Annotated in this window: 102 protein-coding genes, 2 tRNA genes and 1 pseudogene (1 of these 105 only partly in view); 49 read left to right on the top strand and 56 right to left on the bottom strand. The window is 74.1% G+C overall.

Annotation, left to right across the window (positions count from 1 at the left end):
• Positions 1 to 155, bottom strand: partial view of a histidine phosphatase family protein gene (locus tag ACFY7H_RS28410; protein WP_388943566.1) — the 5' portion only. The gene continues 553 nt to the left of window position 1, outside the view; 155 of the gene's 708 nt are visible here — the first part of the coding sequence; its start codon is at positions 153 to 155; its stop codon lies off the left edge, out of view.
• Positions 156 to 208: 53 nt separating this feature from the next.
• Here ACFY7H_RS28410 and corA point away from each other — a divergent pair, with 53 nt between their 5' ends.
• A complete protein-coding gene (gene corA, locus ACFY7H_RS28405; RefSeq protein WP_388943564.1) occupies positions 209 to 1,201 on the top strand; it encodes a magnesium/cobalt transporter CorA in 993 nt (330 codons plus the stop codon).
• A gap of 27 nt (positions 1,202 to 1,228) precedes the next feature.
• On the opposite strand, the gene ACFY7H_RS28400 is transcribed toward corA, so the two are convergent.
• Positions 1,229 to 2,026, bottom strand: a complete 798-nt coding sequence (locus ACFY7H_RS28400; RefSeq protein ID WP_388943562.1) for a ferritin-like domain-containing protein — start codon at positions 2,024 to 2,026, stop codon at positions 1,229 to 1,231.
• Between the two features lie 240 nt (positions 2,027 to 2,266).
• Positions 2,267 to 3,316 carry an LLM class F420-dependent oxidoreductase gene (locus tag ACFY7H_RS28395; protein ID WP_388943559.1) on the bottom strand — a complete coding sequence of 350 codons (1,050 nt, stop codon included), beginning with the start codon at positions 3,314 to 3,316 and terminating at the stop codon, positions 2,267 to 2,269.
• A gap of 109 nt (positions 3,317 to 3,425) precedes the next feature.
• Between ACFY7H_RS28395 and ACFY7H_RS28390 the strand changes: the two genes are divergently transcribed.
• Positions 3,426 to 4,409, top strand: coding sequence for an aldo/keto reductase (locus ACFY7H_RS28390; protein WP_388943556.1), 984 nt, complete (start codon positions 3,426 to 3,428; stop codon positions 4,407 to 4,409).
• Positions 4,406 to 6,658 (top strand): helix-hairpin-helix domain-containing protein, encoded by a 2,253-nt coding sequence (locus ACFY7H_RS28385; protein ID WP_388943553.1) that lies wholly within the window; start codon positions 4,406 to 4,408, stop codon positions 6,656 to 6,658. Before ACFY7H_RS28390 ends, ACFY7H_RS28385 begins: the two co-directional genes overlap by 4 nt.
• A gap of 64 nt (positions 6,659 to 6,722) precedes the next feature.
• Here the strand turns inward: ACFY7H_RS28385 and ACFY7H_RS28380 are convergent, their stop codons facing one another.
• Positions 6,723 to 7,433, bottom strand: coding sequence for a hypothetical protein (locus ACFY7H_RS28380; RefSeq protein WP_388943551.1), 711 nt, complete (start codon positions 7,431 to 7,433; stop codon positions 6,723 to 6,725).
• Positions 7,434 to 7,480: 47 nt separating this feature from the next.
• Here ACFY7H_RS28380 and ACFY7H_RS28375 point away from each other — a divergent pair, with 47 nt between their 5' ends.
• Positions 7,481 to 7,669, top strand: coding sequence for a DUF5703 family protein (locus tag ACFY7H_RS28375; protein ID WP_388943548.1), 189 nt, complete (start codon positions 7,481 to 7,483; stop codon positions 7,667 to 7,669).
• Between the two features lie 39 nt (positions 7,670 to 7,708).
• On the opposite strand, the gene ACFY7H_RS28370 is transcribed toward ACFY7H_RS28375, so the two are convergent.
• The 3 genes from ACFY7H_RS28370 to ACFY7H_RS28360 all read right to left on the bottom strand — a co-directional run bounded on the left by ACFY7H_RS28370 (position 7,709) and on the right by ACFY7H_RS28360 (position 10,348).
• A complete protein-coding gene (locus ACFY7H_RS28370; protein WP_388943611.1) occupies positions 7,709 to 8,440 on the bottom strand; it encodes a chaplin in 732 nt (243 codons plus the stop codon).
• A gap of 192 nt (positions 8,441 to 8,632) precedes the next feature.
• Positions 8,633 to 8,866 carry a chaplin gene (locus tag ACFY7H_RS28365; protein ID WP_388943546.1) on the bottom strand — a complete coding sequence of 78 codons (234 nt, stop codon included), beginning with the start codon at positions 8,864 to 8,866 and terminating at the stop codon, positions 8,633 to 8,635.
• A 156-nt stretch (positions 8,867 to 9,022) separates the two neighbouring features.
• Positions 9,023 to 10,348, bottom strand: a complete 1,326-nt coding sequence (locus ACFY7H_RS28360) for a M20/M25/M40 family metallo-hydrolase (protein ID WP_388943544.1) — start codon at positions 10,346 to 10,348, stop codon at positions 9,023 to 9,025.
• A gap of 168 nt (positions 10,349 to 10,516) precedes the next feature.
• On the opposite strand from ACFY7H_RS28360, the gene ACFY7H_RS28355 reads away from it, so the two are divergent.
• Positions 10,517 to 10,601 (top strand) — tRNA-Leu (locus tag ACFY7H_RS28355).
• Positions 10,602 to 10,772: 171 nt separating this feature from the next.
• Positions 10,773 to 10,857: transfer RNA gene (locus ACFY7H_RS28350), tRNA-Leu, on the top strand.
• Positions 10,858 to 10,989: 132 nt separating this feature from the next.
• Here the strand turns inward: ACFY7H_RS28350 and ACFY7H_RS28345 are convergent.
• The 3 genes from ACFY7H_RS28345 to ACFY7H_RS28335 all read right to left on the bottom strand — a co-directional run bounded on the left by ACFY7H_RS28345 (position 10,990) and on the right by ACFY7H_RS28335 (position 15,180).
• On the bottom strand, positions 10,990 to 12,429 hold the full coding sequence (locus tag ACFY7H_RS28345; RefSeq protein ID WP_388943541.1) for an amino acid permease: 1,440 nt from the start codon (positions 12,427 to 12,429) through the stop codon (positions 10,990 to 10,992).
• A gap of 218 nt (positions 12,430 to 12,647) precedes the next feature.
• Complete coding sequence (locus tag ACFY7H_RS28340; protein WP_388943539.1) at positions 12,648 to 14,198, bottom strand: APC family permease; 1,551 nt, start codon at positions 14,196 to 14,198, stop codon at positions 12,648 to 12,650.
• 31 nt (positions 14,199 to 14,229) lie between these two features.
• A complete protein-coding gene (locus tag ACFY7H_RS28335) occupies positions 14,230 to 15,180 on the bottom strand; it encodes a hypothetical protein (protein WP_388943536.1) in 951 nt (316 codons plus the stop codon).
• 279 nt (positions 15,181 to 15,459) lie between these two features.
• On the opposite strand from ACFY7H_RS28335, the gene ACFY7H_RS28330 reads away from it, so the two are divergent.
• Complete coding sequence (locus ACFY7H_RS28330; protein WP_388943533.1) at positions 15,460 to 15,873, top strand: ASCH domain-containing protein; 414 nt, start codon at positions 15,460 to 15,462, stop codon at positions 15,871 to 15,873.
• A 31-nt stretch (positions 15,874 to 15,904) separates the two neighbouring features.
• On the opposite strand, the gene ACFY7H_RS28325 is transcribed toward ACFY7H_RS28330, so the two are convergent.
• Positions 15,905 to 17,560: an FAD-binding dehydrogenase gene (locus ACFY7H_RS28325; RefSeq protein WP_388943531.1), complete on the bottom strand. Its 1,656-nt coding sequence runs from the start codon at positions 17,558 to 17,560 to the stop codon at positions 15,905 to 15,907.
• 87 nt (positions 17,561 to 17,647) lie between these two features.
• On the opposite strand from ACFY7H_RS28325, the gene ACFY7H_RS28320 reads away from it, so the two are divergent.
• The 7 genes from ACFY7H_RS28320 to ACFY7H_RS28290 all read left to right on the top strand — a co-directional run bounded on the left by ACFY7H_RS28320 (position 17,648) and on the right by ACFY7H_RS28290 (position 22,749).
• Complete coding sequence (locus ACFY7H_RS28320; protein WP_388943528.1) at positions 17,648 to 18,190, top strand: NUDIX domain-containing protein; 543 nt, start codon at positions 17,648 to 17,650, stop codon at positions 18,188 to 18,190.
• A gap of 20 nt (positions 18,191 to 18,210) precedes the next feature.
• Positions 18,211 to 18,609, top strand: a complete 399-nt coding sequence (locus ACFY7H_RS28315) for a YidH family protein (RefSeq protein WP_388943526.1) — start codon at positions 18,211 to 18,213, stop codon at positions 18,607 to 18,609.
• The gene (locus tag ACFY7H_RS28310; protein ID WP_388943523.1) at positions 18,606 to 18,926 is read left to right on the top strand and encodes a DUF202 domain-containing protein; all 321 of its coding nucleotides are present in this window, start codon (positions 18,606 to 18,608) and stop codon (positions 18,924 to 18,926) included. Before ACFY7H_RS28315 ends, ACFY7H_RS28310 begins: the two co-directional genes overlap by 4 nt.
• A gap of 101 nt (positions 18,927 to 19,027) precedes the next feature.
• On the top strand, positions 19,028 to 19,324 hold the full coding sequence (locus ACFY7H_RS28305) for a hypothetical protein (protein ID WP_388943521.1): 297 nt from the start codon (positions 19,028 to 19,030) through the stop codon (positions 19,322 to 19,324).
• 106 nt (positions 19,325 to 19,430) lie between these two features.
• Entirely contained in the window at positions 19,431 to 20,342 is a 912-nt protein-coding gene (locus ACFY7H_RS28300) for an MBL fold metallo-hydrolase (RefSeq protein ID WP_388943519.1), read from the top strand.
• A gap of 132 nt (positions 20,343 to 20,474) precedes the next feature.
• Entirely contained in the window at positions 20,475 to 21,500 is a 1,026-nt protein-coding gene (locus ACFY7H_RS28295) for a phosphotransferase family protein (protein WP_388943516.1), read from the top strand.
• 13 nt (positions 21,501 to 21,513) lie between these two features.
• Positions 21,514 to 22,749 carry an acyl-CoA dehydrogenase family protein gene (locus tag ACFY7H_RS28290; RefSeq protein ID WP_388943513.1) on the top strand — a complete coding sequence of 412 codons (1,236 nt, stop codon included), beginning with the start codon at positions 21,514 to 21,516 and terminating at the stop codon, positions 22,747 to 22,749.
• On the opposite strand, the gene ACFY7H_RS28285 is transcribed toward ACFY7H_RS28290, so the two are convergent.
• Positions 22,737 to 23,117 (bottom strand): MerR family transcriptional regulator, encoded by a 381-nt coding sequence (locus ACFY7H_RS28285; RefSeq protein ID WP_388943510.1) that lies wholly within the window; start codon positions 23,115 to 23,117, stop codon positions 22,737 to 22,739. The two genes, ACFY7H_RS28290 and ACFY7H_RS28285, sit on opposite strands and share 13 nt — an antisense overlap.
• Positions 23,118 to 23,191: 74 nt before the next feature.
• On the opposite strand from ACFY7H_RS28285, the gene ACFY7H_RS28280 reads away from it, so the two are divergent.
• Positions 23,192 to 24,331 carry an alkene reductase gene (locus ACFY7H_RS28280; RefSeq protein ID WP_388943508.1) on the top strand — a complete coding sequence of 380 codons (1,140 nt, stop codon included), beginning with the start codon at positions 23,192 to 23,194 and terminating at the stop codon, positions 24,329 to 24,331.
• Here the strand turns inward: ACFY7H_RS28280 and ACFY7H_RS28275 are convergent.
• From ACFY7H_RS28275 to ACFY7H_RS28265, 3 genes are all read right to left on the bottom strand, one after another.
• Positions 24,328 to 24,939, bottom strand: a complete 612-nt coding sequence (locus ACFY7H_RS28275; RefSeq protein ID WP_388943506.1) for a TetR/AcrR family transcriptional regulator — start codon at positions 24,937 to 24,939, stop codon at positions 24,328 to 24,330. The genes ACFY7H_RS28280 and ACFY7H_RS28275 overlap by 4 nt on opposite strands.
• 61 nt (positions 24,940 to 25,000) lie before the next feature.
• Entirely contained in the window at positions 25,001 to 26,698 is a 1,698-nt protein-coding gene (locus ACFY7H_RS28270; protein WP_388943504.1) for a class I adenylate-forming enzyme family protein, read from the bottom strand.
• Positions 26,695 to 27,468 (bottom strand): SDR family oxidoreductase, encoded by a 774-nt coding sequence (locus ACFY7H_RS28265; RefSeq protein ID WP_388943501.1) that lies wholly within the window; start codon positions 27,466 to 27,468, stop codon positions 26,695 to 26,697. Before ACFY7H_RS28265 ends, ACFY7H_RS28270 begins: the two co-directional genes overlap by 4 nt.
• A gap of 93 nt (positions 27,469 to 27,561) precedes the next feature.
• Between ACFY7H_RS28265 and ACFY7H_RS28260 the strand changes: the two genes are divergently transcribed.
• From ACFY7H_RS28260 to ACFY7H_RS28245, 4 genes are all read left to right on the top strand, one after another.
• Positions 27,562 to 28,809, top strand: coding sequence for an exo-beta-N-acetylmuramidase NamZ domain-containing protein (locus tag ACFY7H_RS28260; protein WP_388943498.1), 1,248 nt, complete (start codon positions 27,562 to 27,564; stop codon positions 28,807 to 28,809).
• A gap of 108 nt (positions 28,810 to 28,917) precedes the next feature.
• Positions 28,918 to 30,201: a serine-threonine protein kinase gene (locus ACFY7H_RS28255; RefSeq protein WP_388943495.1), complete on the top strand. Its 1,284-nt coding sequence runs from the start codon at positions 28,918 to 28,920 to the stop codon at positions 30,199 to 30,201.
• Positions 30,202 to 30,351: 150 nt separating this feature from the next.
• The gene (locus ACFY7H_RS28250) at positions 30,352 to 30,948 is read left to right on the top strand and encodes a hypothetical protein (RefSeq protein ID WP_388943492.1); all 597 of its coding nucleotides are present in this window, start codon (positions 30,352 to 30,354) and stop codon (positions 30,946 to 30,948) included.
• Complete coding sequence (locus ACFY7H_RS28245; protein WP_388943490.1) at positions 30,945 to 31,709, top strand: 3-keto-5-aminohexanoate cleavage protein; 765 nt, start codon at positions 30,945 to 30,947, stop codon at positions 31,707 to 31,709. Before ACFY7H_RS28250 ends, ACFY7H_RS28245 begins: the two co-directional genes overlap by 4 nt.
• Here ACFY7H_RS28245 and soxR read toward each other — a convergent pair.
• The gene (gene soxR, locus ACFY7H_RS28240) at positions 31,684 to 32,133 is read right to left on the bottom strand and encodes a redox-sensitive transcriptional activator SoxR (protein ID WP_388943488.1); all 450 of its coding nucleotides are present in this window, start codon (positions 32,131 to 32,133) and stop codon (positions 31,684 to 31,686) included. The genes ACFY7H_RS28245 and soxR overlap by 26 nt on opposite strands.
• 188 nt (positions 32,134 to 32,321) lie before the next feature.
• Between soxR and ACFY7H_RS28235 the strand changes: the two genes are divergently transcribed.
• Positions 32,322 to 32,783: a MaoC family dehydratase gene (locus tag ACFY7H_RS28235; RefSeq protein ID WP_388943486.1), complete on the top strand. Its 462-nt coding sequence runs from the start codon at positions 32,322 to 32,324 to the stop codon at positions 32,781 to 32,783.
• On the opposite strand, the gene ACFY7H_RS28230 is transcribed toward ACFY7H_RS28235, so the two are convergent.
• From ACFY7H_RS28230 to ACFY7H_RS28220, 3 genes are all read right to left on the bottom strand, one after another.
• Positions 32,774 to 33,418, bottom strand: a complete 645-nt coding sequence (locus ACFY7H_RS28230) for a TetR/AcrR family transcriptional regulator (RefSeq protein WP_388943484.1) — start codon at positions 33,416 to 33,418, stop codon at positions 32,774 to 32,776. The genes ACFY7H_RS28235 and ACFY7H_RS28230 overlap by 10 nt on opposite strands.
• A 131-nt stretch (positions 33,419 to 33,549) precedes the next feature.
• Positions 33,550 to 33,837: a YiaA/YiaB family inner membrane protein gene (locus ACFY7H_RS28225; RefSeq protein WP_388943481.1), complete on the bottom strand. Its 288-nt coding sequence runs from the start codon at positions 33,835 to 33,837 to the stop codon at positions 33,550 to 33,552.
• Between the two features lie 106 nt (positions 33,838 to 33,943).
• Positions 33,944 to 35,098: an acyl-CoA dehydrogenase family protein gene (locus tag ACFY7H_RS28220; RefSeq protein WP_388943479.1), complete on the bottom strand. Its 1,155-nt coding sequence runs from the start codon at positions 35,096 to 35,098 to the stop codon at positions 33,944 to 33,946.
• An 85-nt stretch (positions 35,099 to 35,183) separates the two neighbouring features.
• Here ACFY7H_RS28220 and ACFY7H_RS28215 point away from each other — a divergent pair, with 85 nt between their 5' ends.
• Entirely contained in the window at positions 35,184 to 35,834 is a 651-nt protein-coding gene (locus ACFY7H_RS28215) for a TetR/AcrR family transcriptional regulator (protein WP_388943476.1), read from the top strand.
• An 81-nt stretch (positions 35,835 to 35,915) separates the two neighbouring features.
• Here the strand turns inward: ACFY7H_RS28215 and ACFY7H_RS28210 are convergent, their stop codons facing one another.
• The 8 genes from ACFY7H_RS28210 to ACFY7H_RS28175 form a co-directional block, all read right to left on the bottom strand.
• Positions 35,916 to 36,995, bottom strand: a complete 1,080-nt coding sequence (locus ACFY7H_RS28210) for a Zn-dependent alcohol dehydrogenase (RefSeq protein ID WP_388943473.1) — start codon at positions 36,993 to 36,995, stop codon at positions 35,916 to 35,918.
• A gap of 67 nt (positions 36,996 to 37,062) precedes the next feature.
• Positions 37,063 to 38,475, bottom strand: coding sequence for an aldehyde dehydrogenase family protein (locus ACFY7H_RS28205; protein ID WP_388943470.1), 1,413 nt, complete (start codon positions 38,473 to 38,475; stop codon positions 37,063 to 37,065).
• Positions 38,476 to 38,572: 97 nt separating this feature from the next.
• A complete protein-coding gene (locus tag ACFY7H_RS28200) occupies positions 38,573 to 40,039 on the bottom strand; it encodes a CitMHS family transporter (protein ID WP_388943467.1) in 1,467 nt (488 codons plus the stop codon).
• Positions 40,040 to 40,112: 73 nt separating this feature from the next.
• Complete coding sequence (locus ACFY7H_RS28195) at positions 40,113 to 42,398, bottom strand: molybdopterin oxidoreductase family protein (protein WP_388943464.1); 2,286 nt, start codon at positions 42,396 to 42,398, stop codon at positions 40,113 to 40,115.
• A gap of 215 nt (positions 42,399 to 42,613) precedes the next feature.
• Positions 42,614 to 43,234 (bottom strand): TetR family transcriptional regulator, encoded by a 621-nt coding sequence (locus tag ACFY7H_RS28190; RefSeq protein ID WP_388943461.1) that lies wholly within the window; start codon positions 43,232 to 43,234, stop codon positions 42,614 to 42,616.
• 44 nt (positions 43,235 to 43,278) lie between these two features.
• Complete coding sequence (locus ACFY7H_RS28185) at positions 43,279 to 44,583, bottom strand: hypothetical protein (protein ID WP_388943607.1); 1,305 nt, start codon at positions 44,581 to 44,583, stop codon at positions 43,279 to 43,281.
• A gap of 140 nt (positions 44,584 to 44,723) precedes the next feature.
• Positions 44,724 to 45,542: a hypothetical protein gene (locus tag ACFY7H_RS28180; RefSeq protein ID WP_388943605.1), complete on the bottom strand. Its 819-nt coding sequence runs from the start codon at positions 45,540 to 45,542 to the stop codon at positions 44,724 to 44,726.
• 145 nt (positions 45,543 to 45,687) lie between these two features.
• Positions 45,688 to 47,841 (bottom strand): right-handed parallel beta-helix repeat-containing protein, encoded by a 2,154-nt coding sequence (locus ACFY7H_RS28175; RefSeq protein WP_388943458.1) that lies wholly within the window; start codon positions 47,839 to 47,841, stop codon positions 45,688 to 45,690.
• Between the two features lie 181 nt (positions 47,842 to 48,022).
• Between ACFY7H_RS28175 and hmgA the strand changes: the two genes are divergently transcribed.
• Together hmgA and ACFY7H_RS28165 are read left to right on the top strand one after the other, a co-directional pair.
• A complete protein-coding gene (gene hmgA, locus ACFY7H_RS28170) occupies positions 48,023 to 49,336 on the top strand; it encodes a homogentisate 1,2-dioxygenase (protein WP_388943455.1) in 1,314 nt (437 codons plus the stop codon).
• 69 nt (positions 49,337 to 49,405) lie between these two features.
• Positions 49,406 to 50,155 carry a GntR family transcriptional regulator gene (locus tag ACFY7H_RS28165; RefSeq protein ID WP_388943452.1) on the top strand — a complete coding sequence of 250 codons (750 nt, stop codon included), beginning with the start codon at positions 49,406 to 49,408 and terminating at the stop codon, positions 50,153 to 50,155.
• Positions 50,156 to 50,230: 75 nt separating this feature from the next.
• Here the strand turns inward: ACFY7H_RS28165 and ACFY7H_RS28160 are convergent, their stop codons facing one another.
• Positions 50,231 to 50,395, bottom strand: a complete 165-nt coding sequence (locus ACFY7H_RS28160) for a hypothetical protein (RefSeq protein WP_388943450.1) — start codon at positions 50,393 to 50,395, stop codon at positions 50,231 to 50,233.
• A gap of 193 nt (positions 50,396 to 50,588) precedes the next feature.
• On the opposite strand from ACFY7H_RS28160, the gene ACFY7H_RS28155 reads away from it, so the two are divergent.
• Both ACFY7H_RS28155 and ACFY7H_RS28150 read left to right on the top strand, forming a co-directional pair.
• Positions 50,589 to 51,710 carry a type ISP restriction/modification enzyme gene (locus ACFY7H_RS28155; RefSeq protein ID WP_388943603.1) on the top strand — a complete coding sequence of 374 codons (1,122 nt, stop codon included), beginning with the start codon at positions 50,589 to 50,591 and terminating at the stop codon, positions 51,708 to 51,710.
• Between the two features lie 218 nt (positions 51,711 to 51,928).
• The gene (locus tag ACFY7H_RS28150; protein ID WP_388943447.1) at positions 51,929 to 52,120 is read left to right on the top strand and encodes a hypothetical protein; all 192 of its coding nucleotides are present in this window, start codon (positions 51,929 to 51,931) and stop codon (positions 52,118 to 52,120) included.
• Between the two features lie 133 nt (positions 52,121 to 52,253).
• On the opposite strand, the gene ACFY7H_RS28145 is transcribed toward ACFY7H_RS28150, so the two are convergent.
• Complete coding sequence (locus ACFY7H_RS28145; RefSeq protein WP_388943444.1) at positions 52,254 to 52,982, bottom strand: TetR/AcrR family transcriptional regulator; 729 nt, start codon at positions 52,980 to 52,982, stop codon at positions 52,254 to 52,256.
• A 77-nt stretch (positions 52,983 to 53,059) separates the two neighbouring features.
• Between ACFY7H_RS28145 and ACFY7H_RS28140 the strand changes: the two genes are divergently transcribed.
• The 3 genes from ACFY7H_RS28140 to ACFY7H_RS28130 all read left to right on the top strand — a co-directional run bounded on the left by ACFY7H_RS28140 (position 53,060) and on the right by ACFY7H_RS28130 (position 56,165).
• Positions 53,060 to 54,031, top strand: coding sequence for an ATP-binding cassette domain-containing protein (locus ACFY7H_RS28140; protein ID WP_388943441.1), 972 nt, complete (start codon positions 53,060 to 53,062; stop codon positions 54,029 to 54,031).
• The gene (locus ACFY7H_RS28135) at positions 54,028 to 54,819 is read left to right on the top strand and encodes an ABC transporter permease (RefSeq protein ID WP_388943439.1); all 792 of its coding nucleotides are present in this window, start codon (positions 54,028 to 54,030) and stop codon (positions 54,817 to 54,819) included. The genes ACFY7H_RS28140 and ACFY7H_RS28135 overlap by 4 nt, the downstream gene beginning before the upstream one ends.
• A gap of 149 nt (positions 54,820 to 54,968) precedes the next feature.
• Positions 54,969 to 56,165, top strand: coding sequence for a CaiB/BaiF CoA transferase family protein (locus ACFY7H_RS28130; RefSeq protein WP_388943437.1), 1,197 nt, complete (start codon positions 54,969 to 54,971; stop codon positions 56,163 to 56,165).
• Between the two features lie 90 nt (positions 56,166 to 56,255).
• Here ACFY7H_RS28130 and ACFY7H_RS28125 read toward each other — a convergent pair whose 3' ends face one another.
• Entirely contained in the window at positions 56,256 to 56,525 is a 270-nt protein-coding gene (locus ACFY7H_RS28125) for a hypothetical protein (RefSeq protein ID WP_351885882.1), read from the bottom strand.
• Positions 56,526 to 56,875: 350 nt separating this feature from the next.
• On the opposite strand from ACFY7H_RS28125, the gene ACFY7H_RS28120 reads away from it, so the two are divergent.
• Positions 56,876 to 58,462 (top strand): serine/threonine-protein kinase, encoded by a 1,587-nt coding sequence (locus ACFY7H_RS28120; RefSeq protein ID WP_388943600.1) that lies wholly within the window; start codon positions 56,876 to 56,878, stop codon positions 58,460 to 58,462.
• Positions 58,463 to 58,536: 74 nt separating this feature from the next.
• Here ACFY7H_RS28120 and ACFY7H_RS28115 read toward each other — a convergent pair whose 3' ends face one another.
• Positions 58,537 to 59,346 carry an SGNH/GDSL hydrolase family protein gene (locus ACFY7H_RS28115; RefSeq protein WP_388943432.1) on the bottom strand — a complete coding sequence of 270 codons (810 nt, stop codon included), beginning with the start codon at positions 59,344 to 59,346 and terminating at the stop codon, positions 58,537 to 58,539.
• Positions 59,347 to 59,552: 206 nt separating this feature from the next.
• Here ACFY7H_RS28115 and ACFY7H_RS28110 point away from each other — a divergent pair, with 206 nt between their 5' ends.
• Positions 59,553 to 60,656 carry a DUF5925 domain-containing protein gene (locus ACFY7H_RS28110; RefSeq protein ID WP_388943430.1) on the top strand — a complete coding sequence of 368 codons (1,104 nt, stop codon included), beginning with the start codon at positions 59,553 to 59,555 and terminating at the stop codon, positions 60,654 to 60,656.
• Positions 60,657 to 60,675: 19 nt separating this feature from the next.
• On the opposite strand, the gene ACFY7H_RS28105 is transcribed toward ACFY7H_RS28110, so the two are convergent.
• Positions 60,676 to 61,062, bottom strand: coding sequence for a GntR family transcriptional regulator (locus ACFY7H_RS28105; RefSeq protein ID WP_388943427.1), 387 nt, complete (start codon positions 61,060 to 61,062; stop codon positions 60,676 to 60,678).
• 80 nt (positions 61,063 to 61,142) lie between these two features.
• Between ACFY7H_RS28105 and ACFY7H_RS28100 the strand changes: the two genes are divergently transcribed.
• From ACFY7H_RS28100 to ACFY7H_RS28090, 3 genes are all read left to right on the top strand, one after another.
• Complete coding sequence (locus ACFY7H_RS28100; protein ID WP_388943424.1) at positions 61,143 to 62,087, top strand: GNAT family N-acetyltransferase; 945 nt, start codon at positions 61,143 to 61,145, stop codon at positions 62,085 to 62,087.
• Positions 62,084 to 62,566: a DUF402 domain-containing protein gene (locus tag ACFY7H_RS28095; RefSeq protein WP_388943421.1), complete on the top strand. Its 483-nt coding sequence runs from the start codon at positions 62,084 to 62,086 to the stop codon at positions 62,564 to 62,566. The genes ACFY7H_RS28100 and ACFY7H_RS28095 overlap by 4 nt, the downstream gene beginning before the upstream one ends.
• Positions 62,567 to 62,798: 232 nt before the next feature.
• Positions 62,799 to 63,887: a lytic polysaccharide monooxygenase gene (locus tag ACFY7H_RS28090; RefSeq protein WP_388943418.1), complete on the top strand. Its 1,089-nt coding sequence runs from the start codon at positions 62,799 to 62,801 to the stop codon at positions 63,885 to 63,887.
• A 59-nt stretch (positions 63,888 to 63,946) separates the two neighbouring features.
• Here the strand turns inward: ACFY7H_RS28090 and ACFY7H_RS28085 are convergent, their stop codons facing one another.
• The 3 genes from ACFY7H_RS28085 to ACFY7H_RS28075 all read right to left on the bottom strand — a co-directional run bounded on the left by ACFY7H_RS28085 (position 63,947) and on the right by ACFY7H_RS28075 (position 70,773).
• On the bottom strand, positions 63,947 to 64,807 hold the full coding sequence (locus ACFY7H_RS28085; protein ID WP_388943415.1) for an esterase/lipase family protein: 861 nt from the start codon (positions 64,805 to 64,807) through the stop codon (positions 63,947 to 63,949).
• Between the two features lie 1,029 nt (positions 64,808 to 65,836).
• Entirely contained in the window at positions 65,837 to 67,141 is a 1,305-nt protein-coding gene (locus tag ACFY7H_RS28080) for a hypothetical protein (protein WP_388943413.1), read from the bottom strand.
• Positions 67,138 to 70,773: a DNA polymerase III subunit alpha gene (locus ACFY7H_RS28075; protein WP_388943410.1), complete on the bottom strand. Its 3,636-nt coding sequence runs from the start codon at positions 70,771 to 70,773 to the stop codon at positions 67,138 to 67,140. Before ACFY7H_RS28075 ends, ACFY7H_RS28080 begins: the two co-directional genes overlap by 4 nt.
• Positions 70,774 to 70,917: 144 nt before the next feature.
• Between ACFY7H_RS28075 and ACFY7H_RS28070 the strand changes: the two genes are divergently transcribed.
• From ACFY7H_RS28070 to ACFY7H_RS28035, 8 genes are all read left to right on the top strand, one after another.
• Entirely contained in the window at positions 70,918 to 72,051 is a 1,134-nt protein-coding gene (locus ACFY7H_RS28070; protein WP_388943407.1) for a DUF3533 domain-containing protein, read from the top strand.
• A gap of 184 nt (positions 72,052 to 72,235) precedes the next feature.
• Positions 72,236 to 73,087 carry an alpha/beta fold hydrolase gene (locus ACFY7H_RS28065; protein ID WP_388943597.1) on the top strand — a complete coding sequence of 284 codons (852 nt, stop codon included), beginning with the start codon at positions 72,236 to 72,238 and terminating at the stop codon, positions 73,085 to 73,087.
• A 300-nt stretch (positions 73,088 to 73,387) separates the two neighbouring features.
• Positions 73,388 to 73,552, top strand: a complete 165-nt coding sequence (gene fxsA, locus ACFY7H_RS28060) for an FxSxx-COOH cyclophane-containing RiPP peptide (protein ID WP_388943403.1) — start codon at positions 73,388 to 73,390, stop codon at positions 73,550 to 73,552.
• 27 nt (positions 73,553 to 73,579) lie between these two features.
• Entirely contained in the window at positions 73,580 to 75,835 is a 2,256-nt protein-coding gene (gene fxsBH, locus ACFY7H_RS28055) for a radical SAM/SPASM protein FxsBH, inactivated beta-hydroxylase extension form (RefSeq protein ID WP_388943400.1), read from the top strand.
• Positions 75,832 to 76,707, top strand: coding sequence for an aminoglycoside N(3)-acetyltransferase (locus ACFY7H_RS28050; RefSeq protein WP_388943397.1), 876 nt, complete (start codon positions 75,832 to 75,834; stop codon positions 76,705 to 76,707). Before fxsBH ends, ACFY7H_RS28050 begins: the two co-directional genes overlap by 4 nt.
• 43 nt (positions 76,708 to 76,750) lie before the next feature.
• Positions 76,751 to 78,187, top strand: coding sequence for a TIR-like protein FxsC (locus tag ACFY7H_RS28045; protein ID WP_388943595.1), 1,437 nt, complete (start codon positions 76,751 to 76,753; stop codon positions 78,185 to 78,187).
• Entirely contained in the window at positions 78,184 to 82,161 is a 3,978-nt protein-coding gene (gene fxsT, locus ACFY7H_RS28040; RefSeq protein WP_388943395.1) for an FxSxx-COOH system tetratricopeptide repeat protein, read from the top strand. Before ACFY7H_RS28045 ends, fxsT begins: the two co-directional genes overlap by 4 nt.
• A gap of 83 nt (positions 82,162 to 82,244) precedes the next feature.
• On the top strand, positions 82,245 to 83,141 hold the full coding sequence (locus tag ACFY7H_RS28035) for a DUF4231 domain-containing protein (protein ID WP_388943392.1): 897 nt from the start codon (positions 82,245 to 82,247) through the stop codon (positions 83,139 to 83,141).
• Between the two features lie 21 nt (positions 83,142 to 83,162).
• Here ACFY7H_RS28035 and ACFY7H_RS28030 read toward each other — a convergent pair whose 3' ends face one another.
• The 4 genes from ACFY7H_RS28030 to ACFY7H_RS28015 all read right to left on the bottom strand — a co-directional run bounded on the left by ACFY7H_RS28030 (position 83,163) and on the right by ACFY7H_RS28015 (position 86,942).
• On the bottom strand, positions 83,163 to 83,642 hold the full coding sequence (locus ACFY7H_RS28030) for a hypothetical protein (RefSeq protein ID WP_388943389.1): 480 nt from the start codon (positions 83,640 to 83,642) through the stop codon (positions 83,163 to 83,165).
• Positions 83,643 to 83,725: 83 nt separating this feature from the next.
• Positions 83,726 to 84,610 (bottom strand): S1 family peptidase, encoded by an 885-nt coding sequence (locus ACFY7H_RS28025; protein ID WP_388943386.1) that lies wholly within the window; start codon positions 84,608 to 84,610, stop codon positions 83,726 to 83,728.
• Between the two features lie 165 nt (positions 84,611 to 84,775).
• Complete coding sequence (locus ACFY7H_RS28020; protein WP_388943383.1) at positions 84,776 to 85,585, bottom strand: DUF1684 domain-containing protein; 810 nt, start codon at positions 85,583 to 85,585, stop codon at positions 84,776 to 84,778.
• A gap of 76 nt (positions 85,586 to 85,661) precedes the next feature.
• Positions 85,662 to 86,942 (bottom strand): DUF5685 family protein, encoded by a 1,281-nt coding sequence (locus tag ACFY7H_RS28015; RefSeq protein ID WP_388943381.1) that lies wholly within the window; start codon positions 86,940 to 86,942, stop codon positions 85,662 to 85,664.
• 283 nt (positions 86,943 to 87,225) lie between these two features.
• Between ACFY7H_RS28015 and ACFY7H_RS28010 the strand changes: the two genes are divergently transcribed.
• Entirely contained in the window at positions 87,226 to 87,684 is a 459-nt protein-coding gene (locus tag ACFY7H_RS28010; RefSeq protein ID WP_388943378.1) for a cell division protein SepF, read from the top strand.
• A gap of 56 nt (positions 87,685 to 87,740) precedes the next feature.
• Here ACFY7H_RS28010 and ACFY7H_RS28005 read toward each other — a convergent pair whose 3' ends face one another.
• The gene (locus tag ACFY7H_RS28005; protein WP_388943376.1) at positions 87,741 to 88,925 is read right to left on the bottom strand and encodes an acyl-CoA dehydrogenase family protein; all 1,185 of its coding nucleotides are present in this window, start codon (positions 88,923 to 88,925) and stop codon (positions 87,741 to 87,743) included.
• 99 nt (positions 88,926 to 89,024) lie between these two features.
• On the bottom strand, positions 89,025 to 90,779 hold the full coding sequence (locus ACFY7H_RS28000) for an MFS transporter (protein ID WP_388943373.1): 1,755 nt from the start codon (positions 90,777 to 90,779) through the stop codon (positions 89,025 to 89,027).
• 294 nt (positions 90,780 to 91,073) lie between these two features.
• On the opposite strand from ACFY7H_RS28000, the gene ACFY7H_RS27995 reads away from it, so the two are divergent.
• Positions 91,074 to 92,204: a glycosyltransferase family 39 protein gene (locus ACFY7H_RS27995; protein WP_388943593.1), complete on the top strand. Its 1,131-nt coding sequence runs from the start codon at positions 91,074 to 91,076 to the stop codon at positions 92,202 to 92,204.
• A 291-nt stretch (positions 92,205 to 92,495) separates the two neighbouring features.
• On the top strand, positions 92,496 to 93,551 hold the full coding sequence (locus tag ACFY7H_RS27990) for a phosphatase PAP2 family protein (protein ID WP_388943371.1): 1,056 nt from the start codon (positions 92,496 to 92,498) through the stop codon (positions 93,549 to 93,551).
• Positions 93,552 to 93,788: 237 nt separating this feature from the next.
• On the opposite strand, the gene ACFY7H_RS27985 is transcribed toward ACFY7H_RS27990, so the two are convergent.
• Positions 93,789 to 94,772 carry a helix-turn-helix transcriptional regulator gene (locus ACFY7H_RS27985; RefSeq protein ID WP_388943369.1) on the bottom strand — a complete coding sequence of 328 codons (984 nt, stop codon included), beginning with the start codon at positions 94,770 to 94,772 and terminating at the stop codon, positions 93,789 to 93,791.
• 47 nt (positions 94,773 to 94,819) lie between these two features.
• Positions 94,820 to 95,785, bottom strand: coding sequence for a transglycosylase family protein (locus ACFY7H_RS27980; RefSeq protein WP_388943366.1), 966 nt, complete (start codon positions 95,783 to 95,785; stop codon positions 94,820 to 94,822).
• Positions 95,786 to 96,078: 293 nt separating this feature from the next.
• Between ACFY7H_RS27980 and ACFY7H_RS27975 the strand changes: the two genes are divergently transcribed.
• Both ACFY7H_RS27975 and ACFY7H_RS27970 read left to right on the top strand, forming a co-directional pair.
• Positions 96,079 to 96,894, top strand: coding sequence for a hypothetical protein (locus ACFY7H_RS27975; protein WP_388943363.1), 816 nt, complete (start codon positions 96,079 to 96,081; stop codon positions 96,892 to 96,894).
• A 161-nt stretch (positions 96,895 to 97,055) separates the two neighbouring features.
• The gene (locus tag ACFY7H_RS27970; protein WP_388943360.1) at positions 97,056 to 97,451 is read left to right on the top strand and encodes a hypothetical protein; all 396 of its coding nucleotides are present in this window, start codon (positions 97,056 to 97,058) and stop codon (positions 97,449 to 97,451) included.
• A gap of 16 nt (positions 97,452 to 97,467) precedes the next feature.
• Here the strand turns inward: ACFY7H_RS27970 and der are convergent, their stop codons facing one another.
• From der to ACFY7H_RS27945, 5 genes are all read right to left on the bottom strand, one after another.
• Positions 97,468 to 98,931, bottom strand: a complete 1,464-nt coding sequence (gene der, locus ACFY7H_RS27965; protein WP_388943358.1) for a ribosome biogenesis GTPase Der — start codon at positions 98,929 to 98,931, stop codon at positions 97,468 to 97,470.
• 75 nt (positions 98,932 to 99,006) lie between these two features.
• Positions 99,007 to 99,690 carry a lysophospholipid acyltransferase family protein gene (locus ACFY7H_RS27960; RefSeq protein ID WP_388943355.1) on the bottom strand — a complete coding sequence of 228 codons (684 nt, stop codon included), beginning with the start codon at positions 99,688 to 99,690 and terminating at the stop codon, positions 99,007 to 99,009.
• Entirely contained in the window at positions 99,651 to 100,352 is a 702-nt protein-coding gene (gene cmk, locus ACFY7H_RS27955) for a (d)CMP kinase (RefSeq protein WP_388943352.1), read from the bottom strand. The genes ACFY7H_RS27960 and cmk overlap by 40 nt, the downstream gene beginning before the upstream one ends.
• Positions 100,353 to 100,474: 122 nt before the next feature.
• On the bottom strand, positions 100,475 to 101,563 hold the full coding sequence (locus tag ACFY7H_RS27950; RefSeq protein ID WP_388943349.1) for a prephenate dehydrogenase: 1,089 nt from the start codon (positions 101,561 to 101,563) through the stop codon (positions 100,475 to 100,477).
• A gap of 123 nt (positions 101,564 to 101,686) precedes the next feature.
• Positions 101,687 to 102,160 (bottom strand): YidB family protein, encoded by a 474-nt coding sequence (locus ACFY7H_RS27945; RefSeq protein WP_388943346.1) that lies wholly within the window; start codon positions 102,158 to 102,160, stop codon positions 101,687 to 101,689.
• Between the two features lie 140 nt (positions 102,161 to 102,300).
• Between ACFY7H_RS27945 and ACFY7H_RS27940 the strand changes: the two genes are divergently transcribed.
• From ACFY7H_RS27940 to ACFY7H_RS27930, 3 genes are all read left to right on the top strand, one after another.
• Positions 102,301 to 102,636: a DUF952 domain-containing protein gene (locus tag ACFY7H_RS27940; RefSeq protein ID WP_388943343.1), complete on the top strand. Its 336-nt coding sequence runs from the start codon at positions 102,301 to 102,303 to the stop codon at positions 102,634 to 102,636.
• A gap of 86 nt (positions 102,637 to 102,722) precedes the next feature.
• Positions 102,723 to 103,145 carry a Rieske (2Fe-2S) protein gene (locus ACFY7H_RS27935; RefSeq protein ID WP_388943341.1) on the top strand — a complete coding sequence of 141 codons (423 nt, stop codon included), beginning with the start codon at positions 102,723 to 102,725 and terminating at the stop codon, positions 103,143 to 103,145.
• Positions 103,146 to 103,173: 28 nt separating this feature from the next.
• Positions 103,174 to 103,854 (top strand): DNA polymerase beta superfamily protein, encoded by a 681-nt coding sequence (locus ACFY7H_RS27930; protein WP_388943338.1) that lies wholly within the window; start codon positions 103,174 to 103,176, stop codon positions 103,852 to 103,854.
• A gap of 24 nt (positions 103,855 to 103,878) precedes the next feature.
• Here the strand turns inward: ACFY7H_RS27930 and ACFY7H_RS27925 are convergent, their stop codons facing one another.
• From ACFY7H_RS27925 to ACFY7H_RS27890, 8 genes and pseudogenes are all read right to left on the bottom strand, one after another.
• On the bottom strand, positions 103,879 to 104,895 hold the full coding sequence (locus ACFY7H_RS27925) for an ADP-ribosylglycohydrolase family protein (protein ID WP_388943336.1): 1,017 nt from the start codon (positions 104,893 to 104,895) through the stop codon (positions 103,879 to 103,881).
• On the bottom strand, positions 104,892 to 105,671 hold the full coding sequence (locus ACFY7H_RS27920) for an NUDIX domain-containing protein (RefSeq protein WP_388943333.1): 780 nt from the start codon (positions 105,669 to 105,671) through the stop codon (positions 104,892 to 104,894). Before ACFY7H_RS27920 ends, ACFY7H_RS27925 begins: the two co-directional genes overlap by 4 nt.
• The gene (locus ACFY7H_RS27915; RefSeq protein WP_388943330.1) at positions 105,668 to 106,756 is read right to left on the bottom strand and encodes an AAA family ATPase; all 1,089 of its coding nucleotides are present in this window, start codon (positions 106,754 to 106,756) and stop codon (positions 105,668 to 105,670) included. The genes ACFY7H_RS27920 and ACFY7H_RS27915 overlap by 4 nt, the downstream gene beginning before the upstream one ends.
• Positions 106,753 to 107,388, bottom strand: a complete 636-nt coding sequence (gene pnuC, locus ACFY7H_RS27910) for a nicotinamide riboside transporter PnuC (protein WP_388943327.1) — start codon at positions 107,386 to 107,388, stop codon at positions 106,753 to 106,755. Before pnuC ends, ACFY7H_RS27915 begins: the two co-directional genes overlap by 4 nt.
• 164 nt (positions 107,389 to 107,552) lie before the next feature.
• On the bottom strand, positions 107,553 to 108,851 hold the full coding sequence (locus ACFY7H_RS27905; protein ID WP_388943324.1) for a pseudouridine synthase: 1,299 nt from the start codon (positions 108,849 to 108,851) through the stop codon (positions 107,553 to 107,555).
• Entirely contained in the window at positions 108,851 to 109,477 is a 627-nt protein-coding gene (gene scpB / locus ACFY7H_RS27900; protein WP_388943320.1) for an SMC-Scp complex subunit ScpB, read from the bottom strand. Before scpB ends, ACFY7H_RS27905 begins: the two co-directional genes overlap by 1 nt.
• Positions 109,474 to 110,493 (bottom strand): segregation and condensation protein A, encoded by a 1,020-nt coding sequence (locus ACFY7H_RS27895; RefSeq protein ID WP_388943317.1) that lies wholly within the window; start codon positions 110,491 to 110,493, stop codon positions 109,474 to 109,476. Before ACFY7H_RS27895 ends, scpB begins: the two co-directional genes overlap by 4 nt.
• Positions 110,494 to 110,873: 380 nt before the next feature.
• A pseudogene (locus tag ACFY7H_RS27890) lies at positions 110,874 to 110,973 on the bottom strand (IS481 family transposase); the annotation flags it as partial.

Raw genomic sequence — 110,973 nt, 5'->3', positions numbered from 1 at the left:
GCGGCCGCGAGCGGGATCCCGTCCAGCCGGCCGGGCAGTGCGGCGGCCTGCCCGGCGCCGTGTTCGTCGAGGGCCACTCCCGGGGTCCATCCGGCGAGCAGTCCAGCGGTGTTGGCGGTGGACCGCCCGTGTCGTACGAGGATCAGCGTGGCCATGCATGCAGGGTATGCGGTGACGTCGGCGTGCGGGCGAGCGCGGGTGGGGCAGAATGCCCGGCGTGATCGTCGACTGCGCGTTGTACCGGGACGGCCGCCGCTCGGAGGCGGCCGGGGACTTCTCCGAGGCACTGGAGGAGGCCCGGGCGCACGGTGACGCCTTCGTGTGGGTCGGCGTGCACGAGCCGACGCCGGAGGAGTTCGACCGGGTGAGCCGGGAGTTCGGCTTGCACCCGCTGGCGGTGGAGGACGCGCTTTCGGCGCACCAGCGTCCGAAGCTGGAGGTGTACGACGACTCGCTGTTCGTGGTCCTCAAGCCGGTGGTCTACGACGACGACGCGGACACGGTGACCGCCGGCGAGTTGATGGTGTTCATCGGCGACGCCTTCGTGGTCACGGTCCGGCACGGCGAGGGGGCCGCGCTGGCGGCCGTGCGGCACCGGCTGGAGCAGGAGCCGGACGTGCTGCGGCACGGTCCGACGGCGGTGCTGTACGCGGTGTCGGACGCGGTGGTGGACCACTACATCGAGGTGGCGGCGGAACTCCAGGCGGACCTGGAGGAGCTGGAGGCGGAGGTGTTCGCCCCGAACCCCAAGGCCTTCAAGAACACGGCCGCCCGGATCTACGGCTTCAAGCGGCAGGTACTGGAGTTCCGCCGGGCGACGAGCCCGCTGCTCCAGCCGATGGACCGGCTCGCATTCGGGGACGTGCCCTTCGTGCACGGGCACGCCCAGCCCTTCTTCCGGGACGTCGCCGACCACCTGACGAAGGCCAGCGAGTACATCGAGGGGCTGGACCGGCTGCTGTCGGACGCGCTGGCCGCGCACCTGGCGCAGATGGGCGTCCGGCAGAACGACGACATGCGCAAGATCTCGGCGTGGGCGGCCATGGCGGCCGTTCCCACGATGGTGGCGGGGGTCTACGGGATGAACTTCGAGCACATGCCGGAGCTCAGGCAGTCCTGGGGCTATCCGGCGGTGGTGGTGCTGATGGTGGGCGTGTGCCTGGCCCTGCACCGGATGTTCAAACGGCGCGGCTGGCTCTGATGCGGCCGGGCGGCTGGACCCGGGCGGCTAGGCGCCGGCGAAGCCGTGGGAGGCCGTGCCCGGTACGCCGCCCAGCGGGTTCGTGCGCTCCGGGGGGCGGAGGCCGACCATGCGGTGCCAGCCGCAGAAGCGCTCGTACCCGTACACCGCGCGGATTCCGGCGGCGAGCGCGGCGGCCTTGGGCGCGGGCCAGCGCAGCAGCCGGCCCATGTGCTCCATGACGGCCAGGCTCACGTCGCGGTAGACGGCGATCTCGGCGAGGGCGCTCTCGCGCAGGACCCGCTGGATGGTCCGGCCGTGCCCTTCGCGGGCGAGACGCAGCAGTTCCTCGTGGCAGTAGGCGAGGTGGTTGTCCTCGTCGTGGCTGATGACGCGGACGGCCTTGCCGACCTCGGGGTGGTCGCCGAAGTGGCGCAGCAGCATGACCATCTGGTCGGCGGCCCGCTGCTCGGTGACCCGGCTGTGGGCGAGGTAGACGACGATGTCCTCCTCGCGCAGGGCCTCGTCGCGGCGCAGTCTGTCGTGGGCGAGACCGATGCCGCGGCGTTCCAGCAGCATCGTGTAGTCGGTCTCGGGGGGTACGGGGACGGCGGGCAGGCCGCGCTTGCGCAGCAGGGCCTGGAAGATCCGGCCGTGCTTGTCCTCGTCGGCGCCGTGCCGGGTGATCTTGGGGGCGAGGTCGCGCATGCCCTCGGGTACGAGGGCGGCGATCCGGGCGTTCTCCCAGCCGCCCTGGGACTCCCCGCCGGCGGCGATGGAGCAGAACAGCTGGAAGGAGTCGTCGTGGTCGACGATCTCCTGGAACAGGCTGCGGACAGAGAGCATGCGACGAGTCAAATGCGGATCGATCGGGCGGGCAACCGAGGGGGCGCCGCAGTCGGCCGAATGAACGAAACCGACGGACCCCCGGCGGGGCGTAACCCCGGGGGCGGGCCCGGCGTTGTTCGCTGTGTCGGCCGTGGCGGGGAAGACCCCCCGAGCCCCCACCACGGCCGCTGACCTTCTTCACCCGCCGTCCGCACCACGCCCGCCGGGCTCCGTCCGGCGGCGCCGGGGGCCCGTGCGTCAGGCGAGACCGGCGATCTCCAGAGCCTCGGTACCGGCGCGCAGGGCGGCGATCCGCTCGTCGAGGGTGAAGCCGGCCGGGGCCAGCGTGAGCGTGGTGACCCCGGCCTCGGCGTAGGCGCGCATCCCGTCCGCGATCCGCTCCACGGAGCCGAGCAGCGTGGTCGAGTCGATCAGCGAGTGCGGGACCGCGGCGGCCGCCCCGTCCTTGTCGCCGCCCAGGTACTTGGCCTGGATCTCGGCGGCCTCCTTCTCGTAGCCCATGCGCTGGGCGAGCTGGTTGTAGAAGTTCTGCTTGGCGCTGCCCATGCCGCCGACGTACAGGGCGGTGTAGGGGCGGAACACGTCGGCGAGGGCGTGGACGTCCTCGCCGAGGGCCAGCGGCACGGTCGGGCAGACGTCGAAGCCGTCCATCGTCAGACCGGCCTTCTCGCGCCCCGCGCGGACGTGCCGCAGGGCCGTCTCCTCCAGGTGCTCGGCGGCCGGGAAGATCAGCAGGGCGCCGTCGGCGATCTCGCCGGTCTGCTCCAGGTTCTTCGGCCCGATGGCGGCGATGTAGAGCGGGATGTGCGGGCGCTCGGGGTGCACGGTCAGCTTGAGCGGCTTGCCGGGACCGCCGGGCAGCGGGAGGGTCCAGTGCTCGCCGTCGTGGCTCAGCCGTTCGCGGGACATGGCCTTGCGGACGATCTCCACGTACTCGCGGGTCCGGGCGAGCGGCTTGTCGAACTTCACGCCGTACCAGCCCTCGGAGACCTGCGGGCCGGACACGCCGAGGCCGAGGCGGAAGCGGCCCTTGGTGAGCGAGTCCAGGGTGGCGGCGGTCATCGCCGTCATCGCCGGCTGGCGGGCGGGGATCTGGAAGATGGCCGAGCCGACGTCGATCCGCTCCGTCTGGGCGGCCACCCAGGCCAGTACGGTCGCCGCGTCGGAGCCGTAGGCCTCGGCGGCCCAGCAGACGTCGTAGCCGAGGCGGTCGGCCTCCTGCGCGACGGCGAGGTTGTCGGCGTCCATGCCCGCGCCCCAGTAGCCGAGATTGATGCCGAGCCGCATGTGTCGTCCCCTTACGAAGGTGCCGGTTTACCGATCAGTAACGTGGGTCTGCGGGGGACTGTAGCGCGCCCCACGGCCCCGCGTCAGCGCCCCAGTAGTCTCAGCGCTCATGGAGCAGAGGCATCTCGGCCGCACCGGACTGCGCGTCTCCCGGATCGGCCTCGGCACCCTGACCTGGGGCCGTGACACCGGCGAGGAAGCCGCCGCCGAGCAGTTGAAGACGTTCTGGGAGGCGGGCGGCACGCTCGTCGACACGGCCGACGTGTACGGCAACGGGGAGGCGGAATACCTCCTCGGGCAGCTGGTGGGCTCCCTCGTACCGCGCCGGGACCTGGTCATCGCGACCAAGTCGGGCAGCGTCCCCGACCCCGACCGGCGGTTCGACGGCTCGCGCGGGCACCTGCTGAGCGCCCTGGACGACTCCCTGGACCGGCTGGGCACCGATTACGTGGACCTGTGGCAGGTGCACGCCTTCGATCCGCGGACCCCGCTCGAGGAGACCCTCCAGGCGCTGGACCTGGCCGTGGCCAGCGGCCGGGCCCGGTACGCGGGGGTGTCCAACTTCAGCGGCTGGCAGCTGGCGAAGGCCGCCACGTGGCAGCTCGCCGCGCCGGGGACGCGGACCCGGCTGGCCTCCACCCAGATGGAGTACTCGCTGCTCCAGCGGGGCGTCGAGCGCGAGGTGCTGCCGGCGGCCCGGGACCTGGACGTCGGCCTGCTCCCCTCCTCGCCGCTGGGCCGGGGGGTGCTGACGGGCAAGTACCGCGACGGGACCCCGGCCGACTCCCGGGGCGCGTCGCCGTCGCTGGCCGCGCTCGTGGAGCCGTACCTGGACGAGGCGGCGGGCCGCATCGTGGACGCCGTCGTCACGGCCGCGCAGGGCCTCGCGGTCACCCCGCTCCAGGTGGCGCTGGCCTGGATCCGCGACCGGCCGGGGGTCACCGCCCCCATCGTGGGCGCGCGGACGTCGGCGCAGCTGGGGGCGGCACTGTCGGTGGAGGCCCTTACTCTTCCGGAGGAGATCCGCCGGGCGCTGGACGACGTGTCGGCGCCCGTGCACCGCTACCCGGATCAGGACTGGAGCACGCTGTGAGTACGGCCCCCGACCCCGCCACCCCCGCTGCCGCGGAGGACCCGTACGAAGCCGCCCCCGCCCACCCCCGGGACGGGGCCCCCGACACCGTGGACGCACCGGACGGGGCGGACGCCGAAACGCCGGAGGGCGCGGAGGCCGCCGAGGGGCCGGACGCGCCGGAGGGCGCGGACGGGCCCGACGCGCCGGGTGGGGGGCCGGGGGCGGAGCCCGCGGACGCCGGGGGGGACGCGGCGGTGGAAGACCCCGCCGGGACCGCCTCGGAGCTCGCGACGGAGCCCGCCGCGGGCCAGGACGCCGACGCCACCGCACCCGCCGCGCCCGAGCTCACCGAGGCCCAGGCCGAGCTCGCCGCGCAGAAGGTCGAACGCGAGCGCATCGCCCGCCGCAAGGCCGAGCGCGAGGGCCCCGTCGACGCCGGCGGCAAGCTCAGCGGCAAGGCCGCCGACCTGCTGGCCGCCGTACGGGCCGTGGAGAGCGGCGCCCAGGCGGCCCCCGTCTACTTCGACGAGGCCCCCGCCGCGCCCCGCAAGGCCGCCCCCGCTCCCCCTCGGCCCCGCCCGGCGGCCGCCGCGCCCGCGCCCGCCCCCACCGCCGGGGACATCGGCGCCGTCGGGGCCGTGCTCGCCCGCGGCGGCGCTCCCGAAACCCTGGCCGGGCAGGCCGCCGAGGCCCTCGGCGAGGGCGCCGCCGAGCAGCTCGCCGAGGACCCCTGGCGGCTCCTCGCCGTCCCCGGGGTCCGCCCGACGCAGGCCGACGGCTTCGCGCAGGCCCTGCTCGGGCCCGCGGCGGGCCCCGCCGACGAACGACGCGGCGCCGCCCTCCTGAACTGGCTGCTGGACCAGGCCGCCCTCAAGGGGCACACCGCCTTGGAGGCCCCGGTCCTGGAGAAGGCCCTGGCCCAGTACGGGGTGCCGGCCCCCGCCGACACCCTGGAGGCGGCCATCGGCGAGGGCGCGGTGCTGGTGTTCCACGAGCCGCTGGGCCCGCCCGCCGGTGAGGACGAGGAGCAGCCCGTAAGGATCCTCGTGGGCCTGGAGGAGTACGCCCTGGCCGAGGAGGCGCTCGCCGACGGCCTGGCCCGTCTCGCGGGCACCTTCGGCGGCCCCGCGGACTGGTCGGCGGCGGCGGCCGGCGCCGGCGCCGAGCTGGTCCGGGCCGCCGCGGGCCACGGTCTGGTCACCCACACCGGCGGGGAGGCCTCCCGCGCCGAGCCGGCGGCCCTGCTCGCGGCCGCCCGGCAGTTGGGCCTGCGGGCCGTGCTGGCCGCTCACGCTCCCGCGCCCGGAACCGTCACGGTGGCCGGCCTGCTCGCGGGTACGGAGGGCCCGGGGCGGGACGCCGACGGCCGCTTCGACCTGGACCTGCTGATCGTCCTGGACGCGCCCCAGCTGGACGTGGAGACGGCGGCCGCGCTGGTGGAGTCCGTGCCGGACGGGGCCCGGCTGGTGCTCTCCGGGGACCCGGGGGTCCTCGGATCCGCCGGACCCGGGCGGGTGTTCGCCGATGTGCTGGCGGCCCGCGCCTTCCCGCAGGTGGTGTCGCGCACCCCGGACCCGGGCCCGGTCGGCGAGCTGGTGTCGGGCATCGGCATCGGGGAGCTGAACCGGGTCGACGCCCCCGGCAAGGAGGTCGTCATCGTCCCGGTGCGGGACGCCGGCGAGGCCGTGCACCGCACCGTCCAGCTGGTCGCCGAGTCGGTGCCGCGGGCCTTCGGGATCCCGGCGGAGGCCGTGCAGGTCATCACCCCGGGCCACGGCGGTCCCGCCGGGACCCGGGCACTGAACGCGGCCCTCAAGGAGCGGCTGAACCCCGGCCCCGGCCGGTTCGCCGGCTTCGACCCCGGCGACCGGGTGGTCCACGTGCCCTCCCCGGGGCGGGCGCTGCCGGCCCGGGTGGTGTCGGCCGACGCGCAGGGGCTGCACCTGGAGACACCGGGCGGGCGGGTCGTCGTACCGCAGGAGCGGGTGGAGGCGCAGGTCCGGCACGGCTGGGCGGTGACGGCGCACCAGGCGGTCGGGACGCGCTGGCCCGCGGTGGTCGTCGTACTGCCCGGGGACGCGGCGCAGACCCTGACCCGGGACTGGGTGTACACGGCGTTCGGGCGTGCCGAGCGGCACCTGTCGGTGGTCCACGGGGTGGAGGAGGCGCTGCCGCGGGCGGTGGCGCAGGGGCTGCCGAAGCCGCGTACGACCCGGCTGACGGGCCTGCTGCGGGCCCTCACGGCCGCGCAGGAGGAGCAGCCGTAGCGGGCCCGCCCGTGCCCCGTCCGCCCTCCGGCCGGAGGGCGGACGGGGCACGGGCGGCGGTGACTCAGGCCGGGGCGAGCCCGGACGCGGCGGCGCTCTCCTCGTCGGCGACGTCCTCGTCGTCCTCGTCGTCCTCGTCGTCCTCGTCGGCGTCGTCGGCGTCGTCGGCGTCGTCGGGATCCTCGTCGAAGACCGAGCTCACGTCGAAGCGGTGCAGTACGTCCTGCGGATCGGTCGATCCGAAGGGGGAGTTGAGCCAGTCCCCCGGTTCCGCGACCTCCTCCAGGGCGGCGATCCAGAGGGTGGAGTCGCCCTCCTCCAGACCGAACTCCTTGTAGCGGGAGGCGATCTCGTCGGGCTCGTACTCCCCGAAGAGGACGCCCAGCGCTCCGGCGGTACCGCCGTCGTCGAGGAGTTCGGCGTCACGGTCGTGGGCGGCGACCCGTTCGGCCTGGGCGACCAGCCGGGCCGGTTCGACGACGGCGTAGTCGCGGCGGATGAGCACGCTGAAGGCGGCGGGCTCGGCGGGGCCGGTGTACGGGACACCGGTCTCGGGCGCGGGGATCTCGAAGGGGGTGACCTCGTCGTAGCGGTCGTAGAGGAGTTCGTCGTACTCCTCGGCCGCGGCGGCGAGTTCGTTGAAGGCGGCGTAGACGGCCGGGTCTTCGTCCCCGATCCTGCTCTCGACCGCGGCGAGGTGACGGTCGAGAGCGGCCTTGACCGCCTCGGCGGCGGCGCGTACCTCGGCAACAGTGGGCAGAGCGGCATCAGACATGGTGCAGACGCTATCCGTAGCGGGCCGGTGCCCGCACAATAGATGCGATGCCGGAATACGAATTCGTCGATGTGTACGTGCCTCGCGGGACCCCCCGCAAGGAGGCCACCCGACTGCTGACCGATCATGCGGAATACGGAAACTGGGAGCTGGACCGCCTGACCCTGTACCGGGACGGCAGCCGCCGCGCGCGGTTGCGCCGCCGGATCATCCGCCAGGTCCGCGCGACCTGGTGACGCGGGCCCCGGGAGCGGGGCCCGCGCCGTGAGGGGCCGTCAGGCGGCGTTGCGGGCGCGCCGGTAGAGCACGGCGCCGGCGAGCAGCAGGCCGCCCGCGAGCGGCACGCCGGCCGTCATGGCGTCACCCGCGCCCGTGGCGGCGAGGACGGGTTCCGTCCCCTGGCCGGGGCGGGTGGCCGGGGCGCCGGGGTTGCCGGGGGCGTGACCGCCCGGAGTGCCGGAATTGCCAGAAGACTGGCCGCCGGGGTTGCCCGGGATATGACCGCCCGGAGTGCCGGGGTTCCCCGGCCGGCCGGGCTCGTCGTCGTCGCACGGCTCCTCGTGCCCACCGCCCGGGTGGCCGGGGTGGCCGGGGTGTCCCGGCTGACCGGGATTGCCGGGGTTCCCGGGCTGACCGGGGTTGCCGGGCTGACCGGGATTGCCGGGGTTCCCGGGCTGACCGGGGTTCCCGGGATTGCCGGGGTTCCCGGGATTGCCGGGGTTCCCCGGCTGACCGGGATTACCCGGCTGGCCCGGGTTACCCGGCTGGCCCGGGTTGCCCGGGTGCTGCGGCTTGCCCGACTGGTTGGCGCAGCGGTTCCCGAAGGTTGGGTTCAGTCCCCCCACCACCGTCACCGTGTTGCCGCACACGTTCACCGGTGCGTCCACCGGCGCCTGCACGTTGTTCCCGGACAGCAGGCCCGGAGAGTTCGAGGCGTGCCCCGACGCACCCGAGTCCGCCTGGGCCTGACCACCGGCGAACGCGAGGACACCGCCCGCGGCCGCCATCGTGATCAACGTCTTCCTCGTGACCTGAACCGGTCGTCGCATCTGTACTCGTCCCCTGGTGTGTACGTTCCGTTCGACGCGCAGGCCATCAAATTCCCCCGCCTGCCGCGCCGTACAAGTGGGCTTCCGGGCCGGAAAAGCCCGGCGGCCCCGGAGCGCTGGATGCACTCCGGGGCCAGAACTTCAGAAGCGTCAGGCGTTGACGCAGGTGTTGCCGAAGGCCGGGTTCAGCAGGCCGATGATGTTCACGGTGTTGCCGCAGACGTTCACCGGGATGTGAACCGGAACCTGGACGACGTTGCCGGACAGGACACCGGGGGAGCCGATGGCCGCGGCCTGGGCACCCGCGTCGGCGGCAGCCACGCCCGCACCCGCGAGAACGAGACCACCGGTGGCAGCCGCAGCGGCGACAACCTTCTTGAGCATTGTTCCTCCTAGTAGGCAAGTGCGGTCCCAGCCGCGGACCGCACCACCTGTAACGAGGAGGGATCACCGGGGCTACGAGCGTATGAGCGCATTCACTCTTCTCAGTGGAATCCGCACACCTTCCCGAATCTCCGGCGTTATCAGGGGCTCCGCCCGTCAGGCGTTGTCGATGAACCGGTCCAGGACCCGGACGCCGAACTTCAGCCCGTCCACCGGGACCCGCTCGTCCACGCCGTGGAACATGCCGGCGAAGTCCAGCTCCGGCGGCAGCTGGAGCGGAGCGAAGCCGAAGCAGCGGATGCCGAGGTCGTCGAAGGACTTGGCGTCCGTCCCGCCGGACAGCATGTACGGGACCGCCCGCGCGATCGGGTCCTCGGCCTTCAGGGCGCCCTGCATGGCGTCCACGAGCCGCCCGTCGAAGTCCGTCTCCAGGGCCTTGTCCCCGTGGACGTCCTCGCGCTTCACGCGCGGGCCGAGGATCCGGTCGAGGTCGGCGAAGAACTCTTCCTCGTAGCCCGGCAGGAAGCGGCCGTCCACGTGCGCCGTGGCCTGCCCGGGGATGACGTTGACCTTGTAGCCGGCGCCGAGCATCGTCGGGGCGGCGGAGTTGCGCAGCGTCGCGCCGACCATCTTGGCGATCCCGCCGAGCTTGGCGAGCGTCGCGTCCATGTCGTCGGGATCGAGCGGGGTTCCGAGCGCGTCCGAGAGTTCGTCGAGGAAGTGCCGGACGGTCTTCGTGACCCGCACCGGCCACTGGTGGCGGCCGAGGCGTCCGACGGCCTCGCACAGCTCCGTGATCGCGTTGTCGTTGTTGGTCATGGAGCCGTGGCCCGCCGTGCCCTCGACCGTGAGCCGCATCCAGTGCATGCCCTTCTGGGCCGTCTCCACGAGGTACAGCCGCAGGTTCTCGTTCACGGTGAAGGAGAAGCCGCCGACCTCGCCGATGGCCTCGGTGACGCCCTCGAAGAGGCCGGGGTGCTTGTCGACGAGGTGCCGGGCCCCGTACGTGCCGCCCGCCTCCTCGTCCGCCAGGAAGGCCAGCACGATGTCGCGGGGCGGCTTGCGCCCGCTGCGCATGCGGTCGCGTACGACGGCCAGCGTCATCGCGTCCATGTCCTTCATGTCGACCGCCCCGCGGCCCCACACGCAGCCGTCGGCGATCTCGCCCGAGAACGGGTCGTAGGTCCAGTCGGCCGCGTTGGCCGGGACCACGTCGGTGTGCCCGTGGATCAGCAGGGCCGGCCGCGAGGGGTCCTCGCCCTCGATCCGGGCCACGGTCGACGCGCGCCCCTTGTGCGACTCGAAGATCTGCGGCTCCAGCCCGACCTCGGCCAGCTTCTCGGCGACCCACTCGGCCGCCTTGCGCTCACCGGGGCCCGAATGGTCCCCGTAGTTGCTCGTGTCGATCCGGATGAGGTCCCGGCAGAGGTCGACGACCTCGTCCTGTCCGGAGACGGCCTTGCCCGCGCCCGATGCGCTCACGCTGTTCCTCCCACTGATCAGTACCGGATGCCGCCCCCATCCTCCCGCCCCGGGCCCGTCCGCCCAAGGGCGTTCCCCGCCCACCGGGGGTGTGATCGAGGACCCCCAGCCGTTTGGTAGTGTTTTCCACGTCGCACCGGCCCGTGAGGGACGTGCGGCGCACACCCGGTCCGGGTGGCGGAATGGCAGACGCGCTAGCTTGAGGTGCTAGTGCCCTTTATCGGGCGTGGGGGTTCAAGTCCCCCCTCGGACACACACGGAAGGACCCCGCTGCGGCGGGGTCCTTCTTCGTTCCCCCTGCGTGGCCGGAAACCGGCGTGCCGGGAGGACGGAGGGCGCGGGAGGCCGGGGACGAGCCACCCCGGAATGTTTGGTAATGTTTTCCACGTCGCAACGGCCGCGAGGAACGTACGGCGCACACCCGGTCCGGGTGGCGGAATGGCAGACGCGCTAGCTTGAGGTGCTAGTGCCCTTTATCGGGCGTGGGGGTTCAAGTCCCCCCTCGGACACACACGGAAGGACCCCGCTGCGGCGGGGTCCTTCTTCGTTCCCCCTGCGTGGCCGGAAACCGGCAGCACGGAAGAGGCCCCCGGGCCGGGATCCCTGATCCCGGCCCGGGGGCCTCTCGTACGCCGTGGGGGTCAGTCGTTGGCGGCGGCGAGCTCCGCCACGCGGCGGCGGACCAGGAACCAGCCGCCGACGAGGGCGGCGGCGATGGCCGGGAGGAACATGACCGTGGTGCGGCCGACGCCTCCGTCGCTCCACATCAGGACCAGGACCGCGGCCAGGAAGACCAGGGTCACGATCTGGGTGTAGGGGGCCCAGGGGAGGCGGTAGGACGGGCGCTCGACCAGGCCGTTCTTCGAGCGGTGCCAGAAGAAGAGCGAACAGATCATGACCATGGCCCAGGTGCCGAGGATGCCAATGGAGGCGAGGTTGAGGACGATCTCGAAGGCCTCGCCGGGCATCCAGTAGTTCAGGCCCACGCCGGCGACGCCGAAGGCGGCGGTGAAGAGCACGCCGCCGTAGGGGACCTTGCCCTTGTTCATGACGCCGGTGAACTTGGGGGCGGAGCCGGACATGGCCATCGAGCGCAGGATCCGGCCGGTGGAGTAGAGGCCGGAGTTCAGGCTGGACAGGGCGGCGGTCAGGACGACCAGGTTCATGACGCCGGCGGCGCCGGGGACGCCGAGCTTGTCGAAGACGGTGACGAAGGGGCTCTGGTCGGCCGAGTACGCGGTGTACGGGAGCAGCAGGGCCAGCAGGACCACGGAGCCGACGTAGAAGATGCCCACGCGCCACATGATCGAGTTGATCGCCTTCGGCATGATCTTCTCGGGGTTCTCGGTCTCACCGGCGGCGACGCCGCACAGCTCGACGGAGGCGTACGCGAAGACCACGCCCTGGACCACCAGGAGCATCGGCAGGACGCCCGAGGGGAAGAGGCCGCCGTTGTCGGTGATGTTCGCCAGGCCCGGGGTGGTGCCGCCGATGTCGTGGCTGGTGGCGACGAGGTAGATGCCGACGATCAGGAAGATCACCAGGGCGGCGACCTTGACCAGGGAGAACCAGAACTCCATCTCGCCGAAGTACTTCACCGAGATCAGGTTCGCGGTGAGGACGACGGCCAGGGCGATGAAGGCGAGCACCCACTGGGGGACGTCGGTGAACATCGACCAGAAGTGGGCGTAGGTCGCGGCGGCGGTGATGTCGGCCACAGTGGTCGTGGACCAGTTGAGGAAGTACAGCCAGCCGGCCGTGTAGGCGCCCTTCTCCCCCATGAACTCGCGCGCGTACGAGACGAACGCGCCGGAGGAGGGGCGGTAGAGGACGAGCTCGCCGAGCGCCCGGACCACGAAGAAGGCGAAGACACCGCACACCGCGTACGCGATGGCCAGGGAGGGGCCCGCGCCGGCGAGGCGGCCTCCGGCGCCGAGGAAGAGGCCGGTGCCTATCGCGCCGCCGATGGCGATCATGTTGATGTGGCGGGACTTGAGGTCCTTGCTGTAGCCCTCGTCACCGGCGTCGACAGGGCGTGGGGACGCCTTGGCGGGGGGCTCGGTCAAGGTGCGATCGCTCATGCGGAAGGTCGCCTTCGTGGGGTCGGACAGGAAGGCCGGGCCGTGTGCGGGGGAGCTGGGTGGTATCCCCCGTGCAGCGGTTCCGGTGATTTGTCGACCCAGGAGACCATGAGCTTCGGCCCCCCGCCAAAATCGGCCTCGTGCGCCCGTGAGCCCCCGGGAACCATGGAAACGGTCTCCGGGGGCTGCCCAGGGGTACGAATGCGAGGCGGGGGCCCTCAGGCGCCGGGTGCGGCCTCCGCGGCCTGATCGAGGCGGAAGGCCTCGTTCCCCAGGCCGATCCGGGCGTGGACCTCGGGGCGGCGGGACTTCAGCAGCAGCCCGTGGACCAGTCCGCCCAGGGCGGCGACGGCGATGACCGCGGGCAGGGCCCAGCTGAGCGCGGAGCCCTGCTCGGCGCCGACCAGGAGGGCGAAGTCCTTGACGGTGTAGAGCGCGATGCCGGCCAGGGCGAGGCCGGCCAGGCCCGCGGCGACCAGCCGCCAGACCTGGGCGCCGGCAGTGCCCCGGCGGACGAAGAAGGCGATGACGGCGAAGGAGGCCGCCGCCATCAGGACGGTCACGCCGAGGGCGCCGACGCTGCCCATCCAGGTGAACAGGTGCAGGACGGGCGCGGTCGGGTCGCCGGCGGGCATGGAGTCCGTGACGGCGAAGAGGAGGACGACCACGGCGGCGACGACGGTCTGCAGGAGGGAGCCGGTGGCGGGAGCGCCCGTGCCCGGGTTGGTGCGCCCGAAGCGGGCGGGCAGCAGGCCCTCGCGGCCCATCGCGAAGGCGTAGCGGGCGACGACGTTGTGGAAGCTGAGCATGGCCGCGAACATGCCGGTCACGAAGAGCACGTGCAGGACGTCGGTGAAGGCGCCGCCGAGGCGGCTGCCGGTGAGCTCGAAGAGCAGGCCGGGACCGGCCTCGGCGGAGGCCTTGACGATCCCGGTGGGACCGGCGGCCACCGTGAGGGCCCAGGCGCTGAGGGCGAAGAAGACGGCGGCGAAGCCGATGGCGAGGAACATCACGCGGGAGACCACGACGTGCGGATTGCTGGTCTCCTCGGCGTACACCGGGGACTGCTCGAAGCCGACGAAGGCGGCGATGCAGAAGCACAGCGCGGTGCCGAGGCCCGCTCCGCCGAGGGCGGCCGGGTCGAAGGCCTGCAGGGAGAGGCCCTCGGGGCCGGGCTTACCGAGGGCGGCGACGTCGAAGACCACGACGAGGGCGCACTCGATGAGGAGCAGGACGCCGAGCACCCTGGCGTTGAGGTCGATCTTGAGCCAGCCGAGCGCGCCGGTGGCGGCGACCGCGAGCAGGGCCGGGATCCACCAGGCGACCTGGGTGTCGAGGTAGGTGGCGAAGAGGCCGGATATCTCGAAGCCGAGGATGCCGTAGACGCCGACCTGCATGGCGCTGTAGGCGACGAGGGCGACGAGGGAGGCGGCGGCGCCGGCGGTGGGCCCGAGGCCGCGGGCGATGTAGGCGTAGAAGGCGCCGGCGTTGTGGACGTGGCGGCTCATCTCGGCGTACCCGACGCCGAACAGGGCGAGGACGACGCCGAGGATGACGAAGAGCAGCGGCTGGCCGACGATGCCCATGACCCCGAAGATCGTGGGCATGACACCTGCGACGACCATCAGGGGCGCGCTGGCGGCGAGGACGGAGAGCAGCAGTCCGGCCGTGCCGAGCCGGTCGGCACGCAGGGCGCGGTCCTGGCCCTTGTACGTGCGGATCTCGGCCGCGGAGTCGGCTGCGAGCGTGGTGGATCTGCCCGTCGGCATGGCAGGGTCCTTTCGGGGGTGGACTGGCTGGTCAGGCGGTGCCGAGCGCGGCACTGCGCGCGGCGAGGAAGGCCTTCTGCGGATCACGGTCCGGGTAGGACCAGGGGGCGCGGGTGGCGTGGCTGCCGATGCGGTGGAAGAGGGCGGCCGCCTCCGCGGGGCGGCCCTCGCAGAGCTTGGCGTGGGCGAGGAAGTTGAGGTCGACCCGGTTGCGGGGGTGGTCCTCGCGTTCCCACTCCAGCCACCAGTCGAAGGCGGAGCGCAGTACCTGGCGGGCCCGGCGGCCGGTCCAGTGCTCGGCGGCCGCCTCGCCGGCGGCGCCGCCCCGGGCGGCGGCGAGGACGCGGAAGCGCTCGGCGTGGGCGATCACGGGCAGCACGGCGAGCGGGGAGTCGGCCGGGGACTCCTCGGCGGCCCAGGCGGCGAAGTCGTACACCTCGTGGAGCGGGTCGAGGCCGGCGGCGGGGGTGCGTTCGGCGAGCTTGGCGACCATGAGGTGGTGGGCGTGGTGGTGCTCGCGGTGGCGGGCCCGGACCTGGTCGAAGTGGCGGCTGAACTCCTCTTCGGTGCCGAAGGCGCGGGCGAGCATGAGGAGGCCGAGCCAGGGGGTGGGGTCGGCGGGGAGCAGTGCGGCGGCGCGGCGGCAGGCCTCGTCGGCGGCCTCGGGGCTGCTCTTGCCGCGCAGGGCGGTGAACACGGAGGCGCAGGCGAGGAGGGTGGCGGCGTCGGCGCTGTCGGGTTCGGCGAGCAGCCACTCGCCGGCCCAGGCGGTGGCGGCCGGGGTCTGGGCGAGGACGACGAGGCGGTGGCCGCGGCGGTCCCAGTCGTCGCCGGTGGCGACGAGGAGGGTACGGGCCTTGGCCCAGCGGCCCTGGGTGAACTGACTGCGGACGCCCACGAGTTCGGAATCGCACAGCGCCGGGTCGAAGAGCTGGGCGTCCCGCTTGCGGGCGCGGCCGAGGGGCGGCGGAGGCGGGGACATCCGCGGTTTCCCTCCAGGACGCGGGCGCGGGTGGACTGCGTACACGGGTGCACGCACGGGGTATGGGTGGTGCGCATGGGACGCCGGCGGGGCGGCTCGATCATGCCGGTGGTCAATCCGGATGATCACGCACAGCAAACCGGTAGGCACAGCTCCGAGTCAAGGTCCGGTCCACTGGGTGGCGCGTTTCAACTGGTGCGCAAAAGGGGCGGGTTGGGACGCGGCGGACGGTTCGGAATCCGGGCGTGACCTGCGACGACCGTCCGTAGGGTGGGGCGCATGACGAACTTCGACGATCTTCCCCCCTTCCAGCTGGGCTTCCCCGGCGAACAGCGCGACCGGCTCGTGGCCGCCGTGCTGAGCGGCGCGAAGACCACGACAACGGGCCTGATGGGGCAGTACGAGGCCGCGGGCGAGCCGCTGCCCCGGCCGGGGGAACGCCTGGCGCTGGTGGACTCCGCGGAGCGGCCGCTGGCCGCCCTGGAGGTGACGGACGTACGGGTGCTGCGGCTGGCCGAGGTCGGCCTGCGGCACGCGGTGGACGAGGGCGAGGGCTTCACCTCGGTGGCCGAATGGCGCTCCGCGCACGAGCGGTTCTGGCACGGCGAGCAGGTGCGGGCGGAGATGGGCGACCCGGGCTTCGCGGTGGACGACGACACCCTGGTCGTGACCGAACGCTTCCGCCTCCTGTGACGCGGTGCCCCGGCGTCCGCGCGGCCCCGGGTCAGCCGACGGCGCGCGCGGCCGCGCGGCCCGCGGCACGGCCCGAGAAGACGCACCCGCCCAGGAAGGTGCCCTCCAGGGCGCGGTAGCCGTGGACGCCCCCGCCGCCGAAGCCGGCGGCCTCGCCGGCCGCGTAGACGCCGGGCAGCGGCTCCCCGGAGGGGGTCAGGACGCGGGAGGACAGGTCGGTCTCCAGGCCGCCGAGGGACTTGCGGGTGAGGATCGAGAGCCGGACGGCGATCAGCGGGCCCGCCGCGGGGTCCAGGATGCGGTGGGGGGCGGCGGTGCGGATCAGCCGGTCGCCGAGGTACCTGCGCGCCCCGTGGATGGCCGTCACCTGGAGGTCCTTGGTGAAGGGGTTGGCGATCTCCCGGTCGCGGGCGGTGATCTCGCGCCGGACGGTGGCCTCGTCGAGCAGGTCCTCCTCGGTGAGCTCGTTCATCCGGCGGACCATCGCCGACAGGTCCCGCTCCACGATGAAGTCCGCGCCGCGGTCCATGAATGCCTTGACCGGTCCGGGCACCGCCTGGCGGGCCCGGTTGATCACGTCGCGCACGGACTTCCCCGTCAGATCGGGGTTCTGCTCGGAGCCGGAGAGGCCGAACTCCTTGCCGATGATGCGCTGGTTGAGCACGAACCAGGTGTGGTCGTGGCCGGTGCGCATGATGTGGTCGAGGGTGCCGAGGGTGTCGAAGCCCGGGAAGAGCGGTACGGGCAGCCGCTTGCCCGTGGCGTCCAGCCACAGGGAGGAGGGGCCGGGCAGGATGCGGATGCCGTGCCGGGCCCAGACGGGGTCCCAGTTCTCGATGCCCTCGGTGTAGTGCCACATCCGGTCCTTGTTGATGTGGCTGGCCCCGGCGGCCTCTGCCACGCCCAGCATCAGGCCGTCCACGTGCGCGGGGACACCGGAGAGCATCCGTGCGGGCGGGGTGCCGAGGCGCTCGGGCCACTGCGCGCGCACGAGGTCGTGGTTGCCGCCGATGCCGCCGCTGGTCACGATCACCGCCTGGGCCCGCAGGCTGAACGCGCCGGCGGTCTCGCGGCCGCTGGCGGTGCCCCGTACGGCGTCCGAGGGTGCCAGGACCTCGCCGGTGACGGTGTCCACGGCGCCGGCCGTGGCCGACAGCCCGGTGACCCGGTGGCGGAAGGCGAACCGGACCAGCCCGCGGGCGGCCCCCGCGCGGACCCGCCGCACGAAGGGCTCCAGCAGACCGGGGCCGGTGCCCCAGGTGATGTGGAAGCGGGGCACGGAGTTGCCGTGGCCGTTGGCGTCGTAGCCGCCGCGTTCGGCCCAGCCGACCACCGGGAAGAAGCGCACCCCCCGGGAGTGCAGCCAGGAGCGCTTCTCGCCGGCCGCGAAGTCCACGTACGCCTCGGCCCAGCGGCGCGGCCAGGCGTCCTCCTCCCGGTCGAACCCGGCGGTACCGAGCCAGTCCTGGAGGGCGAGCTCGCGGCTGTCCTTGATGCGCATCCGGCGCTGCTCGGGGGAGTCCACGAAGAACAGACCGCCGAAGGACCAGTGCGCCTGCCCGCCGATCGACTGCTCGGGCTCCTGGTCGAGGAGGATCACCCTGCGGCCCGCGTCGACGAGCTCGGCGGTGGCCACGAGACCCGCGAGGCCCGCTCCGATCACGATCACGTCAGCGTCGTACGTCATGCCTGCCGGTCCTCCGGTCGCTCGGTGGTGGGGCAGATCCTTTGCTACGGAGCGGTAACCAGTCAACAGCGGTGGTTGGATGGATCCATGGATCCCGCTGACGAGGTACTGGACGTGGTGGACCGGGACGACAGGGTCGTGGGGCAGGCGCCCCGGGGCGAGGTGTACGGCCGGGGACTGCTCCACCGGTGCGTGTTCGTCCTGGCCACGGACGCGCGGGGGCAGGTGTTCGTGCACCGCCGGACCGCCTCGAAGCTCGTCTTCCCCTCGCACTACGACATGTTCGTGGGCGGGGTGCTGGGCGCCGGGGAGGAGTACGCGGAGGCGGCCCTGCGGGAGGCCCGGGAGGAGCTGGGGGTGAGCGGGCTGCCGCGTCCGGAGCCGCTGTTCAAGTTCCTGTACGAGGGGCCGGGCGGGGGCTGGTGGTCGTACGTGCACGAGGTGCGGTGCACCCTGCCGGTGGCTCCGCAGGCCTCCGAGGTGGACTGGTACGCCTGGCTGCCGCGGGAGGAACTGGACCGCAGGATCGCCGGCGGGGAGTGGGCGTGGGTGCCGGACGGGCTGGAGGCGTACCGGCGGCTGCGGGCGTTCCGGGAGGAGGGCGGGACCCAGGGCGCGCCAGGTTCGTGACGGGGACGTAAATTGGCCACGTGATCGACTTCGTCAAGGACGTGCGGCTCTGGTTCGCACCGCAGCGGCTGCGGGACGAGGGCGATACCCCGGACTACCGCTTCTCGCTCGCCAACGAGCGGACCTTCCTCGCTTGGATCCGGACCGCGCTGGCGCTGGTGGGCGGCGGGTTCGCGGTGGACCAGTTCCTGCCGGACCTGCGGTGGGGCGTGCGGGTGGGGATGGCCTTCGCGCTGCTGGCGGTGGGGGCGGCGTGCGCGCTGCGGGCGGTGAACCACTGGATGCGGTGCGAGCGGGCCATGCGGCGGGGCGAGGACCTGCCGGTGTCGCGGTTTCCCGTGATGCTGGGCCTGGGGGTGGGGCTGGTGGCCGGGGTGATGGTCCTGGTCGTGCTGCTGGGCTGGACGGACGGGCGGTGAGCGTTCTCGGTGCGGCCCCGCGCGACGCGGGGCTCCAGCCGGAGCGGACGCGGCTCGCGTGGCGGCGTACGACGCTGGCCTGCTCGGTCACGGCCGTGCTGGCGGTGCGGCAGGCCCTGCACGGCACCGGTTCGCGGACGGAGGTGGCCGCGGCGGCGGTGATCGCGCTGATCTGGGTCGCCTTCCTGGCCGTGGCGCACCGGCGGGTGCGGGAGCTGGCCGGGGCCCGGCCGCCGGGGCTCGCTCCCCGGGTGGCGCTGGGGGCGGTGCTGTGTTCCGTGGGCCTGGCGGTGTTCGCGATGGCGCTCATCGTCTGAGCCGCTCGTCCGATGGTCCGACAGTCAGGACAGTGCCGCGCCACGATGACACCCGGGGGCATAACGGGTGATCCGGGTCGTACAGGACTAGCCTCTGCGCCATGACGACCCTGCACCACGAACACCCCACGCACATCCACGAGCACGGCCCCGGCTGCGGGCACACCGCGGTCGAGCACGGCGACCACCTCGACTACGCGCACGACGGCCACCTGCACCGGCAGCACTCCGGGCACTGGGACGAATGCGAGCCGTCCGGGCACGCCCCGCACGAGGGGCACGCCCACGAGCACGGCGAGGCCTGCGGGCACGACGCGGTCCCGCACGGCGACCACCTGGACTACCTGCACGACGGGCACCGGCACGCCGCGCACGACGGCCACTACGACGACCACTGACGCACCGGCGGAGGGCGGCCCGCGCCGACCGCCCCCGCTCCGTCCGGCCCCGATCCCGGCTGACAGGATGCCGACCGCCTGTCACAGCGACCCGGGGAGAACGTCCATGACCGTCGAAGAGCCGTACGTCGTCCAGCCCGCGGCCGGGGTGTACGCCTACGTCCAGCCCGACGGGGGCTGGTGCCTGAACAACGCCGGCTGGATCAGCGACGGCGGGAGCACCCTGCTCGTCGACACCGCCGCCACCGAGCGGCGGGCGCTGGCCCTGCGCGCGGCCGTCGCGGCGGCCGGGGTCCCGCGGCCCCGGACGGTCGTCAACACCCACCACCACGGCGACCACACCTACGGCAACGCCGCCTTCACCCCCGGCGCCCTGATCGTCGGGCACGACAACGCGCGCGCTGAGCAGCTCGCCGCCGGACACCAGCTGGAGCTGATCTGGCCCGCGACCGACTTCGGCGCGATACGGATCACCGCGCCCGACCTCACGTACAGCGACCGGCTGACCCTGTACGTCGGGGACACCGAGGTCCGGGTCATCCATCCGGGCGTGGCCCACACCACCGGGGACTCGGTCGTGTGGCTGCCCCGGCAGCGGGTGGTGTTCACCGGGGACCTGGTCTTCGCCGGGGGCACCCCGTTCCTCGCGATGGGCTCCCTCACCGGCTCGCTGCGGGCGCTGGAGCTGCTGCGCACGCTGGGCGCGGAGACCGTCGTACCCGGACACGGGCCGCTGACCGACGCCTCGGCGTACGACGCGACCGCGCGCTACCTGCGCTACGTGGCCGAACTGGCCCGGGACGGACGGGAGAAGGGGCTCACCCCGCTGGAGGTGGCGCGCGGGGCCGACCTGGGCGAGTTCGCGGCCTGGCGGGAGAGCGAGCGGCTGGTGGCGAACCTGCACCGGGCGTACGCGGAGCTGGCCGGGGAGCCGGAGGGGGCGCCGCTGGACATCATGGCGGTGCTGCGGGACATGACGGTGATGAACGGCGGAACGCCCATCCGGTGCCACGCGTGACCTCGCCGGCGACGTGAGGGCGGCGGGCCGGGAGGGAGTTCTTCCGGCCACCCTATGGACGGCATACCGACTGGTCGGCATGATGGCCTCGGACCGAGAACCCCGTCGTCGACCCGTACGGAGGCGCGCCCCATGACCCCAGCCGATCCCCGAGGCCTCGATCTGCGACGGCTGCGCGGCCACCTGGAGGCCGCGCTGCCCGGGCTCACGGCGGGGCCGCTGAGCGGCCGGCTGATCGAGGGCGGCCGGTCGAACCTGACGTACGAGGTGACCGACGGTGCGGCCCGCTGGGTGGTGCGGCGGCCTCCGCTGGGGCACGTCCTGGCCACCGCGCACGACATGCGGCGCGAGCACCGGGTGATCTCCGCCCTGCACGGGACGGCCGTACCGGTGCCGGGGCCGCTGCTGCTGTGCGAGGACGAGGAGGTGTTGGGGGCGCCGTTCTACGTCATGGAGTACGTGGACGGGGTCCCGTACCGGACCGCCGGGCAGCTCGCGGGGATCGGTCCCGAGCGCACCCGGCGGGCGGTCCTGGGGCTGGTGGACACCCTGGTCGAGCTGCACGCGGTGGACCCGGGGGCGGTGGGCCTGGGCGACTTCGGCCGGCCCGAGGGCTTCCTCGACCGGCAGCTGCGCCGCTGGGGCAAGCAGCTCGCGGCCTCCCGGGGCAGGGAGCTGCCCCGGATCGACGAACTGCACGGGGCCCTGGGGCGGTCGCTGCCCCGCTCCCCCGCCCCGACCGTGGTGCACGGGGACTTCCGGCTGGACAACGTCCTGATCGGCGGTCCGGACGACACGATCCGGGCGGTCCTGGACTGGGAGATGTCCACCCTGGGCGACCCGCTGACGGACCTCGGCCTGCTGGTGATGTACAGCTCCGACCTGGGCCTGGCCGAGTCCCCGGTCAGCACGACGAGCGGGGCGCCCGGCCATCCGGCGCCCGCCGAGCTGGTCGAGCGGTACGCCGCCCGCTCGGGGCGCGACACCGGGGCGATCGCCTGGTACACGGCCTTCGCCTGGTTCAAGCTCGCGGTGATCCTCGAGGGCATCCACTACCGGTACACGCTCGGGCAGACGGTCGGCGCGGGCTTCGACCGGATCGGCGAGCTGGTCCCGGTCTTCATCGCACACGGACTGACCACCCTTCAGGAAGGCTGAGGAGCCGAGCCGCATGGACTTCGCATTCGACACCCGGACCGAGGAACTCCGCGAGCGGCTGCTCGCGTTCATGGAGGAGTACGTATACCCGGCGGAACCGGTCGCCGCCGAGCAGCGCGCACGGCTGGCCTCGCCCTGGGACACCCCGGCCGTCTTCGGTGAACTGAAGGCCGAGGCGCGCCGGCAAGGGCTGTGGAACCTCTTCTTCGTGAAGGAGCACGGCCGCGCGGACGGGGAGCACGGCGCCGGCCTGACCAACCTCCAGTACGCCCCGCTGGCCGAGATCACCGGCCGCAGCCCGCACCTGGCGCCGATGGCGACCAACTGCGCGGCCCCGGACACCGGGAACATGGAGCTGCTCGCGCAGTTCGGCGACGCCGCGCAGAGGAAGCAGTGGCTTGAGCCGCTGCTGACAGGGGAGATCCGCTCCGCGTTCGCGATGACCGAGCCCGAGGTGGCCTCCTCGGACGCGACGAACATCGAGACCCGCATCGAGCGGGACGGCGACGAGTACGTGGTCACCGGGCGCAAGTGGTACATCTCGGGAGCGATGAACCCGGACTGCAAGGTCTTCATCGTGATGGGCAAGACGGACCCGGGCGGCCCCGACCCGCGCCGCCAGCAGTCGATGGTGCTGGTCCCGCGCGACACCCCGGGCGTGGAGGTGCGCCGGGCGATGACGGTGTACGGGTACGCGGACCACGACCACGGCGGCCACGCCGAGGTGGTCTTCGACGGGGCCCGGGTCCCGGCGGGGAACCTGATCGGCGAGGAGGGCTCCGGCTTCGCCATCGCCCAGGCCCGGCTCGGCCCGGGCCGGATCCACCACTGCATGCGGCTGATCGGGATGGCGGAGCGGGCGGTCGAGCTGATGTGCCGGCGCGCGGTGGGGCGTACCGCCTTCGGGAAGGAACTGGCCGCACAGGGAGTCGTACAGAACTGGATCGCGGACGCCCGAGTCACCATCGAGCAGCTGCGGCTGCTGGTGCTGAAGACGGCCTGGCTGATGGACACGGTCGGCAACCGGGGGGCGCACACCGAGATCCAGGCCATCAAGATCGCCACCCCGCGCGCGGTCGTGGGGATCCTGGACCAGGCGGTGCAGCTGCACGGTGCGGGCGGGGTCAGCCAGGACCTGCCGCTGGCCGAACTGTGGGCGGCCGCGCGGACGCTGCGCCTGGCGGACGGGCCGGACGAGGTGCACCAGCGCTCGCTGGCCCGCCGCGAGCTCGGGCGCTACCGGGCGTAGGGCGCCGGGGAGCGGCCCGAGGCCGCCTCGATGACCTCGTCCAGCACCTCGCGGGAGCGGACGAGGTCGCCGATCATCCGGTCGATCCGGTCCCGCTCGGTGGCCAGTTCGGCCACCAGGGCGGGGGTGGCGCGCAGCGACGGGCCGCCGTCCTCGTCGCGCATGCAGGGCAGGATCTGCGCGATCTTGGAACTGTGCAGTCCGGCCGCGTAGAGCTCCTGGATGCGGATGACTCGGTCGACGGCCCGCTCGGGGAAGTCCCGGTGCCCGCCGGGCGTCCGGTCGGAGACGAGCAGGCCCTGCTGTTCGTAGTAGCGCAGCGAGCGCTCACCGACTCCGGTGCGCCTCGCCAGTTCACCGATCCGCATGGTCGTCCCCGGGGGTAGTCGGGCGGGCCTTCCGCCTTGAACCTGACACTGGTGTCAGGTTCTACGGTACCGGCATGACGCAGACACGACAGACCCTCGCCGCTTCCCGCCTCTTCACCTCGACCCGCCTCGGCGGCCTGGAACTCCCCAATCGCCTGGTGATGGCCCCGCTGACCCGCAACCGCGCCGGCGCCGACGGGGTGCCGGGGGACCTCATGGCCGCCTACTACGCGCAGCGCGCCTCGGCCGGCCTGATCATCGCCGAGGCCACGACACCGAACGCCGTCGGACAGACCTATCCGCACATCCCGGGGATCCACACCCCGGCGCAGGCCGCCGGGTGGCGGCGGGTCACCGACGCGGTGCGCGCCGCCGGCGGGCGGATGTTCCTCCAGCTCCAGCACGGCGGGCGGATCGGCCACCCCGACACCAGCGGCCACCTCCCGCTCGCGCCGTCCGAGGTCCCGCTCCCGGAGCCGCTGCACACCCCCACCGGGCTCCAGGACCCCGTCACACCGCGCACGATGACGGAGGAGGACATCCGCTCCACCATCGCCGACTTCGCGAGCACAGCCCGCAACGCCGTGGAGGCGGGCTTCGCCGGGGTGGAGGTGCACGCCGCCAACGGCCTCCTGCTCCACCAGTTCCTCGCACCCAACACCAACCTGCGCACCGACGCGTGGGGCGGGCCGGTCGAGGGGCGGATCCGGTTCACCGTCGAGGTGGTCCGGGCCGTCGTCGAGGCCGTCGGCCCCGGGCGGGTCGGCGTACGCGTCTCCCCCGGGGTGGAGGTCAACGGCGTCGAGGAGAGCGACACCGAGGTGCTCTACCCGGCGCTCCTGGCCGCGCTGGCGGAACTGGAGCCCGTCTACCTGCACGTGGAGTACGCCGACCCGGACGGGCCCGGCTTCGCGGAACTGCGCGGGGCCTGGCCCGGCGTCCTGATCGCCAACCCCCGGACCTCCCGCGAGGAACTCGCCGCCGACGCCGGCGGGCGGCGGGGAGAGCGGCTGCTGGCGCGGGGCGCCGACCTCGTCGCCCTGGGGCGCGGCTTCCTGGCCAACCCCGACCTGGTGGAACGGCTGCGCACCGGCGCTCCGCTGAACCCGCTCCGCCCGGAGTTCCTGATGCACGTGCACGGGCCGGAGGGCTACACCGACTATCCGGCGCTCACGGATGCGGCGGAAGCCACCGATGCGGCCGATGCGGCTTAGGGGCGCAGGGAGCGCAGCAGGAGGTCGGCGAGGTGGTCGGCGACCTGGTGCGGGGTGAGCGGGCCGTCCGTGCGGTACCAGGTGGACAGGTGGTGGACGGAGCCGAAGTAGTAGTCCACCACCAGGTCGGCCGGCGTGGCCGTGGAGAACACCCCGGTGCGCTGCCCCTCCTCGACCAGCGCGCGGAAGCGTTCGTGGTAGCGCCGGCGCTCCGCCCGTACCTGCTTGTACTTCTCCGGGCTGAGCTGGTGCATCGACCGGAAGAAGATCATCGCGTCGTCGAGGTTCTCGATCGTGGTGACCACGACGTCGGCGGCGGCGGCCCGCAGCCGCTCGCCGACGGGGGCGTCGGATCCGGCCACGGCGTCGAGCCGCTGCTGCTGGAGGCGCAGCATGCGCGCGTACACCTCGTGCAGCAGGTCGTCCTTGGAACCGAAGTAGTGGTACAGCGCCCCCTTGGTCACCCCGGCCGCCTCGACGATCTCCTGCACGGAGGTGCGGTCGTAGCCGCGCTCGGCGAAGAGCCTGGTGGCGACGGCCAGCAGCCGCTGCGGCACCGGGGTCTCCCGGTTTCCGTCCTCGGGGCCCTCGGTGGTCCTGGCGGCCATGGTGCTCGCCTTCCTCTCCTGATCCTGACCTGTCCCGCGCCGTACGACCGTCCGACGATTTTCAGCCGCGCTCGCGCAGTTCTCGTCGCAGGATCTTGCCACTGGTGGTCTGGGGAAGAACAGGCAGGACCTCGACCTCGCGCGGGTACTTGTACGCGGCCAGGCGCTCGGAGCAGTACGCGGCGAGTTCCGCCGGCCCGGCCGAGGCCCCCGGGCGCAGGGTCACGTAGGCCTTGACGCTCTCCCCCCGGTAGGCGTCGGGGACGCCGACCACGGCCGCCTCCCGTACGGCGGGGTGGGTGTGCAGGACGTCCTCCACCTCCCTCGGCCAGACCTTGAACCCGGAGGCGATGATCACGTCCTTCTTGCGGTCGACCACGTAGAGCCAGCCGTCGGGGTCCATGAAGCCGACGTCCCCGGTGCGCAGTTCGCCGTCCGGGAAGGTTTCGGCGGTGGCCCCGGGCAGGCCCCAGTAGCCGGGCACGACCTGCGGTCCCCGTACGGCGATCTCGCCCGTCCGGCCGAGGGGCACCTCGCGGCCCTGCTCGTCGAGGATCCGTACGAGGGCCTGCGCGCCCGGGACCCCGACGGAGAGGGTGCCGGTGGCGGGGTCGACGGGCGCTTCGAGGTGCGCGGGGACCGAGGCGCAGGGGGCGGTGCACTCGGTGAGGCCGTAGCCGTTGCGCAGGTAGAACCCGAAGGAGGCGCGGAGGCGCTCGACGAGCGCGGGCGGGAGCGGGGCGCCGCCGGAGGAGACCACCTGGAAGGAGGCGAAGTGGTCCCGGGTGGCGTCGGGGTGGGCGGCGAGGGCCGTGAAGGCGGTGGCCGGGCCGATGGTGTACGCGGGCCGGTGTTCGAGGAAGGCGTCGAGGACGGCCCCGGGGTGGAAGCGGTGCGCGAGGACGAGGGTGCCGGCGTTGACGAAGCAGGCGGCGAGCTCGCAGACCATGCCGGTGATGTGGAAGAGCGGGGCGAGGGCGAAGTACCCGGCGCCCTCGGCGAGGGGGTGGCCGGTGACCTGCCGGGTGGCGTTGTAGGTGACCGCGCCGTGCGGGTTGACGGCGCCCTTGGGGGTGCCGGAGGTGCCGGAGGTGTAGCTGATGAGGGCGGCGTCGGCGGCGCCGAGCCCCGGATCGGCCGGCGCGGGGCGGCCCTGCCGGGCGACGGCGAGCAGATCGGCGGGAGCGCCGGGGCCGGCGGGGACGTCGGCGGCGGGGTCGGCGGCGGCGGAGTCGGACGGCGGGAAGACCCGGGGGTCGTCGCGGGTCTGGAAGTCCGTGTCCCGCGCGGTCAGGACGACCCGCACCCGGCTCCCCCGCACCGCCGCGCGCAGGTGCGCCCGCCACGTCCCGCCCACGCACACCAGCGCCGCGGCACCGGAGTCGCGCAGGACGTGCCCGGCCTCCGCGGACTTGTACATCGGGTTGAGCGGGACGACCACCGCCCCGGCCTTCCAGGCGGCCAGCACCGCGAGCACGAAGTGCGGGGTGTTCTGCAGCATGACCGCGACCCGGTCGCCCCGCCCGATCCCCCGCCCGGCCAGGTACCCGGCGAGGGAGTCGGACAGCGCGTCGGCCTCGGCGTAGGAGATCCGGCCATCGAAGTACGCGAGTGCCGTGCGCCCGGGGGCGCGGGCCGCGGCCGCGCGGAACACGTGCAGGACGCTCGGCGGCGGTGCCACGGGGGCCAGCTGGGCGGGACTGAGCCGGCGCAGCCAGGGCCGGGCGGCGTACGGAGACCCGGTGGCGGGGGGCGTCACGAGCCCTCCCACTTCTGCTGGAGGCGGTTCATGGAGTGCAGCCACCGGTCGGGGCCGGTCGCGCGGGCGGCGTAGAAGTCCGCCACCTCGGGGTGCGGGAGGATCAAGAACCGGCCCTTCTCCATGCCGTCGAACAGTGCTTCGGCGACCGTTTCCGGCTCGATCGCGGTCGGCGCCAGGACGAGCTCCCCCGCCGAACCGGACGCGGTCAGCATGTCGGTGCGCACCCCCTGCGGGCAGATGGCGTGGACCTGGACGCCCCGGTGGCGGTAGGTCAGCGAGAGCCATTCCGCGAAGGCGAGGGCACCGTGTTTGGTGACACTGTACGGGGCCGCTCCGATCATGGTCAGCAGTCCTGCGGCGGAGACCGTGGACACGAAGCGGCCGCCGCCCCGCTCCAGCCAGTCGGGCAGCAGGGTCCGGGCGGCGCGCACGTGCGCCATGACGTTGGTGTCCCAGGCCGCCTCCCAGACGGCCTCGTCGGCGAAGGCGTCGCCGCCGGAGGCGAGTCCGGCATTGGCGCAGTACACGTCCACCGTGCCGCCGAGGGCCTCGCGGGCCCGCTCGGCGACCGTGGAGGCGTCGCCGGGGACGGCGACCGCCCGGGGGCCGATGGCGGCCGCCACGGCGGCGGCCTTGACGGGGTCGAGGTCGTTGACGGCCACGGTGGCCCCTTCGGCGGCGAAGCGGTGGGCGAGTGCCGCGCCGATGCCGCCGCCCGCGCCGGTGACGACGACTCGCTGGTCCTGGTACGCGCTCACGGGGGTCACCTTTCGTCACTGCCTGCCGGACCGGCCGGATCCCGGGCAGACTAACCAGTCGGTATGTCAGGGCGGAAGGGGTGCGGGGCCTAGCGTGGCGGGATGACTCTGTCGCGACGCGGGGTGCTGGGACTGGCGGGGGCCATGGGGGCGGCGGGTGCGGTCGTCCCCGCGGGCGCGGCGGCGGGGGCCGCGGCCGGGCGGGTGCGTACCGGTTTCGAGCGGCTCGCCGCCGGCGGATACGCGGAACTCGCCGGGCAGCGGGTCGGGGTGGTCACCAACCCCACCGGGATCACCGCCGACGCCCGCCACCTCGTCGACGTACTGCACGCCGACGAGCGGGTGGACCTGGTGGCGGTGTTCGGGCCGGAGCACGGCTTCCGGGGGACGGCGCAGGCGGGCGGGTCCGAGGCGGCCACCCGGGACCCGGCCACCGGGCTGCCGGTGTACGACACGTACGGCAAGAGCGGGCAGGGGCTCGCGGACGTGTTCACGGCGGCGGGGATCGACACGGTCGTCTTCGACATCCAGGACGTCGGGGCGCGTTTCTACACCTACATCTGGACCCTGTACGACTGCATGCGCGCGGCCGCGCTGGCGGGCAAGGCGGTGGTGGTACTGGACCGGCCCAATCCGGTGGGCGGGCGGCGGGCGGCCGGGCCGGTGCTGGAGCGGGCGTACGCGAGCTTCGTGGGCCGGGAGCCGATCGCGCTGGCGCACGGGATGACGGCGGCGGAGCTGGCCCTGCTCTTCAACGGCGAGTTCCCGGGCGCCGGACGGGTACGGCTGCGGACGGTGCCGATGTCGGGGTGGCGCCGGGAGTCGTTCTTCGGGGCGACGGGGCTGCCGTGGGTGCCGCCGAGCCCGAACATGCCGACCCCGGACACGGCGCTCGCGTACGCGGGGACCTGCCTCTTCGAGGGCACCAACCTGTCCGAGGGCCGGGGTACGACCACGCCCTTCGAGGTGGTCGGCGGGGAGGGCGTGGACCGGCGGTGGGCGGAGGCCGCGAACGGGCTGGGGCTGCCCGGGGTGTGGTTCCGGGAGACCTGGTTCACGCCCGCGTTCTCGAAGCACGCCGGAAGGCTCTGCGGCGGGGTCCGGCTGGTGGTGCACGACCGGGAGGCCTTCGACCCGGTGCGGGCGGGGATCGGGCTGCTGGTGACGGCGCGGCGGGTGTGGAGCGGGTTCGGCTGGCGGGCGGACCACTGGATCGACCGGCTGACCGGCTCGGACCGGGTGCGGACGATGGTGGACGCGGGCGCCGGGGTGGAGGAGATCGCGGGCGCCTGGGAGGCGGGGCTGGCGCGGTTCTCGGCCGTGCGGGAGCGGTACCTGCTGTACCCCTGACGCGGGCGGGGGCTTCCGCACGGACCGGTGACGTCACGGGTCTGGCCGACGCGGCCCCGCGGCGGGATGCTGCGAGCACCGGAGGCTGGGCGGGTGAAGGGGGAGGCCATGGCGGACAGCGGTGGTGCGGCCGGAACGGGGATCGGGGTGGGCCCGTACCGGGAGCTGACCTTCGACGCCCAGGGTGACGTGGATCCGGCCGCCAGGGCGGCGGTGGCCCGGGTCGAGGCGACCGACCTGCTGGTCTTCGCCCACGGCTGGAACAGCGACCGGTCCACCTCGACCAGGCTCTTCGACCGCTTCTTCGCCCCCTTCCCGGGGCTGGTGGGAACAGGGGTGCGGCTGGGGTACGTGGGGGTGGTGTGGCCCTCGATCCGCTTCCCTGACGAGCCGATACCGGACTTCGAACCGCACGGCGCGCTGCCGGGGGCGGAGTCCGGTACGGCGCTGGACGCTGCCGCGCGCGCGGCCCTCGCGGTGTTCTGGCCGGGACGGGAAGCGGAGCTGGACCGGGTCGCCGCGCTGCTCGCGGAGCAGCCGCAGTCGCCGGCGGCGTTTGCCGAATTCGGGTCGCTGGTACGGCAGCTGGTGCACGCCGAGCCGGCGGGCCCGGCCGCCGCGCCGGGGGTTCCGGCCGTTTTCGTACTGGACACCCTGGAGGTGTGCGGGAAGCTGGCCGAGGCTCTGGCCGAGGCGGAATCCGTACCCGGAGCCGACCTCGGCGGCGGGCCGCGCTCCCTGTGGCGCGGGGCCAAGGAGCTGCTGCGCCAGGCCACGTACTACGAGATGAAGAAGCGGGCCGGGGTGGTCGGCGAGCACGGGCTCGGCCCCGTCCTCACCGACCTCGCGGGACGCCGGCCGGCCCTGCGCGTCCATCTGATCGGCCACAGCTTCGGCGCCCGGGTGGTGTCCTTCTCCTTGCGGGCCGTACCGGACGGCGCCCGGCACGTGAAGTCGCTGACGCTGCTCCAGGGGGCCTTCTCCCACTACGCGTTCAGCGACCGCCTGCCCCACGACCGGGGGCGCGGCGGCGCACTCGGCGGACTCCAGCGCAGGGTGGACGGGCCGGTGGTGGCCTGCCACTCCGTCCACGACTCGGCGCTGCGGGTGTTCTATCCGCTGGCCTCCCGGATGGCGGGCGATTCGGCCGGTCTGCTCGGTCTCGACGAGCGGTGGGGCGCGGTCGGGCACGACGGGGTGCGGGCGGTGTCCGGCGCGCGGCGGCTGAGCCTGGAGGCCGCCCTGCGGGACGGGCTGCCGGAGGCCGGTTGCGTCAGTGTGGACGCGGGCTCCGTGGTCCGGCGGGGCGGGGCTCCGTCGGGGGCGCACAGCGACATCTGCCATGCGGAACTCGCCCGGATCGTGGTGGCCGCGGGACGCATGGGGCGCTGATTTCCGGCCATGTGCCACCCGTGCGCCTCGACCGCCCCCGCATGCGCCCACAGCCCGCCGGGCATGTTGGGCACGTCGCGGGGGGTCGCTTCGTTCGACGGAGTGACGCGGTCACGGGTATGGGCAGGGCACGGCGGAGGTGAAGGTACGTTGGCAGGTTTTCGGAGTCTGGCCTATCAGGTGCGCGACGCGCGCAACGACCGGGCCCTGCGGCGCCACTCGCTGCGGCGCTGCCTGGAGCGCTTCGCGCCCTACGGGCACCGGGCGACATGGTGGCACCTGTGCGACCGGCACGGGATAGCCCCGGAGGACCGTGGCGCTGATCCCCTGCGGCTCGTCGCGGCACTGGAGGAGCTGGAGGACGCGCGGGCGGTCTGGCTGGAGTACGAGCGGCAGTTCGCGGAGCGGCGCAGACGCGAGAAGCACGACGGGGTGCGGCGGCCGGAGTGGGCCTGGGGCGGCAGCGGGGACGCCGTGGTGCGGTGCGCCGATCCGGGGGTGCGCCCGGAGGGGACGCTGGGCGAGGTGCTGCGGCGGCTGGTCTCGGCGCTGGAGTCGGAGCCGGGGACGGGGTGCCCGGTCTGCGGCGAGGAGGAGCTGTTCTGGCCCGCCGGGCTGGCGGGGCCGGGGTCGTGGGCCGGGGCGTGGTCGTGGGACGGGCCGGTCTGCGGGGGCTGCGGCATCGTGGTGCCCCGGCCGGCGCTGGCGGGCTCGGCGGTGGTGCACCAGGCGGCGGGCGCGGCGTGAGCGGGCCGCGCGGCGCCGGTGCGGCGGTGCTCCAGGCCGCGTTGAACGGCTCGCGGGACGCGGCCGACGGGGCGGCGGTGCCGCTGTCCCCGGCGGATCTGGCCCGGGCCGCGCTGGAGGCGGTGGCCGCCGGGGCCGGCGAGGTGCTGGTGCACCCGAGGACCCCGTGCGGGCGGGAGAGCCTCTCGCCCCGCGTGGTCGGGCCCCTGCTGGAGGAAGTGCGCGGCGCGGGGGTCCGCGTACCTCTGACGGTTCCGGCGGGTGTCGCGGCCGAGCCGGACGCGTCGGGGCGGCTGGAACGGGTGCGGTCCTGGACGGTGCTGCCGGACCGGGCGGCGGTGCCGTTCGCGGAGCCCGGGGCGCGGGAGCTGGCGCACGCCCTGCTGGAGCGGGGGGTGGCGGTGGACGCGGTGGTGCCGCACGGGGGCGGGGCCGGGCCGGAGCCGCTGGCCCGGTTCCTGGAGTGGGCCGCGCCGGCGCCGGGGCGGGTCCGGCTGGTGGTGGAGCTGGCGGAGGCCGACCCGGCACTGGTGGCGGGCCTGCGCTGGCTGCCGCCGGTGCCGGTGGTGCTGTACGGGCGGGAGGCCGCCGCCTGGCCGGTGCTGCGGCTGGCCGCGCGGTGCGGTGCGGGCGCACGGATCGGCGTGGCGCAGGTGCTGCACCTGCCGGACGGGCGGCCGGCGCGCTCGAACGCCGAACTGGTGGCGGCCGCCCTGGAGTTGCGGGACCGGGCCGCTACTGGGACAGCCGGGAGCCGGTGAGGCGCCCGCCGAAGACGTCGTCCGGGTTGGACAGGGCGCAGTTCTTCAGCGAGAGGCAGCCGCAGCCGATGCAGTCGGACAAGTGGTCGCGCAGACGGCTGAGTTGCTCGATCCGCTGGTCCAGTTCCGTGCGCCAGTTCTCGGACAGGCGCGCCCAGTCCGCCGGTGTGGGGGTGCGCTCCTCCGGCAGTTCGGCCAGGGCCTCGCGGATGCTGGCGAGCGGTATGCCGACGCGCTGGGCGGCGCGTACGAAGGCGACCCGGCGCAGCGCCTCACGGCTGTAGCGGCGCTGGTTGCCGGCGGTGCGGCGGCTGCTGATCAGGCCCTTGGTCTCGTAGAAGTGCAGGGCGGAGACGGCCGCCCCGCTGCGCGCGGACAGCTGGCCGACGGTCAGTTCGTGGACTTTCTCGGGAATCTGCGGCACACGCCCGAGCCTAGCCGGAGGTCCGTTGACAGACGCACCAGGCCCCAGCATGCTGAGCAAGCGCTTATTCGCCTGAGCGCCGGAACCGGGGCCGGAAAAGAGGAACCGGCATCGGTATCGGCACCGGAACCGGAACCGGCAGAGGACTGCGGAAGCCGGCAGTGGACAGCGGAAGACAGGGGCAGGGCATGGCCGAACCGAGGATCTTCACATCCGCCGAGGAGCTGCGCGCCGGCATCGGCGAGACGCTCGGCCCGAGCGGGTGGCTGGAGGTGGACCAGAAGCGGATCGACCTCTTCGCGGACGCGACCGGCGACCACCAGTGGATCCACGTGGACCCGGAGCGCGCCGCCACCGGCCCCTTCGGTTCCACCATCGCGCACGGCTACCTGACGCTGTCGCTGCTGCCGAGCCTGGTGCCGCAGGTCATGCGGGTCGAGGGCATGCGGATGGGCATCAACTACGGCACGGACAAGGTGCGCTTCCCGGCCCCGGTCCCGGTCGGCTCGCGGCTGCGCGCCACAGCCGTCATCACGGCGGTCACCGAGGCGGGCGAGGGCGTACAGGTCGCGGCGACCGTGACCGTCGAGCGCGAGGGCGGCGAGAAGCCGGTGTGCGTCGCGGAGTCGGTGTCCCGCTACTACTTCTGAGCCGTCCCGGGGGCCGGGCGCGCGCCCACCATCCGGAGCACGAGGTCGGCGTACAGCGCTCCGACCTCGTCCGGCGTGCGCGGTCCGGCGGTGCTGAACCAGCGGGCCACGTCGATGCACAGCGACAGCACGGCCAGCGTGGTGCCCGGGACGTCGGGGACGTCGAACTCCCCCGCCCGCACGCCCTCGGCCAGGATCCGGCGCACGGCCGCGTCGCTCAGCCGGCGCAGGGCGACGATCTCGGAACGGTGCTCCGGGGCGAGCGCGTCGAGCTCGTACTGGACCACGCGGGCGGTGGTGTGGTGCGCGGCGTGCCAGCGCACGAAGGACCGTACGGCCGCGTCCAGCCGGTTGGCGGCCGCCCCCGGCCCGGAGGCGGCGGTCTCCAGGATCTCCAGGGCCTTGTCGTGGCCTATCCGGCTGATCCGGTGGAGCAGCTCTTCCTTGGTCTTGTAGTGGATGTAGAGGGCGGCGGGGCTCATACCGGCGCGGCCGGCGATGTCGCGGGTGGTCGTCGCGTGGTACCCGCGCTCCGCGAAGGCTTCGACGGCGGCCACGAGCAGCCGCCGCGCGGCGTCGGGGGTGACCTCCGACCACGGCTGGTAGCCGCCGGTCGTCTCCGCCGCGCTGTCCATCGCTCGCCCACCCTCTTCGTCCACTGGGAAGACGCCAGCTTACCGGAGGGTGAGCAAGCGCTTAGGGCAGTGACCGCTCCGGGGCCGCGGCGCGGGCCTGCTCCGGGGCCGCGTCGCGGGCCTGTTCCGGGCTACTTCGGCGAGAAGGGGTCGTACTCCGCCATGATCTTCTCCATCCGGGCCTGGTCGACCCGGCTGACGATCTGCGTCGCCTCCTGGCGGTCGCGGACGACCTTGGCGAGGGTGAAGGCCGAGGTGGTCAGGTAGAGGACGGCGATGCCGAGGAAGGCCCGGACCCAGCCGTCGACGTCCATGGTGTAGATCCCGATGGCCACGGCTGCGAGGGCGATGCCGAAGGAGGCGACGGCCTGGCCGTAGTACGCCCCCGTGTGCTGCTGCTTGACCGGTGTCTCGTTCATGGGCCCAGGATCGGACGCCGTGACCCGGGCCACATCCGCGCGGGTACTCAGACGGGTACTCAGACCGTCCCCCGCCCTCGGGGCGGTTTCCCTCCAGGACCGGGGTTCAGAAGGCGGAAACCCCGGTGCGGGCCCGGCCGATGAGCAGCTTCTGGATCTGGCTGGTGCCCTCGTAGAGGGTCATGACGCGGGCGTCGCGCAGCAGCTTCCCCGCCGGGTACTCGTCGACGTAGCCGTAGCCGCCGTGCACCTGGAGGGCGTTGCCCGCGGCCCGCACGGCGGCTTCGGATGCGAAGAGCTTCGCGGTGGAGGCCTCGGTGGTGAAGGGCTGCCCGCGGTCGATCAGGTCGGCGACCCGCCAGGTCAGCAGCCGGGCCGCGTCCACGTCGACCGAGATGTCGGCGATCAGCTCCTGGACCAGCTGGTGCCGGGCGATCGGCTTGCCGAACTGCTCGCGCCGGCCCGCGTACGAGACCGCCGCGTCCAGCGCTGCCTGGGCGATGCCGACGCAGCCGGCGGCCACCGACATCCGGCCCTTGGCCAGCGCCGACATGGCCACGGAGAAGCCCTTGCCCTCGGGTCCGAGCATCGCGGAGGCGGGCACGCGGACGCCGTCGAGGGTGAGTTCGGCGGTGGCCTGGCCGCGCAGGCCGAGCTTGCCGCGGACCTCGCGGCGGGTGAGGCCGGGGCTGTCGGCGGGGACGAGGAAGGCGGAGATCCCCCGGTGGCCGGGCGTGCCGGCGTCGGTCCGGGCGAAGAGGAGGACGACGTCGGCCCAGGTGCCGTTGGTGATGAACATCTTGCTGCCGGTGATGGCGTACGCGTCCCCCTCGCGCACGGCGCGGGTGGTGAGGGCGGCCGCGTCGGAGCCGGTGTCGGGCTCGGTCAGGCCGAAGCAGCCGAGCGCGTCACCGGAGCACAGCCGGGGCAGCCAGGCCCGCTTCTGCTCCTCGGTGCCCCAGGCGGCGAGGGTCTTGGCGACGAGGCCGAGGGAGACGGAGACGATGCCGCGCACGGCGGAGTCCCCGCGGCCGAGCTCCTCGGTGACCAGCACGTAGGAGAGGTGGTCCCCGCCGGAGCCGCCGTACTCCTCGGGGACGGTGAGGCCGAGGAAGCCGAGGTCGCCGAGTTTCCTCACGATCGCGCGGTCCACGCTCTCCGCGCGGTCCCACTCGGCGGCGTACGGGACGATCTCGCGGTCGGTGAAGGCGCGGGCGAGGCGGCGCACGGCCTCCTGCTCCTCGCTGAGCTCCAGGTTCACGGGTCCCTCCGGGGCCTGCCGGCCGCTCGCGGCTCTTAAACTAGCAGCGGTAGTTTATGTCGGGGCAGGGCCTACTATGTGGCGCATGGCCAGACCGCGCAAGCCCCTCCTGAGCAGAGACCGCATCGTCGAGGCGGCGGGCGCGCTCGTGGACGCGGAGGGGCTGGACGCGGTCTCGACGCGCCGGCTGGCCGCCGCCCTCGGGGTGAGCGGACCCTCCCTCTACAACCACTTCCGTACCAAGGACGCGATCCTGGACGCGGTGGCGGACGCGGTGAGCGCGAAGGTCGACCTGTCGATGTTCGACGGCGGCAAGGACTGGCGGGGCGCGCTGTACGACTGGGCGCATTCGTACCGGGAGGCCCTGGCGGACCATCCGAACATCGTGCCGGTGCTGGCGCGCGGGCCGGGCCGGCGCCCGGCGGGCCTGCGGCTGGCGGACGCGGTGTTCGGTGCCATGACGGCGGCGGGATGGCCCCCGGCCCACGCGACCCGCATCGGCGCGCTGATGCGGTACTTCATCCTGGGCTCGGCGATGGCCTCCTTCGCCCGGGGTTTCGTGGACGACGAGGCGGCGTACGACCCGGCGGACTACCCGCACCTGGGCCAGGCCCATCTGCTGGCGGAACGGCAGCGGGAGGTGGACGAGGGCGCTTTCGAAACGGGCCTGACGGCCCTGCTGGACGGCCTGACCGTCCAGTACGAGGGGCTGCGGGCGGGGGCGCCGCGGATGTAGGGGGCGGCGGCCCAGGGTGGCCCGCCCCCGGGCGGGCCCGCCCGGGGGCCGCGCGTCGGCGCGGTCCCCCGAGGCGGGCGGCTAGAACACCACCAGCGAGCGGCCGCCCTTGCCCTCGGTCATCGCGTCGAAGGCGGCCGGGATGCCGTCGAGGGTGATGCGGTCGGTGACCATGGAGCCCAGGTCGAGGCGGCCGGCCCGGACGTGTCCGGCGATGACCGGGAGGTCGCGGGCCGGGTCGCTGTTGCCGTACACGCAGCCGCTGAGGCTGCGCGCGAAGTGGAAGATCTCCAGCGCGTGGAAGCTCACCTGCTGGTCCTTGCCTCCGATGCCGACGACGGTGGTGCGGCCGCCCCGGCGGGTGGACTCCCAGGCGGCGCGGATGGTCCCGGCCCGGCCCACGCACTCGACGGCGACGTCCGCGCCCTGCCCGCCGGTGAGAGCGCGGATCTGCTTGGCGGTCGTGTCCGAGGCGAGCAGGAAGTCGGTGGCCCCGGCCGCGCGGGCCAGTTCCTCCTTCGCCGGGGAGACGTCGACGGCCACGATCGGCCCGGCCTGGGCGATCCGGGCGGCCTGGAGGGCCGCGAGGCCGACCCCGCCGACGCCGAACACCGCCACCGACTCGCCCGGGCGGACCTGGGCGCTGTGGTGCACGGCGCCGTAGCCGGTCAGGACGGCACAGCCGAGCAGGGCGGCCTCGGCGAGCGGGATCCCGGCGGGCGCGGGCAGCACGCAGTTCGCCGCGACGACGGTCTCCTCGGCGAAGGCGGCGACGTTGAGCCCGGGGTGCAGTTCGGTGCCCTCGGCGTCATGGGCGTACACCGCGCCGACCCCGGCCAGGGCCTTGGCGCAGAGCCAGACCTCGCCGATCCGGCAGTGGTGGCACTCCCCACACGAGGGAGCCCAGTTGAGCACCACCCCGTCGCCCGGGGAGACGTGGGTGACCCCTTCGCCGACGGCGAGGACCGTCCCCGCGCCCTCGTGGCCGAGGACGGCGGGGACGGGCACCCGCATGGTGCCGTCGGTGAGGGAGAGGTCGGAGTGGCAGACCCCGGCGGCGGCGAGCCGCACCCGGACCTGCCCGGGTCCGGGATCGGGCAGCACGATCTCCCGTATCTCCAGCGGGGCTCCGACAGCGGGCAGGATGGCGGCGCGGACCATGGTCGTCGTCTCCGTGTGGTGAGGCTGCTGGGGGTGGTGGGGCTGCTGGGACCTGGGGGCCGGGGGGTCAGAACTGGAGGGACTTGGTCTGGAGGTACTCTCCCAGGCCGTGCGCGCCCAGCTCGCGGCCGATGCCCGACTGCTTGTAGCCGCCGAAGGGCGCGAGCACGTTGAAGCGGCCGCCGTTGATGTCCACCTGGCCGGTGTCCATCCGGCGGGCGAACGCCACGGCCGTCTCCTCGTCCGCCGCCCACACCGCGCCGCCCAGGCCGTAGACCGTCCCGTTGGCGATGCGCAGGGCGTCGTCGTGGTCCTCGTAGGGGAGGATCGCCAGCACCGGGCCGAAGATCTCCTCCTGGGCGATGGTCATGTCGGGGGTGACGTCCGCGAAGACGGTCGGCGCGACGAAGTACCCGCGCTCGTGGGGCGCGTCGAGTCCGCCCGCGACGAGACGCGCGCCTTCCGCGACGCCCTTGGCGATGTAGGAGCGGACGCGGTCGCGCTGAGTGGCGTTGACGACCGGCCCGAGGCGGGTGCCCCGGTCGCGGGGGTCGCCCGAGGGGTAGGAGGCGACGGCGGCGGCCGCGAGGGCGACGGCCTCCTCGTACTGGTCCCGGTGGACGAGCATGCGGGTGAGGGCGTTGCAGCTCTGGCCGGAGTTGTTCATGACGTGCCCGACGCCGGCCTTGACCGCCTTGGCCAGATCGGCCCCGGGCAGGATGACGTTCGCCGACTTGCCGCCCAGCTCGAGGGCGACGCGCTTGACGGCCGCGCCGGCGATGGCGCCGATCTTCCTGCCGACGGCGGTCGAGCCGGTGAAGGAGACGAGGTCGACTCCGTCGTGCTCGGCCAGTGCCTGGCCGGCGACCGGGCCGGTGCCGGTGACCAGGTTGAAGACTCCGGCCGGGATGCCCGCCTCGTGCAAGGCTTCGGCGAAGAGCTGTGCGGTCAGCGGGGTGTCCTCGGCCGGCTTGAGGACGATGGTGCAGCCGGCGGCGAGAGCGGGTGCCACCTTGGCAACGACCTGGTGCAGGGGATAGTTCCAGGGCGTGATGGCCCCGACCACGCCGACCGGCTCGAGGAACACGGTGGAGTTCCCGACGCGCTCCTCGAAGGCGTGGGAGGCGCCGAGTTCGGCGTACGAGGAGGCCACCGCGATGGGCGCGCCGACGTGGACGGCCTCCGCGAAGCCGAGGGGGGAGCCCAGCTCGGCGGTGATGGTCTCGGCGAACTCGTCCTTGCGCGCGACGAGCACGTCGCGCAGGGCGCCTATGAGGGCGGCCCGCTCGGCCGGAGCCGTGGCCGCCCAGCCGGGGAAGGCCGCGCGGGCCGCGCGTACGGCCGCGTCCACGTCCTCGGCGGTACCGGCCGGGACGGCGGCGATGACCTGCTCGTCGGCCGGGTTGACTACCTCGATCCGGCCGGCTCCGGCGGCGGGCCGCCATTCCCCGCCGATGTACATCCCGTCATGGGCCTTCATGGCATTCCTCCCGAGCACGTCCGAACGCATGGACCGACTTCGCCAGCACACCCTACAAACTAGCGCCGGTAGTTTTCGGTCGGCCGGGGCCCGGAGGTCAGATGATGCCGAAAAGCATCCCCGCGCCCAGGACCACGAGGGAGGTGAGGGCCGCCCATTTCACCGTGAACCGGGTGTGGTCGCCGAACTCGACCCTGGCCATGCCGACGAGGACGTAGACCGCCGGAACCAGCGGACTGGACATGTGCAGGGCCTGGCCGACCAGGGAGGCCCGGGCGATCTCGAGCGGGGAGACCCCGTGGGCGGCGCCCGCCTCGGCCAGCACCGGCAGGACGCCGAAGTAGAAGCCGTCGTTCGACATGAAGTAGGTGAGGGGCAGGCTCAGCAGACCGGTGACCAGGGCCATGTGCGGGCCCATGCCCTCGGGGATGGCGCCGACGAGCCAGTCGGCCATGTGCTTGACCATGCCGGTTCCGGTGAGGACGCCGGTGAAGACGGCGGCGGCGAAGACCATGCCGGCGACGTTGAGGACGTTGTCCGCGTGGGCGGCGATCCGGGCCTTCTGGTCCGGCATGTGGGGGAAGTTCACCGTGAGGGCGAGGGCCGCGCCGAGCAGGAAGAGGACCGGGATGGGCAGCAGCTCCATGATCATCGCGGTGAGCAGGGCGACGGTGAGGCCCGCGTTGAACCAGTAGAGGCGGGGGCGCAGGGTCGGGCGCTCGGGGTCCAGGCCCTGGAAGCCGTCGCCGTCGGGCAGGGCGGCGCCCGCTCCGGGGCCCGCGGCGGCGGCCACCGGACCGGACTCGGAGCCCGCCGCGCCGGAGGTACGGGGGCTCGCGCCGGAGGCCGGGGCGGAGCCGGCGGTACGGGTGCCCGCGGCGGGCTCCGCGGCGCCGGGACCGGCCGTCACCAGGTCCTCCTCCACGGTCTCCGTGCCCGGCATCACCAGGGTGCCGATCCGGCGGCGCTCCCTGACGCCGAGGACGTACGACAGGACGAAGACGAACAGCAGGCCGACGGCGAGCGCCGGGATCATCGGGACGAAGACGTCCGCCGCGTCGAGCTTGAGCGCGGTGGCGGCGCGGGCGGTGGGGCCGCCCCAGGGCAGGGTGTTCATCACGCCGTTGGCGGTCGCGGCGACGCCGGTCATGACGACCAGGCTCAGGCCGAGCCGCTTGTAGAGCGGGTACATGGCCGAAACCGTGATCATGAAGGTGGTCGATCCGTCGCCGTCGAGGGAGACGATCGCGGCGAGTACGGCCGTACCGACCACCACCCGCACGGGGTCGGCCTTGCAGAAGCGCAGGATGCCCCGGACGATCGGGTCGAAGAGGCCGACGTCGATCATCACGCCGAAGTAGACGATGGCGAACATCAGCATGGCGGCGGTGGGGGCGAGCTTGCCGACGCCGTCGATGACGTAGTCCCCCAGGTGCGCGCCCTTTCCGGCGAACACGCAGAAGAGCGCGGGGATGAGGACGAGCGCCGCGATGGGCGACATTTTCTTCAGCATGATCAGGACCAGGAAGGTCGCGATCATGGCGAAGCCGAGGAAGGTCAGCATGCAGGGAAGGTAGGTGCCGCCTCCTTGCGCCAACAAGACGTCCGCGCGTGAGCAATACGAGCAAAACCCCAGCTCAGGGCAGGGGTGCCAGGGTGACGGGGAAGCCGTTGAGCACCGCGGTGCCCGACAGCGGGTCGAGGCGGGTGCCGTCGAGCAGCTGGTTCACGTTGACCCCCGGGTCGGCCCCGGCCACCGTGAGCCGGGTGCCCGGCCGGTCGTGGCCCCAGCCGTGCGGGAGGCTGACCACACCCGGGCGGACGGCGTCGGTGACCTCCACCGGCACCTCCAGGCCGCCTCCGTCCGCGGCGATCCGGGCCCGGCCGCCGTCGGCCAGGCCGAGCCGGTCCGCGTCCAGCGGATGGACGTGGAGGGTGCAGCGGTTGGAACCTCCGACCAGGGCCGGGACGTTGTGCAGCCAGCTGTTGTTGGACCGCAGGTGGCGGCGGCCCACGAGCACCATGGCGGCGGGGCGGGCGGCGAGCGCCCCGCGCAGCCTGGGGAGCTCGGCCGCGATCGGCTCCGGGAGCAGCTCGATCCTGCCGCTGCGGGTCCGGAGCAGGCCCGGGAGCCGGGGGCGCAGCGGGCCCAGGTCGATGCCGTGCGGGTGGGCCAGGAGCCGCTCCAGGGTGAGCCCGGCCTCCTCGGGCGTGCCCGCGCGGGGCCGCGTACCGTCGTCGGCGCCGCCGCCGGGGCGGACGGCGGCGCCGAACAGGTCGCCGTACGGGCCCAGCCTGAGCATCAGGTCGAGTCGGCGCTCCGGGCCGGTTTCGCCGGTGAGGAGAGCGGCCAGGCGCCGCGGGTCCTCGCCGTACAGGGGGGAGCGCCGGTCGGCGGTCTCCTTGGCGAGGGCGCCCTGGATCGCCATGTCGTCGACGGCGGACGGCTGGGCGGAGCCGTGCATGCCCGAGACGGCCAGGACGAGGCGGGCGTGGATCTCGCACTCGTCGAGCCGGTCCGCTTCGAGGGGGACGGCGGGCCGGGTGTAGCGGACCTGGTTGCGGACGGCGAACCCGTTGAAGGCGAAGTCGTGGTGCGCGCTCTGCGAGGGCGGCGGCGGGGGCAGGACGACGTCGGCGTGGCGCGAGGTCTCGTTGAGGTACGGGTCGACGCTGACCATGAAGTCGAGCCCGGCGAGGGCGGCGTCGAGCCGCCGGCCGTCGGGGGCGGACAGCACCGGATTGGCCGCGATGGCGATCAGGGCGCGGATGCGCCCCTCCCCCGGGGTGTCGATCTCCTCGGCCAGGGCGGCGGTGGGCAGTTCGCTCTTGGCCTCGGGGTGCCCGCTGACCCGGCTGCGCCAGCGGCCGAGGGCGAACCCCCTGCCGGGCCCGGCGGGACGGGGCCGCGGACCGGCCGCCGGGAGTGGGAAGAGGGCTCCGCCCGGGCGGTCGAGGTTGCCGGTGAGGATGTTCAGTACGTCCACCAGCCAGCTGGCGAGCGTCCCGTACTCGACGGTGCAGCTGCCGATCCGCCCGTAGACGGCGGCGGTCGGCGCGGCCGCCAGATCCCGGGCGAGGGCGCGGATCGTGTCGGCCGGCAGGTCGCAGGCGGGGGCGACCGCCTCAGGAGTGAAACTCCCGAGGGCGTCGGTGAGTTCCCGTAGCCCTTCGGTGTGTTCCGTCAGCGATCCGGGGTCGGTGAGCTTCTCGGTGAGCAGGGTGTGGGCGAGCGCGGCGAGGAGCAGCGCGTCGCTGCCCGGGCGGGGTGCGAGGTGGCGGTCGGCGAGCCGGGCGGTGCGGGTCCGGCGCGGGTCGACGACGACGAGCGTGCCGCCGCGGGCCCGCAGGGCCTTGAGCCTGCCGGGGAAGTCGGGGGCGGTGCACAGGGAGCCGTTGGACTCGACCGGGTTGGCGCCGATCAGCAGGAGGAAGTCGGTGCGGTCGAGGTCGGGAACGGGGATGGCGAAGGGGTCGCCGAACAGCAGCCCGCTGGAGACGTGCTTGGGCATCTGGTCGAGGGTGCTGGCGGTGAAGAGGTTGCGGGTGCCGACGGCGTTGACGAGGAGCGGCGGGTAGAGGGCGCCGGCCATGGTGTGGACGTTGGGGTTGCCGAGCACGATGGCGACGGCCTGGGCGCCGTGCTCGCGGACGAGGGCGGGGACGGCGGCGGCGATGGTCTCGTAGGCCTCTTCCCAGGTGGCCTCCCGCAGCTGCCCGTCGCGGCGGACGAGGGGGGTGCGCAGCCGGTCGGGGTCGGCGTCGAGGGCTCCGAAGGCGGCGCCCTTGGGGCAGACGAAGCCGCGGCTGAAGACGTCGTCGCGGTCGCCGCGGGCTCCGGTGACGGTGGTGCCCTCGATGGTGAGGGTGAGGCCGCAGGTGGCTTCGCAGAGGGGGCAGATGCGCGGGGCGGTGCGGGGCATGGGCCCTCCTCGGGGCGGCAGGCTGCGGCGCGGGAGCGGACCGGCGCCCCGCCGTGCGGCACGGACGCGGCAGGCGTGGAGCGGTACGCGTCGGACGGGGGTGGGGCGGGCGGCGCACCGAGCATACCGACCGGTAGGCACGCTGGGGAGGGGGTCGGGACCGCGCGTTCGCGCCCGCGGCCCGCCCTGCGCTCGGGGAGCTCGTACGCGGGGTGTCAGTCCAGGACCCGGGCCAGGTAGGCGTGCATCATGGCGCGGGTCTCGGCCACGATGCCGGCGTCCCCGGCCGGATCGGCCCGGAAGGCCAGCTGGACCAGTGCGTCCGTCGCCTCGACGGCCACCAGGACCGCCCGGGACAGTTCCGGGCCGGGGGCGAGCCCGAGGTGGGCGCACAGGAGCCCGGTCAGACGGGCGGCGACCAGGTCGTTGGGGTCGGAGGCGGGGCCGTCGGCGGGCGGGGCGGGCACCCCGAAGTCGACGAGGGCGAAGCCGGGGACGCTCCGCTTCATGGCGAGGTACTCGTCCAGCACGGCGTCGACGACGGGCCGCCAGTGGGTGGCCGGAAGCAGGGCGAGCCGCCGCTGGATGCCCTCGGCGTACTGCTCGAGGTTGCGCTGGGCGAGGGCGACGGCCATGGCCCTCTTGTTCCCGAAGAAGCGGTAGACCGAGCCGATGGGCACGCCGGCGCGCAGGGCGACGGCGCGGGTGCTGAGGTTCTCGTAGCCGGTCTCGTCGAGGAGTTCCGCGCAGGCGTCGAGGATCCGGGCGAGGCGGTCGGCGCTGCGCTGCTGGACCGGGGTCCTGCGCAGGGGGTGGGCGGGAGGCACGGGGTCCATCATGCCGCTCCTGGCTCGCGGGTCCAGCGGTGCGGGCGCGGTCCTCAGTTCAGCAGGAGCGTCAGGCCGCCGATCGTGTACGTGATCATCAGCGCCAGCAGCGGCAGTTGGCCCGCCACCGCCCTGTCCGGCGGGAAGAGGCGTACGGACCGGTCGTGGGCGGCGATCACACCGAGTACGTGGCCGACGACGACGGCGATCACCTGGAGGGCGGCGAGGCCGCCTGGACCCAAGGGGGGACTGGGATCGGGGGCGTTGTCAGTGCCGAGTGCCATGCTTACTGTGCGTGGTCCTTCGGTGACGAGGAGGGAGAAGTAATGGGCGGTGAGATAGCCGAGGGCGATCGGCACGAGTGAGTGCGCGAAGGCGGTCAGCGGTCGCGGGTGAGGACCGCTGACGAGGCGGGTGGCCGCGGCGCACAGGCAGTACAGGGTGGCGACGAGGGCGATGGAGGCGAGCAGTCCGAGCGTGGCCGTGGGGGTGCGGCCGAGAGGGGAGGTCTGAAGGGTGTCGATCCAGGAGGGGTTGTCGGAGTAGCCGTCGTAGGCGGTGGAGCCGAGCAGGACGCAGACGGTGGCGACGAGTCCGGGCCGCTCGGGTGTCGCGTCGAGTCCGTGGAAGGGGTTGCGCAGGACCAGGCGGCCGTCGCTGCGGCGGCCGAGGGGTGAGAGCCGGGCCAGGAGGCCGGAGTAGACCTCGAAGGCGTCGGCCTCGGTGAACCAGCTCTCGCCGAAGCGGGCGGCGAGCAGCAGGTGGGTGGCGGTGTAGGCGGTGAGGGCGCACAGGAGGGTGGTGGTGGACGCGGGATCGGGAGCGACGAGTTCGAGCCAGGTGAAGCCGAACAGTCCGGCGGCGGCCGGCCATTGGCCGGCGCGGGGCGGCAGGGGACGGCCGGCCCCGGGCTGCCGGCGCCGGGCCCGGGAGAGCAGGAGGTGCAGGGTGCGCAGCGGGTTGAGGAGGCGCCAGACGGGGCCGAGGAGAAGGGAGGCGGGCACGATCCCGACCCACAGCAGGACGTAGACGGCGCCGGGAGCGGGGTTTCGGCCGGGGTCGTCGGGACCGAGGAGGAGGTGGAGGAGTACGGCGAGGGCCGCGGCGAGACCGAGCCCGCGCAGGGCGGTGCGGGTGGCCGGCGCGTCGGCCACCCGCTGGAGCCCGGCGGGCAGGGCGAGGCCGGAGCGGTCGCCGCGGAAGCGGGAGGCGGACCACAGGAGGCCGAGTGCGAGGAAGGAGACGAAGAGCGCAGCGAAGGCTCCGGCGAAGGCGTAGAAGGGGGAGATCGGCAGATCGTGCTGGGATCCGATCCCGTGCGCGAGCAGGGTCGACGGGTCGGCCGGGTGAAGGACCACGCCCTGGGCCGGCCCGGGGCCCGGCTGCGCGGCGGGCCATCCGGGGGCTGCCGCGGCGCGGGCCGGGAGGGCGGCGACGGTGAGGGCCGGTCCGGCTCCGGCGGTGGCCGCGCCGAGCGGGACCAGGGCGGCCAGGGGGCTCATCGGACGAGGAGCTGGGTCAGGACGAGCCGGGACTCGTGGGTCTCGACCTCGAAGAGGCCCGTGCGGTCGGCCGTCAGGACCAGGGTGGCCTCCTGGCCTGCGGGCAGGGCGAGTTCCTCGTCGTAGCCGTGGACGTGCAGGGTGTCGGCGCGGTCGCTGGTGACGCGCAGGGCGAGGCGCTCGCCTCGTTTCAGCTCGGTGCGGCCGGTGGCGGGCACCACCTTCCCGTCCCGGACGGCGAGGGTGACGGTCCGGTCGGCCGCCGGGGCCGGCCGGGTCGCCGGTGCGCCGGCCGGCGGGGATGCGGGGTGGCTGTGGGTTCCCTGGCCCGGGGGGCCCGCGGTCAGTGTCACCGCCGCCTCGACCGGCTTGCCGGCCACGGCCCAGGCGGTGTGGTCGTCAGCGTACAGGCGGACGGTCAGGGTGTGCGCGCCCTCGGGCACCTGCGCCGCGGGCAGGTGGAACCAGGGGCCGTACACCCGGGCCAGATTGCGGCCGTCGAGCTCCAGGTGGGCGTGGCCGGCGCCGGTGAGCGCGGCGCCGCCGACGCTGTCGGGGGTGAAGCGGAAGCGGGAGACGGCCAGTTGGAGGTTCCAGCCGTCCTCCGGGTCGGGGCGGGCCGTGAGCTTGACCTCGGGTGCGCCCTGGGCCGGGACCTCGCGCAGGCGGTGGCCGCCGCCGTCCTGGGTGTCGAGCAGGGTGCCGGCGCTGCCGGAGGCCTGTTCGTGGGTGGTGCCGGGTTTGTGGTGGGTGGTGGCCCGGCCTCCGCAGCCCGTCGCCGCACCGCCCGCGAGCAGCAGGAGCAGGGCCGCCAGCCCCGCCGTGCGGGCGGAGCGCCGCTGCGTGCGGGTGCGGGGGGCGGGCGTCGGGCACGCGTCGCACCGGATGCGGGTCTGTGCGGGGACGGTCACTGCGGGCCTCCGGTCATGGGGCGGGCCGGCCTGGGCGGGAGCGGGGTGGTTATGCGGTGCTGCCGTCGGGGCGGGGGGCGGGGGCGGGGAGGTCGGCGGGGCCGCTCAGGGCCGGTGCGGGGCCCGCCGGGGCCGGGGCACGGTCCCCTGCCGGGCCGTCACCGGGGCCGGCGGGACGGGCCGGTGCGCTCGGGCCCGGGCGGGCCGACGCGACGACCGTCCACAGCACCCACACCACCGCGACCAGGGCCCGTACCCAGGCGGGGCTCAGCGGGATCCACGGGATCATCAGCACGGCCTTGTCGAAGGCGTCCAGCAGGGTCAGGGCGCCCAGGAGCAGGGTGAGGCGCGCCAGCCAGGGGCGTTCGGGGCGCAGCGCCAGGCCGGCACCGGTCCACCACAGGCCGAGCAGGAACAGGGCCAGCGCCGGGACGAGGGTGTCCACCAGGGGCATCGTGGAGCCGGCCACGTCCAGGGCCAGGCCGGCCAGCCCCAGCAGCGAGGCCACCGTGCCCGTCCGGGAGCCGCGCAGCCTGCGCCACCACAGGGCGCCGCCGACCAGCAGCAGCACCGCCGCCACCGCCACGGCGATCTGGGTCTCGACCCGTTCCAGGCCACGGGCGCCGTACCAGTCGCAGCCCGCCGGGAGCTTGCGGGCCTGGACGCTGTAGTCGGCGCAGACCATCAGCTGGGTGAGCTTCACCGGTTCGCCCACCAGCCGGGCCGCGGATCCGCTGACCTGTCCGCGCTCCTTGCCGCACTGCGGGAGCGTGCCGGGCGTGGAGCCGTCCGGGCCGTCCTGCCAGCAGTTCCCCCGGCCCTGGCCGTCCCACCACACGTCGGTGCCGTTGGGACGGGAGGCCCCGGACCTGTCCTTGCCGAGGACGTTGCCCGCGTACCGGTTGTGGTGGGAGGTGTCGGTCTGCTTGGACCACCGCTCCTCACCGCGGATGAAGGCCGGTACGGCGCTGAGGAAGAAGCCCGCGCGCCGGTGCCCGTACACCCAGTTGCCCTCGTAGAGGTTCCAGTTGCCCCCGGCGGTGATGATGCCGGTGCCGGGCGGCATGGAGATCTGCGGGCAGACCACGCCCTGCTCGTAGCCGCGTTCGGCGGGCGGTTTGGCGCAGGTGCCGTCGGCGACGTAGCGGTAGTAGTCGGCGTTGTTGTCGTGGATCAGGTTGCGTTCGAAGCGGGCGTGGTTCTGGGGGAGCCCGGGGTGTCCGGGGAAGGCGCTGTCCATCGAGGCGCCGCCCATGTTCTGGTCGAACTCGTTGTCGTGGACCCACACCGAGTCCCCGGCGGTGCCGGAGTAGCCGACCATGTTGTGGTGGCTGCGGCAGCCGGTGATCTCGATGGAGTAGCGGGGCACGTCGTAGCCGCGGCCGTCGTTGATGTCGGAGGCGCTGCCGGGGTAGATGCCCGAGTCCCCGTTGCCGTAGGACTCGCAGTTCTTGTAGAGGCCGTGGTCGCTGGCGAAGGTCAGGAAGCCGTACTCGTCGTTCCAGCGGGTCAGGACGTCGTCGATGACGAAGCCGTCGCCGGCGAGTACGTACAGGGCGTTGAAGGTGGTGCGCTGCGCGGTGAAGTTGCGGAAGTAGATCCCGTTGGACCGGTCGGCGCGGATGGCGTTCAGCTTCTGGTACTTGGCGTCGATGACGACGTCCGTGCGGGTGGCGCCCGTGCCCTCGATCTGGAGGTTCGTCTTGCCGAGGATGGCGACGAGGTTCTGGTTGTGCCGGCACTTCTCCTGCTGCTCGTACGACAGGATCTGGTAGCCGAGGGCGGAGTTGGGGGCCTTGAGCCGCGCGCACTCCCCCGTCGGCCCGGGCAGTGAGGGCTCCTCCTCGTAGAGGCCGGGCAGGACCGCGATGTTCATCCCGGGCCGGTCGACGGCGTCGACGGCCTCCTGGAGGTGGCGGTAGCCGCTCTTCTCGCAGCGTTCGTAGAGGTCGAGGTTGCGCTGCCGGAGTTCCTGCGGGAAGCCGGCCACGCGGCGTTCGAAGTCGGGCCGGCCGGTCTTGCAGACCAGCAGGTCGGGCTCGGCGGCGCGGTACGCGGGGACGGATCCGGTGCCGTCGGGGAAGGCGACGGGGCGCTCCTCGTGCGCGCGGGCGGCGGGCGCGGCGGCGAGGAGTGACAGGAGGGCGAGGAGGGCGGCGAGGAGCGCCGCCGGCACGGCAGGGAACCTGCGGGTCCACGACATGCGCGAGAGAGTAGAGCAATGTTCATCTTTTGGGATCCCCCCGCGCACGATCCCGTGGCGCCGGTCCCGCGCACCCCGCCCGGAGGGGGTTCCTGCCGGTGGCGGCAACATGGCGTTGACGTGGGGCGCCGCGAATCCTACTGTCAGCCATAGGATTCTTTCGACGGAGCGGGAGCAGCCCATGAGTGAGCAGGCCAGGAAGACGGCGGAGGCGCTGGAGTACCTCACCGGCTTCGGCAACGAGCACAGCTCGGAGGCCGTCCCCGGCGCACTCCCGCTCGGCCGGAACTCCCCCCAGCGCGCGGCCCTCGGCCTCTACGCCGAGCAGCTGAGCGGCAGCGCCTTCACCGAGCCGCGCCGCCGCAACCGCCGTTCGTGGCTCTACCGGATCCGCCCCTCCGCCGCGCACCCGGCGTTCACCCGCGTGGACAACGGCGCCGTGCGCACCGCGCCCTTCACCGACGCCGTCCCGGACCCCAACCGGCTGCGCTGGAACCCGCTGCCCGACCCGGCCGCCGGCACCGACTTCGTGGCCGGCCTGTGGACCCTGGGCGGCAACGGCGACGCCACCCAGCGCACCGGCATGGCCGTGCACCTGTACTCCGCCAACGCCTCCATGACCGACCGGGTCTTCAGCGACTCGGACGGCGAGCTGCTGATCGTCCCCGAGCGCGGCGGCCTGCTGCTGCGGACGGAGTTCGGCCTGCTGAGCGCCCGCCCCGGCGAGGTGGCACTGATCCCGCGCGGCGTCCGCTTCCGCGTCGAGCTGCTGGACGGCGACGCCCGCGGCTACGTGTGCGAGAACTACGGGCAGCCCTTCGAGCTCCCGGACCTGGGGCCGATCGGCGCCAACGGCCTGGCCGCCGCCCGGGACTTCCGGGCCCCGGTCGCCGCGTACGAGGACAGCGAGCGCCCGACCGAGGTCGTCAACAAGTTCTGCGGCAACCTCTGGGCCGCGACGTACGACCACTCCCCGCTCGACGTGGTGGCCTGGCACGGCACGCACGTCCCGTACGTCTACGACCTGCGCCGCTTCAACGTGATCGGGTCCATCAGCTACGACCACCCCGACCCGTCGATCTTCACCGTGCTGACCTCGCCCTCCGACACGCCGGGCCTGGCGGGCGTGGACTTCGTGGTGTTCGCCCCGCGCTGGCTGGTCGGCGAGGACACCTTCCGCCCGCCGTACTTCCACCGCAACGTGATGAGCGAGTACATGGGCCTGATCGAGGGCGCCTACGACGCCAAGGCCGAAGGGTTCGTGCCGGGCGGCGGCTCGCTGCACAACATGATGTCCGCGCACGGCCCGGACCGGGAGACGTTCGACAAGGCCAGCGCCGCCGAGCTGAAGCCGCAGAAGATCGACGACGGCCTGGCCTTCATGTTCGAGACCCGCTGGCCGATCACCGCGACCCCGCAGGCCGCGGGGGCGGAGCACCTCCAGCGCGGATACGACGGCGTATGGGAGGGTCTCCAGCGGCACTTCCGTGCCTAACATGCACCTGCCCCGCCCTCCGCACCGCCCCGGCGGCCGAGGACAGCCAGCCCCTACGGAGAACCACCCGTGACCGCCTTCGCCCCCGACTCCCTGGTGCTGAACCGGAAGCTGCCGCTCTGGTACCAGGTGTCCCAGTCCCTGCGCGCGTCGATACTGGGGCGCACGCCGGACGCCTCGCTGCGGCTGCCGACCGAGGAGCGGCTCGCCGAGCACTACGGGGTGAGCGTGCTGACCATGCGCCAGGCGCTCAAGGAGCTGGAGGGCGAGGGCCTCATCAGCCGGCACCGGCGGCGCGGCACCTTCATCGAGCCGGGTGCGATGCGCGGCGCCCCGGTGCGGCTGCTCGGCTCGGTGGACGCGATCGTGGCCCAGCAGTCGGGGGACCGGACGACGGTGCTCGGCCACGAGCGCACGCCGGTGTCCGGGGAGCTGCTGGAGCACTTCCCGGACACGCCGGAGGTGGTCACGTACCGCAGGCTCCGGCGTGACGGTGAGAGCGGGGAGCCCACGAACTGGGTGGAGAACGCGGTGCGCCCCGAGCTGGCCGGGGCCGTGGACCTGGCGGACCTGGAGCGCTGGCCGATGACCAAGGTGCTGCGCGACGTGGTCGGCGTACGGATCAGCCGGATCACGGACACCGTCGAGGCGCGGCTCGCCGACCCGGTGACGGCCGAGCTGCTGGAGGTCCCGCTGCTGAGCCCGATCCTGCACTGCACGGGCGTGAGCTACGACGAGGACGGGCGGGTCGTCGACGTGGCCCGGATCCGGTACCGGGGTGACCGGTTCTCCTTCACGGTGACGGTCGAGGCACCCTGACGGACGGCGTGCCGACGCCGCCGGCCCCGGGATTCCGGGCCCGGCGCCCCCGGAGCCGGCGGTGCGGCACGGCCGTCACTTGTCGTCCTGCTCGTCCGCGGTGCGCTCGCCCTCCGCCTGGGAGGGCGTGGTGCGCGTCGTCTGCGGGTGCCGCTGGGTCTTCTCCCGCTCGTCCATGTCCTCGTCGAGCCGCTCGCCCTCGGCCTGCGAGGGCGTCGAGTACTCGTCGTACATGCTCATGGCCGGCTCCTCCGTGCCGCCGCGCCCACGGCCCGTGCCGTGCCCGGGCCGCGAGGTGCGAGCCGCATATCACATACGTGGGCGGATGCGTACACAAGGAGCGTAACGCTTCGGCCGGGACACGGCCCGGCCCCCGCGGCCCGTCGCTACCATCTGCCGGGTGAGCGCTGACGTACCGCTGCTGGACGATCTGATGCCCTGGGCCGTGGGGGGCCTGCGCCTGGGCCGGGACTGGGTGGCGGCACCCGATCCCGGCACGCTCCGCGCCCGCTGGACGGCCCTGACCGGCGCCGAAGGGGCGGAGCGGGAGCGGCTCTTCCGCCCGAGCCGGACCCGTACGCCGTCCGCCGGGGCGGCGGCCCTGCCCGGGCAGCGCTCGGCCACCTCCCGCTTCGCCGAGGCGCCCGGCCCCTTCCCCGATCCGGTACGGGTGCTCCGCGCGCCCTTCGACGAGCAGTGGCTGCTGCCCGACCAGCGGCTCATCGACTCCGCGCGCCCCGAGCTCTGGCGGGTCCGGGACGCCCGCCAGGTGTTCCTGCTGGAGGCCCCGGGGCTGCTGGCCACCGCGCACCTCCCGGCGGGCCGGCTCGGCCGGATCCGCCCGCTGCACCGGCGCCCAGGCGGGGCCGAGCCGAACCTCGCGCCGGGTCTGCTGCCCCTGCTGGGCGGGCGCCTCGGCGGCCGGGTCGCGGCGGAGGACGTGCTGTGCTGGATCCTGGCCGCGGGCCGGCCGGGCCCCCGGGGGTACGAGGTCCCGCTCGCGGCCGACCCGGAGCACTGGCGGGCCGGCCTGGAGCTGGGCCGGCGGCTGCTGTCCGTCCAGCTGCGCGGGGCGCGCGGCGGGGAGCCGCCCCGGCTGCCCGGCGGGCGGCGGCCCTATGTCCGGGCGGCGGTCACGGGGTGGCCGGCGGGGCTCGGCCACGACCCGGAGACCGAGGCTCTGACGCTGGGCGACGGGGTCGTTTCCCCCGTCCCGGCGGGGGCCTGGGAGTACGAGGTCCAGGGCGTCCGGGTGCTCGAGGCGTGGTTCGCCGCCCGCTGCGCGCACCGGGATCCGCGGGCGCGGGGGCTGGAGGGGCTGGGGCCGGCCGAGTGGCCGCGGACCTGGACCTCGGAGCTGCTCGCCCTGGTGACGACCCTGGCGCTGCTGGCGGATCTGGCGCCGGAGCGGGAGGCGTTCACGCCCGGGCCGCCGCTGCCGGCCGCGGAGCTGGAGGCCGCCGGGGTCCTGCCGCCGCCACGCTGGGCCCGGCGCCCGGCTTCGGTGCTGGACCACCAGGAGGAGGGGCCGGGCGGGCAGTTCGCGCTGCTGTGACCGGGCGGGCACGGTGCCGGCCGGGGCGGGGCGTCCGCTCGGCCGGGGCCGGGGCAGGGGGCCGGGCATCCGCTCGGCCGGGGCCGGGGCAACATGACGGGCGTCGTAGGCGGCCGGCACCCGCGGCGCCCGCCTGCGAGTCCCCCCGGGGCAGCCCGCCGCACGCCGGGCACCTGCCGCGCGGCGACTCTCCCGCCCTCGCAGGAGCCGCGTCCGCCATGGCCGCGCCCGCTCACGCCGACAACGACTCCGACTTCGGCGGCGGCGTCCACGCCGCCGACAACCGGAACTTCACCGCTGCCGCCGTCTGTCTCCAGGAAGCAGCCGTCGTGCCCGCGCTGGGCGACTGTACCGGCGACCACGCCGACAACTGCCCCAACGGCAACGTCATCGACCACTCCGGCCGTTAGCCGTCACATCCACGGGTCGCCGCTCGTTCGCGGCCGCCGGGCTCCGGAAGACACCGAGGCCGGGAGCGCGGCGGCCCGCCGGGCGCCGCCCGCCCTCAGCCGGTCGGGGCAGGGAAGGAGAAGCCCAGGCCCGTCAGGGCGTGTCCCACGCCGTCAGGAGCCGGGACACCGTGCGGTCGAACACCTCCGTCATGTCCGTCCCGGCGGCGGTCACCGGCGTGCCCTCGGTGAGGGCCGCCGCGAGCCGGGGGTACTCCCCGGTCGCCAGCCGCGAGCCGAGCCAGGCCGCGCGTGCGCCCGCCTCGGCGGCCTCGCTCCAGGGCAGTGAGCGGGCCCGTTCGGCCAGGGCCAGCTCCCCCGCCACGAAGGTGGCCACCGAGCCGTTGATGGCCGCGATCAGCTCCAGCTTGTCGCTCCCGGGCACCTCCAGCGGCTCCAGGCAGGCCATGCTGTGCTCCAGGTACCGCAGGGCGTTGGGGCTGAAGCCGTAGACCGGGCTCAGCAGCCGGGGCACCCAGGGATGGCGGCGCATCACGTCCCGGGTCTGGCGGGCCAGGGCGAGCAGGTCGGTCCGCCAGTCGCCGCTCGGCGGGGTGAGGTCGTACTCCCCGCTGACCGCGTCGACCATCAGCTCGTACAGGTCCTCCTTGCGGGGGACGTAGTTGTACAGGGACATCGTCCCGGCGCCGATCCCGGACGCCACCCGCCGCATGGAAACGGCCTCGATCCCCTCCGCGTCGGCGATCCGCACGGCTTCGGCCGCGATCGAGTCGCGGCTGTGCGCGGGCCGGGGTCCGCGGCCGGCCCGTTGCGGGCGGGCCCAGATCACTTCGGGTTCAGCGGGGCTCCGGCCGGCTGCCATCGGTCACATCACCTCGTCGTCGTCTCGGCCCCCATCTTAGTTACGTACGGCGTACGTAGTGCGGTAGGGTGCGCCGCATGACAACTACGTACGCTGTACTGAGTGAGGGTCTGGAGAAGCACTACGGCGAAGTGCGCGCCCTGCGCGGTCTGGACCTGGCCGTGCCGGAGGGCACCGTCTGCGGAGTCCTGGGCCCCAACGGCGCGGGCAAGACCACCGCCGTGCGGATCCTCACCACCCTCACCGCGCCCACCGCCGGCCGCGCCCTGGTCGCGGGCCACGACGTCGCCGCCGACCCGGCCGCCGTACGCCGCGCCATCGGGGCCACCGGCCAGTACGCCTCGGTCGACGGCGACCTGACCGGCCGTGAGAACCTCCGGCTCTTCGCCCGCCTCGCCGGACTGCGGGGGCGGACCGCGCGGGAGCGCGCCGACGAGCTGCTGGAGCGCTTCGCCCTGGGCGAGGCCGCCGACCGGGTGGCCTCGACCTGGTCGGGCGGCATGAGACGGCGCCTGGACCTGGCCGCCGGACTGGTCACCCGCCCCCGGGTGCTGTTCCTCGACGAGCCCACCACCGGCCTGGACCCGGCCGCGCGCGAACAGATCTGGACGGCGGTACGCGACCTCGCCGACGGCGGCACCACCGTGCTGCTGACCACCCAGTACCTGGAGGAGGCCGACCGGCTCGCCGACGGCATCGTCGTCGTGGACCGGGGCCGCGCCGTCGCCACCGGCACCCCGGCCGCCCTCAAGGCCCGGATCGGCGCCTACGCCGAGGTCACCGTCGCCGCGCCCCCCGCCCTCGCGGGCGCGGCCGTGGTCCTCGACCAGCTCACCGGCGGCCGGCCCGCCCTGGACGGGGAGCGGCTCACCGTCGGGGTGACCGTGCTGGACGGCGGCCTCACCCTCCCCCGGATCATCCGGGAGCTCGACGCCGCCGGGATCCCGGTGACCGACGCGAGCCTGCGCCCGCCCACCCTCGACGAGGTGTTCCTGCGCCTCACCCGGACACCCCTCGCCCCTGCGGACGACAAGGAGCGCGCGGCATGACCACCCTGCTCCACGACGGCGGCGCCGTCCTCACCCGCCAGCTCCAGAAGGCCCGGCACGCCCCGGCCCTGCTGATCCTGACCCAGACCATGCCGATCATGATGCTGCTGTTCTTCGGCTACGTGTTCGGCAGCGCGCTCGCCCTGCCCGGCGCGGACTACCGGGAGTTCCTGGTGCCCGGGATGCTCGCCGCGACCGCCGCGAACGGCCTGATGACCGGCATGTTCACCGCCGCGCAGGACGCCCATCGGGGGGTCATGGACCGCTTCCGGACCCTGCCGATGAGCCGGACCGCGGTCCCGCTGGGGCAGACCGCCGCCGACCTGCTGACCACGGCGGTGTCGATGGTGCCGCTGATGCTGGTGGGGCTGGCGATGGGCTGGCGGGTGGAGACCGGGCTGCCGGGCGCGCTGGGGGCGCTCGGGGTGCTGCTGCTGTTCCGCTTCGCCACCGCCTGGGTGGGCACGTACCTCGGGCTGGCGAGCCGCAGCGAGGAGGCCGCGGGCCAGCTGGGCAGCGCCACCTTCGTTCTGCCGATGCTGTCCAGCGCCTACCTGCCGACCGGCGGACTCCCCGGCTGGCTGCGGGCGGTCGCGGAGTGGAACCCGATCAGTGCCGTCGCCACCGCCGTGCGGGAGCTGTGCGGGAACACGGGCGGCGCGGCCGCCGCACCGGACGCGGCCTGGCCGGCCGCACATCCGGTGGCGGCCGCGGTGCTGTGGTCGCTGCTGCTGCTGGTCCTCTTCGTACCTCCGGCCACGCGCCGGTTCGCGCGCGGCCGCGACTGACGGCCGGCCGGGCCGGGGTTCGGGAAGGGCGTCACGGGGGCGGCACGGCGGCAGCCGCCCCGGGCATTACACACGCAACCCGGGCATCGCGCCGCCCTCCCGGGCAGGACACGGTGACAGACCCGGCTTCCACCCGGTAGGCAGACCCCATGACTACCGAACCCCTCCCCCTGGCGGGTCTCACCGTCGTCGCCGTCGAACAGGCCGTCTCGGCCCCCTTCGCCACCCGCCAGCTCGCCGACCTCGGAGCCCGGGTGATCAAGGTCGAGCGGCCCGACGGCGGGGACTTCGCCCGCGCCTACGACACCGCCGCGCAGGGCCTGGCCTCCCACTTCGTATGGGCCAACCGCGGCAAGGAGTCCCTCACGCTGGACCTGAAGGACCCGCGGGGGCTGGAGGTGCTGCACGCCCTGCTCGGCGGCGCGGACGTGTTCGTGCAGAACCTCGCCCACGGGGCCGCCGCCCGGCTGGGGATCGACGCGGCCGCGCTGTGCGCCCGCTACCCGCGCCTGGTCGCCGTGGACATCTCCGGCTACGGCGCCCAGGGCCCGTACGCCCACAAGCGCGCCTACGACATGCTGGTGCAGTGCGAGGCCGGGCTGGTCTCGGTGACCGGCACCCCGGAGCGGCCGGTGAAGGCGGGGATCCCGGCGGCGGACATCGCGGCCGCCATGTACGCCTTCTCGGGGGTGCTCGCCGCCCTGCTGCGCCGTGGGACCACCGGGCGCGGCGGACCCGTGGAGGTGTCGATGCTGGACGCGCTCGCGGAGTGGATGGGACATCCGCTGCACCACACGATGCACGGCGGGGAGCAGCCCGTACGGACGGGCCTCGCGCACGCGGTGATCGCGCCGTACGACGCCTACGCGACGGCCGACGGGGACCGGGTGCTGCTGTCCGTGCAGAACGACCGGGAGTGGCGGCGCCTCGCCGTCCAGGTACTGGACCGGCCGGACCTGGCCGAGGATCCGGCGTACGCGACGAACGCGGCCCGCACCCGGGGACGGGAGAAGACCGACGCGGTGGTGGCCGGGGCACTCGCCGCGCTCGGGGCGGACGAGGCCGTCGCACGGCTGGAGGCGGCCGGGATCGCCTGCGCGCGGCTCAACTCGGTGGAGCGGCTCGCCGCGCACCCGCAGCTCGCGGCACGCGACCGCTGGCGGGAGGTGGGTTCGCCGGCGGGCCCGCTGCGGGCACTGCTGCCGCCGATCGGGCTGCCGGGTGGTGCGGAACCGCGGATGGGGGCGGTTCCCGCGCTCGGCGAACACACCGACGCCTTGCTGCGCGCCCTGGGGATGACGGACGCGCAGATCACGGCACTGCGCCGGGACGGTGTGATCGCCTGAGGCCGGGGTGGCGCCGGGGGTTCCCGGAAAGCACCGGACGCGGGGACGGGGCCGGGGTGCAGCCGGACGGGGGGCCGGCCGCGCGGACGGTCAGGAGCGGCGGCTGCCGAAGAGCGTGCGCCGCAGCCTGCGCAGCGGTGCGAAGAGCGCGACGCGCGCACTCCGGCTCCGCTGGACGTGGGTGTGGTCCCGCGAGGTCAGCTCGCGCATCAGCAGGGTCGCCTCGGCGACCTCGTGGTGCGGGGCGGCGGGTCCGCCCAGCACGGCGAGGTGGCGGTCGAGGCGCGAGCTGACCGCGCTGCTGCCGCAGGTGATGGCAGGCACGCGGGGCGGCCTGCTGCGCATTGCTATCTGTTCCATGTCTCTCCCCACCCGTACGAGGGCACCCGGCCCGGGCAGGGTAACCCTATCGCCCCCGTAAGGCCCGCGGGTATCCCGGTGGTGTGAATTACCCCTGTAATTACGGGCAGTTGACGATTACTCAGTGGAGTCGCCGGTCACTCTCCGTGCAAATGGGGCGACTTGCGGGGCGGTGCTCGGCGATCGGCGACAGTGCCGTCACGGGGGACGCCGCCCGGCCGGTCCTGCGCTAACTTGGAGTGATCACCCGGTGACGCAGGGGGGTTCGCGTGGTGGAGAACAAAAGCGGGGGCGCCGGGCGTGTCATCGCCGGGCGGTACCGGCTGCTCGGCGTACTGGGGCGCGGCGGCATGGGCGTGGTGTGGCGGGCCCGTGACGAGGTGCTGGGCCGCGAGGTCGCCGTCAAGGAGGTGCGCGCTCCCGCCGGGCTGGACGGGGCCGAGGTCGAGCGCGTGTACCGGCGGCTGGAACGGGAGGCCTGGGCCGCCGCCCGCGTCTCGCACCGCGGGGTGGTCATGGTCTACGACGTCGCGAACGAGGAGGGCCGCCCGTGGATCGTGATGGAGCTGGTGCGCGGGCTCTCGCTGGCGGAGGTGCTGGAGGGCGAGGGCCCGATGAGCCCGCAGCGGGCCGCGCACATCGGCGAGCAGGTGCTGGCCGCGCTGCGTTCCGCCCACGACGCCGGGGTGCTGCACCGGGACGTGAAGCCCGCCAACGTGCTGGTCGCCAATGACGGACGGGTGGTGCTGACCGACTTCGGCATCGCCCGGCTGGAGGGCTCCGCATCGCTCACGATGACCGGCGAGGTGGTCGGGTCCCCCGAGTTCCTGGCGCCGGAGCGGGCGTTGGGGAACGAGCCGGGCCCGGAGTCGGACCTGTGGTCGCTCGGGGTGATGCTCTACGCGGCCGTGGAGGGGGTGTCGCCCTTCCGGAAGGACACCCCGCTGTCCACGCTGCGGGCGGTGGTGGACTCGGAGTTGCCCCCGCCGCGCCGGGCCGGGCCGCTGGAGCCGGTACTGGAGGGGCTGCTGCGCAAGGACCCGGCCGCGCGGCTGCCCGCCGCGGAGGCCGCCCGGATGCTGCGGATCGTCGGTGCGGGCGGGGCCGTACGGGACTCCGGGGGGCCGGCGTCGGGGCCGGGAGCGCCGACAGCCACCGCGCGGGCGGGCCACGGCGCGGGGTACGGGCCGACCCCGCCGATGCCGGTGCCGGTGCCGGTGCGCGGTCCGCGGGAACGGGAGCCGGAACGGGTGCGGGGGCGCGCCGGGGTGGTGCTGACCCTCGGGATCGTGGTGCTGCTGGCGGTGCTGGTCCTGCTGGGGTGGCTGCTGCTGCGGAACACCGGGAGCGGGAAGGGCTCCGGCGCCACCCCCTCGCCCTCGGCCTCGCCCCCGGCGTCCCCCTCGGTCTCCGCCTCCGCGTCGGCCTCCGCGTCCCCGTCCGCCACTGCCGCGCAGGGCGTCACCCTGTACGTCCACACCGTGCGCCCCTCGTACAGCGGGAGCTGTCCGCCGTCCGAGGTGGTCGCGCCCGCCTTCACCGGGACCATCGAGGTGGCCCGGACCCCGGCGGTGGTGGAGTACCGCTGGGTCAGGCGCGAGGGGGGCGGGGCGCCGGCCGACGGCTGGCAGGGCATCACGTACGAGGAGGGCGGGGCGCGCACCCGCCAGCTGAACCACACCGAGCCGGGCGACACGGCCGGCGCGAGCGTCCACGACGCGGTCCGGCTGGAGGTGCGGGCACCGGCCCTGGCGGTGTCGGCCTGGCAGGAGTACGCCCTGACCTGCGAGGAGGAGACCCCGACGGGCGGGGCCTCCTCCCCCGGCTCGCCGGGGCCTTCCGGTTCGCCGGCCGTGACACCCGGCCCGGCGCCGACGCCCACGCCGACGCCGGCTCAGACGCCGACTCCCGCACCGGGTACGGACGCCGGCCCGTAGGCCGCGACCCCTGGGACCCACGGCCTACGGTCGGTGACCCGCGCCCTGCGGACCGGCCGTCAGGGCGTCGGTCCTCAGACGTTGCCCGAGAAGACGGGCAGGTAGCCGCCGGACTGCCCGGCGGCGGTCGGGTGGTACGACTCGCCGATGTTGGTCCAGTTGACGCTGTGCAGCCAGGGGCTGCCGGAGCAGATCTCGTGCCCGGTGAAGGCTCCGACGACCGAGGCGAAGGTGTAGCCGTGGTCGGCGGCGCGTTTGGCGATGGCGGCGTTGAGGTGGTCCGCCGCGCCGTTGATGGCGGTGCGTTCCCCCTCGGTGAGACCCGCGACGCAGGTGCCGTTCAGCTTGTAGAAGCGGGGGTAGCCGAGGACGACGACCCTGGCGGCGGGGGCGCGGCCGCTGATGGCGTTGTAGACCTGGTCGAGCTGGCCGGGGAGGGTGGTGTCGACGTACCGCTTGGCCTCGTTGACCCGGCTGACGCAGGTGGACTCGGATTGCAGGACACAGGTCGTCATCACGTCGGAGAACCCGGCGTCGTTGCCGCCGACGGTGATGCTGACCAGGTCGGTGCCGGAGTTGAGCGGTGCGAGCTGGTTGGCGAGGACGTCACCGGTGCGGGCGCCGGAGCACGCGGTGAAGGAGAAGGTCTGCGGGGAATGGGCGGCGGCCCACAGGGCCGGGTAGGCGCGGGTGGTGCGTTTGCAGCTGCCGCTGGAGCTGTCGTAGTTGCCGGCGCCGACGCCGGAGGAGTACGAGTCGCCGAGGGCGACGTAGCCGAAGTCGGCCTCGGCGGCTGCCGCCTGGCCGGCGCCGAACAGGGCGGCGCCCGCGGCGAGTAACAGGGAGGAGGTCAGGGCAGCGAAACGCGACATTCTCTTGCTCATGTGGGTGCGGCTCCTTGTGGGGGGTTACTCCTGAGTCCGTGGTACTAGGAGCCGGCGCTGTCTGGAAGTGTCCATGCCAAGAATGTTCGGAGTGGGATTCGGGTGGGCGCGTGGCCGGAATCTTCACGCGCGAACGGGTTTGAAAAGGGAACCCGAGCACCCGATCCGGCGAAACACGGGTGCACGGGGACAGTTCGTGCCGGATCATGGGCGCCATGCCAGCAGACCCGCATGACGCGCTGCCGATCCGGCTCCATGTCGACGACAGCGACTCGCCGTCGGACGTCGTCGACGCACTGTTCCTCGGCCGGTTCGCGACCGGCGAGCAGCCGTACGCGCAGAGCGTGACGATCGAGCGGGTGAAGGCGGAAGCCACCCTGCTGCCCCCGCGCGCCACCGTGCTCCGCGCGGCGCGCGACACCGACCGCAGCGCCACCCTCGCCGAGGGCGAGGGCTGGACCGTACTGGTCTCCCGCTGGAGCCGGGGTGCCGACGTGACCGTGACGGCGGTCAGCGACGAGCTCGCGCAGAAGGTGCTCGGCGAGGCCACGGAGGGGGCGCGGGACGAGCCCGAACCCCAGCCGGAGAACGTCACGATGGGCTTCTGGTACGTCTCCCCGCGCCGCGGCCCGTACCGCACGACCCGGCAGATCTCCGCGGGCACCTGGGCGGAGGTGCGGCCGAACTACACGGCGCCGGTGGCCACGGCGATGGACCGGCTGATGAAGGTCACCCCGGACGACATCGCGGGCCGGCTGCTCCTGCTCCACGGCCCGCCGGGCACCGGCAAGACCTCGGCGCTGCGCACGCTGGCGCGGTCGTGGCGGGACTGGTGCCAAGTCGACTGCGTACTGGACCCCGAACGGCTGTTCAACGACGTCGGCTACCTCATGGACATCGCCATCGGCGAGGACGAGGGCACGGCCAAGGGCCGGTGGCGGCTGCTGCTGTTGGAGGACTGCGACGAGCTGATCCGCGGCGAGGCCCGGCACACGGCGGGGCAGGCGCTGTCCCGGCTGCTGAACCTGACGGACGGTCTGCTGGGGCAGGGCCGCAACGTCCTGGTCGGCGTCACGACCAACGAGGACCTCGAACGCCTCCACCCGGCCGTGGTCCGCCCGGGGCGGTGCCTGGCCCGCATCGAGGTCGGCCGGCTGACGCACGGGGAGGCGGTCGACTGGCTCGGTACGGACGAGGGCGTCTCCCGCGAGGGCGCCACCCTGGCCGAACTCTTCGCCCTGCGGCGGGGAACGGGCCCCGCCGCCGTACTGCCGGCGCAGCCCTCGTCGGAGGCCGGCCTCTACCTCTGACCCCGCGTGCGGCGGCGGGTCAGGAAGCGCCGTAGCGGGCGCGGAGGGCTTCGGTGGCGGCGGCGAGAGCCTCGGCCTCCGTGAGGCCCAGGCGGTGGGCGCGGTCCGCGAAAGCCTGCGCGGCGGCGGCCGCCTCCCGGGAGGAGCCCTCCGCCGCCGCGACGAACGTCCCGTTGCGGCCCCGCGTCTCGATCACCCCGTCGGACTCCAGCGCCCGGTAGGCCTTCGCGACGGTGTTGGCGGCCAGCCCCAGCTCCTCCGCCAGCCCCCGCACCGTCGGCAGTTTGTAGCCCGCCGGGAGTTCCCCCGACCGGGCCCGGTCGGCGATCTGCGCGCGCAGCTGTTCGTACGGGGCGGCCGAGCCGGCCGAGCCGTCGATCCTGATCCTGAGGTTGGTCGAGGTCACATCGCCGATTGTCCCCCACGCCCGGCGTCCACCGGAAAATTGGCGGGCGTCACGGGCGCTCCGCCCGTAACGTCCGCCCCATGACCATCCACGTCCGTGACATCCGCCCCGACGACGTGCGAGACGCCGAGGCCGTCGTACGGCTCCGCCGCGCGGCCCTGCCCTACCTGATCACCACCGCGGCCGGCGTGGCCCATGAACTGGCGTCCGCCCACCCGGGGAAGCACTGCCGCCTGCTGCTCGCCGAGACCCCGGACGGCCGTCCCGTCGGCACGGCCGAGACCGGCCTCGCGTACGACGGACCGGGCCCGGGGCCGTCGTACGCGAACGTCTACGTCGACCCCGCGCACCAGGGCCTCGGCGCCGGGTCCGCGCTGCTGCGCACGGCCGAGGAGCACCTCGCGGCGCGGGGCGCGGCGGACGTGTACGCCTGGGTGCTGGACGAGCCCGCCCACCGGGGTTTCGCCGAGCGCCGCGGTTACCGCCCCAGCCGCTCCGCGCACTTCCTGCGCCTCGACCTGGCGGCCGGCTCCCTCCCCCCGCTGCCCCGGAAGCTGCCCGCCGGGGTGGAGCTGCGCCCCGGTTCGGCCTTCGCCGCCGACCCCCGCCCGCTGTACGAGGCCGACGTCGAGGCCAGCGCCGACGAGCCGGGCGACGTACCGGCGGACCTGGACGACTACGGGGACTGGCTGGACGGCGTCTGGCGCCAGCCGACCCTGGACCACGAGCTGACGACGGTCGTCCTCGTCGACGGAGCGGTGGCGGCCTTCACCGCCGCGCGGACGGACGGCGCGACCCGCTACTCCTCGGCGATGACCGGCACCCTGCGGGCCTTCCGCGGCCGCGGGCTGGCCAAGCTCGCCAAGACCGACTCGCTGCACCGGGCCAGGGCGGCCGGGTACACCGAGGCCTTCACCGGCAACGACGCCGGGAACGGCCCGATGCTCGCGGTCAACTCCTGGTTCGGGTACGAGATCTGCGCGACCGAGACGCGCCACGCGAAGAAGCTGGGAGCACCTCAGTGAGCACGTCCTGGACCGTGACCCTCACCAAGGCCGGCCGCACCAAGATCAGCTATCCGGCGGCGCAGGTGGCCGACGACGGGGACCGGATCTCGGTGCGCGCCCCCTGGGCGGCCGAGGGGGTGAAGGACTTCGGGTTCGTCCGCTTCGAGCCAGGTGACGTGTTCGTGGAGCACTTCTGGCGGACGCGGTGGTACGCCGTCAAGGAGGTGCGGACCGGGCAGGGCGTCCTCAAGGGCTGGTACTGCGACGTGACGCGCCCGGCCCTGATCCGCGGGGGCGAGATCGTGGTCGAGGACCTGGACCTGGACCTGTGGGTGCCGGCGGACCGGTCGGACGTGCTGCGCCTGGACGAGGACGAGTTCGCGGACAGCGGGCTCACCAGGAGCGACCCGGAGGCGGCGGCCCGGGCCATGCGGGCGCTGGACGCCCTGGAGGAGCAGGCCCGGACCCCGGAGGGCCTGCCGGGGCTCCTCGCCTGACCGCGGCGCGGTCCCCGACCGCCGTTTCCTGAGGGGCTTCTTACCCCTGCCTTAAGCGGATCCTAAGGATCCCTCCCAGCGGCCCGAACCGGGCGGAACCCGTGGTCGGGAGGGCTAGCTTGGCCGGGCCAGGACAGGAAGGGCCGCTGTGCGCCGCCGGGGGGCGGCGCACAGAAGTCCGATTCCGGTTCCTCCTGCGCTCCCCCGCCTCGCGCCCGAAGGAGATCCGCCCATGCCCGCACGCCCTGCCCGCAGCGCCGCCCGTACGACCGCCCGTACCGCCGTCCGTATCGCCGCCGCCGGTCTGGCCCCGCTCGCGGTGGCCGCGTACGCCGCCGTGCCCGCGGCGGCGCACGGTTCGATGACGGACCCGGTCAGCCGGGTGGCGGCGTGCTACGCGGAGGGTCCGGAGGCCCCGAAGTCGGCGGCGTGCAGGGCGGCCGTGGCGGCGGCCGGGCCGCAGGCGTTCTACGACTGGAACGGGGTGAACATCGCCGATGCGGGCGGCCGGAGCAGGTCGCTGATCCCGGACGGGCAGCTGTGCTCGGCGGGCCACGCCAAGTACAAGGGGCTGGACCTGGCGCGGGCGGACTGGCCGGCCACCCCGATGGCGTCCGGAGCGCACACCTTCCGCTACAAGGGGACCGCCCCCCACAGGGGCTCCTTCGAGCTGTACGTGACGAAGGACGGCTACGACCCGTCCAAGCCGCTGAAGTGGTCCGACCTGGAGCCCGCGCCGTTCGCGAAGGCCACCGATCCCGGGATGCAGAACGGCGACTACGTCTTCAGCGGCACGGTGCCGAAGAAGACCGGCCGCCACCTGATCTACAGCGTCTGGCAGCGTTCGGACAGCCCGGAGGCCTTCTACACCTGCTCGGACGTGGTCTTCGGCAAGGACGGCGGCGGCAAGCAAGACCCCGCCCCCGGCACCCGGCCCGGCACCGCCCAGCCCAGCACGCGGCCCAGCGGTTCAGCCGGCACCGGCACCGCCGCCAAGCCGGCCGAGCCGGTCGAGCCGCCCAAGGCGCCGACGGACCGGCAGATCTCCGACGGCGCGGGGAAGTCCACGATCGAGCACCACGGCCACGGCGACAACGACCCGACGACGAACGGCCGGAGCGCCCCGTCCCCGATCGCCGCCTCCCCGGCCGCCGCGGCGCCCGCACCGGCCGGCGGCCCCGGCGGGGGCCTCGCCGAGACCGGTGGCAGCGCCGCGACCCCGGTGATCGCGATCGCCGGGGCCGGGGTGCTGGCCGTCGGTGCGGCCGTGCTGTTCGGTCTGGCCCGCCGTCGGGCGGCCGGGGGCGCCTCCCGGCGGTAGCCGCGAGAGCGCCGGCACGGCCGCCGGCGGGTGCCGGGCGGACCGTCGGCGCCCCGGTCTCAGTCGAAGACCGAGGCGCAGGTGGTCCGTTCGGCGTGGGCGGGGTCGAGGGCGTTGAGCGCCTCGTGCCAGGCGATCCGGTCGGTGAGGCCGATGGTCACGTGCTCCGAGAGGTCCAGTGCGCACAGGTCCTGGAGTACGACGTTGCGTACGTCCGGCCCGTCGAGGAAGGCGCTCCGGTACGGGGTGACCACCTGGTCGTACCGGGTGGCGATGACGGTGTACTTCACACCGGGGACGGTGTCGCCGCCCTCGTTCAGCTTCTGCTGGAAGGCGGAGCCGGCGATCTGGTCGGCGAGCCCGGGGGTGGCGGTGCTGATCAGGTGCTCGGCCCCGGGGAAGTACGGCAGGAGCTGGGTGAGCCCGGACAGGGTGGTGCCGTGGTTGTCGGGGGCGAGACCGACGAGGGCGTTGACCTTGGCGGCGCCGCCGAGGAACTTGAGGTAGTAGCGGGGCATCATGCCGCCCTGGGAGTGGCCGACGAGGTCGGCCTCGGCCGCGCCGGTGGAGGCGAGGACCTTGTCGACGAAGGCGTCGAGCTGGCCGGCGGACTTCTCGATGGGGCCGAGTCCGTTGAAGAAGGGCACGCCGGGCAGCTGGCCGTAGTCGAGGGAGTAGACGCAGTAGCCGCGGTGGACCAGGTAGGGGGCGAAGCCGAGCCAGTTGTCGACGGAGTTCCCGAAGGTGCCGTGGACGAGGACGACGGGGCGGGGATGGGCCGCGGACGGCTTGCAGGACCAGTTGTTCCAGCCGCTGCTGGGGGCGGAAGCGGCCTGGGCCGCGCCGGTGGGGGCGACCAGGGCGGCGGCGGTGAGGGTGAGGACGGCCAGCGGGCGGAGCAGGCGTCTCCAGGGCAGCATCGTGTGACCTCCATGGGGGGACCGCCCAGCGGTGGCGGGGGGCGGGTCAAGGGGAAAGACGTGGGGATTCGTCCCGTGATCCGGATCACAAGGGGGGGCTGCTGTGGCCAAATTACGTTCCAGTAGCGGGACTTGGAAGTTACGTGTCGGTAAAAACTGGTGTGTCGAGCCCTCCTCCAGTACCGCTCAGGAACAATGGGCGCTCCTGACAACGGACTTGAGGTGATCGCGGCCATGCCGAAGACCCCCGGCGCCGGTACCGCCCTGGCCACCCCGCCCGGCCTGGCGGCCGACCCGCTGGTCGCCGCCGTCACGGAGGCCGCCGTACGCGTCCTGGCCCCGGAGGCCGAGCGGACCGCCGTGAGCGGGGTGCCGCACACGCATCTGGACGCGCTCGCCTCCGCCGGCGCGTACGGGCTGGTCGGATACGAACCGGATGCCGCGGCCGGGCCCACGGCCCGTCAGGTGGTCCGGGAGGTGCACGAGGTGCTGGCGGCGGTGGACCCGTCGACCTGGTTCGTGTGGACCCAGCACGTCCCGCTGGCCAAGGCCCTGCACCAGGCGGCCGGTCCGGCGGGGGCCGCCCTGCGCGAGAGCCGGCTGCCGGACCTCGCGCGCGGAAGGGTGCGCGCCACCGCGGGCTTCGCCTTCCTGCGCCATCCGGACCCGCCCGTGACGGCCCGGCGGGTCCCGGGCGGGTGGCGGCTCGACGGACGGATGCCGTGGGTGACGGGGTGGGGCCTGGCCGACACCGTGTTCACCGGCGCCGCCGGCCCGTCCGGCGAGGCGGTGCTCGCCCTGGTCGACCGCACCGACGGCGGTCTGAGCGCCGTCGCGGGAGCCCCGCTGTGGGCGATGGACGGCACCCACACCGCCACCGTCGAGCTGCGCGACGTCCGCGTACCCGACGACCGGGTGGTCGGCCTGCTGCCGAGGGCCGACTGGATCCGGGCCTACGACCTGGAGAACGCCGACGCGCAGCCGGCCGTCTTCGGCCACCTGCGCGCCACCGCCGACTTCCTCCTCCGGTCACCCTCGTACGAGGGGCTGGGCCTGCGCCTCGCCGAGCGCGCCGCCCGGCTGCGCGCCGAGGCCTACGCCCTGCGCGACGAGGTCCCGCGCGGCGAGCGCACCGGGGACCGCCTCACCCTCCGGGCCGCCGTCCTGGACCTGGCCGTACGGGCGGCGGCGACCTGTGTGGCGGTGGCGGGCGGACGGGCGATCCAGTACGGGCACACCGCCGGCCGGCTCTCCCGCGAGGCCCAGTTCCACCTGATCCAGGCCCAGACCACCCCGCTGCGCGCGGAGACGGCCCGGCTGATGCTGGACGGCGTCTGACGGGGCGCGGGACGCGACCGAGGCGGGGCGGACCGTGCCCGGGCCGAAGCGGGCGTTGGCGCGGTCGATGGCGGCCTCCACCGTGAGGCGGGACTCGCGGACCGGGTCCAGCGTGAGCTGGCGGGTCACGCCCTCGGCGCCCGTGAGGTCCTCCGCGCGCAGCACCATGCCGGTCAGCCGGGCCCGTTGCAGGCCGGCCGCGTCCATCAGGCGGTAGGCGAGGGTGCGCAGGTCCTCGTCGTGGGCGGAGGGCTCCGCCAGCCGCCGGGACTTCTCCCACCGGGTGCCGCCCGCGAACTGCAGGGTCAGGGAAAGGGACCGGGCCGCCTGGCGGCGTCCGCGCAGGGTGGCGCCGAGCCGGACCACGAGGCCGAGCAGCGCGGCCCGGGCGTGCGGGCCGTCCAGCTCCTGGCGGGTGAAGCCGGTCCGGACGGCGGCCGAGGAGGGCAGGTCGCGCGGGGTGACCGGGCGCGGGTCGATGCCGCGGGCGCGCTCGGCGGCGAGCCGGCCGGCCCGTTTGCCGAGGATGCGCTCGACGACCCCGGGCGGGACGTGGGTGAGCGCCCCGACGGTGTGCAGCCCGTACCGGCGCAGCACCTCGGCCTGCCGGGGGCCGAGCCCGTGCAGCGCCTCCACCGGGAGGGGGTCCAGGAAGCCGGCCACCGCCTCCTCGGGCACGGCCAGGATCCCGCCCGGTCCCGGGACGCGGGCGGAGGCCATGGCCGCCACCGCCCAGGTGGCGGCGACCCCGATCCGGACGTCCGTGCCCAGCCGGGCCACCGCGCGCAGCCGGATCACCTCCGCGATGCGGGCGGAGTCTGCGCCGAAGTACCGCTGCGCGCCCCGGACCTGGACCAGCGCGGCCCGTGGCGGCAGGGCCTGGACCAGCGGGGAGAACTCGCGCAGCAGCTCCAGCACCTCGCGGTAGCCCTCCCCGGACAGGGCGGGGGCGCAGCGGACGTGGAGGACGCCGGCGGTGGCGCCCGTGCCGGTCATCCCGCGCTCCCCGGGCTGGAGTGCCACAGCTTGCGGCCCGTCGCGGCGCGGTCCCCGGGCGGCTGGAGGTCGGCCCAGGGGTTCATCTCGTAGCCGGTCGGGAGGTGGATGCGGCGGGTGGTTCCCCCAGTGCCCGCGCCGCCCCCCGCGGCCAGGGGTTCGGCGAGCCGGGCGGTGACCGCCTCCAGGCCGCTGCGGCCGCGCAGTTCCACCAGCTCGGCGAGGTCCCACGCGGCGGCGCCGACCACGCTCAGGCTCTGCGGGCCGCGCCGTTGCACGACTCCCCGTACGAGCAGCAGGAAGGAGTGGAAGACGGTGTGCGCGCAAGCCTCCTGGCTGTCGTCGAAGAAGGCCAGGTCGACCAGGCCGGTGCCGTCGTCGAGGGTGGTGAAGATGACGCGGCGGCCGGAGCGGACCGGCGGCGTCTGGGTGGCCGCCTTGGCGCCCGCGACCAGTACGGTCCGCCCGTGCCCGGTGTCCCTCAGCCGGGCGGCCGGGGTCACGCCCAGCTCGGCGAGGAAGGCGTGGTGGTCGCCCATCAGGTGGCGGGAGGTGTCCATGCCGAGGACGCCCAGCTCGGCGCTGAGCCGCTCGGCGTCGGTCAGGTCGGGCAGCCCGACGGAGGCGGTGGACCGGCCGCCGCCGAGGGGCAGTTGGGCCGCGCCGCGGATTCCGCCCCGGGCTCCCGCGGCACGCTGGGCGCCGTGCAGTTCCGTCAGGTGCAGCAGCAGGTCACGGCGGTTGCTGCCGAACGCGTCCAACGCCCCGACCTGCGCCAGCCGTTCGGCGACCGGGCGGCCGGGGTGGGCGCGGTCCCAGAAGTCGCGCAGGGAGGCGTACGGCTGTCCGGCCTCGATCCGGCGGGCCTCGGCCTCGCTGATGCCGTGGACGTCGGCCAGGGCGAGCCGCAGCCCCCATCGCTCCCGCTCCGGCCGGCCTGGGTCATCGGACACCAGTTCGATGCGGTGGGCGACCGCCGAGCGGTTCACGTCCAGTGGCAGCACCGGCACGCCCCGCCGCCGGGCGTCCGCCAGCAGCAGCCGCTTCGGGTACATCCCGGGGTCGTGGGTGAGCAGCCCGGCGTAGAAGGCCGCCGGGTGGTGGGCCTTCAGCCAGGCCGACTGGTAGGTGGGCACGGCGAAGGCCACGGCGTGCGCCTTGCAGAAGCCGTAACTGCCGAAGGCCTCGACGATCTCCCAGGTCCGGGCGATCACCTCGGGCGGGTAGCCCCGCCCGGCGGCCGCCGCCGCGAACCAGGCCTTGATCCGGCCCTGGGAGTCCGGGTCGGAGAGCCCGCGCCGCACCCGGTCGGCCTCGTCCCGCCCGCAGCCGGTCATGACGTGCACGATCTCGATGACCTGCTCGTGGAAGACCACCACCCCGTACGTCTCGCGCAGCGCGTCGGCCAGGTCCGGGTGCGGGAAGCGGACCGGGGCCCGCCCGTGCCGGGCCTCGATGAAGGGCCGCACCATGTCGGCGGCGACCGGGCCGGGCCGGAAGAGGGAGATGTCGACGACCAGGTCGTGGAAGGCGGCCGGCTGGAGCCGGCCCACCAGGTCGCGCTGTCCGGGGGACTCGATCTGGAAGCAGCCCAGCGTCTCGGCGGAGCGGATCAGTTCGTACGTCGGCCCGTCGCCCGGGGGCACCTGCGCGGGGTCGTCGAGGTCGAGGTCGAGGCCCGTCGCCCGCCGCAGCTCCGTGACCGCGTGCGCCATCGCGGACTGCATGCGCACGCCCAGCACGTCGAGTTTGAGCAGCCCGAGGCCCTCCACGTCGTCCTTGTCGAACGGGGACATGGGGAAGCCCTCGCCGCTGGTGGGCACCACCGGGGTACGGGCGAGCAGCGAGGCGTCGGAGAGCAGCACCCCGCACGGGTGCATGGCGATCCCGCGCGGCAGCGCGTCCAGCGCCTCGACGAGGTCCCACAGCCGCCCGTGCTCCTCCTCCCGCACCTCGCGCAGTTCGGGCAGTTCGGCCAGGGCGGCCCGGGCGTCGCGGGCCCGGATGTGCGGGAAGGCCTTGGCGAGCCGGTCGACGGCGGCCGGGTCCATGGACAGGGCGGCGCCGACGTCGCGGATGGCGTGGCGGACCCGGTAGGTCTCGGGCATGGCGACGGTGGCGACGCGCTCGGCGCCGAAGCGGCCGATGATCCGGCGGTAGACCTCCAGCCGGCGGGCGGACTCCACGTCGATGTCGATGTCGGGCAGCACCCGCCGGCGCTTGGACAGGAAGCGCTCCATCAGCAGCCCGTGCTCGACGGGGTCGGCGTGCGCGATGCCGAGGAGGTGGTTGACGAGGGAACCCGCGCCGGAGCCGCGGGCGGCCACCCGGATGCCCATGTCGCGCACGTCGTCCACGACCTGGGCGACCGTCAGGAAGTACGAGGCGTAGCCGTGGTGGGCGATGATGTCGAGCTCCTCCTCCATCCGGTCCCAGTACTCCCGCCGGCCGGCGTAGCCGCGCAGCACCATGCCGGCCGAGGCGCGGGAGGCGAGCACCCGCTGGGCGGTGCGGTGGGCGGCGCCGACGAGGCGGGCCTCGGGGAAGTGCACGGAGCCGATGCCGAGGTCGTCCTCGGGGTCCACGGAGCAGGACTCGGCGGTCTCCCGGGTCCGGGCGAGCAGCCGGCGGGCGTCGGCGGGGCGCAGCCCGGCCGCCTCGGCGATCCGTTCGGCGGTCACGGCCATGGCGGCGGGGTCCTTGAGCCACCGCTCGCCGCTGTCGAGGGTGGTGCGGGGGCCGAGGGGGACGAGCCGGCGGGCCGCGTCGAGGACGTCCGCGACGGGGCCCTGGCCCGGGTCGGCGTACCGGACGGCGTTGGTCAGTACGGCCGTGACGCCCTGCTCGGCGGCGAAGCCGACGGTACGGGCGGCCAGGCGCAGCGAGCCGGGGCCGGTGCCGGTGCGGCCGTGGTGGACGGCCTCCAGGCGCAGGGCGTCGCCGTAGACCTCCCGCCACGGCGCGAGCAGCCGCGCGGCCCGGTCGGGGCGTCCGGCGGCGAGCGCCCGGCCCACCTCGGAGCCGGGTCCGAGCAGTGCGAACACCCCGTCGCCGCGCAGGGCCTCCCAGGGCAGGAGGGGCTGCGCCCGGCCGGCCGGGGCGGGCAGGGCCAGGCCGGAGGCGCCCGCGGCGGCGTCCGGGCCGGCGAGCCCGCCCGCCCCGGAGACGGCGGCGTCCGCGCCGGAACCGGGGCCCGGGCCGACGCCGCCGGCCCCCTCCTCCCGCCCGATCGGGGCGGCGGCATGGGCGGCGGTGACCATCCGGCACAGCTCCGCCCATCCGGCGGCCCCGTCCCGGGCCAGGAAGACCGCGCGCGGGGCGGACTCGTCCACGAAGGCCCCGCCCCTGACGGGCGTACGCCTGCGGTACGAGACCTCCCCGGCGGCACCGGCCGACGGCCCACCAGGCGCCCCCGCGGGGGACACGGCCAGGTCCACCCCGAACAGCGGGCGGATCCCGGCCCCGGCGGCCGCCTTCGCGAACCGCACCGCGCCCGCGAGGGTGTCGCGGTCGGTGAGGGCGAGGGCGTCCATGCCGCGCTCGACGGCGCGTTCCGCCAACCGCTCCGGGTGCGAAGCTCCGTACCGCATGGAGAACCCCGAAACGGTGTGCAGATGCGTGAACCCGGGCACCCGCGGCCTCCTGCTTCGCTCGACCTTCGACCTCCCCCTTCTCCACCATAGAGCAATTCGAATATCCGTGCGAAACAGTTGTTCGATCATCCATTCGGGCCGCCCCTGCTGCGCGGGACCCCGCGCGCGCCCAGCGTGGGAGCCATGACCCAGCCCGCCAAGAGCAGCCCCGAAGGACCGTCCGCCGGTTTCCTCGCCGAGATCAAGGACGCCGTGAGCGTCCGGGCAGCCCTGCTGGTCGTGGGGGTGCTGGCCCTCCAGCTGGCCTTCATCACCTCGTACATCGGGGCCTTCCACCACCCGCGGCCCAGCCGGATCCCGATCGCGGTGGCCGCCCCCGCCGGACCGGTCGCCGAGCAGACCGCGAAGCGGCTCGACGCCCTGCCCGGCGGGCCGCTCGACCCCCGCGCCGTCAAGGACGAGGCGACGGCGCTCGCCCAGATCCGCAACCGGGACGTGGACGGCGCGCTGGTCGTCGACCCGTCCGGCACCACCGACCGGCTGCTGGTCGCGAGCGGCTCCGGGGCCTCGCTCTCCCAGGCCCTGGAGGAGATCGTCGGCCGGGCCGAGAAGGCCCGGGGCCGCACCCTCCGGGTCGTCGACGTGGCCCCCGCCGACCGGGGCGACAGCCGCGGCCTGAGCTCCTTCTACCTCGTCGTCGGCTGGTGCGTGGGCGGCTACCTGTGCGCCGCGATCCTCGCGATCAGCGCCGGCGCCCGGCCCGCCAACCTCCACCGCGCGGTCATCCGGCTCGGGGCGCTGCTCCTGTACTCGGTCACCGCCGGGCTGCTCGGCGCCGTGATCGCGGGCCCGGTGCTGGGCGCCCTGCCCGGCTCGGTCCCGGCCCTGTGGGGACTGGGCACCCTGGTCGTCCTCGCGGTCGGCGCGCTCACCCTGGCCTTCCAGGGAGTGGCGGGCGTGGTCGGCATCGGCCTGGCCATCCTGGTGGTCGTGGTCCTCGGCAACCCGAGCGCGGGCGGCGCCTACCCGTATCCGCTGCTGCCGCCGTTCTGGCGGGACATCGGCCCGGCCCTGCCGCCGGGCGCCGGTACGTACGCCGCGCGCTCCATCGCGTACTTCAAGGGCAACGGCGCGGCCGCCCCCATGCTGGTGCTGGCCGCGTGGGCGGTGGCCGGCTCCGTGATCACCATGGCCTGCGCGGTCACGCGCCGCGGCCGCCCGGGAGCGGCGGTGGGCAGCGGCCTCTCCGACGACGCCCCGTCCGTCCCCCGCTTCGCCGGCGGGGCGGCGGAGCCCGCCGAGCGCCCCCGGCCGTGACCGCCTCGCCCTCACCGCTGACGCCGCCGCGAGCCCTCCCCGGCGGCTCGCACGGGAATTCCCCTCCGAGTGCGCCCTACCGCACTCCCCCACCGGGGAGCACAATCGGCCTGACCACCCGCGTCGGACGTGAGGGAGGGAGCGCGTGCGCAAAGTGGTGCGCACCGCGGACGGCCGCGCCCTGATGGCGGAACGCTGGGGCGACCCGGACGGCAAGCCCGTCCTCCTGCTCCACGGGATGCCCGGCAGCAGGCTCGGCCCGGCGCCCCGCGGCATGGTGCTCTACCAGCGGCGGATGCAGCTCATCGCCTACGACCGGCCCGGCTACGGCGGCTCCGAACGGCACCCGGGCCGCAGCGTCGCCGACGTGGCCGAGGACGTGGCCGCCATCGCCGACGCCTTCGGGCTGGACACCTTCGCGGTGGCCGGCCGTTCGGGCGGCGCTCCCGGCGCCCTGGCCTGCGCCGCCCTGCTGCCGGACCGCGTCACGCGGACCGCCGCCCTGGTCCCGATCGCCCCCAGGGACGCGGAGGACCTGGACTGGTTCGCCGGGATGGCCGCCTCGAACGTACGCGAGTACACCACCGCCACCGACGACCCCGAGGAGCTGGCGGCCCGGCTGATCCCGCGCGCCGCCGGTATCGCCAGGGACCCCGGCCGGCTCCTGGACGAACTGCGCCGGGAGCTGACCGCCAGCGACCGCGTGATCGTCTCGGACGCCGGCCTGCGGTCGATGCTGCTGCGCAACTACCGGGAAGGAGTGCGCACTTCGGCGTACGGCTGGATCGACGACATCCTCGCCTTCAGCAGCCCCTGGGGCTTCGACCCTGCCGGCATCCGCTGCCCCGTACTGCTCTGGCACGGGGAGCTCGACGTCTTCTCCCCCGTGGGCCACTCCCGCTGGCTGGCCCGCCGCATCCCCGGCGCCACCACCGCCATCGACCCCTCCGCCGCCCACTTCGCGGCCCTGCGCGCGCTGCCCGGCGTACTCAACTGGCTGCTGCGCGAGCCCCTGGGAGAACAGCAGCCCGCCTAGGCCGTCTCTTCCGGATCTTGCTCCCCCAGCTACCGCTGGGAGGTGCCCCCAGACCCGCGACGCCTGGCAAGACCCGAAAGAGACGACCTAAGCCGTCCCGCCCGGGGGACCGGCTTGCGGCTTGCGGCAAACGGCCGAATGCGGTCCTCGATAAATGCACCACCCTTTCTATAGAACGCTTGGCCAGGCGTCATGCCTCGGTTGCCAATGGGGTATGGGCGAGTAAAGTCCACGCTTGACGCCCGGCAACGCGCCGGTGTCTTTCCGCCCATTTTAGATGGCCTCCCCGAGGACGGTGTCGTGAACACTTCCGCAACCCCCCCGACCAGCGCGGTCAAGGACCGTCGCGTCCCGCTCGCGAAGATCGACGTCCGCGCCGCTTCCGCCGCCGCGGCGCTCGAGCGGGTGCTTCCCTCGGAATCCGGTCGTCGCGTTCAGGCACCGATCTTCAACTCCGCGCTCTGACCACGAGTTGAGCTCTAGACTGGTGGAATGACCCGCACGATCGCTTTCCGCGAGATCGTCCTGAAGGTTCACAGCAGATGCGATCTCGCTTGTGATCATTGCTATGTCTACGAAAACGCAGATCAGAGCTGGCAAGCCCGGCCGAAAGTGATCTCCCCCGGGGTCGTTTCCCAGACCGCGTCGCGGCTCGCCGAACATGCCCGTGACCATGCACTCCCCTCCGTCACGGTGATCTTCCACGGGGGGGAACCCCTCCTGGCCGGCCCGGACCGACTGCGCCTCGTGTGCGAGGAGTTCACCCACGCGCTCGCCGGCACCGCCGACCTCGATCTGCGGATCCACACCAACGGGCTCCAGCTCAGCCGCCGCTACCTGGACCTCTTCGCCGAGTACGGCGTCCGCGTCGGCGTCTCCCTCGACGGGGACCGCGCGGCCAACGACCGCCACCGCCGCTTCGCCGACGGCCGCTCCAGCCACCCGCTGGTACTGGCCGCCCTGGCACTGCTGCGTTCGGCGCCCTACCGGCACCTCTACCAGGGCCTGTTGTGCACCGTGGACGTGGCCAACGACCCCGTCGCCGTGCTGGACGCGCTGGTCGCGCTGGAGCCGCCCCGGGTGGACTTCCTGCTCCCCCACGCGACCTGGGAGACCCCGCCGGAGCGGCCCGGCGGCGCGCCGGACGCGTACGCGCGCTGGCTGCTGCGGGCCTTCGACCGCTGGGAGCGGCTGGAACGGCCGGTGCCCGTACGGCTCTTCGAGTCCCTGCTGTCCACGCTGCGCGGCGGGCCCAGCCTGACGGAATCCCTGGGGCTGGCCCCCGCCGACCTCGTCGTGGTGGAGACCGACGGGACGCTGGAGCAGGCAGACTCCCTCAAGAGCGCCTTCGACGGGGCCGCGGCCACCGGGTTCAACGTCTTCGACCACACCTTCGACGAGGTCGCCGCGCACCCCGGGGTCCGGGCCCGGCAGCTGGGGCTGGCGGGTGTCAGCGGCACGTGCCGCCGCTGCCCTGTCGTACGTTCGTGCGGAGGCGGCCTCTACACGCACCGCTACCGCGAGGCCAACGGCTTCGACAACCCCTCCGTCTACTGCTCCGACCTGCGCGAGCTGGTGGACGGGGTCGAGGGACGCACCGCCGCCCGCGAAACCGCCCCCGAGCTGGCCGACCCGGCCGAACTGGCCCGGTCGCAGGAGGAGCTGACCCGGGTCCTGCTGGCCCGGCTGCACCGCGACCTCGCGGGGGATCCCGGCTGGGCGCGCGCCTGGGAGCTGCTGGCCGGGGTGGAGGGCGCCGGGGAGGCGGGCGCGGGGGCACTGGACGCCGTACTGGGCCACCCCTTCACCCGGACCTGGGTGCTGGAGGCCCTGGACGCGGTGCGGGAGGGACGCCCGGACGGCCCGGGCGCGGCCCGCAGGCTCGCCGCGCTGACGGCCGCCGCCGTGCTGCGGGGCGGGCTGGAGCTGCCGGCCGAGGTGTCCTACCGCGACGGGGAGGTGTACCTGCCGACGCTGGGGCTGCTGCGGCTCGGGGAGCCCGGCACCCGGGGGCGGGCCGTGCTGCACAGCACCGGCGAGGGGTACGCCGTCGTCCGGGCCGGGCGCACCGAGCACCGCTTCGGCCCGGCGGCGGGGGACGCGCGCTGGCTGCCCGTACGGTCCTGGTCGCCCCGCTCCGGAGGGCCGGCGGTGGCGCTGGAGGACCTGGACCCGTACCGCAACTGCTTCGCCCGCCCGGCCCGGCTGCGGCTCGGCGCCGGGGAGGCCGACGAGTGGCGGGGCCGCCTCGACGCGGCCCTGGCACTGCTGCACCGCACCGTCCCCGGGTTCGCGCGGGCGGCCGCCGCCGGGCTGGGCACCCTGACGCCGCTCGCCGGCGGCCCGCGGGCCGGGGGCTGGGGCGAGGCCGGGCGGCACGGGCCGGGCGCGCTCGGGGTGCCGTACGCCGCCGGAGTCAGGGAGACCGCGCTGGCCCTGCTGACCGGCCGGAGACGGGCGCGGCTGCGCGAGCTGACCGAGGTGGCGGACCTGTACGCGCTGGACGGCGCCTGGCAGCACCCCTCGCCCTGGCGGACCCGCCCGGTGCCGGTGTCGCGGCTGCTGGCCGATGTGTACGAGCGGGTCGCGGTGGAGGCGTACCGCCGGGCCACGGGCACGCAGGAGCCGGGCGGCACGGACCGGATCCACCGGGCGCTGGACCGGCTGGCGGAGGCGGCGGAGCTGACGGTGACGGGCAAGCGGCTGGTGGAGGAGCTCCGCTGGGAGCTGAAGGCGGTCGACGCATGACCACCCCGGCCGGCCCGACCACCCCGGCAGCCCCCGCCGCCCCACCCGACACGCCCGCCCCACCCGACCCGACACCCCCTCCCGCCCCCCACCGGCTGGCCGCCCAGCTGCGGCTGCTCGGCGTGCGCCCCGGGCAGCGCCTGCTGGTGCACGCCGCCCTCGGCGGCACCGGGCTGTGCGCCGAGGCCCTGCGCGACGCCCTGCTCGCGGCCCTCGGCCCCCGCGGCACGCTGCTCGTCCCCGCCTTCACCGCGGAGAACTCCCTCACCTCCACCGCCCACCTGGCCCGTATCGCCGGCCTCGACGAGGCGGAGGTGGCGGCCTTCCGGGCGCGGATGCCGCCCTTCGACCCGGAGCTCACCCCGAGCCAGAGCGTGGGCGCCTTCGCCGAGGTGGTCCGCACCACCCCCGGCGCCGCCCGCAGCGGCCACCCTCAGACGTCCTTCGCCGCGCTCGGCGCGGACGCGCACCGGCTGTGCGCCGGCCACCGCACCGAAAGCCACCTGGGCGAGGAGTCCCCCCTGGGAAAGCTGTGCCGGGAGGGAGGACGGGTACTCATGATCAATGTGGGATTTTCGGCCTGTACGGCTTTCCATCTCGCGGAGTACCGAATTCCGAAACCCCCCTTGCGCATGTACGACTGCGTGGTGAAGGTGAACCATCCGGAAGGGCGGCGGGGGCTCCCCCGGGGAGGGGAGTGGACGACGTACGAGGACGTCGCGCTGGACGACGGAGATTTCGAGGAGATCGGCCGGGCGTTTCCGGATTCACTGGTGCGCAGGGGGCGGGTGGGAGGGACATCCGCCGTGTCCTTCTCGATTCCGCATGCCGTGGACCACGCTCAGGCCTGGATGACCGGAAACAGACGCTGATTGACTGAACGATGAGGGGATGTGGCGAAGCAGCTCCGGAATGATGTTTCTTCGCTCGCAGCTTCGGGACGGGGGTCGTGTGCCCGCATCAGTGCAGCCGTATTTTTTTCTCAGTTATGCGCATACACCGAGGTTCGGGCCGGGAGGACCCGATCCCGACATGTGGGTGGAGCGTCTCTTCCGTGACCTGTGCGGTCACATCATGGCGCTCACGGACCTGCCCGCCGGATCGGAGGCGGGCTTCATGGACCGGGAGATACGCAGCGGCGAGGGCTGGTCGGAGCGGCTCGGGGCGGCGCTCGCCACCTGCCGGGTCTTCGTCCCCCTGTTCTCGCCGCGCTATTTCGCCAGCGAGATGTGCGGGAAGGAGTGGTTCGCCTTCGCCCAGCGCACCATCCAGCACGGGGCGGTCAGCAACCAGCCGGCCGCCGAGGCCATCGTCCCGGCCCTGTGGGTACCGGTGCCGCCCTCCCAACTGCCCGGCCCGGCCGAGCGGTTGCAGTTCAACCACAACACCTTCGGCGAGCGCTACGTCACCGACGGACTGTACGGGCTGATCAAATTGCGCGGGTACGCCGACCAGTACGAGCAGGCCGTGTACGAACTGGCCCGGCGGATCGTCCGGGTCGCGGAGACCGTGCGCCTGCATCCGGTGCGCTCCCTGGACTACCGGGTGGTGCCCAGCGCCTTCGGGCACGGCGGCGGCCAGGGCGGCGGCCCCGGCTCCGGCCCCGCCCGCACCCTCCACGTGACCGTGGCCGCCGCCTCCCGGCACGACCTGCCGGACGGCCGCAGCCCCGACTACTACGGGGAGAGCGCGACGGACTGGAACCCGTACCACCCGGCTTCCCAGCGGCCCGTCGCCTACGTGGCGGAGGACCTGGTCAGGAACCTCAACTACCAGACCACGATGTCCTCCTTCGACGACGAGGCGGGGCACTTCGACAGCAAGCAGCCGCCGACCCGCCCCGAGATCCTGATCGTCGACCGGTGGGCGGTGGAGGACGAGCAGCGCCGCCGGCGGCTGGCCGCGTTCGACCAGGAGCACCGCCCGTGGATCAACGTGGTCGTGCCGTGGAACCGGTACGACCACCAGAGCCGGGTCAGGGAGGCCGAGCTGGCGCACCGGCTGGAGGAGACCCTCCCGGTCAAGATGAGCCAGGGCCGGGCCGCCTGCCGGGCGGCGGCCAACGGCGTGGCCAGCCTGGAGACGCTCGGGCAGATCCTTCCCCAGGTGGTCGAGGCGGCCGCCCAGCAGTACCTCAGACACGCCCAGGTGTACCTGCCGGCGGGGAACGCCTCCACCGAACGGCCGCGGCTGCTGGGACCGATGGGAATGGGCGGGCCACCGGCGTCACCACCGCCGGCCCCCTTCCCCTCCGCCCGGCGGTACGACGGCACGGACGACCGGACCGGCCGCACCGGCGAGCACGGCGAGCACGGCGAAGACACCGACACAGACCCGGGGGGACGCGGATGACGGCCAGTCGTGACAGCCGAGACGGACGCATCGTCACCTTCTACTCGTACAAGGGCGGTACGGGCCGCACGATGGCCCTGGCCAACACCGCCTGGATCCTCGCGGCCAACGGCAAGCGGGTCCTCGCCGTGGACTGGGACCTGGAGGCGCCGGGCCTGCACCGCTTCTTCCACCCCTTCCTCGACCCCTCCACCCTGGGGGCGACCACCGGGGTCATCGACCTGATCAGCGAGTACGCCTGGGCCGCCACCAGCCCCGTGCAGCGCGCCGCCGACTGGCACGAGGACTACGCACGGATCCAGCCGCACGCCGTCTCCCTCACACCGGAGAACCACGGCTGGGAGTTCCCGGACGGCGGCACCCTGGACTTCGTCTCGGCGGGCCGGCAGAACCGCGAGTACTCCGCGACCGTGTCCGCCTTCGACTGGGACAACTTCTACGACCGGCTCGGCGGCGGCCTCTTCTTCGACGCCCTGCGGGCCGACATGAAGGCGAACTACGACTACGTCCTGATCGACAGCCGCACCGGCCTGTCCGACATCGCCGACATCTGCACCGTCCACCTCCCCGACGTCCTGGTCGACTGCTTCACCCTGTCCGACCAGTCCATCGACGGGGCGGCCTCGGTGGCCCGGCAGATCGACGAGCGGTTCAACGACCGCGGGATCACGATCTACCCGGTGCCCATGCGCATCGACGAGGGCGAGAAGGAGAAGGCCGACGCGGGCCGCGCCCTGGCCCGGCTCAAGTTCGACCGCTTCCCCAACGGGCTCGCCGGCGACGAGCTGACCTCGTACTGGGGCGCGGTGGAGATCCCGTACCGCCCCTACTACGCCTACGAGGAGACCCTGGCCACCTTCGGCGACGAGGCCGGGCTCACCAACTCCCTCCTCTCCGCCTTCGAACGGCTCACCACGGTGATCACCGGCGGGGAGATCACCTCCATGCCGGCCATCGGCGAGGAGGTGCGGCTGCGGATCCGGGACGCCTTCACCCGGCGCCGCCCAGCGCTGCCCGCCGACCTCTTCCTCTCCTACGTCGCCGAGAACCGGATGTGGGCCGACTGGATCGAGTCGGTGCTCACCCGCTCCGGGTTCCGGGTCGTCCCCAAGGACGTCTCCGCCGAGCGCGCTCCCGACGCCTCCCCCGGCGACACCCCGGGCGGGTCGGGGCTCAGCGTGGACACCGCCGGCCGGACCGTGGTGCTGCTCTCCAGCGCCTACCTCAAGTCCGCGCGGGCCGTGGACGTGTGGAACCGGGCCGCCGCCGAGGACCCGACCGGGGGCCGTCGCCACCTGGTGCCGCTGCGGGTGGGCGACGTACGCCTGGCCACGCCCTACATCGACCGCAACCCGGTGGACCTGTTCCGGCTCGACGAGGTCCACGCGACCGCCGCCCTGCTGCGCGCGGTGGAACGGCCCACGGCGCTGCCGGACACCGTGGCCGGGGCCTCCCGGCCCGGCCCCCGCTTCCCGGGCACGGTCCCGAAGATCTGGAACGCGCCGCCCCGCAACCCCGGCTTCACCGGCCGGTCCATCGTGCTGGAGCGGATGCGCGACCAGCTCGGCGGCGGCATGGCCGTGGTGCTGCCGCAGCCGCAGACCCTGTACGGGCTCGGCGGTGTGGGCAAGACCCAGGTGGCGCTGGAGTACGTGCACCGGTTCATGGCCGACTACGACCTGGTCTGGTGGATCTCCGCGGAGCAGACGGACGGCGTGGTCGCGGCCCTCGCGGAGCTGGCCGTACGGCTGGGCGCGCAGACCGGCGAGGACATGTCGGCCGCCTCCCAGGAGGCGATCGACCTGCTGCGGCGCGGGGTGCCCTCCTCGCGCTGGCTGCTGGTCTTCGACAACGCCGACGACCCGGAGACGCTCAAGCGGTTCTTCCCGCCGGGCGGACCGGGGCACGTCCTGGTGACCTCGCGGAACCAGTCGTGGTCCCAGTACGGGGACGCGCTGCCGGTGGACGTGTTCCTGCGCGAGGAGTCCATCGAGCACCTCCAGCGGCGGGCGCCCGGGCTGGGCGCGGAGGACGCCGAGCAGGTGGCCGTGGCCGTGGGCGACCTGCCGCTGGCCGTCGAGCAGGCGGGCGCCTGGATCGCGGAGACCGCGACGCCGGTGTCCGCGTACCTCGAGCAGCTCGCCGAGCAGACCGCGCGGGTGCTGGGCCTGAACCAGCCGGCCGGGTACCCGCAGCCGGTGGCGGCGACGTGGAACGTGTCGATCGAACGGCTCCAGTCCCGCTCACCCGCCGCCGTGCGGCTGCTCCAGCTGTGCGCCTTCTTCGCGCCGGAGCCGATATCGGCGAACCTCCTCTACAGCAAGGAGATGATCGACGCGCTCAAGCCGTACGACGCCTCCCTCCAGGAGAAGCTGGTGCTGGGCCGGGTGATCCGGGAGATCGGCCGGTTCGCGATGGCCAAGGTCGACCAGGTCGGCAACAGCATCCAGGTGCACCGGCTGGTCCAGGCCGTGATCCGGGCGCAGCTGTCGGAGGAGGAGCAGCGCGAGGCGCGGCACGCGGTGCACCGGATCCTGGCGGGCGCGCGCCCGGACGACGACGAGCCGATAGACAACCCGGAGACCTGGCCGAGGTTCAACACGATCTGGCCGCACCTGAACCCGTCCGAGGCCCGGTTCTGCACGGAGCCGGAGACCCGCCGGCTGCTGATCGACCGGGTGCGCTACCTGTGGAAGCGCGGTGACTTCAAGGCGGCGTACGCGCTGGGCGAGGAACTGCGCGAGGTCTGGCGGGAGATGCTGGGCAGCGACGACCTCCAGTACCTGTACCTGCGGTTCCACCTCTCGAACATCCTGCGTTCGCAGGGCCGGTTCGTGGAGGCGAAGGAGCTGGACGAGGTGACGCTGGACCGGCAGCGGGCCGCGCTGGGCCCCTCGCACCCGCACACGTACATGACCACCAGCGGTCTGGCGATGGACCTGGGCGCGCTCGGCCGGTACGGGGAGGCGATGGAGCTGGCGACAGCGGCCCACGAGGGCTTCGGGCAGATCTTCCACGAGGCGCACCCGCGCACCCTGGCCGCGGCGAACAACCTGGCGCTGAACCTGCGGATGGTGGGGCAGTACGCGCGGGCCCGGGAGATCGACCAAGAGGTCTTCGACCGGCGCACCGAGGTGCTGGGCCCGGACCACCCGTACACCCTGTCCTCGGCGCAGAACCTGGCCCGGGACCTGCGCGAGGTGGGCCGGTACGACGATTCGGTGCAGCTGCTGAGCCGGACGTACGAGATCTACAAGCGGCAGCTGGGCCGGGCCTTCCCGGGCACGCTGTCGGCGGCGAAGAACCTGGCCGTGTCGCTGCGGCGGGCCGGGGAGCTGGAGAACGCGCTGCGGCTGACGACGGCGACCCGCAACCGGTACCGGGCCAAGTACACCTCGGTCAATCCCGACCTGCTGGCCTGTGAGCTGAACCTGGCGTCGGACCTGTTCGCGACGGGTGACGCGGGCGCGGCGCGGGACCTGGCGCAGGAGGTCGTGGACGAGTACATGAAGGTGCCGGGCGAGAAGCACCCGTACACCCTGGCGGCGGTCAACAACCTGGCGGTCTTCCACTGGGGGACGGGTGCGGCGGAGACGGCGGAGCCGATGCTGCGGCAGGCGATCCGCAGCATGCGCGAGGTGCTGGGCGACGACCATCCGCACACGGTCTTCGCGCACCTGAACCTGGCGAACGTCCGGGCGGACCTGGGGGACCCCGAGGGGGCGCTGGAGCTGGAACGGGCAGCGGTGGTGCGGTTGCGCGGGGCGCTGGGGGCGCACCATCCGGAGACCCTGGCGAGCGCGTCGAACATGGCGGTCAGCCTGGACATGATGGGCCGCAAGAAGGAGGCGGCGCGGGTGCGGGCGGAGACGGTGTCCGAGCTGACGCGGCTGCTCGGGGAGGACCACGGTCTGACCCGGTACGCCCGTGACGAGCGGCGGGTCCACCGGGACCTGGAGCCGCTCGCGGTGTGATCCGACGGCGGACGGCGGGCCCCGTGGCCGCGGGGTTCCCGCCGTCCGCCACCCGAGAGTTGGGGGGCGCTGTGCCCGACAGCATGACCTTTCGCAACGAGGACCTGCCGGTCCTCTTCCACCACACCGACCAGGCGGCGGTCTCCCGGCAGCGGGAGTCCACGCTGGCCACGCGCGCGCAGCTGCTGCTGCTGGTCGCGGCGGCGGGGGCCGCGGCCCTGCCGGCCGGGCCGGCGGCGGGCGGGCTGCACGTGTTCGCGGCGGTGAGCGCGCTCGCGTACGCCGGGGTGCTGGCCGTGGGCGTACGGGCGGCCGGGCGCCGGGCCCGTCCGCAGTGGCAGCTCAACCGCAGCGCGGCCGAGTTCATCAAGTCCCTGGCGTGGCGCTACGCCGTGCACGGGGCGCCCTTCGGGTCGGAGGTCGCCGGGCCGGAGGGGGTGTACCGGGCGCGGCTGGAGAAGGGGCTGGACGAGCTGCGCAAGATGGGCTGGCAGGATCCGCGGGCGGCGGGCCTGGTGCCGGAGGGAGGGGAGATCACGGGGGCGATGCAGCGGCTGCGCGGGCTGGACTACCAGGTGCGCAGGGAGACGTACGTCCGGGACCGGCTGATCGAGCAGCGCGACTGGTACCGGCGCCGGACGGAGGGGTCGCGGCGGACGACCGTGCTGTGGTCGTGGACGATCGTGCTGCTGACGTGCCTGGCGCTGCTGCTGGCGCTGCTGGGTGTCTTCGGCTCGGGTCCGGGAGCGGGTGCGGCGGGGCTGCTGAGCGCGGCCGCGGCGGCGGGGATCGCCTGGAACGAGGTGCGCCGCCACCATCCGCTGATCGAGGCGCACACCCTGATCGAGCAGGACCTGTCGGCGATGATGGTGGTGATGCAGACGACCGTCACGGAGTCCCAGTGGCCGTCCGCCGTCTACGAGACGGAGCGGTACGTGTCCCCGCAGCACACCGACTGGCTGGCCCGGCACAGCAGTTGAGCCGGGCGGAGGGGGCGTGGTTCAGTCGCGGGTCACGCCCTCGCGCCAGATGACGGTGACGGGTTTGCCGAGGGCCCGGGCGTAGGCGACGATCTCGCCGGTGCCGCCGTGGCCGCGTGCGGGGAGGCCGTCCCAGACGGCGACGAGCCGGTCGCAGCGGTCGGCGATGTAGGTGCCGGCGGCGTAGTAGGCCTCGTCGGTGGAGCGGGCGAAGGCCATGCGGACCTCCTGGGCGGCGCGGCGCCTGAGCCGCCGGTAGCGGGCGAGGGCGTCGGGGTCCTCGAAGGTGCCCTCGTAGTCCCCGCTGGGGATGACCACGGTGAGGTCGGCGCCGTGTTCCAGGGCGATGCCGGCGAAGAGCTGGTCGGCTCCGTCGGCGAGACTGGAGAAGGCCTCCAGGGGGCCCCGGTGGCCCGCGAGGACGGCCCGCAGGCCTTCCTCCACGTGGCCGAGCACCTCGTCGGGAATCGACCGGTGGCCGGTCACGCCGATGCGCTTCATAGGAGCTCCTCCCCCGGGACGCCCTGGACATCCTCCCAGAAGGAGGGAGGACGTCCAGGGTGCCTGTGCCGGGGGCCGGCGGGTCAGTAGACGCTGACGCCGTAGGCGTTCAGGGCTTCGACGACGGGCTGGAAGTAGGTGGTGCCGCCCGAGGAGCAGTTGCCGCTGCCGCCGGAGGTGAGGCCGACGGCACGGCTGCCGGAGTACAGGGGGCCGCCGCTGTCGCCGGGTTCGGCGCAGACATTGGTCTTGATCATGCCGTAGACGATGTCGCCGCCGCCGTAGTTCACGGTGGCGTTGAGGCCGGTCACGGAGCCGCTGTGGGTGCCGGTGGTGGAGCCGCGCCGGGTGACGGACATGCCGGTGCTGGCGTTGACGGCGCTGGTGATGTCCTGGCCGCCGACGGTGCCGGGCGGGACCGGGCTGTTGCTGGCGTACTTGATCAGCCCGTAGTCGTTGGTCGGGAAGCTGCTGCCCGCGGTGGAGCCGAGGACGGTGGTGCGGGCGGAGTTGGCCCACCAGGTGCCCGCGCCCTCGGTGCAGTGGCCGGCGGTCAGGGCGTAGTAGTTGGTTCCGCTGCGGACGTTGAAGCCGAGCGAGCAGCGCCAGCTGTTGGCGTAGATGGCGTCGCCGCCGGAGAGCAGCTTGGTCAGTTTGCCGGGGGTGCGTTCGATGCGCAGGGCGGCGGCGTCCGGGCCGGCCTCGCGGCGGATTCTGGCGATGTCGGCGCTGGTGACGGTGGAGTCGGCGGTGACCACGAGGGTGCCGGTGGCGGGGTCGGCGTGCCAGGCGGTGCCGGCGACGTCGGCGCGCAGGACGGAGGCCCCTGCGGCGGCGAGCCGGTCGGCGCTGAAGCCGGTGCCGTTGTCGTCGGCGCTGGCGGCGGTGGGGGCGGCGAGGGCCGCCGTGGCGGCCAGGCCGGCGGCCAGGGCGAGCAGCCGCAGTCGGGTGGTGCTGTTGGTCCTCACTTCACGTCCTCCCGGGTGGGGATCGGGGGCCCGGCTCGGATGGTGGGGGTGCCGGAGCCCGTGAGCGGCGGTGGGGGGACACTGCGGGGGCACGGCCGGGAAGCCGCACTCTCGACGTGGCCCTGACAAGTCCGCCGGGTGACGCTGAACGGGAGTGTGCGGGCGTCAGTATCCGGCGGCAAGGGCGCCTTTCAGCCGTCGCTCCCCGGCGGCCACCTCGAAGGGCAGGGTGTTGCCGGGGGGCGGGAACGGGCAGATGAAGTGGTCGGCGAAGGCGCAGGGCGGGAGCTGGGCCCGGTTGAGGTCCACGGTGACGGATCCGTCCGGGCCGGGGGTGCCGGGGTGCAGGAAGCGGAAGCGGTAGCTGGAAGTGCCGCTGGTGGCATCGCCGAAGACGGCCCAGAGGCTGCCGTCCTGCGCGTCCACGGCCACCTGGAGGGTGTGCGCGACGCCGTCGCGGGTGAAGCCCAGCTCGCCGCCGAGGCCGAGCCCGCGGGCGCGTCCGTCGACGTTGCCGACCTGGACCGTCCGCGGCCCGGGGTACGGGCGGAAGCGTCCCGGCAGCACGAAGGCGGGGTCGTACGGGGTGGCCTCGATGCCTGCGAAGGCGCGCCGGGCCGCCGCCTCCGGGTCGTAGACGCGCACCGCCCACTGCCCCTCGCGCCGGATCACCGGGAGCCGTACCTCCCCGGCCGTCAGCCGGGAGTGCGCGGGCCCGCCCTCGTCCGCGGTGAGGTCGGCCCGCCCCGTGAGGGGCCGTCCGTCGAGCGCGAGGCCGTCCTCGGCGGCGGCGGTCAGCACCACCGCTTCACCCTGGACGCGCCAGTGTCCCGGAACGGCGGGAATTCGACCTTCCGGGTAGTCGGCGATCCAGTGGGTGCCCGCCAGGGCGAGGGGTCCGTAGGGGCCGGAGACGGTGGCCACCCGGTGCTCGTGCCACTCCCGCCAGGCCGTGCTCGATTCTTCGGCGCTCATGCCGCTCAGCCCTTCCCCCACCGGCCGGACGGGAACCTCCACGTAACCCGTCCGGACCTGGGAAACTGACGCCGGATCAGCAGTCGCAGCCGCACCCGTCACAGCAGCAGCCGTCACAGTTGCAGCAGTCGCAGCAGTCGCACCCGTCACAGTTGTCGCACCAGGCGTCACGCTTCTGCCGGGACCAGGGGCCTTCGTGTTCGGTGCAGCAGAGTTGGCAGGTGCAGAAGAGGCCGATCGCCACCGCGCAGCCGTGCAACAGCCCGCGGCGCGGCTTCTGCGGGGGCGGCCCGCCGAAGCCACCGCCACCGCCGGGGCCGCCCGGACCCATCGGCGGCGGCATCCCGGGCCCGCCCGGGGCGTACGGGGCGTACGGGCCGACCTGGCCCCCGCCGTACGGGCCGGCCTGGCCGTACGCGGCGTGCGGTGCGCCCGTGCCATGGCCCCGCGGGGGTTGCCCGTACCCCTGGCCCGCGGAGTGCGCGGCGGTGTGCCCGCACGAGGAGGTGCCGAACGCCCGGTCCACGGAGGTGCGCAGCTCGTGCACCAGCAGCCGGTGGGCGAGCCCCGCGTCGGCGAACTCCACCTCGCGCAGCGCCAGCCGTATCCCGCGCAGCGCGTCGTCGCACAGCCGGCGGGCCTCGGCGAGGGAGGTGCCGGTGGCGGTGAGCGGGTTCCAGGCGCCCGCCTCGGCGTCGGCACGCCGGTCCTCCACGGCGTCCAGCAGGTGCGCGAGCCGCCCGAAGTACCGGCCGGCCTCGGCGAGGGCGGGACCGTTGCCCGGCCGTCCCGCGAGGACCGCGGTATGGGCGAAGGCGGCCGCGGTCGCGGTCTCCGTCGGCTCGGTGACCACCAGCACGGGCGTGCCCGGACCGGCCAGGGTCTCGATGCCGCCCTGGCGGTCCACGGCGTCCACCAGCACCGCCGTGTCGAAGCCGAGCGAGGCTCCGGTGCGGGCGCCGGCCCGGTCCCAGCCCCGGGCCACCCTGCGCGCGGCGGCGGCGATCGGGGCGCGGGCCAACAGCCCGTCCCGGTCGGCGACGTGGTCCCGTACCTTCGCCGAGGCGAGCACCAGCGAGACGGCCGCGGCGAGCCGGGCGCCCTCGCCGTTGGCCACGGGCGCGGTGCGCATGCCGCGCAGCGGGCACGGTCCGGCGGTGCGCCGGGCACCGGGCAGCGGCCCCGACTGAGCCTCCGTCAGAACGGAGACGAGCAGCCCGTCGTAGTTGGTGACGATCCTGGCGAACTGCCCGTGGTCACCGCGAAGTGCCAGGCAGAGCCCGCACAGATGAGCAGTCCATTCGGTTTTGAAGCGCTCGCCCAGCCGGTGCGCGCAAGGTCTGACTATGCCGAACAACCGCTTCCCCCGTGTGTCATACGCCTATTTCCGGGGCATCGTATCCAGCCTGGCGGATCACTCTTACGCCCCAGCGGCTCACCCGGACGGCAGCGGCGGTCGTATTTTCACTCAGTCAGCAGCGGTAGCGTCCGGGAGCCTCGTCAGTGCAACGGATGTTCTGCACCAGTCCCGTCACGAAACATCTGCGCGGCGGCTATCCACTTGGCGCGTTGTCAGCATCATGGACGACGATAGGGGCAGCGGAGAAGAAGACGACTGGCCACGGTGAAAGGAGGCGTCCATGGGTTCGGTACGCAAGGCGAGTGCCTGGTTGGGTCTCGTAGAGGACAGCGACGACGAGCGGTACTACGACGACGACTACGCGGAGGCGGTGGAGCGCCAGCAGGGCTCGGTCTCCGGCCCCGGCGACCAGTGGGTCACCGACCCGCGGGTGAAGGTGGCCTCGGATTCCGCGGTCGAGCGCGGCCGGCGGATCGCGACCGTGACCCCGGACGGCTTCCGTGACGCGCGCGGCATCGGCGAGCTGTTCCGCGAGGGCGTCCCGGTCATCGTCAACCTGTCGTCGATGGACCCGGCCGACGCCAAGCGCGTGGTCGACTTCGCGGCCGGCCTGACCTTCGGGCTGCGCGGGTCGATCGAGCGGGTGGCGACCAGGGTCTTCCTCCTGACCCCGGCCGACACCCAGATCGTCAGCGGTGAGGCGGGCGGCCGCGCCCGCGACTTCTTCAACCAGAGCTGAGTCCGGGGGACACCTCCCGGCGTCCCCCGGACGAGGCGGCCGGGGACCTCACCGGTCTACCGGAAGGCGTCGAGCCCGGTGAGCGCCTTGCCCAGGACCAACTGGTGCATCTCGACGGTGCCCTCGTAGGTGAGCACCGACTCCAGGTTGGTGGCGTGCCGCATGACGGGGTACTCCAGGGAGATCCCGTTGGCCCCGAGGATGGTCCGCGCGGTGCGGCAGATGCCGATGGCCTCGCGGACGTTGTTGAGTTTGCCGAAGCTGATCTGCTCCGGCCGCAGGGTTCCCGCGTCCATGCGGCGGCCCAGGTGGTGGGCGAGCAGGATGCCCTTGTGGAGTTCCAGCGCCATGTCGGAGAGCTTGGCCTGGGTGAGCTGGAAGCCGCCGATCGGCTTGCCGAACTGCTCCCGCGTCCTGGCGTAGTCGAGCGCCGCCTCGAAGCTGGCGCGCGCCGCGCCCATGGACCCCCAGATGATCCCGTACCGCGCGTGGCTCAGGCAGCCCAGCGGTCCCTTGAGCCCCGTGACGCCCGGAAGCACGGCGTCCGAGGGCAGTCGTACGTCGTCCAGCACCAGCTCGCTCGTCACCGACGCACGCAGCGACCACTTGTGCTTGATCTCGGGCGCCGAGAAGCCGGCGCTGTCGGTCGGGACGGCGAAGCCGCGGATCCCCTCGTCCGTCTGGGCCCATACGACGGCCACGGCGGCCACCGAGCCGTTGGTGATCCACATCTTGCGGCCGTTCAGCACCCAGTCGGAGCCGTCGCGCTTGGCGTACGTGCGCATCGCGGCCGGGTCGGAGCCGATGTCGGGCTCGGTCAGCGCGAAGCAGCCGATCAGCTCGCCGGCGGCCATGCCGGGCAGCCAGCGCTGCTTCTGCTCCTCGGAGCCGTACTTCCAGATCGCGTACATGGCGAGGGAGCCCTGCACGGAGACCAGCGAGCGGATCCCGGAGTCCGCGGCCTCAAGCTCCAGGCAGGCCAGGCCGTACTGCACGGCGCTCGCGCCGGCACAGCCGTAGCCGGTCAGGGACATGCCGAGCGCCCCGATCGAGCCGAGCTCGCGGGCCAGCTCCCGGATCGGGGGGAGCTCCCCGTCCTCGTACCACTGGGCGATGTGCGGCAGGACCCGGTCGGCGGCCCAGGAACGGACGGTGTCGCGGACGGCGAGGTCCTCGGGGCCGAGCAGCTCGTCGAGTCCGAGCGGGTCGGTGGGGGCGAACGGGGTCTTCGGCGCGGACAAAGGGGCCTCCCGGCGGCCACGTGGTTCGAAACCTAGCGGTGCAAGTTTGTCGTCGACCCGGCCCCCGGTCCACCCCCGGCCGGGCGGGAGAGCGGTCCGTCAGCCCTGGCGGCCGGAGGTGCCACCCAGCGCCGGATCGCGCTCGGCCCGGCCCGGGCCCGGGATCCTGGCGCCGGCGGACGGCCGGGACGGGCCGTCGGCCTGCGCGGGCAGGCGTACGGCGGCACCGGTCTCCTGGGCGCCATCGGTCTCCGCGTCCCCGGTCGTCGCGCCGGCTTCGCCGCACCCGGCGGGCTCGGCGTTGTCCATGGTGCGCGGCAGCTTCAGCGCCATCACGGCGCCCGCGAGCAGCAGGCACGCGCTGACCACGAGGGTGACGTGCAGCCCGTGCACGAAGGAGTCGCGGGCGGCCGTGTAGAGGGACTCCCCCGCCGGGCCGCCGAGGTGGGCCGCGATCTGGTAGGCCTCCCCGAGGGAGTTCGCTGCGCCCGCCACGTCCTCGGCCGGGACGCCGGGGACGTCCAGCAGGCCGGGCCGGTAGGCGGCGTTCATCACGCTGCCGAGCAGGGCGATGCCCATGCCGGCGCCGAGCTGGTACGAGGTCTCGCCTATGGAGGCCGCACCGCCGGCGGTCTCCGCCGGGGCCTCGCTCAGCATGGACTCGTAGGCGGCGAAGAGGGTGGTCTGGAGCCCGAAGCCGAGCAGGACGAAGCCCAGGGTCAGCAGGACGGGCCGGTCGTGCTGGCCCATCAGCGTCAGCAGCAGCACGGCGCCGGCGGTGAGCACGAAGCCCAGCGAGACCATGGTGCGCGGGCCGACCCGCTGGAGGGTGTGGGAACCGGTGGCGCCCGCGGCCATCGCGGCGAAGGTGAGCGGCAGCAGCCGCAGGCCGGTCTCCAGCGGGCTCAGTTCCAGCACCAGCTGGAGGTACTGGACGGCGAGCAGTTCCAGCCCGACCAGGGCCAGCATGGCGAGGACGATGCAGCCGACGGAGGTGGAGAAGGCGGCCCGGGAGAACATCCGCATGTCGATCAGCGGGTGCTCGCGCCGCTTCTGGCGGCGTATGAAGAGGACCAGCAGCAGTACGCCGAGCACCAGCGGAACCAGCGCCCCGGGGTCGGTGAGCTGGCGTTCCGCGCCGATCCGCTTGATGCCGAGCACCGCGCCGAGGACGCCCGCGGCGGCCATCAGCGCGCCGAGCACGTCCCAGGGGCCGTCGGCCGCGCCCCTGGACTCGGGCAGCAGCCAGCGCCCGACCGGCAGGATCAGGGCCATCAGCGGGATGTTGATGAGGAAGACCGAGCCCCACCAGAAGTGCTGGACGAGGAAGCCGCCGAGCACCGGGCCGCCGGCCGCGCCGATCGCCGCGACGGCGGTCCAGATGCCGATGGCCAGCGCCCGCTCCCGCCGGTCGGGGAAGACCTGGCGCAGGATCGACAGGGTGGCCGGCATGATCATCGCCCCGCCGATGCCGAGCAGGGCGCGCGCGGCGATCAGTACCTGGGCGTTGTCGGCGAGGGCGGCGACGGCGGAGGCCACGCCGAAGAGCGTGTAGCCGAGGAGCAGGATCCGGCGGCGGCCGACCCGGTCGCCGAGCGTGCCGAAGAGGATCAGGAGCGCTGCGCAGACCAGCGGGTACGCGTCGACGATCCACAGGAGCTCCATCGAGCCGGGGCGCAGGTCCTCGGTGACGGAGGGGACGGCCACGTGCAGGATCGTCGCGTCGAGCGCGACGAGCACGAGGCTGACGCACAGGACCGCCAGCACCACCCAGCGGTTGGCGCCGCCGGAGACCGCGGCGAGCCGCTGCCCGAGGGAGGACCTCCTGTCGCCGGCCGTGTTCGTCCCCGACATGCATGTACCTCCCAGGTGGTCCCTCGCACTCGGCGGACAGCGTCGTGGGGCGCCGCGGGGTGGTGCGCTGTGCGGCGTCCTACGGGTCCGGCATCGACACGCGAGTGAAGGGTCAGCGTACGCGAGTCCGCGTGTCCCACACGTGGTCAAGCTCTCATCCCGGCGGCGGCCCCCGTGTGGTGTGCACCACTCGCACCCCTCCGCTCCTCCCCCCGCATGCACACGCCCTCACGGTGCGTAGCCGCGATTCCGTCCCCGCCGGTCGCGGCGTCGATACTCGTCCCCGTGACCACTGTGCCCGTAGACGACGTCCCCGCGAAGCCTCCCGGACCGCGCCGTGCCGCGCCGGCGCTCGCCGCCTTCGCCGCGGTGCGGCTGCTGGGGCTGGGGGTGCTCGCGCTGTGGTGCGCGGCGGCCGGCAGCAGCCCCCACACCCTGCTCTCGGCCCGCTGGGACTCGCTCTGGTACGCACGGATCGCCGCCGAGGGGTACGGGTACGAGGTGGTGCTGCCCAGCGGGGCCGTCCATTCCAACCTGGCCTTCTTCCCGCTGCTGCCGTGGCTGGAGCGGCTGGTGGCGGCGCCCACGGGGCTCTCGTACGGATCGGCGGGCCTGGTGGTCTCCGCCGTGGCGGGGCTCGCCGCCGCCTGGGGGATCTTCGCCGTCGCCGATCTGCTGTACGGGCGGCGCGCCGGGGTGCTCGCGGTGGCACTGTGGGCCGCGCTGCCGGTGGGGATCGTGCAGTCCATGGCGTACAGCGAGTCGCTGTTCACCGCCCTGGCCGCCTGGGCGCTCTACGCGGTGCTGCGCGGGCGGTGGATCGCGGCGGGCCTGCTCGCGGCGGGGGCGGGGCTCACCCGCCCGGTCGGGGCGGCGGTGGTCGCGGCGGTGTGGGTGGCGGCCGCCCTGGCCTGGCGGCGCGGGGAGCGCTCGTGGCGGACGGCGGCCGGGGTACTGCTCGCTCCGCTGGGGGCGGCGGCGTACGCGCTGTGGGTGGGGGCCCGGACCGGTGGCGGGCCGACGGGCTACCTGGACGTGCAGGCGGGCTGGGGCAACGGCTTCGACGGGGGCTGGGCCTTCGCCCGGTTCATCGGGGCGCGGCTGGCCTCCCCCGCCTTCGCCGCCGGCGTGGGCCTGGTCGCGGGGGTGCTGCTGGTGCTGTGGCTGTACCGGCTGTGCGTGCGGGACCGGCAGCCGGCCGCGCTGCTCGTGTACTGCGGGATCGTGGTGGCGCTGGCCCTGTGCGCCTCCGGGTACTTCGGCTCCAAGCCCCGGCTGCTGCTGCCCGCCTTCCCGCTGCTGCTGCCCCTGGCGGTGGCGCTGGCGCGGTGGCGGACCGGGCGGGCGGCGGCCGTACTGGGTGCGCTGGCGCTGGCCTCGGCGGCGTACGGGGCCTTCTGGCTGGGCGGTTCGGGACCTCCGTAGACCGGTGGCGGCGGGCGGGGCACACGGACGGGCGCACGGATGGGGCGTGATCACGGAATGGATCATTCCCATCCATGATTGCGCAAAGGAATTGGCCGACGGCAATAAATCGCGTGTAAGTATGCCGATAATTACGGCGGCGGGACTGCCGGAGTTGAATCCGGAAAGTTCCAACAAGTGCCGGAAGAAGGGGAATTAAGTCCCCCCATGAGACGCACTCCACATCACATGGTCATCACAAAGCGCGCGATTCGCCCGGGCTGCGCTTCAACGCGCGGTAACGTCGATTGAGTGCGTACCGACCAAATGCTTGCCCGTCTGGAGCCGGTGTTCGCCCGGCTCGACCGGGAACCAGAGCGACCGGCTCATCTGCAAACTCCGCAGATGAGCCGGCATCGCGTCGTGCTCCTCTCCGCGACCCTCGCCTTCTACCTGGTGACCGTCGTGGCCGTGTTGACGACCTCCTGGCTCGTCCGGCTGGACTGGCAGATCATGTTCTTCCGGCCCTACGAGCAGTGGCCGCAGGTGCACGCCTTCCTCGACTACCTCGTCGTACTCGGCCAGCGCGGGCCCACCGCCGTGATGGTCGCGGCCTGGCTCGGCTGGCGCTCCTGGCGCCAGCACACCCTGCGTCCGCTGATCGCGCTCGGCGTGGCGCTGCTGCTGCTCAACATCACCGTGGGCTCCGTCAAGCTCGGCCTCGGCCGGCTCGGCCCCCACTACGCCACCCAGATCGGCTCGGCCGAACTCTTCGCCGGCGGCGATATATTCCCTTCGGGCCACACCGCCAACGCCGTGGTGACCTGGGGGATCCTGGCCTACCTGGCCTCCACCACCGTCACCCGCCGGGTGCTGTCCGTGGTCTCCGCGGTGGTCTCGCTGAGCGTCGGCGCCACCACCGTGTACCTCGGCACCCACTGGGTGAGCGACGTGCTCCTCGGCTGGACCGCCGGACTGCTCATCATGCTGGCGCTGCCCTGGTTCGAGCCGCTCATCAGCCGCGCCGAGGCCTACGTCTTCGAGCTGCGCGAGCAGTGGCGCCGCCGGCTGGAGGAGGGCCGGATCTCCGAACCCGTCGCCGCCGCGATCACCCCGCTGCTCTCCGCGGGCGGCAAGTGGCAGCCAGGACGCGCCCCCGCCGACGCGGAGGACGGGGCTCCGGCGTCCGCCGCCCAGGCCCCCGCCACGCACTCCCCCGCGCTGCGCCCCGCCGCGCACCAGCTCTCCCGCCAGCACGTCATACGCTCGGAGCGGACCCCGCTCACGCCCGGGGGCAGCCGCCGCCCGGCACACACCGAGCGGGCCTCCGCCCGGGGAGCCTCGGCCCGCCCGGCCACGGGCGGCTGACCCCCCGCGGGGCCGGTACGCACAGCCCCACCCCGCACCGCGAGAAACGGCGGGCCGGTCCCTCGGACCGGCCCGCCGTCGGCGTTCATATGTCCGGACACGTCAGCCCGGTGAGCGGATGTTCCTCCGCGCCGGGTCACACTTGTGTCACGGGTTGTCGACAACCGCCGCGGTAATCCCGGCTTGGCGAACCCCTTTCGAATTCCGCCGGGCATAAGGAAATCCGCGGGTCCGGACTTACTCCTGCCGGATTTCCGCGCTCCTGTCCAGGGCCCGGCCCAGGAGGTCCCTCAGACCCCGGATCCGGTCCGACAGCTCGGGCGGCTCCACCACCTCGAACTCACAGCCGAGCAGCATCACGTGAATCACCAGGACGTCGAGGCTGACCGCCCCGGTGCGCAGCAGGCAGCTCTGCGCGTCGACCGGCTCCAGCACCCCGTCGGCGGGCCCGATGATCCCCGCCGCCTCCTCGGCGGGGACGCGCAGCCGCAGCAGCGCCCGTGCCGCGTACGCGCCGTGCGACACGCCCTGGGACACATAGGCGGCGAGGTCCTCGGCCGGGGCCGGGCGCGGTACGAAGCGCGGGCCGTGCGGTGGGCGGGGCTCGATCCGGTCCGCGCGGAAGGTCCGCCAGTCCTCCCGGTCGAGGTCCCAGGCGACGAGGTACCAGCGCCGCTCGGTGCACACCAGCCGGTGCGGCTCGACCATGCGCCGGCTCACGCCGCCGCCGTGGTCCCGGTAGCCGAACCGGAGCCGCTCGCTGTCCCGGCAGGCGGCGGCGAGCTCCGTGAGCACCGAGGGGTCGACGGTGGCCGGACCGGGGCCGCGCAGCATGGGCACGGTGAACTCGTTGAGCGCCGAGACCCGTCCGCGCAGCCGGAACGGCAGCACCTGCTCCAGCTTCGCCAGGGCCCGTACGGAGGCCTCCCCGATCCCCTCGACGCCGTTGCCGGCGGCGGTGCGCAGGCCGACGGCGACCGCGACGGCCTCGTCGTCGTCCAGCAGCAGCGGCGGCAGCTCCGCCCCGGCCCCGAGCTGGTACCCGCCGCCGGTACCGGGACTGGCGTTCACGGGGTAGCCGAGCTCGCGCAGCCGGTCGACGTCCCGCCGCACGGTCCGGGAGGTGACCCCGAGCCGGGCGGCGAGGTCGGCACCGGTCCATTCCCGGTGGGCCTGCAGGAGGGAAAGCAGGCGCAGCAATCGCGCGGAGGTCTCAAGCACGCCCCCAGTGTGACGCCTCCCCCCGCGCCGGACGGGCGGCGGACCCCTCAGGGCACCGGGGCGGGGGCCGGGACCGGCTTCGCGGGGGTCGGCTTCGCGGGAGCCGGGGCCGCGGAAATCGGGGAGGCCGACGGCGCCGGAGCCGGCCGGGCGGGACCCGTGGAGGCCGACGGCGCCGGCGTCGGAGCGGCGGAACTCGCGGGAGCCGGCTTCGCCGGAGCCGGGGCGGCGGGCCCCGCGGGGACCGGCTTCGCCGGAGCCGGGGCCGACGGCGCCGGAGCCGGCACGGCAGGGCCCGCGGAGGCCGACGGCGCCGGCGTCGGAGCGGCGGAACTCGCGGGAGCCGGCTTCGCCGGAGCCGGGGCCGCGGGCCCCGCGGGGACCGGCTTCGCCGGGGGCGGGGTGGGCGGGTTCGCCGGGGGGAGGGTGAGGAAGAGGCCCACCTTCAGCTGCGACGCCGCCGGACCGATCAGCGTGCGATTGGCTGCGTAGAGGGGACGCCATCCGCCGGGCACGCGGCGTCGGCGGGCGATGCCGTCCAGGGTGTCCCCCTCCCGCACCACGTGCATCCGCCCCGCCAGCCCGTACCGCTGCGCGCACACCGGCCACGCCTCCCAGCCCTGCCCCGCCAGCAGCTCCTCCGCGACCCGGATCTGCTGCTCCCGGCTCGCCAAGTCGGCCCGCGCCGCGTACACCGGCCCCCCGTAGGCCTCCCACGTCCGCTGCGAGAACTGCAGGCCCCCGTAGAAGCCGTTGCCCGTGTTCACCGCCCAGCGCCCGCGGCTCTCGCAGTCCGCGACGCAGTCCCACGGCCAATGCCCGCCCGGCCCGCAGTCCCCGGGCCCCGTGCCGATCACGCCCGGCGAGCCCGGGTACGCGACAGCCGCCGGGCCGGAGGCCGGTGGCGGCGGCGCGGCGACCGCGCCGACACCCGGCGGGAGGACGAGCACCAGCGCGGCGACCGCCGCGGCCACGGCGGCGGCCGCCGCCCGCCGCATACACAGATCGGGCATCGGCTCACGCTACGGAGCCGATGCACCCGGCCCGCCGCGCCACGCGGCGCCCGCCCCCGCCCCACCCGGTCGGCCGACACGGCACGCACCCCCGACCCGACAGAAAACAGGCGTCAACTGCACACGAAGGGGCAACAGTTGGCATCAAGCAGAAGCCCCGGTCGGACGGTTCACTCTTCCGGGTGGCCGGTTCGATTCCGTTCCCTCAAACGGCGTGACCCCGGCCGCCGCTCCTCCGTTGATCCCGGCGAGCCGGGAACCCCCCGGCCTCCGCACGAATGAGGAGCCACCCCGTGCCGCGCATGCTCGACGTCAGTCTTGAGGTACGTGCCGAGATCGGTGACGAAGAAGCCGACAGGCTGCTCACCGGCGACGACGCCCCGGGCAGTTACGACTGCACCTCCTGCCGCACTCCCGGCGACCCCGAGACCGACCCCACGAGCACCGTGCTGTTCGTGGGCGAGGAGACCGCCGTTCTCGCCTTCGCCCACGCGGCCTGCATCCCCTCGCAGGTCGTCGCCGTCTCCGAGGAGCAGCTCCAGGGCGCGGTCCGCAGCATCACCGGCGACAGCCCGGCCCCCGCCCCGGAGCAGGCCGGCGGCACGGCCCCGCAGTCGGTGCCCGGCGGCCAGGCCGTCCTCGGCATCACCAGCGGCCTGATCCTGATCGCCGGGGAGCTGCACCCGGCGCTGGTCGTCGAGCCGACCGCTCCCATCGCCCGGCCCGGCACCACCGGACCCGGCGACGACTTCCTCCCGCTCCTCATCGAGCAGGGCTTCATCCCGGTCACCGACACCAACGAGGTCCCGTCCGCCCTCGCCGGCTGGTCGGTCCTGCTGGCCGGCGGGCAGCTGCACGCCGTGCTCCAGCCCGGCGCCGAGGGCGGGCAGCAGGTGGCCTGGTGGCAGGCGCACCAGGCGCTGAGCGTGACGGACGGCTGGCGGGCCGCCGTCAACAAGACGCAGCGGGTGCTCCTCTACGCCGCCCCGGTCGGCTCCATCGGCCAGCAGCCGCGCGAGGACCTGCTCCGCGACGCCCTCGACAAGGCCGCCAGCAACGGCAAGCTGGTCGGCGCCTCGATGCCCCTGGCGGGCACCCCGGGCGCCTGAGCTCCTCTCCTCCCCACCCGGAAACCGCCGTCCCACCCCCGCCGAGGGGGCCGGACGGCATGCGCCGGGGGTGCGCGGTCCGTCCCGCGCACCCCCGGCGATCTGCGTTTTTCCGCCCCTTCACCCCGCATCCGCAGGGCGCCGGTTTCGTTGGCTGATACGTGCATTCATACGACCCCTCCCGCGCCCCGTTCCGTGCGAGCAGCGCCTCGCCCACCCCGATCTACGACAGCCTGTACTCGGAGTACCTGCGCGCCTTCCGGGCGCTGCCGGGCGACCGTACCGGCGAGGAGCACCTCGGCTTCACCGCGTTCTCGTACGGCAGCGGGTACACCGGCACCTCGTACGGCGGCAGCACGGGCGGCTCGTACGGCAGCGGCTGGAACGGTTCCTCGTGGCAGCAGGCCGACACCTGGCAGCCCTCGTACGTCCCGCAGCAGGCCCAGCCGGCGTACTCGTACGCGGGCGGCTCCGGATACGGCGGCGGGCGGCAGCACCAGACCGGGATGCAACACGTCCCGGCGGCCCTGCCGCCCGCTCCGCGCCGGGGCTACTGACCCCGGACCGCCGCTGCTACTTCTTCTTCTTGTACTGCGCGCCGCGCTTCTCGCGCACCCGCACCGAGATGTGGAGCGGGGTGCCCTCGAAGCCGAACTCCTCGCGCAGGCGGCGCTCGATGAAGCGCCGGTAGCCGTGCTCCAGGAAGCCGGAGGCGAAGAGGACGAACCGCGGCGGCTTGCTGCCCGCCTGGGTACCGAACAGGATGCGGGGCTGCTTGCCGCCGCGGATCGGGTGCGGGTGGGCCGCGACGATCTCGCCGAGGAAGGCGTTCAGCCGGCCGGTCGGGACGCGCGTCTCCCAGCCCGCGAGGGCGGCCTCGATCGCCGGGACCAGCTTCTCCATGTGGCGGCCGGTCTTCGCGGAGACGTTGACGCGGGGCGCCCAGGAGACCTGCTGCATCTCCGTCTCGATCTCGCGCTCGAGGTAGTAGCGGCGCTCCTCGTCCAGCTCGTCCCACTTGTTGTAGGCGATGACGATCGCGCGGCCGGCCTCGACGGCCATGGTGATGATGCGCTGGTCCTGGACGCTGATGTTCTCGGTGGTGTCGATCAGGATGACCGCCACCTCCGCCTTCTCCACGGCGGCGGCCGTGCGCAGCGAGGCGTAGTAGTCGGCGCCCTGCTGGAGGTGGACCTTCTTGCGGATGCCCGCGGTGTCCACGAACTTCCAGGTGACGCCGCCGAGTTCGATCAGCTCGTCGACCGGGTCGCGGGTGGTGCCGGCCAGCTCGTTGACGACGACGCGGTCCTCGCGCGCGACCTTGTTCAGGAGGGAGGACTTGCCGACGTTCGGGCGGCCGATCAGGGCGATGCGGCGCGGGCCGCCGAGGGCCGTGCCGCCGAAGCTCTGCTCGGGGGCCTCCGGCAGGGCCTCCAGGACGGCGTCGAGCATGTCGCCCGTACCGCGGCCGTGCAGCGAGGAGACCGGGTGCGGGTGGCCGAGGCCCAGGGACCACAGCGCGGCCGCGTCGGCCTCGCCGCTCTGGCCGTCGACCTTGTTGGCGCACAGGACCACCGGCTTGCCGGAGCGGCGCAGCAGCTTGACGACGGCCTCGTCGGTGTCGGTGGCGCCGACCTTGGCGTCCACGACGAAGACGACCGCGTCGGCGGCGTCGATGGCGTACTCGGCCTGGGCGGCGACGGAGGCGTCGATGCCGAGGACGTCCTGCTCCCAGCCGCCGGTGTCGACGACCTTGAAGCGGCGGCCGGCCCACTCGGCCTCGTACGTGACGCGGTCGCGGGTGACGCCCGGCTTGTCCTCGACGACGGCCTCGCGGCGGCCGATGATGCGGTTCACCAGGGTCGACTTGCCCACGTTCGGGCGGCCGACGACGGCGAGGACCGGGAGCGGGCCGTGGCCGGCCTCCTCGATCGCGCCTTCGACCTCTTCGAGGTCGAAGCCTTCCTCCGCGGCGAGCTCCATGAACTCCGCGTACTCGGCATCGCCAAGTGCTCCGTGGTCGTACTGGTCGTTCATGAAGTCCGTTCCTCGTCGTTCGTGGTGATCGGTGGCACCCGCGCAGCGCGGTTCCACTACTAGGTCAAGTCTCGCTCAGCGCCCGGTGAGGCGCTTGGCGTCGGCCAGGTGGGCGGTCAGCCGTCCCTGGATGCGTACGGTGGCCTCGTCCAGCGCGGTGCGCGTACGACGGCCCGTGCCGTCCCCGGCGTCGAAGGCCGGGCCGAAGACCACGTCGACCCGGCTGCGCAGCGGCGGCAGGCCCTTGACGAGCCTGCCCTTGGCCTCGGTGCTGCCCAGGACGGCTACCGGCACGACCGGGGCGCCGCTGCGGACCGCGAAGTAGGCGAGCCCGGCGCGCAGGGACGCGAAGTCACCGTCACCGCGGGTGCCCTCGGGGAATATGCCCAGGGCGCCGCCGTTCTCGAGGACGGCGAGGGCCCGGGTGATCGCGGTGCGGTCGGTGCCGGCGCGGTCGACCTTCACCTGCCCGATCCCTTCCAGGAAGGGGCCGAGCGGGCCGACATACGCCTCCTTCTTGATCAGGAAGTGCAGCGGCCGCGGCGCGGTGCCCATGACCATGGGGCCGTCGATGTTGTGCGCGTGGTTCACGGCCAGGATCACGGGGCCGGAGGCGGGCACCTTCCAGGCGCCCAGCACGCGCGGCTTCCACAGCCCGTACATGAGGCCGATGCCGATGCGCCTGCCGACCGCCGCTCCCTTGAGGGAGGGCGCTTCACTCACTTGCCCCGCCGCTCTTCCACCAGGGTGACCACGCATTCGATCACCCGGTCGAGCGTGAGGTCGGTGGTGTCCACCTCGATGGCGTCGTCGGCCTTGGCAAGCGGGGAGGTCTTGCGGCCGGAGTCGGCCGCGTCCCGCTTGATCAGGGCCGCCTTGGTGGCCGCGAGGTCCGCGGCCTCCTTGCCGCGCAGCTCGCCGCTGCGGCGTGCGGCGCGGGCCTCGGCGGAGGCCGTCAGGAAGATCTTGAGATCGGCGTCGGGCAGGACGGTGGTGCCGATGTCCCGGCCCTCGACCACGATCCCGTCGGCCTCCTCGGCCGCCGCGGCGGCGATGGAGCGCTGGAGGTCGGTGATCAGGGCGCGCACCTCGGGGACGGCGCTGACGGCGCTGACCTTGGAGGTGACCTCCTGCGTGCGGATCGGGCCGGAGGCGTCCAGGCCGTCCACCGTGATGGTGGGGGCGGCCGGGTCCGTACCCGAGACGATGGCCGGCTTGCCGGCGGCGAGGGCGATCGCCTGCGGGTCGTCGGTGTCGACGCCGTTGGTGATCATCCACCAGGTGATGGCCCGGTACTGGGCACCGGTGTCCAGGTAGCGCAGCCCGAGCTTGGCGGCCACGGCCTTGGAGGTGCTGGACTTGCCCGTGCCGGAGGGACCGTCGATGGCGACGATCACGGCGGACGGAGCGGCGGTTTCCACGGTGCGGGCACCTTCCTGGTTGCGCGTAGTGTGCGGGCGCGCCAAAAGCGCCCCCGCACCAGGTTACCGGCCCCGGGCGCCCTCCGTTCCCGGCCGGCCCGGCCGCCCCTCGCGGGGCGGGATCACTGCGGCCTGAGCGCCCAGCCCCGCTCGCGCAGCTCGGTGGTGAGCGGGGCCACGGCCCGCGGCTCGACCATGAGCTGCACCAGGCCGGCCTGCTGGCCGGTCGCGTGCTCGATCCGCACGTCCTCGATGTTGACCCCGGCCCGGCCGGCGTCCGCGAAGATCCGCGCCAGCTCGCCGGGCTTGTCACTGATGAACACCCCGACCGTCTCGTACGCCGTCGGCGCCGCGCCGTGCTTGCCGGGGACGCGGACCCGGCCCGCGTTGCCGCGCCGGAGGACGTCCTCGATGCCCGCGGCGCCGCCCTTGCGCTCGGCCTCGTCGGCGGACTGGAGGCCGCGCAGCGCCTCCACAGTCTCCTCCAGGTCGGCGGCGATGCCGGCCAGGACGTCGGCCACCGGTCCCGGGTTGGCCGAGAGGATCTCCACCCACATCCGGGGGTCGGAGGCCGCGATCCGGGTCACGTCCCGGATGCCCTGCCCGCACAGCCGGACCGCCGTGTCGTCGGCATCCTCCAGGCGGGCGGCGACCATGCTGGACACCAGCTGCGGGGTGTGCGAGACGAGCGCGACCGCCCGGTCGTGGGCGTCGGCGTCCATCACCACGGGGACGGCCCGGCACAGCGCGACCAGCTCCAGGGCGAGGTTGAGGACCTCGTGGTCGGTGTCCCGGGTGGGGGTCAGCACCCAGGGCCGGCCCTCGAACAGGTCGGCCGTGGCCGCCAGCGGGCCGGAGCGCTCCTTGCCGGCCATGGGGTGGGTGCCGATGTAGGCGGAGGTGTCCGCGCCCAGCGCGGCGAGCTCGCGGCGCGGGCCGCCCTTGACGCTGGCCACGTCCACGTAGGCGCGGGCCAGACCGGCGCCGATCGCGTCGGCCAGCGCGGCGGCCACGTGGGCGGGCGGTACGGCGACGATCGCGAGGTCGACCTGGCCCTCGGGGGCGTCGTCGGTGCCGGCGCCCAGGGCGGCGGCCGTGCGGGCCTGCGCCGGGTCGTGGTCGACGAGGTGGACGCTGATCCCGCGGGCGGTCAGGGCGAGCGCCGCCGAGGTGCCGATCAGTCCGGTTCCGATGACGACGGCGGTTCTCACGGAGCGCTCCAAGGGTGATCACGTAACGGCAGGGCCTGACTCAGGGTAGCCACCCGGTACCGCGCGAGGACCCGGCGGTCCGCCCTGTGGACGGTGCCGGGTCCTCGCGGAGCCGTGCCGGGGTCAGAGGTTCTGCTTCCGGATGATGTCCTCCAGCGACTCGGTGGGCACCTGGCCGTTCGGGGTCAGCTTGTCCACGGCCTCCGGAAGCGTCCGGGCGATCCGGTCGGCCGCCTCCTCGGGGCTGACGCCCGCCTGCCGGGCCGTCTCGCGGAGGGTGTCGTCCGGCAGCGCCTCCTTGATCTGGGCGCCGCTGACGGGCTGGTTGTCGCCGGTGCCGATCCAGGACCGCGCCTGGTCGGCCAGGCCGGACCTGGTCAGCATGTCCAGCAGGCCGCCGAGGGGGTTGTCCGCGCCGCCTCCGGCCGTGACGCCGCCCGCCGTGCCGTCGCCGGCCGCCCGGCCACCGGCCGCCGCGCCGCCGCCGCCCATCAGGGCGCCGAGCAGCGCGCCGAGGATGCCGTCGCCGCCGGCGCCACCGCCCCGGCCGCCGCCGAGGAGCCCGCCGAGGAGTCCGCCTAGGTCGTTACCCGCCATGGTCCTGTGCCTTTCGAAGGGGGACCGGGCGGGCGCTTCAGCGTCGGGCCCGGCTTCGGGACACGGACAATGTCACCCGGATCGCCCCGTACTGCCACTCGGAGCCCGGCGGCCCGGTCCGGTGCGGTAGAACCACCGGCATGATCTTCCACATCGTTCCGCTCGCCGCGTGGAGCGCCGCGCCCGGCTCCCCGTACACCCCCGGCTCGCTCGCCTCGGAGGGCTTCGTGCACTGTTCGGCGGACCGGGCCACCGTGCTCGCCCTGGTGGAGTCCCGCTACCGGGAGACGCCCGGGACCCTGCTCGCCGTGGAACTCGACGAGGCGGCCCTGACCGCCGAAGTCCGCCGGACGGGCCCCGGGGACCGGTACCCGCACGTCCACGGGCCGTTGAACCGCGACGCCGTGCTCCGCGTGTGGGAGGTCGTACGCACACCCGGCGGCCCGGCGGACCTGGTCCCCCGTCAGCCGGAGTGAGACGGACGGTGTGGCGGGCTTCTCCTGGGGCCCGCCGCGCGCCAGGATGCACCTCGCCAGCCCGGCCACCCAGCAAGGAGCCCCGCATGACCGAATCCCCCACCGCCCGGCGCACGGTACTGGCGGCCGGAGCCGCCGCCCTGGCGGGCGGCACCCTCGCCGCCTGCGGCTCCGGCACGGAGAAGCCTCCGGCGGGTACCTCCGCCCCGGGCACGGCCCCGGAGCCGCTCCTGAAGTCCTCGGCGGTACCGGTGGGCGGCGGCATGGTACTCAAGGAGGAGAAGCTGGTGGTCACCCAGCCGACGGCGGGCGCCTTCCGCTGCTTCACGGCGGTGTGCCCGCACCAGGGCTGTCTGGTGAACAAGGTCGAGAACGGCACGATCGACTGCCCCTGCCACGGCAGCAAGTTCAAGGTGGCCGACGGCGCGGTGCTGCAGGGGCCGGCGACCAAGCCGCTCGAGGAGAAGAAGATCACCGTGTCCCCGGAGGGGGAAATCTCGCTCGCGTAGCGAGCGCCGCGCCGCCTACCCTCCCCGGATGGACGACCTCACCCTGGTCCGGGACCACACCGTCTACGCCTGTGTGATGGGCTCCCGCGCCTTCGGGCTGGCCACGGAGGCGAGCGACACCGACCGGCGCGGTGTCTTCCTCGCCCCCACGCCGCTCTTCTGGCGGTTCGAGAAGCCCCCGACCCATGTCGAGGGGCCCCGGGAGGAGGAGTTCTCCTGGGAGCTGGAGCGCTTCTGCGAGCTGGCGCTGCGCGCCAACCCGAACGTCCTGGAGTGCCTGCACTCCCCGCTGGTGGAGCGGATCAGCCCGGTCGGCGAGGAACTGCTGTCCCTGCGCGGGGCCTTCCTCTCCCGCCGGGCCCACACCAGCTTCAGCCGCTACGCGGCCTCCCAGCACGGCAAGCTCCTCGCGGACGTCCGCCTCCACGGCGCCCCCCGCTGGAAGCACGCCATGCACCTGCTGCGCCTGCTGGCCTCCTGCCGGGACCTGCTGCGCACCGGCCGCCTCACGATCGACGCGGGCCCGGACCGCGAGCGCCTCCTCGCGGTCCGGCGGGGCGAGCTGGGCTGGGACGAGGTCGACGCCTGGATGACCCGCCTCACCGAGGAGTCCGAGGCCGCCCTCGCCTCCACCCCGCTGCCGGCCGAACCGGACCGGGCCCGCGTCGCCGACTTCCTCCACCGCGCCCGCCGCGCCTCGGCGGTCTGACCGCCGGGCGCCGCCGCGCACGGCTCACGCGTCCCAGAGGGCGCCGAAGGCCAGCAGTTCCTCGCGGTACTCGATGCGGCCCTCCCAGTCCCGGGGCCAGACGTCCGCGCCGAGGTGGGCGCCGGCGAAGGCACCGGCCAGACAGGCGATCGAGTCGGAGTCCCCGGCCGTGCAGGCCGCGCGGCGCAGGGCCGTCAGGGGCTCCTCCGGAAAGAGCAGGAAGCACTGCAGCGCCGTGGCCAGGGCCTCCTCCGCGATCCAGCCCTCGCCGGTGGTCAGACAGGGGTCGGTCTCGGGGGACGGCGCGCGCAGGGCGGCGGCGAGGCGGTCCAGCACGGCCAGGCACTCGTCCCAGCCCCGGGCCATGAAGGACTCCGGGGAGGCGTCGCTGGCCGTCCGCATCCACAGGTCCCCGAGCCAGCGCTCGTGGTAGCGGGTGCGGTTCTCCAGGGCGTACGAGCGCAGCTGCCCGACCAGGCCGGTGACCTCGGCTCCCCGGGCGAGGAGGTGCACGGCGCGAGCGGTCAGGTCGGAGGCGGCCAGGGCGGTGGGGTGGCCGTGGGTGAGGGCCGACTGGAGCTGGGCGGCGCCCGCCCGCTCCTCGTCGGTCCAGCCGGGGACCAGCCCGACCGGGACCACGCGCATGTTCGCGCCGCAGCCCTTGGAGCCGGTCTGGCTGGCGTCGCGCCAGTCGCGCTCCGGATCGTTCAGCAGGCCGCACGCCACCAGGCAGGTCCGGCCGGGGGCCCGGTTGTTCTCCGGGGAGTGGTACCAGTCGACGAACTCCTCGCGGACCGGGCGGGTCAGCCGCAGCGGGCCGACCGGGCCCCGGTCGGCGGCGGTGCGTATGCCGCGCGCCAGGGCCAGGGTCATCTGGGTGTCGTCGGTGACGATCGCGGGGCGGGGCAGCCGCATCTCGCGCCACGGACCGGTCTTGGCGAGGATCGAGGGAACGTCGTGGAACTCCGTCGGGAAGCCGAGGGCGTCGCCGAGGGCCAGGCCGATGAGGGCGCCCGTCGCGGCACGCTTGGTGGCGGTCACAGGGTGGGTCCTTCCGAGGGGCGGAGCAGGGGCGGGTGGAGGGTGGTCGCCGGTCCGGCCCGGTACAGCGCGGCCGGTTTGCCGCGGCCACCGGTCAGCCGGGCGGCTCCCGGCACGGCCTCGACGAAGCCGGGCGTGGCGAGCACCTTGCGGCGGAAGTTCGGGCGGTCCAGGGAGGTGCCCCAGGCGGTCTCGTAGACGGCCTGGAGCTCCCCGAGGGTGAACTCGGGCGGGCAGAAGGCGGTGGCCAGGCAGGTGTACTCCAGCTTCGAGCCCACCCGCTGCCGGGCGTCCGCCAGGATCAGCCCGTGGTCGAAGGCGAGCTCCTCGACCTCGCCCACCGGCACCCACCGGGCCCGGTCGGCGTCCCCGCCGCCCTCCTCGGCCGGTTCCGGCATGTCGGGGACCAGGGCGGTGAAGGCCACCGACACCACCCGCATGCGGGGGTCCCGGTCCGGTTCGCTGTAGGTGCGCAGCTGTTCCAGGTGCAGGGCGGTGACCAGCTCCGGCGGGAGGCCGGTCTCCTCGGCCAGCTCGCGGCGGGCGGCCGTCTCGGCGGACTCCCTGGGCAGGACGAAGCCGCCGGGGAGCGCCCAGGCGCCCGCGTACGGTTCCTGGCCGCGCCGGATCAGCAGGACGTGCAGGGCTCCGCGGCGCACGGTGAGGACGGCGAGGTCGACGGTCACCGCGAAGGGCTCGAAGGAGTGCGGGTCGTACGACGCGGGGGCGTGCGGTCCGGAGCGGCCGTCATGGCCGCCCGCCGCCGGGGCGTTCACCGGCGCTCCGGGAGGGGCGCCGCGAAGTGCCAGCCCTCGGCCAGCAGGCCGTCGACCGCCGCCACGGCCGTTTCCAGCCGGGTCCGCCGCTCCCCGCCGACGACCAGGAAACGCCTCCCGGTGCGGGCGAGTTCCCGGCGGAAGCGGGCGGTCATCCACGGTCTGAGCTCGGGGCCGTCGCGCAGCCCGTCGTCCTCGAAGGGCACGCCCTCGTGGTCGGTCAGCAGGTACAGGTCGCGGGGGCGGCGGGCGGCGATCTCCTCGACCTCCGCGTTGCGGCCGCCGAGGTAGCGCTCGTGCCAGATGCCGGTGGCGAAGGAGTCGGTGTCGCAGAAGAGGACCGGGGAGCCGAGCCGGGCGGCCCGCTCCTCGGCCTCGTCCTGGCGGCGGGCGATCACCGGGAACTCCGGCGAGCAGAAGGAGACGTCCTCCCAGGAGGCCGCCGGGTCGGCCGCGCGGGCGGCCGCCAGCTTCTCCTCGCTGTACTGCCGCCCGTACTCGGCGACCCAGCCCGTCTTCGCCCACACGCCGCCGCGCCGCCGGTAGTGCGCGGCCAGCTCCCGCGAGAGGGTGGTGGTGCCGGTGGACTCGGCGCCGAGGACGACCACCCGCCGGGCGAGGGCGGCCCGTACGCCGGGCCCGAGGAACTCCCAGCACCGGACCGGGTCCTCGCGTACGGCGGTCCCCGACACGGGGAACAGGGTGCGCGCCGGGTCCACGCTGACCTCCTGGGCGCCGAACCGCCGGGCGAGCTCGGTGCCGTACTCCTCCGAGGTGAAGACGGCGTCCACGCGCCGGCCCACGGCGCTGCGGAAGACCGCCATGTGCGCTTCCCAGATGGCGGGGTCGCGCAGGTCGACGGGGATGTCGTCGACCGCGCCGACCACCTCGGCCCCGGGGTGCGCCCCGCGCATCCAGGCGACCCGGTCGGCGAGCGGCACCGACTCGACGGAGGCCGCGCAGACCAGGACGGTCAGCCGTTCGCACTGGTCCTGGGCGGTGCGCACCAGGTGGTGGTGGCCGGCGTGCGGCGGGTAGAACTTGCCCAGCACCAGCCCGTGGCCGTAGCGCTCGCCGCCGCTCATGCCGTCGCCTCCAGGGTCATGCGGGCGCCCCGGGCCGGGAGCGTACGGTGCCAGCCGACGAGCCCGGCCACGCACAGGGCGAGGAAGCCCGTGTAGAGGACCGAGGTCAGGTACAGCCCCTTGGACGCGTAGAGCGGGATGTAGACGAGGTCGGCGGCGATCCACAGCCACCAGGACTCCAGGAGCTTGCGGCACTGGCCGTAGGTGGCCATGAGGGAGAGCCCGGTGGTGAGGGCGTCCCAGAACGGGACGGTGGAGTCGCTGACCCGGCCGAGCAGCAGGGTCAGGGCGGCGGTCCCCACCGCCCCCGCCGCCACCAGCCAGACCCATTCGGCGCGCGTGGTGCGGCGCACCGGCAGGGTTCCGGCGGTTCCTGGTCCACCCCCGTGGGTCCAGGACCACCAGCCGTAGGCGGCGAGGGCGATGAAGACGATCTGGAGCCCGGCGTCGGCGTAGAGGCCGGCCTGGGTGAACAGCACGATGAAGAAGAGGTTGTTGGCGATCCCGACCGGCCAGTTGGCGATGTGCTGCCGGGCCACCAGCCAGACGCACACGGCGCCCGTGGCGAAGCCGAGGATCTCGGTCCAGCTCGTGTTCCAGCCCATGAAGGCCGCCCCTCCCTTTATAGTCATCTTGACTATAAAGGCGGGGAGCGGCCGGCGGCAAGCACCGGGGACGGACCTGGGGTGCGGGCGCGAGGCAGGGCAGGGCAGGGCAGGGCAGGGCAGGAGACGCAAACGAAGAACCCGCGGCGCCGGAAAGGCGCCGCGGGTCCTCGGGACTTCGGGGGTGGGGCCTACAGGCCGACCTCGCGCATCAGCATGCCGACCTCGGTGTTGGTCAGGCGGCGCAGCCAGCCGGACTTCTGGTCGCCCAGCTCGATCGGGCCGAAGGAGGTCCGGACGAGCTTGTCCACCGGGAAGCCGGCCTCGGCCAGCATGCGGCGGACGATGTGCTTGCGGCCCTCGTGGAGGGTCACCTCGACCAGGTAGTTCTTTCCGACCTGGTCGACGACGCGGAAGTTGTCGGCGCGGGCGTAGCCGTCCTCCAGCTCGATGCCCTCCTTGAGCCGCTTGCCGATGTCACGCGGCAGCGAGCCGGTGATGGCCGCGACGTAGGTCTTCTGCACGCCGTACTTCGGGTGCGTGAGGCGGTGGGCCAGCTCGCCGTGGTTGGTGAGCAGGATGATGCCCTCGGTCTCGGTGTCGAGCCGGCCGACGTGGAAGAGACGGGTCTCACGGTTGGTGACGTAGTCGCCGAGGCACTGGCGGCCGTCCGGGTCCTCCATGGTGGAGACGACACCGGCGGGCTTGTTCAGCGCGAAGAACAGGTACGACTGGGTGGCGACGGTGAGGCCGTCGACCTTGATCTCGTCCTTCGGCAGGACGCGCTTGCCCTGCTCCAGCACGATCTCGCCGTTGACCTCGACGCGGGCCTGCTCGATGAGCTCCTCGCAGGCCCGGCGCGATCCCATGCCGGCACGGGCGAGCACCTTCTGCAGACGCTCACCCTCCTCCTCGGCGCCCGGGAAGGTCTTCGGGGTCTTGATCACGGGCTTGTCGGCGTACCGGTCGCGCACGCGCTCCTCGATCCGCGCGTCCAGCTCGCGGGGACGTGACTGGCCGCTGCGGCTGCCCGGACCGCGGCGCGGGCCGCCGGCCCCGCCGATGCCGGGGGTCCGGGAGGTCTTGGGGCCGCCCTTGGCCCCGCCGCGCGCCGCCGCGCCGCGGGCGCCGCCGCCACCGGCCTTGGGGCCGCTGCGTCCGTTGCGCTCGCCCTCGGGGCCCACGTCGTAGCGACGCTCCTCGGGACGGGGGTTGCGGGGCCGCTGGGGCGCCTGGTCACGGTCGCGGCCGCGCGCGTCGGAGCCGCCGCCCTGGTACCCGCCGGAGGAGCCACCGCCGCGGTAGCCGCCCCCACCGGAGGAGCTGCCGCCGGAGGAGCCTGCACCCCGGTAGCCACCGCCCCCACCGGAGGAGGAGCCACCGCGGTAGCCACCGCCGCCGGAGGAGCCGCCGCGGGAGCCACCGCGTCCGCCGCCACCGCCGCCGCTGTTCCTGTTGCCGCCACCGTTGCCGTTGCCGCTGCTTCGCATCAAAGTTCCGTCGTCTTGTCGTCGTCTACGTCAGTGTCCGGTGCGTCCGGATCGAACGACGGCACACCTTCTTGCGTCTCGGCTTCGATCGCGTCCGCCTCGGGAAGGAAGGGCGCGAGCTCCGGGAGCTCGTCCAGGCCTCGCAGGCCCATCCGCTCCAGAAAGTAGTTCGTCGTCCTGTACAGGATCGCACCTGTTTCGGGTTCCGTGCCCGCCTCGGCCACCAGACCCCGCTGGAGCAGGGTCCTCATGACCCCGTCGCAGTTGACTCCGCGGACCGCCGAGACCCGCGAACGGCTCACCGGCTGGCGGTACGCGACCACCGCCAGCGTCTCCAGGGCCGCCTGGGTGAGCCGGGCCTGCTGCCCGTCCAGGACGAAGGCCTCCACGGCGGCCGCGTACTCGGGCCGGGTGTAGAACCGCCAGCCCCCGGCGACCAGCCGCAGCTCGAAACCGCGGCGCTGCGCGGTGTACTCGTCGGCGAGGGCGCGCAGGGCGTCGTCGACCTCGCGCGGTGTGCGTTCCAGCACCTTGGCGAGGTGTTCGGCGGTCGCGGGCTCGTCCACGACCATCAGGACGGCCTCCAGCGCGCCCTTCAGCTCCAGCCGGTCCCGCACCCCGGTCATTCCGCCACCTCCACGACTCGGTCGAACTCGTCCGTCACCTTCGGCGTCCCGTCGCCGTCCCCGCCGCACCAGCGCACGGTGAGGGTGAGCAGGGCCTCCGGCTGGTCGAGGGCCACGGCCTTCTCCCGGTACAGCTCCAGCAGCGCCAGGAAGCGGGCGACGACGGTGAGGGTGTCCGGGGCGTCCTCGGTCAGCTCCTGGAACGTCGCCTCACCCCGCGCCCTGAGGAGGCGTACGACGTGCCCGGCCTGCTCCCGCACGCTGACGAGGGGGGCGTGGATGTGGTCCACGTACACCTGCGGCGCGGCCTTGGGCTGCATGGCCCGCACCGCGAGGCGGGCGAGGCCGTCGGCGCCGATGCTGATCACCACCTCGGGCAGCAGGTCGGCGTGGTGCGGCTCCAGCCCGACGGTACGGGGGTACCGCCTGCCCTCCGCCTCGGCACGGTCCTGGAAGATCGCGGCGATCTGCTTGTACGCCTTGTACTGGAGCAGCCGGGCGAAGAGCAGGTCCCGGGCCTCCAGCAGGGCCAGGTCGGCCTCGTCCTCGACCTCGGCGGCGGGCAGCAGGCGGGCGGCCTTCAGGTCGAGCAGGGTCGCGGCGACCACCAGGAACTCGGTCGTCTGGTCGAGGTCCCAGTCGGGGCCCATGGCCCGGATGTGCGCCATGAACTCGTCGGTGACCTTGGACAGCGCGACCTCGGTGACGTCGAGCTTGTGCCGGGAGATCAGCTGGAGCAGGAGGTCGAAGGGCCCCTCGAAGTTGTCGAGCCGCAGCGTGAACCGCCCGTCGCCCGCGCCGGGCGGGCCGGGCGCCGGGGGCGCGTCCGGGGCTCCGGGATCCGGCGCCGGTCCCGCGGCGCCCGTGGCCGGCCCCTCAGGGGCCGGGGAGGCCGTCAGCGCATCCTCCCCGCCGCCGGCCGGGCCGCGGGCCTCAGCGGGCGCCTCAGGGGCCTCCTGGGCCGCCCCCGGCCCACGGCCGGGGCTCCGGCGGGCGGGGTCTTCGTTCGGGGGCATCGCGGTCCAGGGTGGTACGGGAGGTCGGCCGGCCGGCCACATGCAGCGTAGGCCCTGACCGGTCGCCCGCGCGGACGCCGCCGCGCGGAGGCGGGGCGGCGGCCCGCACCGCGGGCCGGGCAACCGCCACGGGCGGGGCTTCGGGCCCGCACCGGCGGGCCCTCCGCGGGCGGGACGGCCGACCGGCCCAGGGCCCGGGCAGCGGGCCGACAGGGCATAGGCCGTCTCTTTCGATCTCGCCGGTCAAGCCCGCGGCGTCTGCTGCGGTGCCTCGCAAGGCGGAGGCACAGCGCGCGTACTGGACGTACTCGGCTGTGCCGACAACGCGGCGAGGCGCCGTGCCAGACGTCGCGGGTCAGACAAGATCCGGGAGAGACGGCCTAGCTGTATTGACCCGCAGCGTTGTTCACGCGGCTGATGGGTGGCATGCCGCCCAGTGCGGTGTGGCAGCGGTGGTGGTTGTAGGTGTGGAGGAAGTCT

It is taken from the genome of Streptomyces sp. NPDC012794 (assembly GCF_042901085.1).
Taxonomy (GTDB): Bacteria; Actinomycetota; Actinomycetes; order Streptomycetales; family Streptomycetaceae; genus Streptomyces.
This window is presented reverse-complemented; position numbering and strand designations above follow the sequence as displayed.

Excerpts from the sequence above, each read along its gene's own strand:
- corA (WP_388943564.1), top strand. The coding sequence starts at position 209 with ATGCCCGGCGTGATCGTCGACTGCGCGTTGTACCGGGACGGCCGCCGC.
- ACFY7H_RS28400 (WP_388943562.1), bottom strand. The coding sequence starts at position 2,026 with ATGCTCTCTGTCCGCAGCCTGTTCCAGGAGATCGTCGACCACGACGAC.
- ACFY7H_RS28395 (WP_388943559.1), bottom strand. The coding sequence starts at position 3,316 with ATGCGGCTCGGCATCAATCTCGGCTACTGGGGCGCGGGCATGGACGCC.
- ACFY7H_RS28390 (WP_388943556.1), top strand. The coding sequence starts at position 3,426 with ATGGAGCAGAGGCATCTCGGCCGCACCGGACTGCGCGTCTCCCGGATC.
- ACFY7H_RS28380 (WP_388943551.1), bottom strand. The coding sequence starts at position 7,433 with ATGTCTGATGCCGCTCTGCCCACTGTTGCCGAGGTACGCGCCGCCGCC.
- ACFY7H_RS28375 (WP_388943548.1), top strand. The coding sequence starts at position 7,481 with ATGCCGGAATACGAATTCGTCGATGTGTACGTGCCTCGCGGGACCCCC.
- ACFY7H_RS28370 (WP_388943611.1), bottom strand. The coding sequence starts at position 8,440 with ATGGCGGCCGCGGGCGGTGTCCTCGCGTTCGCCGGTGGTCAGGCCCAG.
- ACFY7H_RS28365 (WP_388943546.1), bottom strand. The coding sequence starts at position 8,866 with ATGCTCAAGAAGGTTGTCGCCGCTGCGGCTGCCACCGGTGGTCTCGTT.
- ACFY7H_RS28345 (WP_388943541.1), bottom strand. The coding sequence starts at position 12,429 with ATGAGCGATCGCACCTTGACCGAGCCCCCCGCCAAGGCGTCCCCACGC.
- ACFY7H_RS28340 (WP_388943539.1), bottom strand. The coding sequence starts at position 14,198 with ATGCCGACGGGCAGATCCACCACGCTCGCAGCCGACTCCGCGGCCGAG.
- ACFY7H_RS28335 (WP_388943536.1), bottom strand. The coding sequence starts at position 15,180 with ATGTCCCCGCCTCCGCCGCCCCTCGGCCGCGCCCGCAAGCGGGACGCC.
- ACFY7H_RS28330 (WP_388943533.1), top strand. The coding sequence starts at position 15,460 with ATGACGAACTTCGACGATCTTCCCCCCTTCCAGCTGGGCTTCCCCGGC.
- ACFY7H_RS28325 (WP_388943531.1), bottom strand. The coding sequence starts at position 17,560 with ATGACGTACGACGCTGACGTGATCGTGATCGGAGCGGGCCTCGCGGGT.
- ACFY7H_RS28320 (WP_388943528.1), top strand. The coding sequence starts at position 17,648 with ATGGATCCCGCTGACGAGGTACTGGACGTGGTGGACCGGGACGACAGG.
- ACFY7H_RS28305 (WP_388943521.1), top strand. The coding sequence starts at position 19,028 with ATGACGACCCTGCACCACGAACACCCCACGCACATCCACGAGCACGGC.
- ACFY7H_RS28300 (WP_388943519.1), top strand. The coding sequence starts at position 19,431 with ATGACCGTCGAAGAGCCGTACGTCGTCCAGCCCGCGGCCGGGGTGTAC.
- ACFY7H_RS28295 (WP_388943516.1), top strand. The coding sequence starts at position 20,475 with ATGACCCCAGCCGATCCCCGAGGCCTCGATCTGCGACGGCTGCGCGGC.
- ACFY7H_RS28290 (WP_388943513.1), top strand. The coding sequence starts at position 21,514 with ATGGACTTCGCATTCGACACCCGGACCGAGGAACTCCGCGAGCGGCTG.
- ACFY7H_RS28285 (WP_388943510.1), bottom strand. The coding sequence starts at position 23,117 with ATGCGGATCGGTGAACTGGCGAGGCGCACCGGAGTCGGTGAGCGCTCG.
- ACFY7H_RS28280 (WP_388943508.1), top strand. The coding sequence starts at position 23,192 with ATGACGCAGACACGACAGACCCTCGCCGCTTCCCGCCTCTTCACCTCG.
- ACFY7H_RS28275 (WP_388943506.1), bottom strand. The coding sequence starts at position 24,939 with ATGGCCGCCAGGACCACCGAGGGCCCCGAGGACGGAAACCGGGAGACC.
- ACFY7H_RS28260 (WP_388943498.1), top strand. The coding sequence starts at position 27,562 with ATGACTCTGTCGCGACGCGGGGTGCTGGGACTGGCGGGGGCCATGGGG.
- ACFY7H_RS28255 (WP_388943495.1), top strand. The coding sequence starts at position 28,918 with ATGGCGGACAGCGGTGGTGCGGCCGGAACGGGGATCGGGGTGGGCCCG.
- ACFY7H_RS28235 (WP_388943486.1), top strand. The coding sequence starts at position 32,322 with ATGGCCGAACCGAGGATCTTCACATCCGCCGAGGAGCTGCGCGCCGGC.
- ACFY7H_RS28230 (WP_388943484.1), bottom strand. The coding sequence starts at position 33,418 with ATGGACAGCGCGGCGGAGACGACCGGCGGCTACCAGCCGTGGTCGGAG.
- ACFY7H_RS28225 (WP_388943481.1), bottom strand. The coding sequence starts at position 33,837 with ATGAACGAGACACCGGTCAAGCAGCAGCACACGGGGGCGTACTACGGC.
- ACFY7H_RS28215 (WP_388943476.1), top strand. The coding sequence starts at position 35,184 with ATGGCCAGACCGCGCAAGCCCCTCCTGAGCAGAGACCGCATCGTCGAG.
- ACFY7H_RS28210 (WP_388943473.1), bottom strand. The coding sequence starts at position 36,995 with ATGGTCCGCGCCGCCATCCTGCCCGCTGTCGGAGCCCCGCTGGAGATA.
- ACFY7H_RS28205 (WP_388943470.1), bottom strand. The coding sequence starts at position 38,475 with ATGAAGGCCCATGACGGGATGTACATCGGCGGGGAATGGCGGCCCGCC.
- ACFY7H_RS28200 (WP_388943467.1), bottom strand. The coding sequence starts at position 40,039 with ATGCTGACCTTCCTCGGCTTCGCCATGATCGCGACCTTCCTGGTCCTG.
- ACFY7H_RS28195 (WP_388943464.1), bottom strand. The coding sequence starts at position 42,398 with ATGCCCCGCACCGCCCCGCGCATCTGCCCCCTCTGCGAAGCCACCTGC.
- ACFY7H_RS28190 (WP_388943461.1), bottom strand. The coding sequence starts at position 43,234 with ATGGACCCCGTGCCTCCCGCCCACCCCCTGCGCAGGACCCCGGTCCAG.
- ACFY7H_RS28175 (WP_388943458.1), bottom strand. The coding sequence starts at position 47,841 with ATGTCGTGGACCCGCAGGTTCCCTGCCGTGCCGGCGGCGCTCCTCGCC.
- hmgA (WP_388943455.1), top strand. The coding sequence starts at position 48,023 with ATGAGTGAGCAGGCCAGGAAGACGGCGGAGGCGCTGGAGTACCTCACC.
- ACFY7H_RS28160 (WP_388943450.1), bottom strand. The coding sequence starts at position 50,395 with ATGAGCATGTACGACGAGTACTCGACGCCCTCGCAGGCCGAGGGCGAG.
- ACFY7H_RS28155 (WP_388943603.1), top strand. The coding sequence starts at position 50,589 with ATGCCCTGGGCCGTGGGGGGCCTGCGCCTGGGCCGGGACTGGGTGGCG.
- ACFY7H_RS28150 (WP_388943447.1), top strand. The coding sequence starts at position 51,929 with ATGGCCGCGCCCGCTCACGCCGACAACGACTCCGACTTCGGCGGCGGC.
- ACFY7H_RS28145 (WP_388943444.1), bottom strand. The coding sequence starts at position 52,982 with ATGGCAGCCGGCCGGAGCCCCGCTGAACCCGAAGTGATCTGGGCCCGC.
- ACFY7H_RS28140 (WP_388943441.1), top strand. The coding sequence starts at position 53,060 with ATGACAACTACGTACGCTGTACTGAGTGAGGGTCTGGAGAAGCACTAC.
- ACFY7H_RS28135 (WP_388943439.1), top strand. The coding sequence starts at position 54,028 with ATGACCACCCTGCTCCACGACGGCGGCGCCGTCCTCACCCGCCAGCTC.
- ACFY7H_RS28130 (WP_388943437.1), top strand. The coding sequence starts at position 54,969 with ATGACTACCGAACCCCTCCCCCTGGCGGGTCTCACCGTCGTCGCCGTC.
- ACFY7H_RS28125 (WP_351885882.1), bottom strand. The coding sequence starts at position 56,525 with ATGGAACAGATAGCAATGCGCAGCAGGCCGCCCCGCGTGCCTGCCATC.
- ACFY7H_RS28120 (WP_388943600.1), top strand. The coding sequence starts at position 56,876 with ATGGGCGTGGTGTGGCGGGCCCGTGACGAGGTGCTGGGCCGCGAGGTC.
- ACFY7H_RS28115 (WP_388943432.1), bottom strand. The coding sequence starts at position 59,346 with ATGAGCAAGAGAATGTCGCGTTTCGCTGCCCTGACCTCCTCCCTGTTA.
- ACFY7H_RS28110 (WP_388943430.1), top strand. The coding sequence starts at position 59,553 with ATGGGCGCCATGCCAGCAGACCCGCATGACGCGCTGCCGATCCGGCTC.
- ACFY7H_RS28100 (WP_388943424.1), top strand. The coding sequence starts at position 61,143 with ATGACCATCCACGTCCGTGACATCCGCCCCGACGACGTGCGAGACGCC.
- ACFY7H_RS28090 (WP_388943418.1), top strand. The coding sequence starts at position 62,799 with ATGCCCGCACGCCCTGCCCGCAGCGCCGCCCGTACGACCGCCCGTACC.
- ACFY7H_RS28085 (WP_388943415.1), bottom strand. The coding sequence starts at position 64,807 with ATGCTGCCCTGGAGACGCCTGCTCCGCCCGCTGGCCGTCCTCACCCTC.
- ACFY7H_RS28080 (WP_388943413.1), bottom strand. The coding sequence starts at position 67,141 with ATGACCGGCACGGGCGCCACCGCCGGCGTCCTCCACGTCCGCTGCGCC.
- ACFY7H_RS28070 (WP_388943407.1), top strand. The coding sequence starts at position 70,918 with ATGACCCAGCCCGCCAAGAGCAGCCCCGAAGGACCGTCCGCCGGTTTC.
- ACFY7H_RS28065 (WP_388943597.1), top strand. The coding sequence starts at position 72,236 with ATGGCGGAACGCTGGGGCGACCCGGACGGCAAGCCCGTCCTCCTGCTC.
- fxsBH (WP_388943400.1), top strand. The coding sequence starts at position 73,580 with ATGACCCGCACGATCGCTTTCCGCGAGATCGTCCTGAAGGTTCACAGC.
- ACFY7H_RS28050 (WP_388943397.1), top strand. The coding sequence starts at position 75,832 with ATGACCACCCCGGCCGGCCCGACCACCCCGGCAGCCCCCGCCGCCCCA.
- ACFY7H_RS28045 (WP_388943595.1), top strand. The coding sequence starts at position 76,751 with ATGTTTCTTCGCTCGCAGCTTCGGGACGGGGGTCGTGTGCCCGCATCA.
- fxsT (WP_388943395.1), top strand. The coding sequence starts at position 78,184 with ATGACGGCCAGTCGTGACAGCCGAGACGGACGCATCGTCACCTTCTAC.
- ACFY7H_RS28035 (WP_388943392.1), top strand. The coding sequence starts at position 82,245 with ATGACCTTTCGCAACGAGGACCTGCCGGTCCTCTTCCACCACACCGAC.
- ACFY7H_RS28030 (WP_388943389.1), bottom strand. The coding sequence starts at position 83,642 with ATGAAGCGCATCGGCGTGACCGGCCACCGGTCGATTCCCGACGAGGTG.
- ACFY7H_RS28020 (WP_388943383.1), bottom strand. The coding sequence starts at position 85,585 with ATGAGCGCCGAAGAATCGAGCACGGCCTGGCGGGAGTGGCACGAGCAC.
- ACFY7H_RS28010 (WP_388943378.1), top strand. The coding sequence starts at position 87,226 with ATGGGTTCGGTACGCAAGGCGAGTGCCTGGTTGGGTCTCGTAGAGGAC.
- ACFY7H_RS28000 (WP_388943373.1), bottom strand. The coding sequence starts at position 90,779 with ATGTCGGGGACGAACACGGCCGGCGACAGGAGGTCCTCCCTCGGGCAG.
- ACFY7H_RS27980 (WP_388943366.1), bottom strand. The coding sequence starts at position 95,785 with ATGCCCGATCTGTGTATGCGGCGGGCGGCGGCCGCCGCCGTGGCCGCG.
- der (WP_388943358.1), bottom strand. The coding sequence starts at position 98,931 with ATGAACGACCAGTACGACCACGGAGCACTTGGCGATGCCGAGTACGCG.
- ACFY7H_RS27960 (WP_388943355.1), bottom strand. The coding sequence starts at position 99,690 with ATGCGTGGTCACCCTGGTGGAAGAGCGGCGGGGCAAGTGAGTGAAGCG.
- ACFY7H_RS27945 (WP_388943346.1), bottom strand. The coding sequence starts at position 102,160 with ATGGCGGGTAACGACCTAGGCGGACTCCTCGGCGGGCTCCTCGGCGGC.
- ACFY7H_RS27940 (WP_388943343.1), top strand. The coding sequence starts at position 102,301 with ATGATCTTCCACATCGTTCCGCTCGCCGCGTGGAGCGCCGCGCCCGGC.
- ACFY7H_RS27935 (WP_388943341.1), top strand. The coding sequence starts at position 102,723 with ATGACCGAATCCCCCACCGCCCGGCGCACGGTACTGGCGGCCGGAGCC.
- ACFY7H_RS27930 (WP_388943338.1), top strand. The coding sequence starts at position 103,174 with ATGGACGACCTCACCCTGGTCCGGGACCACACCGTCTACGCCTGTGTG.
- ACFY7H_RS27915 (WP_388943330.1), bottom strand. The coding sequence starts at position 106,756 with ATGAGCGGCGGCGAGCGCTACGGCCACGGGCTGGTGCTGGGCAAGTTC.
- pnuC (WP_388943327.1), bottom strand. The coding sequence starts at position 107,388 with ATGACTATAAAGGGAGGGGCGGCCTTCATGGGCTGGAACACGAGCTGG.
- ACFY7H_RS27905 (WP_388943324.1), bottom strand. The coding sequence starts at position 108,851 with ATGCGAAGCAGCGGCAACGGCAACGGTGGCGGCAACAGGAACAGCGGC.
- scpB (WP_388943320.1), bottom strand. The coding sequence starts at position 109,477 with ATGACCGGGGTGCGGGACCGGCTGGAGCTGAAGGGCGCGCTGGAGGCC.
- ACFY7H_RS27895 (WP_388943317.1), bottom strand. The coding sequence starts at position 110,493 with ATGCCCCCGAACGAAGACCCCGCCCGCCGGAGCCCCGGCCGTGGGCCG.